The sequence below is a fragment of the Leptolyngbya sp. FACHB-321 genome (genome assembly GCF_014695975.1).
In the GTDB taxonomy this organism is placed as follows: Bacteria; Cyanobacteriota; Cyanobacteriia; order Leptolyngbyales; family Leptolyngbyaceae; genus Stenomitos.
On record NZ_JACJPI010000074.1, the window covers coordinates 1 to 115343 of the forward strand.

Consider the following 115343-nt stretch of genomic DNA (forward strand, 5'->3'; position numbering starts at 1 on the left):
ATGAATCACGTCTTAAAAGCTGTTGCATTAGACCCTGAACAGCAAAATGCTTCCTATTCTGATCCAACGCTGCCAGTTGTGCCTGAGCTAGTTGAGGGTATAAGTCAATTTATTCACAGCAGTAGAATACGCCGTGAGTCTGACCAGTCGCTGCACCGGAACGTGTCAAGTTAAGTGGTTGAGTTGCAAAGGTTGTCTGCGTCCGGTGAGCTTGGTCGTTAGCCAGCTTTCGCAATAGGGTTATCGAGGGGTTGGGAAGCTGAAGACCCCGGTACTTCAACGGTATCAGTGAGGGGCGATCGCCCCCACAGCAAGAGGTTGCGCTCATCGAGGCGATCGCCCAAGTCTCAAGTCCCACAGCGTTAGCGTCTCAGAGATCGCTCCAGTGCCATAAATATCCACTTTGCATCGGCTAGAGCGTACTCTTCCAGGCGACTAAAGGAATGAGCAACAGCACACCATTCAAAGCGGCGATTGCCCAGCTACAGTACACTAACCACTTCCCAGTTGAACGAGCCATCCAGCGATAGCGAACCAACAGCCAAACAAAGACCCACTCCAATAAACAGCCTCCGACAGCCATGAAACCAAGATAGATTGCCGCACGCTCGCTGATGTCACCGGGATAGAGGTCAGGATTGGTAATAAAGAAACTGCAAATAGCCATCATGCCAGCGGTTAGAAGCATTACAAATAGGCTCAGTAGGCTGAGGCAGAGAACCAGAATGGTTTTAACCAGGGGCGATCGCGCTGATGAAGAATCGTGAGACATGGTTGGCTAAAGAGCGAAGGCAGAACCCATTCGCTAAACTTATGGATGTAGAAAATATTATAGTCATCGCAGAAAACTATATCTGTGTTGTGACAGATGTTGCTCCAACGGGCGATCGCTAAAGAGCGCAAGCTAGCACGTCGCTGCAACGCGCTATTTATAAGTGTTGGTGGCGTGGCAAAGGTTACTTGCAGTCATTGAACTGTGCCGTTAGACACCCTCCACGAACCTGTTGGATACTACCTAATCTTTGCAAGGCATAAAGAGTGAGTTGCTGATAAGCAGGGCTTCAGGATACGTATATATACTTACGAACGTTTCACTTAAAAGAGGAAATATTTTAAGATATTGAGCTGAGTGTCTAACAATTCTGTTGAAGCAGACTGCCAAAGGCACTGGTGTAGATGCAAAGGTTATTCACATCCGCTTAACAGAACCGTTAGCCATCCATCTAAAAAGTGGCAGTCATCCTTTTCATCATGTCTATGGATGTATGAGTGGGTACAAAACTAGCCCGGCGATCGCTGCAATCATGATAACTACAGGCTCTGGTAGCTTTTTGCCGAGCTTCCACAACGCGATTAGCGTAACAAGCCCAATCAAGAGCGTTGGAATGTCCCGCAGGGATTGCCGTCCCAAAATTACAACGGCTCCCGCGATCGCCCCAGTTGCAGCAACAGTTACACCATTGACGAATGCAGAAATCCCAGGGTTCTTGCCGTGCTTCTTGAAATAAGGAGCCGGGATGATGGTGAGCAGGTAGCAGGGAATGAACATGGTGATCGCAGCTACACAAGCTCCGGGAAAACCTGCCACGAGAAAGCCAATAAAGCCTGTTGTAATCACGACGGGTCCCGGTGTAATCATGGCAACGGCAACCGCATCAAGAAACTGTTGAGTATTGAGCCAATTGAAGTCTTTTACCACTCCGCCATATAAAAAAGGGACGATAGCTAAACCACTGCCAAACACAAATGCGCCTGCTTTTGCAAAAAATAGGGCAATCTGCCCAAGCAGCTCAGGTGGAGCAGGCGGCACTGTTGCCAGAAACGGTACGAGCGACACTCCAATGAAACTGTTCAGTCGATTTTGCTTGAACCAATTTTGAGGCGGGAATTTAATGAGCAAAACGAGGAACCCTGAAGCTAAAATTAGCTCCACTCGTTCTGACTCTGTAACAATCGTTGCAGCGGCATTGACCAGAAAAATGCCCCACAGCAACCAGTCCCTACCAACAGTTTTGCGCGTCAATTTATAAGCACTAATGGCAATGATGCCAATCACAGCCGCTCCAACACCATAGAATACTGCCTGCATCCAACTCAAACCACCATAAAGGGTATACGCCCATCCCAGCGCAGCGACCATCAAAAATGACGGCAGGACAAAGGCAATGCCGACCAGTGCAGAACCTAAAATGCCATAGTGAACGTAGCCCAGGTAAAACGACAACTGTGCCGCCAGTGGACCGGGAGCTACTTGAGCCAGGGTTAAGCCTTCTTGATATTCCGCTTCAGACATCCACTGGCGCTCTTCTACCAGGTCCCGATGCATGTAGCCAACCAGTGCGATCGGTCCACCAAAGCCTAGCGTGCCTAGTTTTAGAAAATACTGAGTCAGTTGTTTGAGAGAATAGTCTGGTTGATGAGTGGTTAAAGGGTTAGGAGCCGTCATGGTTTTTGAGTAGAGCGAGTTTGAAGATCTGATTGAGTGGCTGCTTTAGAAGCTTTCTGCAAACAGTCGGCATATAGCCCCTCAAATAGCGCAATTCCATGAGCTTCCAATGCCGCGTTGCTAAAACCAGCCAGCAACCAACCGCGTAATAAAGCATCAACACCTGCAATTTGAGGGTGCAAGTACAGCCCATCCCGCAGATCAATTTCATGGACAATTTCTGCGATCGTTTGCAATCCTGACTCCTTCAGACCAAAGGATTTCACCATGACCTCAAACGTACACAAATTGCCCTGATGGCGAAACTCACCTTGATTCATATCAAAGGAAATTTCGCGATCTTTGGCAGTTTTGGCATAGCGAATCACAGCTTCAGGATGAATAAAGCGTCGAATTAGCCAGATACAAGCTAGACGATCGACATGAGGTTGAGGTCTTGTTACCCACTGGACATGACGATACTGTTCGATCGCTTGGGGAGTAATGTTTACAGCAGGACGTTGTGGGAGGAGTGATTGAGTCAGCTGCTTGAGGCGCGCTATGATCCTCTCCTGTTCAGGACAGTCAAAGAAATCGATTTGGCGAATTTCGGCATGGTGCTTGTAGAGCTTTTCTAGGGCGTCGCGAATTGAAGTGCGTTGTGAAGCAGTTCCCCCTTCGGGGTCATCGACAGTTTCATCCAGGTCTGTCAAGGCGCTCTCTAACTCCACCAGCTTCGTCTCTAGTCCTGCATAGTCCTCCTGGCGAGCCTGACGAAACCGATTGATGATGTCTTGATCACTCACGCCTTCAAACCACTCTACCCGCATGATCAGTGCTTCTCCCTTTGCCTGTTGCACCTCTTGAGCCAACCATTGAAACGATTCCAGACAATCCTCTTGCTCAGGCAAAACCTGTACGCCACTTAGGGCGATCGCTCCAATTCGCCGCAACCGTCGCCACAAAGTGACCCGTGGACTGGAAGACGATTTGGATGGTAGAGAATAGGTAAAAACTAACCAACTCAAAGCAGTAGCTCCAGCCCGAAAGAAGAGTAACGAATGCAACTGCAAATTGCAACATCTGTTGCTTAAATATATGGTCAGCCACATCAACCAATAGCTAACAAACCCAATGCACACTGGCTGCCAAGAGGTTATCTTTTGAGCACCAAGGTTTGTCTACGGCGGGTGATTGGGGTCGTTAGCCTGTTTGCGTTTCGGGTTTTGGTAGCCGTTGCAGAATTCTTGAGGAGCATTCAAGATTTGGCTATTGAAAAATAGCCTGTGTGGTAAGTGCGATCGTCGATCTTATAGTGCGATCGCAACTTTGTAAGGTGCGTCATGACGCACCTTTGATTATGAGGTGTAGCCACAACCAAAATAACTGACAAACAAAAATAACAACCCTATTCTGAATATGTGAGCAACAAACCTGCTGAATTGCTAAAGTACCCAATGAGCAATCCTGAATCGAATCTTCCTTTCCAAGTCACGCAAACTGTTTCGCGCGGTGGCACGACCATCGAGCTTTTAGAATACAAGCCACTGGCAGGCAGCGAAAACTTTGCCATTGCTGAGCAGCTTTACACGCTCAATCGGGCGGGGGTACATCTTCGACAGTTGCGTATCCGCCTCGACAACGATGCCGTTCGCACTGAGCCTGGAGCGCTGCAATTCCTCAAAGGTCGGATCAGCATGGAAAGTTCGACGGGCGCAGGCAGTGGCGTTGGTAGCTTCATGAAAGGCGCGATCGCCGCTGCCCGTACAGGAGAAACCATCTTCAAGCCGCTTTACCGAGGCACAGGCGAAATTTATCTGGAGCCAACCTTTGGGCACTACTGGCTGATGCAGCTTAACAACCAAACGCTGTACGCCGATCAAGGTTTGTTTTGCTGCTGCGAAGATGCAATAAAAGTCGAGGCACACAAAGTCGAGAGCTTCTCGGCACGAGTGGCAGGCGGAGAAGGTCGCTATCAAACCAAAGTCAGCGGTGCAGGCATTGTCGTCTTTCGCATTCCCGTTCCTCAATCTGAAATTCTTTCCCTGTCGCTCAATAACGAAACGCTTCAGGTAGACGGTTCATTTGCCTTGCTGCGTACTGAAGGCGTACGATTCAGCGTCGAGCGAGCTTCTAATTCGTTTTTAGGAGCCATTACCAGCGGGGAAGGGGTGCTGCAAACATTTCAAGGAACTGGCAAAGTGTGGGTTGCTCCCACTCAGCCAGTGTACGATCGCATGGGCTTTCTACCCACTCAATAAACATAAGTGCGATCGTAACTTGTAGGGCGCGTTCCTTAATATAACTCTTGCTAATCCATTGGTAGATTTCTGGGAACGCACCATGCTCATGCTTGAAGCCAGTGACCGCAGTCTAACAACGACCATGCACGCCGACCGTCTAGAAGTTATCTGTTGACATTCAAAGGTTATCTGTGGCGGGTGATGAGCAACGTTAAGATCATCAATCAAACGTCAGTAAGCAAGTAGGGTGAAAACGCCTGTCCTATACGTTTGTGAGATGGAATCGTTCACATATAGTTAGCGTAGCGATCGCTAATTCTTAATCGCCGAGCTTGTAGGTTCGATTTGGGCGTAAAATTCTACACCTTTAGGCTTTAGTTACAAGCTGCCAAGTACGATCAGCTAAAATACACAAACTCTCGATAGCTCATCGGCGATAGGAGGTTGCTGTGATCGATTTTCAGGAAAGTGTCTTGTTCAAGCTCGAACCGATCGCGGTCGATCAAATGCTTAAACCGATCAGCAACTTCCTTCTTGAAGACGAAACAGTGCTGGCAGTATTCAAGACCGTGCGTGATCAACTTGTCTTTACTAGCAAGCGAATTATTGCTGCCAATGTACAAGGATTGACTGGCAAAAAGGTTGATTACACATCGATCCCCTACAGCAAAATACAAACATTTTCGGTAGAAAGTTCAGGTACTCTTGAGCGAGATTGTGAAATAGAGATCTATATCAGCTCTATTGGCAAGATTCGTTTTGAAATACGAGGCAACTTTGATGTGATTGCGTTCAACAAAGTGATTAGTAAGTATGTCTTGGCATAAATGAGTTGACACGGTACGGAAGGGGAAAGCCATACGATTGCTTGATTCATTACGTTGAGTCGCTTTTTAACGAGCGTATCTTTGTGATCGCAACACCTGTTCAGCCGTTAGCATTAGCGCTTCCAATTGGGATTGGACGATCGCTTCCCCCCTGTATTCTTCTGCTTCGTAGAGCCGAGCAACCAGCGTGAAAACCTTTACTTTGGCTAGACGAATGGGTAACGATCGCTGCCACAAAGCAGCGGAAGAAAATAAAGAGAATTTGGTGCTTTCCGAAAGACATCGGTTATTCTGTGTTTCCTAACGTGTCATTTCTTCTTGCCGTGCAACTATGACTGCTGCTACACAACCGCCCCGTTCCTACGATGTGATTGGCTTTGGTGATGAAGTGCCTGGTGTGCTAGCGCTGGTCAGTGCTGCTAGGGAGTATCGTCGTCGCACGGGTAAAGCACTGCGAACGCTGCTGATGTTCAAGGGTAATTCCCAAGAGGGCGTTGGCGGGCATTTGGTACGGGGAGGCTTGGCATATCTCGATCGCTCCACCATTCCGGCTGATATCCGTCAGGCGTATCAGTTGCCAACCTTTGGTGAGCCAGCTGCCATCTATCAAGAGTTTTTGCAGCGATCGGGCGTGACACAAATCGGGCTTGATCCACGCAAAGCGGATGCTGCGCTGCGTGCCATGTTGAGCGAGGTTGGCGCTGACATCATCAGTCGCGTGCAAATTCAGTCTGTGCTAAAGGATGGTGCAGCGTTGACGGGTATTCACCTTGCTAACGGCAATATCTTTTTGGGCAAGCAGTTTATCGACTCCAGCGTTAATGCAGAACTGGCTCAAGCGGCAGGCGTGCCGAAGTTTCAGGGCTTTGGCACCTTTGGGTTGCCCGATTCAGAGTTACCCGTGACGCTGGCATTTGAAAGCCAGGGCTTGAGCCTTCAACGGCTGAAAGAGGTGGAGCTAAGCTATCTCAAACGCTTCACCAATCCCTACGATACGGAGGCACAACGCTACATTGCGATCGCTGCTGGTGCTGACCCGGCTCTGATTAATCAAATCCGTAGAAGCCTTGCTGATGAACAGGGTAGGCTCCGCACCATGTACGTGGGGCAAGACCACGCAGATGTCCGCAGTCAAGCCCTCTCTGTGACCTATCACGCTTTTCGCGGCAAAAAAATGTTTTTGCCTGAAAGTGGCGTGCTGCTGGATCACGCAAACATTGCCATTTTGCCTGGCGGTCGCCTTTCGTGGAATGCGCTCATGTTTTATGTCAGCGGTGCCCAGTCAGAGGCGCTGGCACGGGGAGCCGCCAAACCTACGCCTGCCATGCTGGAGGAAATGAGCTTTGTGACCAAATGGCTAAAAAGTTTTGGCGCAACGGTGGTGAAGCCTGCATCAGAGCTTTACATTCGCCATGCGGGTAATATTCAAGGCGCTGTAGAGCCTCTGAGTGGTGCTCAGATGCTGTTTGGGGGTGTACCCGCTGCCAGCGCGATCGGCACGTTTGGCTATTACCTGGATGTGCGGGGTGGCATTACAGGCTTGGGCAACAAAGCAACGGCAAAAGGTATGAGCAGCATTTCGTTTCATCATCCGCCGCTATTTAACATTGGCATTCGCCATGCGCTGCTTCGGGCAGTACCCAACCTGGCAGTCGTTAGCCCAGCATCAGGCTTTGATGGCTATGCCTGTTCCGCAGGCAGAATTGTGGAGTTCAATACGGCTGTGGGTCATGGTCTTGGCATTGCGGCTGCGATCGCGCTCACCAGTAATCGCACGCTAGCATCCATCACCAATGGCGAAGTTAGACAAGTGCTAGCAACAACGGGGAAACTGCCGCGCATTTACGGTCAAAGCTACGCGCTGGAGGCGACTCGGTTGCAAGATTTTGAGTCACTTATGATGATTGCGTGATGGAAGCCAAAGGCGAGATCTAGGAAGCAAGGGGGCTGGGAAAGCAAAGGGATAGGGAAACAGAGTGATTCACAACTTAAAACTTTTAGCCTTCAGCTTTCAGCCTTTTGCCCTCTGCCTTCTGCCCTCAACCCTTAAGCAACCGAAGACCGCTGAGGGTAACGATAACGGTTGAGCCTTCGTGTCCGATTACGCCTAGCGGTAAGGTGATGTTGCCACCGAAATTGGCAAGCAACAGCAGTAGGATGAAGCCGATCGCAAACACAATATTTTGCTTCACTACCCGCTGCGATCGTCGGCTCAAAGTAATGGCTTGCTCCAGCTTTTCCAGGCGATCGCTCATCAGCACAATGTCGGCGGTTTCGAGCGCTACATCACTCCCAGCAATACCCATCGCAATGCCGACGGATGCTTGAGCCAAAGCAGGCGCATCGTTAATGCCATCGCCAATCATGGCAACGTGTTGATACTGCTGCTGTAAGCGCTTAATGACGTGTAGCTTGTCTTCTGGCAGCAGGTTAGCGTAGACCTGATCCAGTCCCAAAGACTGCGCTATACTTTGCGCGGTGCGCTCGTTGTCGCCTGTCAGCATCACGATTTGTTCGATGCCCAGCGCTCGTAAGCGGGCGATCATTTCAGCAACATGAGGACGCAGGCGATCCGCAACTGCAATCAACCCCATCACCTGCTGCCCTTGAGCGACCCAAACGACCGTTTTGCCATCCTGCTCTAGAACCTGCGCTGTTTCAATGAGCGATTGAGAAAGCTGCGTCGTCTGGCTAACAAAATTTGCGTTGCCAACCGTTACCGTTTGCTGGTGATAGGTGCCAACAATACCTTTACCAGGAAATGCCTGCACATCCGTTGCAGCAGTCCATTGCAAGCCTTGTGCCGCTTGCACGATCGCGTCTCCGAGGGGATGCTCCGAACTGGATTCCAGCGCAGCGGCAACCTTGAGCACGTCGGCTTCAGCATAGCCATCGGCGGCGATGACCTTGTAGACTTCGGGCTGACCGAGGGTGAGCGTACCTGTTTTGTCGAAGGCGATCGCCCGTACCTGCCCGATTAGTTCTAACTGTGCGCCATTTTTGAACAGAATGCCCTGTCTAGCTCCATTCGCAATGCCCGACAGCAGCGTTGGCATTGTTGCCGCCATCAGTGCACAGGGCGACGCCACCACCAAAAAAATCAGCGCTCGATAAATGGTCGTTTCCCAACTCCAGCCCAGCAGAAAGGGTGGCAGCAGCACTAAGAGAATGCCTGCGAGCACAATCACCTTGGCATAGCCGCGTTCAAACCGCTCAATAAACTGCTGTGAAGGCGGCGTTTCAGTTTGAGCTTGTTCGACCAGACGAATGACGCGCTGAATCAAGCTGCTTTCAGGTGGTTGATGCACTGTGAGCTTGAGTGCGCCATGTCCGTTAAGGGTGCCAGCAAAGACTGTATCCCCGATCGCCTTCTCAACAGGCATCGATTCGCCTGTAATGGCTGCCTCGTTGAGCGTGCTATACCCTTCCTGGATCACGCCATCGGTGGGAATCAACTCTCCAGGTCGGACGAGCACGCGATCGCCCACCTGCAATGTATTGACGGGCATCAACGCTTCCTGTCCGTCCCGCAGCACTCTCGCCGTATCAGCCGTGAGGCTCATCAAACTGCGAATACTTCGCTCAGTGCGCCGCATCGCATACCCTTCTAGCGCGCCACTAATGGCAAAAATGAGGATCAGCGTTGCCCCATCCACAATGAACGAGTATTCGCGTTGCCACAAGCCCAAACCTGCTGCCCCCAGCGCTGCCATAATCATCAGCAAATCCACATCCAGTTCTTTTTCCTGGAAGAGAGTGGTCAGCCCTTCACAAGCACTCTCGTAGCCACCAACAACATACGCAGCAGGCAGCAGCAAGAGCGCTAGCCCTACCCACCCGATATGTAAGGTGAACCAGCCAAACAGCAGCAGTACACCGCAGAGGGCAGCAGCAACAACATCAGCGTGGTTTTTAGCGAGTTGGGTTAAGCGCGAGGGGTACAGCATGGCGATCAAACGGGAAGACTCCTACACGCTAAACCTTGACATTGATGTTAATGTCAAGAAAAAAGGCAGGGGCAAAAGGCAGAAGGTAGAGGGTGGAAGGCAGAGGACAGAGGATGACGCGATGGTTGACCGATCGTTAACGATTAAAGAACTAACGGATGCCGTTGGGTGTGGTATCTCGCCTCGCATGGTGCGGCATTACCATCAGTTGGGGTTGCTGCCACAGCCAGCTCGATCGTCCGGTAACTATCGCCTGTATAGCCAACGGGATGTGCAGCGGCTTCAACGCATTGTGGCGCTCAAGCAGCAAGGCTTTCAGCTCTCTCACATTCATAAGCTGCTAGAAAGTGAGCCAGAAACCGACACGGCTGGAACCTTGATGGTGCAGCTTCAACAGCAATATCGATCGATCATTCAGCAGATTGCCCACCTACGGCAAACGGCATCGGCGTTAGAAGGCTTGCTGGGGCGTGATCAGCAGTGCCAGCACGTACAGGCAGAGGCGATCGCTCAACTCAAGCTTCTAGAAGTCGAAACCCAGACGCGGCTAGATGGGCTAGAACAACTCTGGGGTGGGTTAGATGCAGCTGTTCATGCCCATCCTGAAGCGTTTCAAGAATCGCTGGAGCGGCTGTTACCTGATCTATCCGATCGCTCCGAGATTGAAGTTGATTTGCTTTCAAAGCTAGTGCTGGCGTGCGGGGATGTGAGCTTAGTGCCGTTTGTGAAAGTAGGTAAAGGGGCGATCGCTGCTAGCCGGAATGCTCTTAAAGCAGGCTGTCGTATTGTGGCAGACGTTCCCATCGTTCACGCTGCGCTCGATCATACTCGTCTCGCCCATCTCGGTTGTACGACCGAAACCTTGGTAGATGACTGCCATATCACCAGTGCCGCCGAGGCAGAACAAGCATTTTGGCAGCATTCAGAGTGGAAGGCGCGACTATGCGACTTGCCGGATGGCTGCATTATGGTGGTTGGGTACGCGCCTTCAGTGCTGTTTGCAGTATGTGAGGCGATTGCCACCCAACAGCTCCGTCCCGCTCTCGTCATCGGTATGCCGATCGGCTTTAGCCACGCGCCTGCTGCCAAGCGACAGTTGATGCAAGTCGGTATGCAAGGTGGTGTGCCCTTTATCACACTGGAAGGCACGATCGGCGGTGGACTGCTAGCAACCGTAGCCTTAAACGCGATCGCCGCTTCTCTTCTTGAAAAGCCTGATTGCCACTGTTATTTGAGCAAAGCTTGAGGGATGGCAATTAGCTATCAACTGTCGGCTATCAGCTATCAGCTTTTTTAGATGTTGCTTAGAGGTGTAAATTTGGGCAGAGCGAACCACCGTTTGCACCTACAGCATCGGTTGCAATTTGAATTAACAGCCCACTTGAATGTCTACCGTCTGACCGCTGACTGCTAACCGCTGACCGCTAACCGCTATTACCTCAAAGTTCTTGCCGTTATCTCCGGAATGGCAAAGTCTCATGGTGTAGCTAGCTTTGGCTAATTTTGCCTCAAAATTTTTGTCCCAGAGAGTAGACATCGCAATACTACACGTGTAGTATGTACAAAGTAAGTTTTTGTCAGAGCCATTCCATGATCAGCACACCCTTATTGAACTTATATAGCGCGATGCAGCAGCGACCCGATAGCGGTTCGGCAGCAATCGTCGTGCGGCTTAAGTTTAAGGGCGAGTCTGTGCTGTCAATGGGCAAGGCTCCAGCGATTACAGGCACGATAATCACCATTGCGAAGTGGTTTCTTTCTGGGCTTCTTTTGGATCGATCAATGCAAAGCGGGCGGTGTAGGCATAATCCTGCACCAACATAAGGCAACCAGTACGGACTGACGCTATTGACCCCCGCTTTTGGATAACCAGAGGCGGGGGTTGTTTTTTAGGAGGCAAGCAGGATGTTAAAGCTGACCTATATCGAGGACGGGTTACACCTGGAGCGGATGACCGCTTCTTTAGATGTGCTGATTGCACAACGAGTGCTGTTGGCAGTGCGTGCCGGACAAAAACTCTACATCGAACCCAGCCAAGCTGCTTTTTTGCTGCCTGCGGATGCGCCTAGCCTGTCGCATCTAGAACTAACGCTGAAGCTCGATCGTAGCCAAACCATCACGGTGACAACTGTTGATCATGCGTTTGTAGAAATCAGCCTACAAGGAAGCTGGATTGCGGAACATCATGACGCGCACGAAGGGATGTTTCTCACAGCTTGCTCCGATCGTGCGGAGTTCTTTATCTACAAGCTCTGGCAACTAACACAACTGCATGCCTCATCCATGGCAATCGGCGATGGACGCTAAAACAGGGCGTTGAAAGAAGCGCTCGCTTCCTTCAACGCTTCTCCCTTTGCTGGTCGATTCAATCTGTATCTATGACATACCAGACGTGTAACCAAATCAAAGCCTTAGTGCAAGCGTTTGAGCAGCACACCTTGCCGCGATCGCAGTGGACGCATACAGCCCATCTCACCCTTGCTTTGTGGTATCTGGCTCACTATGCTCCGTCTGAGGCGATTGATCGAATGCGTGATGGCATTCAGCAGTACAACGCTGCACAAGGCATTCAGCAAACCAAAAACAGTGGCTATCACGAAACGATTACGCTGTTCTGGCTTTGGGTTGGGCAGTGGTATCTAGCCGATCGTCGAGTCTCTCGTTTAGCGCTGGATGCGATCAATCAATTTCTTGAACGCTGTAATGACCCAACGCTACCGTTCCACTATTACAGCCGCGATCGTCTCCTGTCTTGGGAAGCCCGCACGAACTGGGTTGAGCCAGATTTACACCCATTGCCGTAAAGTTGCCCACCCAAAAAGATGCGTCGCTACAGTTAACCCCTGCTTTTAGCTCTTGAGAGGGAGGTTGATAAGCGTTGCTTGCCGCGACAATCAAGTAATCAAGGCTGTTTTTAAATAGCAGGTTACTGAAGCTTATGAAAATACTACGAATCATTGCGGCTATCCTCCTACCGCCCCTCGGTGTCTTTCTGACATCCGGTTTGAGTCTCGCTCTTCTAATTAATGTCGGTCTTACAGTGTTGGGTTATGTTCCTGGCATCATTCATGCGCTGTGGGTTGTGCTGAAGTCGTATGAACACGCGGCTGTTGATCGCGGTGCTTACTAAAGCACAGAGAGAGCTTCGCGTAAAGGCTTAGTTAAACTGTGAGCGCTTCTGTTGAAGACAAAGCTCCTGCATCTCTTTTTAGCAAATGATGGGGCTACGATTGAGCAGCAAAGGTAGCTACTAGCAATTTGCTAGCTATCAAAACAAATATAGAAATCAAAAGCGCTGGAGAGTCTTAAGCGAATTCTCCAGCGCTTTTGTCGGTTTATTTCAGAATCAGCGATCGCACTCACGGCTGCAAGCTAAAAGCTTCAATCCGCAGTCTTAATTTGCCGTGCCATATCTAGGAAGGACGACATATTTGCACCAGGACGACGACGACCATTCGAGCTACCGTTAGAGGCCAAATACTTAGGCGCAAAGGTAGTCACTGTCGGCTGCGGCAGGTTTAAGGCTGCGTTTGCCGCTACAGGTTTAGGTGCTGGTTTGGGTTCAGCTACAACAGGGGGTTTAACCTGATTTGACTGCACCACTGCTTTAGCAGGTTCCGCTTTAATGGGTTCTGCTTTAGCAGGTTGCTGCTTCGACGCTTGTGCAGGAGTGGCAGCACTACCAACACCTTTTGCATCGTCAAGCTCTAGGAAATAGCCAGAGTTCCGGGCTTTGCGTGGCTTAGGCGCAGCTTCTGCGATCGCCTCCTGAGATTTTTTGGAGCCAACCAGTCCACCGAGAAAGGAAAAAAGACCAGACACTATATTTTTGAGAAGATTGACAAAACTGCTCATTGCAACTGCTCCTGAAATGCGTACCGACGTACTCGCGCAACGGTTGGTAAAAGGTTTTTCTATTAAGCCTCACTACCAGACTCAAATTATCGCGGTTTTAGGCGTACATAAGGGCTAGTGTTGCGATTTATTAATTGTTTTTGCTGGCTTTTATTAATTACGTTCACCGCTTTAGACCATTTGCCTGTCTGTCCTATTATGATCGCGCCTGCCCTCTCCCTCGATCTAGACTCAAGACATGAGTACGCAGCACACGCAATGAACCCTTCAATACCCAAGCATCCCGTTCTTCTCCTTCATGGTATCTGGGATACAGGCACGATTTTTCGCCCGATGACTCGCTACCTCAACAGTTTAGGCTGGGAAACGCACGACCTCAACCTCACGCCCAACAATGGTGATGCCTGTCTGACTTCTCTAGCCCAGCAGGTTGCAGATTATGCCGATCGCACCTTTGCCCCCGGCACCCCCTTTGATTTGCTTGGGTTTAGCATGGGTGGCATCATTGGTCGTTATTATCTTCAGCGCTTGGGTGGACTCGATCGTGTGCAGCGATTCCTCACCCTCTCATCACCCCATAATGGCACCTGGGTTGCCTATGGTTCTCTACGACTAGGCTGTATGCAAATGCGTCCTAACCATCCCTTTTTGCACGACTTGAATCGAGACATTAAAACGCTCGACCAACTCAACTTCACCTCCATCTGGACGCCACTTGATGCCATGATTGTGCCCGCCAGCAGCTCACAAGTGCCGGTTGGTCAAGACGTTAAAGTTTGGGTGCCCCTCCACCGCGATATGGTGTCTCATCCCCAAAGCCTTAAAGCCGTCGCTACTGCACTAGCTGAACCCGTGACAGTCAAGAGCTTGCGCTGAAAGTAGTGGGCTCAAAGAATGAAGGAACAATAAAGCTATCTAAATAAGTCAGGGATTTCTCGGTGAGGGAAACCACACTTAAAGAACAATGAAATGTTGAACGATGCACTTGTAGCTGTACGGCACTAAACAATTGCTATCAAGTGCAGTTCAACATAATGGACAAGTCTAATCAAAAGCTGTCTTCATCTTTGCAACAGCTACTCGAAGAACTGGAAAGTTTAATCGTTCTTGAACTTGAAAGAAGCGGTAACTCTTGGATTAGTGTGGCTAGGCTCGCTAAGTTATTTCATAACCAGTATGGAATATCGCTTGAAGAGAAAATAAAAATTCAAGGCTATAGTGACGGATTGAGGAGTCTACTCAAAAGTAGCAGACGCTTTTCGATTTACAGTAGCCCAATACCTCAACAGTTCTATGTAGCTCTTCTTCAAAGAATAGTCCCTGATTTTCAACAGCCGCCAATCACTACTACATATTATAAAAGCGAGCGACTGCTAAAAATTGACGGGCTGCTGAAAAGGATGAAAGCCGAGAGCACTGAAGAAAGTTCATGCTGTCAAGCTCCTCTAAAATCAGAACACTGCTCAAGTATGCCAACTGAGATTAAATCAGTAAATGACTTAGAGATAGCTTTGATGAAAATCATCAAGAATCTATCAGAAAACAATCCGAAAAAGTTTGTACTTATCACGGTATTAAGCAGAAAATTTTACGATTACTATCAGCAACCGATCAAAGCTATAGTAAAAAGTATGTGTCCTGGTATCAAACTAATAGAGCTACTTAAAACTATTCCTGATCTTGATGTACAGAAAGTGAACCATGTTTGGCAGGTTGCTGTAAAGCCGTATTCAGTTGAGTAATATGTTGATGCGAGAGCATCAACATACTGTAATTGGATCTTCTACAAGCTCTTACTTTCTAATGTTGTAGATTAAGTTCGCTTGCAGGTGTTAGTGAGAAGATGATATATGGCTGATAGTAGGTTGATCGCTTCTAGCTAGAAGAGTTTGATTGTGTGAGTCAGGATTAAACAAGTTCCATTGCTAGAGACATTGCACTTGATGACTGCTCATCCTTTAAGCGGTAGCTCGATTTGAAAGGTTGAACCTTTTTCCACAGTGCTGGTAGCGGTGATGCGTCCTCGGTGTGCGGTGATGATTTGTTGTGCGATCGCCAGCCCTAAACCAAAGCCACCTGTTTGCCGCGATCGTGCTGTATCTACGCGATAGAAGCGCTCAAAAATATGGGGCAAATCCGCCGCAGGGATGCCGATACCGTTATCTTCGACCTGAATGATGGCATGGCGTGACATGGTTGAAAGGCGCAACTGTACATTGCCGCCTGACGGTGTGTATTTGAAGGCATTGCTAAGAAGGTTGGTTACAGCTTGCTTAAGCAAATCTGGGTCAGCGTTCAGCGTGACTGCTTGCTCTGGTAGCTGGCTAGTAAAGGTTAGCCCTTGTGCAATTGCCTGAGCCGTTTGGTCATGGATGAGCGATCGCAGTAATGCTACTAAATCCACAGGCTTTAAGCTCTCTAAAGCGAGCGCTCCTTCGCGGCGAGAGAGAAACAGCAGATTACCAATGAGCACACTCATCGACTTCGCTGTTTCGACAATCTTTTCGAGCCGCAAGTGCTGTTGTGCGCTGTCCTCAGGGGACATTAGCCCCACCTGGGCATTACTTAACACTGCTGCCAGTGGTGCCCGCAACTCATGGGATGCATCCGCTGTGAACCGTTGAAGCTGGTCGTATGCCCGCCGCGTGGGTTGCATGGCTATGCCACCTAGAAACCAGCCTGTAATGCCGATGATACCTAGCGTGACAGGCACCCCCAATGCCAGATAGAGCCGCACACGATCGAGGCTTTCTCGAAGCGGTGTCAGTGGTTCCGCCACCTGGAGATAGCCTACCAATTGCTGATTCTGTAGCAGTGGGAGGGTGATTTGACGCAGCCACTGGCTTGACGGCTCACCTCCCTGCAAGTCAGCGATCGCGATCGTTTGGAACTCTGGTACTGCGGTCAGGCGTATGGGCGCAGGTAAGCCAATAAACCGGACTAGATAGCCTTTCGCGTTATACCAACGGACGTAAACTAAATCACTGCTGCGTGAGAGTCGATCGCTCCCCAGCCACGGTGCCTCTTCTGGCTCAATCTGCCACTGCCCCCTGTGCAGCCGAATTGTTGCACCAGACGCGATCGCCTTACTTTTCTTGTAAAGCGCCTGGTCAAACGCTTGTAGCTGACCCTCGACGCTTAAGTAATAGCTCACGCCTGCAAACAGGACAAGAATGCCCCCCATTGAGAGAGCAAACCAGTAAGCTAAATTGCGACGACTGCGGGTAAACATGGAAGGGCAAGAAGTTGTTAGTTGTTAATTACTAGAAAAGGCTAAGGGCTAAAGGCTAAAACAAAATACTCAAGCTTTCTCTCTCTGCCTCCCCTGCTGCCTCTGCTCCCTCTGCCTTCTCTTTCCCATTTCCTACTCCCCACTCCCCATTTCCTTATCTCTCTCCGGTGGCTGTAACCGATAACCCATGCCGTAGATCGTTTCTAGCCAATCTTTGGCGTTCACGGCTTGCAAACGCTGCCGCAGCCGACGAACGAGCGTTGTGACAGCGTTGCTTTCTGGTTCGGTGCCCCAGCCCCAGAGCGCTTGCTCGATTTGATCGTGAGAGAGCACCTGTCGGGGGTGACGCATAAGGTATTCCATCAACTGAAATTCTCGGCTGGAGAGTTGGGTCGTCATCTGATGGCACTCTAACGTTAAGGTGCTTAGATGCAGGCGTAAGGCTTCTAGAGACAGCAAATCGCCTTGCCAGAGAGGCGATCGCCGTCGCAAGGCGCGCACTCGTGCCAGTAGCTCTACAACATCAACGGGTTTGACCAAGTAGTCGTCAGCTCCAGCATCTAGCCCAGTCACCTTATCGGCGATCGTATCTTTTGCCGTTAGCATCAAGACAGGCGCAGTTTTACCAGACTGGCGATACTGCTGGCACAGGGCGACGCCGCTCGTGCGGGGCAACATCCAGTCAAGAATCAGCAAGTCATAGTCTTTTTGCGACATGAGCCACTGTGCCGTTTCACTATCCGCGATCGCATCCACAATATGACCCGCTTGCAAGAGTGCTGCCTGCAAGGGTTCCAGTTGTGCTAAGTCGTCTTCCACCAGTAGAATCAACATCGATCGCGGTGACGGTTCTTTCTGCTCTATCGTAGCGAGTGAGGAGTGAGGAGTGAGGAGTGAGGGGGTTTGAGTTAATTTAGCCTTCAGCCCTCTGCCTTTTCCCTTCAGCCCTCTGCCTTCTGCCTTCTATCTTCTGCCCTTCCCCTTTGCCTTTTACCTTCTCATGCAGCCTGGAGAATACGATGCAGTGCTTGGTGGTTCTAGCCCTTCGCCTATGGGCGCAATGGTGCTGGGTGGGCTGGAAGGTGTCAAGCAGCGCTTTGGTAGCGCGATCGTTGCCCAGCGGATTGCCGCACTGCTGGAAGCACATAAATATGGTCAAATCGAGCTAGATTTGCTGATTCAAGCGTTGCAAGACGAATCCACTCAGGTGCAGAAAGTTGCTTACTTGAGGTTGCAAACGCGCCAGGAATCCAAGGCGAAACGGGCACTGCAAGCGTATGACCCTTATGCATTATTTGAGAGTTTGGCGACACTCAAGGGGCACTTAAGCGGTGTGACGGCGGTGGCAATCAGCCCTGATGGACGATCGCTTATTAGCGGTAGTCGTGATGAAGTCATTAAAGTATGGGACTGGTGGGCGCAAGAAGAGATTTTTACGCTTAAGGCGCACTCGTTTGTCTATGCCATTACCATTAGTGAGGATGGCGAAACGTTTGCAATTCGCGGTCGTAATCACATCATCAAAGCATGGAGCCTGCGAACAGGCCAGCAGATCCGCCCGGAAATAGGCGCGCTGAGAACGATCGCCTCTGTCACCTTGACGGACGATCGCCACCTGATTAGCAGTAGCCAAAACGCCATCAAAATCTGGAACCTCAAAACAGGACGCGAACTCTGCACCTTGCAGGGGCACAGCAGTTTAGTGACAGCCGTAGCCGTGAGCGCCGATAAGCAAATGATTATTAGTGGCAGTGAAGATCGGACGGTGCGAGTATGGGGAGTGGCGTAGTGTACGCTGCATCAAGATGGGTCAGGAAACGTTTCATCGAGCTGGAGTCGTATGCCTAAAAACGAGTTGCCATCAGTATGGCAAGTGAGAAACCAAACGTTTGACTGGGGCGATCGCACGTATTTGATGGGAGTGCTGAACGTCACGCCGGATAGCTTTAGCGATGGTGGTTTGTTCCATCAACCAGAGGCAGCGATCGCGCAGGCACGGGCGCTCATTGCGGCGGGTGTAGATATCCTCGATGTTGGTGGACAGTCTACTCGTCCCAATGCGATCGAAATCTCGCTGGATGAAGAGCTAGAGCGTGTGCTGCCGATTATTCAGGCAGTGCGGCAAGAGTCTGATGTGCCGCTTTCTATTGACACAACGCGAGCTGTTGTCGCCCAAGCCGCGATCGCCGCTGGAGCCGATCTAGTCAATGATATTTCTGGGGCAACCTATGATGCTGAAATGCTGTCAGTGGTGGCAAAGCTGGGGGTGCCGATCGTGCTCATGCACATCCGTGGTACGCCTCAAACCATGCAGCAGCTAACGGATTACGAGGACTTAATTAGTGATATTCTGACGTTTCTAAAGGCACGTATTGATGCCGCGATCGCTTGTGGCATTGACCGCTCTCGTATTGCGATCGACCCCGGCATTGGGTTTGCCAAAACTTATGCTCAAAATCTGGAAATTTTGCGTCGTCTACCTGAGTTTCATGCCCTTGGCTACCCGCTTCTTGTTGGCGCATCCCGCAAAAGCTTTATTGGTCACATTCTGAACCAGCCAGACCCTCAGCAGCGAGTTTGGGGCACAGCGGCAGCTTGCTGTGCGGCGATCGCAGGCAAAGCAGATCTGCTTCGAGTCCACGATGTCAAAGAAATGAAAGATGTTTGTCGTGTCGCGGATGCTTTGTTCAGATCCTAAGTTCTGCACACCAAACTTTAGCTCGACTTTAGCTAAATTGTGAAATCTCCTTCTACTGACACCTCTAGAGATCAGCAAATTGCCGAACCTTTCTAAGAGGCTGTCTTAAAAATTCACTTGCTTGTAGCTTTAGCGACTGAAGTTGTAGCTACATGAAAAAAAGCTGCCGCCCCAGGTTGCAAAACCCTTTCGCTCGGTTAGTCTGCGTCGGCGGACTTTGTTCTCATAGTTGCGGTTTTAACCGCCAGACACTTTTTATTTAAACATGCAAAAATCGATCATCTAGACAGCATTGGGACAAGCGCCTGCACCTGGTATTACCCTCATCCTGGTAGAAAAAAGCTTGATGAAGCATCAAACGATGGTAAGGGCTGTGATCCTTGCTTCTACGTATGAAAGCTTAGGCAGCAGTGCTGACCAGTAAAGTTTAGATATTTTTTATGCAAAGAATATGTGAAGACCAGTCAAAATACTGGTAATACACGCAGAAGCTAACTAAATTTATGGCAATAGCAATAGAGCCGCTATGGATTCTCGTCATCCTTCAGGAGTAGGACTACAGACAGTCTAAATCCTAGAAAATCGACAAATAGGGGCTTCTCGCTTCTCTAGAAGTTAACGTCTGGATGAGTGTCGCTATAAAGCGTTTAACTCCACGTGCAAAGAACAATGAAACTAATAGATTATTTTGAACGTGTATACATAATTCACTTGCCCGAGCGGACCGATCGCTATCAAGCGTTAAGCCGTGAGCTAGCGGCTATTGGGGTTGATATTAAAGGACCGAAAGTTCACCTACCACCGCCCCCTCGCCCATCGGAGTCGAACGGCTTTCCTTCTATCGGCGTTTACAGTAACTTTATTAGACACCTTGGTATTCTTAAAGAGTGTTTGAAAGACGGTATAGAAAGAGTTTGGATACTTGAGGATGATGCCATTTTTCGGCGACAGCTTCGGCAAGAGAATGAGCAGGAAAAGCTGATCAATCGATTAGACAAAGATGACTGGGGTTTATGTTACCTTGGTCACGCGATCGAGCAGAGTGCTTTACGCTCTTATCCAACCGGTCTTGTACCGTTTAAGGAAGAATTCCTCTGGGCACATTGCTACTGTGTTCATGCCCGCGTACTGCCTCAACTCGTGCACTATTTTGAAGAAACGCTGCTGAATCCTCCAGGTCATCCTAGGGGTGGTCGCCTCTACATTGATGGTGCATTTAATCTTTTTCGCTGTCTTCATCCAGATGTCGTTTGCCTGGTAAGCAACCCTAATCTATCCAGTCAAAAAGGCTCACCAAGTAGTCTGGCAAACAGAAATTGGTATGATCGAGCGACAGTTTTTAAGCCTCTTGTTACAGCGGGTCGCTCCATTCGTGACGAGCTATGGCGGTTAAGTAGCTAAGACAGCTTTGTAAGTTATAGAAATAGCATTCAGTAGTTTCGGCAAGCGAGTCCTTTCTCAGTTCTTTAGATTGCATCAGTGGGTGATCTGATCTAAAGAACTGAGAATATCAAAAGCTTTTGAGATGGCTGGTCTGACTTATATTCTGTATATCTCAGTTCAGATCAATAAACTTCAGATGCAAATGCCTTTAGCGAATCCATAGCTAAAAAAGTTCCCAAGCAAAGCGCCTGGGATCTGTGTGAGGTGTGACTAGTTAAACGCGAACGTATGGATATTAGCAACGTGAGCTAGCGCCTTCCTCAATCTTTAGGTATCCATTCATCTCTACCAGAAGGCTGACGACAGCTTCAAAACAGCGCTTGGTCAGGTACATAGCTAACGAGCAGAAAGCCTCTTGTGCCGCTTTAATTAAGGATTCCTAACAAGATTAGCTGCCTCTAATCTCAGGCGCTGTTGCCAGCGTTGCCGCACCCCGTTGCATCGCCTCCACATCGTTAGCTGTCCAGACGCGAGAACTTTGGCAGTGATGCGCCACTAGCAAGCCCCACAGTCCTTTTGGCGTAAGAACAGGCACAACAAGATTTGCCCGCACGTTCATGCTGCGTAGAAAGTCGCGATGGCACGCCTGAATTGGTTCCACTTCGATATCAGCGATCGCTCGCACCCGTCCTGCCTCATACATGGCAGCATAATCACCGTTGAAACACTCATCGGGTCCGGTTGAGCCAAAGATGGTGTATTGTGCATCGCTGAGGGATTCAAACGTGACTCGTCCCTGCCATTGACGATAAAAGTAGTACAGCACCAGGCGATCGACTTGCAGCAATTCTCGCAACTGGCTCGTTGTTTCCTGGATGAGCGCATCGCGCTGCAACGTGCCAGAAAGACGCTCAAAAACATTTTTTAGTCGACGCTCGGTCTGGTTCCCCAGAACGGTATTAAAGGCTTTGCTAGGATCAGTACTCACAGCTTTAGAATGTTCCGCTCACTCAAAGACATGAATTATGATCGTAGCTGCAAATTGAAGCAGCAGGCTCTTGAATCTGCATTTTTTTAGCGCTGCCCCTGCGATCGTTGTCGTAGCAGGCGTTTTATACAACTGCAACAGCATCAACGTGAGTACATAATATTTCTCTGACTCCTGGTTACTCGCGTTTCACGACGGTATGCCCAAGCAGCTTCTATTGACTTCATTTGATATCTGGGAACCTCATCACGTTTCTAATGCGTCTGATGACCTGCTGGCAGCGATGGAGCAGCAACGGCTGTTAGCTTGCATTGAGGCAAAGATAAAACTGTTACGCAAAGTGCCCGTTGATTTTGTACTCGCGCCTCAACAAGTCATTGCTGAAAGTGATGCTTTAAAGCCAGATCTCATTCTCTGCTGTGGTATGGCTGAGAGCCGAACACTCTTAACCCTGGAATCAAATGCTAAGCATCAGCTAGATCATCAACTAGACATTCTTTGGACGACGATCGACATTGAGCGCCTGGTAGGAAAAATGCTGTTTACTAAAGTCAGCCATGATGCTGGAGCGTTTGTTTGCAATCATCTTTATTACTCAGTTTTGAAGCATATTGAAAGTCATCGACTATGCTGTCAATGCCTCTTTGTCCATGTTCCCGTTTTAACTAAAACAAACCTTTCCCTCATACTGAAAGACTTCTATACGCTTCTACAAATGCTTGTCTAGTCTTACTTAAAGCACCTGGAGCTTGTTGGCAAAACTCAGAGAATAGCTCAACTGTTTTAAGAGCGATCGTGGTGTATGCTCGTTTGAATTAGCTGATCATTTCGCTTCTAAAACTCATCTACAGAGATAATTTAGTATCCATGCTTTCGTTGTTTTCTAGCCTCATTCTGGCGCAAACCACTCCAGCCGTACCAACGATGACTAGTCAAGAAGTAGTGGTGCCACAGCAAATGCGATCGCTGCCGGGGCAACTTGATGACGTATTAGTTTTCAACAGCAATAGTCCCGAATTGGTGCAGGAAGAAGGAATTCTGCTCTCAACGTTTTCGCCACAGGGAAAACAGACCCCTGACGCACATTTAGACGTGCTGTTGCAAGGACGCTTTGATGTGTTTGCTCACCATATTGCTAAGGCTAAAGCAGACGATTTACGCACGCTTTATCTAGGCATTGTGCTGCACAATCCGGGTAGCCAACCCATTACAGTGGATGTGTTGCAGGCTGCCAGCTACCTCAGCCAGCCAGATGCCCCCTTTGCGACCCTGCCACCGTCTGTCGAGAATCCCACTGGCGATGTCTTTGCGGGACCCGGTAGCCGTGCAACAGATGCAGTGTTACGTGGGCGGCGGCAGAGCGATTTTCCGGCGCAGCTTGCCATTCCCCCGGGTGAAAGTCGGTTGCTGCTGAACATGCCGATTCCAGTCAAAACGCTGACGCCACCGTTAAATGGACGATCGACCGTGATGCGGCTTCGCAGTACGGGTCGGGTCTATGCTGCCAGTCTTGCTAAGTTCGCCACCCAGAATGCCGATGACAGCGAAACGGCTCCTACCCTGGAGGAGTGGCAGACGTTGTTGGAGACTGGCAAGCTGGCGACACCGCGCGATCGCACTCCAACGCCGCTTGACCAAACCAAAGGGGCAATGGTTTATGGGCGCGTTGCTGGCGTTGCTCAAGGCTCACGGTGGATCGCCCAAATTGTTGACCCTGAGCAAACCAGTAAGTCCAACTCGCAGCAATGGTCTCTTGCTATTCCTCAGGCGGGACAGGCGTTTTCTTACGGACTCAGTACCTTACTGCGCGGTACGTTAGGCACTGGGCAAGTGCAATCAGCGCCGATGGTGGCACGGTATCCCGATACGGCATATCAAGCGCATGGCAACTATGCGATCGAGTACAATCTGACGCTGCCCTTGCAAAATACGACGGATCAGCCGCAAACGGTGGCGATCGCCCTCGAAACGCCAATCAAAGAGGAGCAACCCAAGGAAGGACTCCGCTTTCTGGAACCACCTGCCAAACAGGTCTTCTTTCGTGGCACGGTGCGCCTGCGTTACAACGATGATCAAGGGCTACCCCAAACACGCTATGTGCATCTCGTGCAGCGTCGAGGGCAACAAGGCGAACCGCTAATCGTGATGAATCTGGCAGCGGGCGATCGTCGTTTGGTACAGGTCGATCTCCTGTATCCACCAGACTCCACGCCGCCACAAGTCCTGACGGTAAGAACGTTAAAGGGTGAGCAGTAAGAAAGTAGCAATGATTGAATACCGGGAGAACGAGAATCTGTCCTTTGAAGAATATTATGACTTTTTGAAACGGAGTGATCTTGGGGGGCAATACCCTAAAGAGCGTTTTGAGGAGAGAATCAGAAGGCTCCTGGCTAGGCGGTCAGTTGCTATCACTGCCAGGAATGATGAAGGGAAACTAATTGGGATAGCCTTCGGTGCTACAGATTTTACCTACTTCCTTTTTGTCACAGATCTCGGCGTCGATAGGGCTTATGCAAAACAAGGCATAGGAAGTGAATTACTGGTTCGCCTTCAAGAGGCGGCTGGTGGAAAAGATGATATTACGGTTGTTACTGTGGCACATGAAACTGTTACAGGCTTCTATGAGAAGTGTGGCTACGTCTCTGAGAATCGTCTGTTCTGGAAGCGCTGCAATCTCTGGAGCGAATTTAAAGTAATTTAGATCAGCGTGATTGAGAACGGTATGCAAACTAAATGAGCGAGTCGTGAATCTCTAGAACACTATCTCAATCTCCGCTATCCGATCACGGTGTATCCAGAGCCAGAAGGTGGTTACGTAGCGATGATCAAAGATCTGCCGGGATGCATCACGCAGGGCGAAACGCCAAATGAAATTATGGCGAATATTGAGGAAGCGCGACAACTTTGGATTGAAACGGTATACGAGAACGGCGACGAGATTCCGCTACCGTCTGATGCTTTATAGCTGATGAGTGAGGTTTTCGTTTTTCGGACGATCGTGCTCGCCCCAATGCTATCGTGCTCGCCCCAATGCTTAAGATGTACGCAAGTTTTCTCAAAAGAATAAATAAGCGTTGATAATCGAGCTGTTCCTAGCAATATTTTTTTGCTTGGCTGAACAATTATCGTAGCTGTAGGCTCGGATCTCGTATGCGTGTTTTACTCCTCTATCCGCTGTTTCCAAAGTCGTTCTGGTCGTTTGATAAAGCCCTCGAATTAGTCGGACGGAAGGTCTCGTTACCCCCTTTGAGCTTGACTACAGTGGCAGCAATTTTGCCACAGACCTGGGAATTTCGGTTAGTCGATCGCAACGTGCGGTACGAGAGTAGTGCCGACTGGTACTGGGCAGACCTGGTGATCATCTCTGGGATGATTGTGCAAAAGCCCGATATGCTCTATCTTATCGAGTCGGCAAAGCGGCAGGGTAAGCTAGTAGCCGTAGGTGGTCCCTATGTTACCTCTGTGCCAGAAGCGGCGCAGGCAGCAGGAGCAGATTTTTTGGTGCTGGATGAGGGCGAAATCACCTTACCCATGCTGGTTAGCGCCCTAGAACGTGGTGAGACCTCAGGAGTCTTTCGAGCAGGTGACGAGAAACCTGCCGTAACGGATACGCCCGTGCCCCGGTTTGATTTGCTAGATTTAAATGCCTACGGCGATATGTCAGTGCAGTTCTCGCGGGGTTGCCCCTTTCAGTGCGAGTTTTGCGACATCATTGTGCTGTACGGACGTAAGCCACGTACAAAAACACCCGCTCAATTGCTGGCAGAGTTACAGGCGCTGTATGACCTGGGCTGGCGACGATCGATCTTCGTGGTCGATGACAACTTCATTGGCAATAAGCGCAACGTCAAGCTGATGCTGAAGGAGCTTGCTCCCTGGATGAAAGCGCACGGCTATCCCTTTACTCTGTCCACTGAAGCCTCAGTGGATCTGGCACAAGACCAGGAATTGCTCGACTTGATGATTGCCGCAAACTTTACGGCTGTCTTTTTGGGCATTGAAACGCCAGACACCGATAGCCTTTCAATGACGCAAAAGTTTCAGAACACCCGTAATTCTCTGGTAGAAGCGGTCAATACCATCAACCGTACCGGTCTGCGGGTGATGGCTGGGTTCATCATCGGTTTTGATGGCGAGAAAGCAGGCGCAGGCGATCGCATTATTGATTTTGTGGAAGCAACTGCCATTCCTCAGGCGCTTTTTAGTATGCTGCAAGCGCTGCCCAACACAGCTCTGTGGCATCGGCTCGAAAAAGAAGGACGGTTGCGGGCAGACGATGGCGAAGCCAACATTCACCAAACCACGCTCACTAATTTTGTGCCAACTCGTCCACTTGAGGAAATTGCGCGGGAATACGTCCGTTGCTTCTGGGAACTGTATGAACCCGATCGCTATCTAGCGCGAGTCTACCGTCACTTTTTGTCAATGCAGCCCAGTCCCAACAAAGCAAAATTCAAGCGACCAGGGCTGGTAGACATCCGGGCAATGCTCACCATTTGCTGGCGGCAGGGCGTACAACGCAGCACCCGCGTCCAGTTTTGGCGGCAGCTTTTTTCGATCCTGCAACGCAATCCTGGTGTGTTCAAGCATTACTTGACCAACTGTGCGCTGTTGGAGCACTTTATTGATTATCGCGAGATTGTACGCGCAGAAATCAATGCCAAGTTGGCAGAATATACCCCGGAAGAGGCAACGGCGAAAGTGGAAGCGATCGCGGTCAACTAAACGCCTTTGTAGGGACGTTACCTCTAACGTTTCTACAAAGAACGTCTCTCTTTCAAAGCTAGAAGCGTGTCAGATGTAGCGACCCAGCCGATCGCGCCATTTTCGCCCAGAATGACCGCGATCGCGGCTTGATGTTCGGTATCACTAAACGCAGCACAGCAGTCTTCTAGCAACAGGCAGTAGAAGCCAAGATCGCTGGCGTGGCGGTAGGTGCCCAACACACAGCATTCAGTCGTTACGCCTGTCAACAGGAGATGGGTGATGCCGCGATCGCGCAACTGTGCTTCCAGATCAGTGGCAACAAAGGCAGATTGAGCGGGTTTGTCGATCGTACGTTCTGTCGGTAAGGGGTGGAACGCATCCAGCAGAGCCGTTCCTGCTTCGCCCTGCACAAGAAATCTTCCCATGTTTCCCAGTGTGCCGACTGGATACCCAGCATTGGTATACCGGAGCTGTTTGCTGGGGGAGACATCGGACAGATCGGCTCGATGGCTTTCGCGGGTATAGACAACCAGAATGTCGTGGTGGCGACACCACTCAACCACTGTTTGAATGCGAGGCACGATCGCAGTAACAGCCGACAAATCAACACCCAAATTATGACCACAGAACCCGTCTGGATGGCAGAAATCGTGCTGCATATCAATGACTAGCAGTGCGGTTGTGCCCAGGGCGATCGGAAAAGGGTGTGGTGTCGCCGCCACAGAGAGAGAAGCATGACCAATCATTCGCGCTGTACCGTTGTTATTTCATCGCTGTAACGTATTGCGGTTCCAGCACTTTTGCAAGATCCGGTACGGTTTGAATTTGTCCCTGGTCTTTCAAAAAGGCTGCCAATTGGGTCATCGGCTTCAGCAGGTATTGGTTGCTTTTGGGATCACCTAACATCGCTATGTTCGTTGCTCTATCAGGTATCTGAATGCCTTTAAGCTGTTGATCGAGTTCTTCTGGTTTAATCTTCAGCCTGGCTGCACCAATTTTCAAACCTTCTTCACGATTGCTCTTCAAGAACTCAACGCCCTTGAGGTTGCCTTCCACAAACGCCGCAACAGTCTTAGGATTTGCCTGCGCGAATGCTGAGCTGAAGATGTAGAGGTCAGCGATCGCCGTGGGCATTTGCTTCGAGCTATAGATAACTCGTCCGTCTTTCTGCGCAGCGATCGCCTGATCACTAAACGGTGAATACGAATAAGCTATTTCCACTTTGCCCGCCTGGAATGCTGCTGCTGCCGCATCAGGTGGCGTGTTTATAAGCGTCACATCTTTGCCCGTTAAGCCAGCTTCAGCAAGAATTTGCAGCAAGAAGAAGTGACCAATGCCACCCAGCTCAACGGCGATCTTTTTGCCTTTAAAGTCTTTGATACTTTGGATGCTGTTACGCGCCAGCACAACATCGGCACCGAGCGACGTATCTTCCACCGTTACCACTTTGAAGTCTACGCCTTTAGATGCCAGCGTGACAGCTTCAGACGTTACAGGTGCCAGCGCATTAATTTGACCTGAGATAAAGGCTGGAAATCCCTGTGCCACAGTATCAAAGACTTTAATGGTGAGATCCAGCCCTAAGTCCTTAAAAAAGCCTTTTTCTTGAGCAATATGCAGCGGTGTGTTGCCAATCCAGGTAGTGATACCGATCGAGGCTAGTGCCACTCCACCGGCTGTCGTCGGTGCGGAAGACTGCGCGGTTGGTGCTTCGGGCGGTTTGGCACAGGCATGGAGACCTGCTCCTGCGATCGCCCCTGTCATCATCCACAAAGCTTGGCGACGTGTCCAACGGGGCGACTTAGAGAAATTCATCAATCCTGCCATCCTTGTAAGCTAACGAAGAATTGTGACATTTGTATAAAGCCCAGAATGCAGCAAGTAATACAGCAAGCGGAACGCGATTGTGAGGGCGAAGTGAGGGATTAGGGATGAAGGATAAAGGCTAAAAGTTTTGAGCGATGCCCCTGTTTCCCCTGCCTCCTTTGCCTTCCCTATTCCTACCTGTCTGTGCCTGACTCTGGCTTCTTACATTCGTATACCATACGCCGTTCATTCTGCCTCACTGTGGCTAAATTCACGCACGATCGCTGCTGCAATGCTATCTGTAAGCTGCTCTGCCATCCCTTGCCCCTTCTCAGCGCTGGCTCCCTTAGCCGATGAAAGCACCCCGGACGGTGGCACCCATTCGGTACGAGTGGGGTACATGTCGTAAGGTGGAAAGTCTGCGGGGCGATCGTCTGGGATTTGCTCCAGCCTGACTAGCTCGGGATAGAAATGCAGCATCAGTGACGTTTCAATGACGGCAGCATGTTCAAGCGCAAACCCTGGAAAGCCGTCAGGGAAAACGTGGCTTAACGTCTCTTCGGTGCAAAAATCCCAATACTCCAGTCGCATGATACGGAGTGGATGGGAAGTACCAAGCTCACGTAGGGCAAGGTCAATGCCTTCGGTGAGAAACCACTGATTTTCGTAGTGTCCATCAACGACGACAAGGTTTTTGACCCCGTGGCGAGCAAATTCACGAATGACATCCCGTGTCATCTGACTCAAACTTTGTCCATCCAGGCTAGTTGTCCCAGGAAAATGCTGTCCACCGCCCGATTTTGGCTGCGACTTATAACCATAGCTAAGGGTTGGCGCGACCAAGCCCCCTACCTTAGTGGCAACAGCCTGGGCGATCGCCGCACTCAATAGCGCATCTGTGCCCAAGGGCAAATGCGGACCGTGCTGCTCTAGTGCGCCACAGGGAAGCAATAGCACCAAGCCGTCATCCTGCAAGCGTTCTTGATAGGCAACCCAACTTAACGAACTCATCAAGACTGGATTCATGCTTACTGCTCCTCTTTTCAGCGATTAGCGATTAGTCATTAGCGCTGGCTCGGCTCCTGCTGGTTCGTTGCCTATTTGTAGCTCATGCTTGCATGAGGGCGTGTCTGCGTGTCCAATGAGGTGTTTTAGAGAAATGCATCAGTGTCATCCCTACAAACGAACGTGAACGGTTGTCACCGCTGAGGGTAAAACGCACTATACACACTGATGCCGCTAAGATTATGTGTCCGATGATGTGTTTCAGGCATTAGGTTTCGAGGCGATCGATCTTATACCAGCGCAAAAAAGACTGGCTACAGATTTTCCTGATTGATCCCCCAGCCTCTCTTAATGAAGTGGAAGCTTTAGACAGAGGGATCCTGCCTGATAGATGTAAAAAGGAAACTAGCCTCATGTGTTTCCGAGTGTCGCTGGGCAGGAGACGATCGCCTGCTGGCGATAGGGATTGGATGGCACAAAGGCTTAGCAAGAACACAGGTTTGGACAGCATTCGATTCAGGCAACAGACGGTGCTACAGCTTAACGGAGTGCTCAATGGGACGATTAGATGGCAAGGTGGCATTGATTACAGGTATTGCATCGGGTATTGGGCGGGCAGCAGCAATGTTGTTTACCGCAGAAGGTGCCCAAGTCTTTGGGGTTGATCGCGATCAGCCGACAGGACAAGCGCTCGCAGCGGCATTGCAAGCAGACGGGCGATCGTTCCACTTTTTCGCTGCCGATTTAGCTAACGAATCCGCGTGTGTGCAAGTGGTGGAGCAGTGCTGTGCAGTCTATGGACGCATTGATATCCTTTACAACAATGCGGGCATTGCGCTGATCGAGCCATTTGGCAGCACGGATGCAGCGATGCTAGAGCGAGTCATGGCAGTGAACTTTAAATCGGTCTTCTACCTGTGCCAGCAGGCGATCCCTCAAATGCAGCAGCAGGGCAGCGGTGTGGTGATCAATACGGCATCGGAACTGGCGATCGTGGCGCAACCCCTCTATACCGCCTACTGTGCTAGCAAAGGAGCCGTGCTGTCGCTAACCCGTGCGCTGGCGCTGGAATATGCCAAAGACAATATCCGCATTAATGCACTGTGTCCAGGACCGATCGCCACACCTATGCTGCAAAGTGAGTTTGACCAGGCAGATGATCCCGCGCAGGCAAAGGCAGAAGGCATTGCCACCATGCCGATCGGACGCTTGGGCGATCCGGTTGAGATTGCTCAAGTGGCGCTCTTTCTTGCCAGTGATGCGCCCGCTTTAATGCATGGTGCTGCACTGGTAGTCGATGGCGGTAAGACAATTTTTTGAGGGTGAGCGATCGTCAAGGGGGCGATCGCTCCGGTGAGGCTTGATGCTAGATTGTGACTTTGGCACTGGCGTTTCCTGGAAACAATGAATTATTGAGTGAGATCACAGTAGTGCTGATGTCCTCACAACCATTGCTCTAACCGTTTTTTGGCTTGAAACGAATGCTGCACTTTATTTTGACCTGGTTGGCAACAGCCCTATCGCTAGTGATCACTGACCACTTTGTAGAAGGCTTACAGATTGATACCTTCACCGACGCACTGATTGGGGCAGTCATTTTGGGTTTGGTCAATGCGATCGTCCGACCCATTCTGACGCTGCTCACGCTGCCGTTGACGATCATGACGCTGGGCTTGTTTTTGTTTGTGGTGAATGCCTTCACTTTCTGGCTTGTGGCAACGATCACTCCAGGCTTTCACATTGCGGGGCTATTCACTGCGCTAATTGGGGTGATCGTCCTCACGATCGTCTCTACGGTTGTGTCCTGGCTGGTGAGAATTATTGACCCAAGCGCGTGAAGGTTCCTGAAGCCGTTTAGTTTCTTAGCAGCGATGGGTGGCTCAAGAGCGATCGCCTCTGCCTAGTTTGGTATTGTCTCGTTCAAGCTAAGAAGTCCTCGATCGCCGTCCAACTGCACACTGATGCCCACAGGCAGCGCAGCGTTAACGCCATCATGACCAAAGGGCAAGTTTGATACAACGGGAATGCCAAGGTCACCCAGGCGATCGCGCAGCACCTCCTCTACCGTAAAACTGGGAATATTGGCAGGCGGATTGCACTGGCTAAAGCGACCGATCGCGATGCCTTTTACCTGCTGCAATGCACCGCAGAGCCGCCACTGGGTCAACATGCGATCGATGCGATAGGGCGCTTCCCCCACATCTTCTAGCGCCAGAATCGTGTCGGCAAAATCGGGCTGTGCAGGCGTTCCCAGCAGATTCGTTGCGACTGTAAGGTTGACGGTTAGCAAAAGTCCAGTAGCCTGTCCGCCGCTCCAACCTGTACCTTGCAAGGGTGCCAGCGATCGCCCCTCCACCCAATCAAACAATCGTTGTACCGACCAATCCGGTTCTGCTGCCAGCGTTGTCAAGAGCGGTGCATGAACGCCCGAAATGCCTTGCTGACTGAGGCTCATCAACAAACTGGTGATGTCCGAAAAGCCGATCAGCCATTTTGGTTCATGTTTTGCCCAAGACCAATCTTCCAGTAACCGCGCCCCGCCATAGCCACCTCTGGCACAAAGTATCCCGCGACAGTCTGGATCGTTAAGCGCGGTCAACAACTGTTTGCGTCGATCGCCATCTTTACCTGCCAGATAGCCCCAGCGATCGTCATAGCCAGGAGTGAGTTCAACACGGTAACCGTGCGATCGCCAGATCTCGACTCCACGCTGAAAGGCTTCAAACTCTCGCAACGTCCCGCTAGGTGCAATCACTTGCAGTAAGTCACCCGGTTGTAATGGCAGTGGCGGTTGGCAGGGACGCATAGGTTATGGCATTGCAGTCTAGACAAAAGGTTGAAACAGCGATCGGATACTCCATTTGTTCAAGCTTGTTCAAGTATGGAGCCAATACGCAATGAACTGACTAATAGCTGCGGTGTTGGCTTCTAACTGAATCTGAAGGTGCTGTTGAACTACGTGGGAAAGTTGACGAAGTTTGCTCCATTCAGGAGATTGAAGATTATCTACATGAACAACCTCTTCAGAATGCTTATCAACAATTATATGGACTGTGTTTAAGAGTTCTTCTATGAGGCTGTTCACAATCTCGGCATCCTGGCTTCTTGATTCATCTGTCATGACCATAAGCCAATTGAGAAGACCATTCAGACAGTCTTCGTAAGCAGCTAGCAACACTTCAAGCGGGTTGCCTGTCAACAAATCACCTTGTGAGAAATCATATTTTTGTTTCTTCTCCAACGTCGGTAATACGTCGATTTGTTGGCTCACAGGCAAAGCAAAAAACATGATGGCAGGTGATACTAAATCTAAGCGTTCTTTCACTTCTTTGCTCAAATTGAGCGTCATAAAAACCTTGTTGACCCAACGCGCTTATTTTCAGTTTGCTTGTTCAGCGATCACCTCACGCCGCTACGACTGCATTCGTTTCCTGTTTCTGTGTATCCAACCGTTCCAGGATCTCCAACATTTCGCGTTCAAACGCAACTTGAGCACGATTGGTCAGACCGCCAATGTAGAGCTGTCCATCCTTCTGAAGTGCCCAGATTTGGGAGTGAGAGACGTAGCTCATCATCACGCCCAACATGAGCAATCCAAAACCAGCGTAGACGATCGGTATGCTGGGGTCGGCTTTAATTTGCAGTCCCGTACTCCCGACAATTTCTTTCACTGCTAGCGTGACGCCATTCACCGGGGTAGACATTCCTGCGCGAACAGTGGAAATTAGCTTGCCAGATGTGTCATAGATCAGCAGCATTCCCTGCAAATCTTTAGCAATCAGGGAGACGCCAGCGCTCAAGTCAGGTTTTGTGGGAATCCACGTACCCCAGATGCGCCCACCTTTACCGCCTGTATCTAACTGCGCCATCGGTAGCTGAAAAATGGGGCTGTTGTTAATGCGAACCTGGATAGCAGAAATGCCCCAATCCGCCTGATACAGAGTCACACCGCGATAGCGCAACGGTTCATTCACATGAATGGTTTTGCGCTTGACTTCCTTCCCTTCACTGTCTAGCACCGACATATCTGAGTAAAACTGATCGATAGCCCCTGCGGGAGTGTAGTCAATCCAAAAGCGGTTGACCTTTACCGACCAATCTTTGGGAATCTGCGACTCTGCAAACGGTCCCGCATCCAGAATGTTTTTAATCTGAAACGTTTGACCGCTAGGCACCATCTCTTGCCCCACAAACCCTGTTAGCGCACCAACGATCGCGCCCACTAAAATCAGCAGCATACTGGCATGAACGACGATCGGTCCAATGCGCCCAATGATGCCTTTGCGTGCGTAAAGCGCGTCGTCCTGCCGAAACAGCTTGTACCGCTGCTCCTCTAACAGCGGCAACACATCATCCAGTGACGTTTGTTCAAATTCGGCACTGAGAGCAAATTTCTGAAACTGACGTGGCTGGCTGTAAAACTTGCGAGACGTGCGCGAAAACCAACGCAACGCCGGTAGCTGCCGCATAAAGGTACAAGCAGTCAGGCTCGACCCAAACAAAATTAACAGCGCCAAAAACCACCAGGTGCGGTAGACGTGATCCAACCCCAGAGTCAGCAGTACTTTCCAGGACAGAAAGCCAAACAGTGCCGGATGCTCTGGATAGTTTGCTTGGTAGAACGCAGCAGACTGCCCCTGCTCAACGACCGTCCCAGAAATGCTAAAGACCGCGATCGCCAACAGCAGGACGATCGCCAACCGCAGATCAGCCAGCACCGGCAACAGTTCCCGCCTAAAAAAGGTTTTGGGAGCCGTGCCCCAACCGGACAGACGCGTTAAGAAGGAAGGATTTGCAGACATTGGGTCAGTTTTTGGTTGTTAGTTTTTGGTTGTTAGTTGTAGAGCAGTCTAAGAACTAACCACTAAAAACTAGCAACCCTGGAAAGCAAAGAGAAAACGCCGAATCCTACTAGCAAAGCGCCGCTGGCTGGCGTAATCCAGCCCGACCAGCGACGGAGTTCCAATAATTTTTTGATCGAAGCTGTAAAGGTACCTGCCAGCACCAGTGGAGCTGCATAGCCAACGGTATAAGACAGCAATAACGCACTACCCACAACCGGATCTTTCGTCGCTGAAATCCATGCCAGAATGCTTGCCAAAACGGGAGTGCTGCATGGCGACGCGACCAAGCCAAACGTCAACCCAATGAAATACGCACGCACACCAGGTGGCAAGTCCTTAGAAATCCATTCCAGCCCCCCAACGGATGGCAGTCGCAAGGGCAGCGCTTCCAGCAGGTTCAGCCCCATAAGGATGGCGATCGCACTCACGACGATCGGCAACCCCAGTCCAATTTGTCCATAGATTTTGCCCACTACTGCCGCCACAATGCCTAGCCCTGCCAGCGTTGTCGCCAGTCCTAACGCAAACCAGGTAGACTGTGCTGCTGCTTGTAACCGCGTCTGGGTTTCGTACCCGCCAATGTAGCCGATCGTGATAGGCAGCATCGACAGCATACAGGGCGTAAGGCTTGTCAGCAGACCTGCCAGAAAAATGATGCCAACACTGGCTGGCGTAAGGTGAGCCAATTGCTCAGAAACTAACGTATTGGCAAAATGTTCCAACCAGTAAAGCTGGGTTTGCAGCGTTTCAATCATGCTGTATCTAATGTCTTGCTCTAAAGAATTAGCGCTACATCTATCTTACTGGAGATAGAGAGGCAGAGGGGAGTGGGGAGGCAGAGGGGGAAAGGGAGGCAGAGGAAGCCGGGGAAGAGAGCTTTGCTTTCGGCTCACTGACCCCAAAAAATCTTGCCCGTTTTACCAAGCTCGCATAGACTGATTAGCCTACACTAAGTTCTGATTGATGTAGAACCGTTCGTCCCTGGCTTCCCTCTCTGCCCCTGCGCCTCTTCCTTTCCCAAACTATTGTGAATCTGCGCCTCTTTATTCCCTTTTTTGATACGTCGGCTCAAGGTTGGGCTTCTGAAGCACGCTGGCTGCGATGGCTAACGTTTTTGTGGCTGCTTATTGGTCTAGCGGTGTTGTTTTCAGCGTCGTATGCGGTTGCGGATGCCGATCGAGGCGATGGACTTTACTACTTCAAAGTGCAGATTCTTTGGATTTTGGTAGGGTTGGTCGGGTTTAACCTGGTTGTACATTCGCCGTTACGCTACATCGTTGGTATTGCCGATTGGTTCCTAGTCATTATTTTGGGACTGATTCTCATAACGGCGATTCCTGGGTTTGGTACGTCTATCAATGGTGCAACCCGCTGGCTTTTTCTCGGACCCTTTCAGATTCAACCGTCCGAACTGATTAAACCGTTCCTTGTCCTCCAAAGCGCACGCATCTTTGGGCAATGGGATCGGTTGAAGCGGGGCACTCGTGTCCTTTGGCTGGGAATTTTTGGGCTAGTGCTGGTAGGTATTCTTCTACAGCCAAATCTTAGTACCACAGCACTATGCGGGATGTTGCTATGGTTTGTCGCTTTAGCAGCGGGGTTGCCCTATACATACATGGGTGGCACAGCGCTGGCAGGCATTGGTTTAGCTATCATCAGCGTCAGCTTTAGAAGCTATCAGCGTCGACGCATTTTGTCCTTCTTGAATCCCTGGGCTGATGCCACTGGAGATGGCTATCAGTTGGTGCAAAGTTTGCTGGCAGTTGGTTCTGGTGGGCATTGGGGCACAGGCTTTGGGCTGTCGCAGCAAAAGCTATTTTATTTGCCGATTCAGTACACTGACTTTATCTTTTCGGTATTTGCCGAGGAGTTTGGCTTTATCGGCTGCGTGTTGCTAATGGTGATGCTTCTTGCCTATGCCTCACTGGCGCTACGGGTTGCTATGAAGACACAAAACCAGGTGTATCGGCTGATTGCGATCGGCATCATGGTGTTGATGGTTGGGCAATCACTGCTAAATATCGGTGTGGCAACAGGGGCACTGCCCACAACAGGCTTGCCGTTACCCTTGTTTAGCTATGGCGGTAGCTCGATGATTTCTAGCCTGGTGTCAGCCGGTTTGCTAATTCGGGTCGCACGTGAAAGCAATGAAGCGAAAGTGGTGCGCCTCGACGATCGTCGCCAACCGAAAGGATTGAAGGCGCGGTCGGAGTCACCAAGAGCAACTTGATTGGGAGGAAGGGCACTGGAGAGGAGGAAGCAAGGGAGGCAAGGGAAGTAAGAGTAAAGCCTCCGAATGCGCTCAAAACTTTCTCTCATTCCCTTACTTCTCTCCCCTCATTCCTTACCGCTCCGCCGTCACAGGCTCGCGTACCGACATTTGCGTCACCGCTGTTTCTAAGGCAGTACTGTAGACTTCGCAGGAATTGTTCGGGCTTTCGATCAGTTTGATTTTATGCAACTGTGCGCCGATGTCGCGGATCGGTTGCTCTAGCAACGCGCGGATATGCACCGCGATGTTCTCGGCGGTCGGCACGACTTCAGCGAAGTAAGGAATATCTTTGTTCAAAAAGGTGTGATCAAACGGTTCCACCACGTAATCATCCACAGCTTTCTGGAACGCAACGAGGTCAGCAATCATGCCTGTGCGAGGATCAATATCGCCCTTGATGGTGACTTCGAGGTGGTAGTTGTGACCGTGCCCGTTGGGACGAGCGCACTTGCCGTAGATCTCACAGTTTTTTTCATAGCTGAGGTCGGGGCGAGCCAGTCGGTGGGCAGCGCTGAAGTGGGTGCTGAGGGTAAGATAAGCTTCCATGTTGTTTCCGTAGTAGTCTGCCCAAAGTTCGGGGTGTTCAAAAAGCTGAATATGGACGATCGGCAAGTGAGGAGACAACCGTTGCCAAATGGTACGGGCGATCGCCTCTGTCGTTGGCAGAGTTTCCTGAAACTCCGCCCAGGCTTCATTGAGGTAAGAAAAGTCTAACTGGCTGGTTACTTCTTTTTTGATGACCTGCTTCACGTCAGACAGGTTCAACACCATGCCGTATTCATCGAGTTCGCCTGCCATCGAGACATAGAGGACGTAGTTGTGCCCGTGTCCGGGCGATCGAGCACAGGCACCAAACCGCTCAAAGTTCTCAGCCTCACTCAGTTCTGGTAGCCAATAACGATGACTGGCAGAAAACTGGGCACGGCGATCGATAATGCATTTCATAGGCAGGGAAGAAGAATGGAAGGTCTGTTAAGTTCCGTTAACCACGCTCTTTTCAGGATAAACCATTCGCTCAAGTTAAAGACTGAGTTACTTGACCTAGCGATCGAGCCAAACACACATTACAGCCGCTACCCAGTCTCTTGACCGTTCCTAACTTTTGGTGTCAACCAGATCCGGCACAATAGTTCAGAACGCTTTTACCCGATTGATGCATGAATTGGTTGCTTGACGGAATTCAGACCACCCTTGCCGAACTACTGCGGCTCTTTGCTGCTCCTCTGTTTGAGGTCGGCAACAATCGGTATTCGCTCAGTTTGATTGTGACGCTGATGGTGGTCAGTGTGGCTGTCTTTTGGGTGTCGCGTGCCGTCAGCAATTTGATCAATCGACGACTGTTGGTGCGGTTGGGGTTCGATCGTGGGAGCCGTGCTGTCGTTACCACCTTTGTCCGCTATCTGTTGACTGCGATCGGCTTTGTCATCGTGCTGCAAACGGCAGGCGTAAACCTGAGTTCGCTGACCCTCTTTGCAGGGGTCTTGGGCATTGGTTTGGGCTTTGGGCTGCAAAACCTTGCCAGCAACTTTGTCAGTGGGCTGACACTACTCGTCGAGCAACCTATTCGTGTGGGTGACTTTATCGAAATCGACAACTTGCTGGGTACGGTCGAAAGCATTTCGATTCGATCGACCACTGTACGCACCCTCGATGGCGTGTTTGTCATCGTGCCCAATATCCGCTTTGTCGAAAACAACATCATCAACTGGAGTTACCGTGATCCTCGCTGTCGCCTTCACGTTCCCGTTGGCGTAGCCTATGGTAGCGATACGCTCATTGTCACCGAAGCACTCCTAGCCGCCGCGCGGAAAGATCCGAAAGTGCTAACCGATCCTTCACCCCGTGTTTGGTTCAAACGCTTTGGTGATAGTGCACTGGACTTTGAATTGCTGGTTTGGATTAATCAACCCACTGAAATTGAGCCAATTAAAAGTTCGCTCTATTTCACGATCGATCGCGAACTGCGTCAGCGCAACATTGAAGTACCCTTTCCCCAGCAAGATCTCAACATTCGCAATCTTGAACAACTAGCACACCTGTTTCAGCGAGACGGTGCGGTGGATGGCAACGGCAAACATGCAGAAAAAGATTCCATTAGCAGCCGCAAACCCACCCCAAAAGCACCCAACAATTTGACCCTGCGCGATATGCTGCGACGGATTTCCTACTTCGAGCAATGCACTGATGAAGAACTCTTGCAGTTAATTGAATATGGCTATCGGCAACTCTTTCCCGCCGACCAGATTGTCTGCGAAGAAGGCACCCCTGGCGAGTCGTTCTACATTATTCTCAACGGCTCGGTCGAAATCTTTTCTAAACGAGCCGAGCAGTATATCGCCACCCTGAATGAAGGCGAATTCTTTGGCGAAATGTCGCTGCTCATGGGCATCCCGCGATCGGCAAGCGTTAGAACACTCGACGATACCGTTCTCTTCGTCATTGAGCGCAACGATCTACAAACACTCCTCCAAGATCATCGCGGACTCGCCGACCAGATCGCTCATCAGCTCATGGAACGCCAGCAAACCCTGCGCCAAATGGGCATCCTGTCGGAATTTTCTGAAGAAACGCCATTCGACAAAGTTCGCAAACGACTGCAAACGCTGTTTGGGATTTAGGGAAGGCTAAAAGCTGAGGGCTGAAGGCTAAGGGCTGAAGCATTGAGTTTTCTACTCAAACTCTTCAAAGAGAGAAACGAGAATGACGTTGGAGAAGAGAAAGCCTTCAGGATCACTCAGTTGTAGTCGCCCAGAATCCGGCAAGGTTGCTAGAGAAGGCGCGATCGCCTCATTTAGACCAGAACGAACCACCACCCAACCTTTCTGATGAAACGGCTGTAGACACGCCCAAACTTGCTGCATTGTCTCTCTACCAAACTGCTCAATCAGCGCCGACAAACTTAAGCCTTCCGCTAACCGCAAACCCAGCATCAGCGTATCGAGAAGAATGTCTGAAGTCTGTAGCTGGCTTTCGCTTTGCAGTGGGATGGAGGATGAGGGAGACGGTTCTGGCTTTCCCCACTCCCTACTCCCCACTCCCCGCTCCCCACTCCTTTGCCTTTCCCCCACCCACTCATAGTATTCTCGCGTCTTGCGGGGGCGGCAGAAACGGTCATGCTCTATGTAGCTTGTTGCGCCCATGCCAAAGCCATAGAACGATCGGTTCTCCCAGTACACGCGATTGTGGCGGCACTGGTAGCCCGGTTTGGCGTAGTTAGAGATTTCATAGTGGTCGTAGCCTGCTGCTGTAAGTAATCGTTGTGCAGTGCGGTACATCTCAGCCGTGGTTTCATCGGACGGTAGCGGTTGCATCCCCGGTTTGTACTGCTTCCCAAACGCGGTGATGGGTTCAATCGTGAGGTCATAGCAAGAGAGATGAGTGGGCACAAGGGCGATCGCCGTTTCTAACGACGCTTGCCAATCTGCCAACGTTTGGTGCGGTAAGCCAGAAATTAAGTCCAGGCTGAAGTTCTTAAAGCCTGCTTGCTGCACCCACTCCACAGCCTGGTATACATCTGCGACGGTGTGCGATCGCCCACAGGCTTGCAACAGTTCTGGCTGAAATGCCTGCACGCCAAGGCTCACCCGGTTTACGCCTGCTGCTCGATAGCCTTGCACTTGCGCCAGGTCAAATGTGCCAGGATCAATCTCCATCGAGATTTCAGCACCCGCAGCAATGCCAAACTGTTGGTTGAGCGTGTCAAGAATCTGGCTCAGTTGCTCAACGGATAGCAACGAGGGTGTCCCACCGCCAAAGAAAATCGTTTGAAGCGGTTTGCCGAAGGACGCAGTGCCACGAATTTCTTGACGCAGAATTTCAACGTAGCGGGCGATCGTACCAAACGTGCCACTTTGCAACGGCTCAGATTGCAGCTCATTGGTTCGAGCTACGGGTGGGCGATCACCAACGATCGAAACTGCAAAATCGCAGTAGTAGCAACGCCGCCGACAAAAGGGAATGTGGAGGTAAGCCGCTTCCGGCAAGGCGGAAAGGTTAATTGTTTCCTTAGAGTCTGCCGCAGACAAAAGCATTGCAGTACGAAGAGTATAATGAAGCCATGCCGCCTGACTGCCATGCCAGTTGAATTACTGCATTCGCTTGAATTGCCGAATTCGCCACGCTACTGACCCGACTGCGCTTACTGGCTCGACATCCAGATCGGTTATTCCTCAATCCTTTCAAAGGTTTGGAATCAGTCCCCCAACCAACCTGAGCTTATGCTTGACGCTATTATTATTCTTTCATTTATCCTAGCAGGGGCGGGGATCGGTTTTAACGGCATTGAAGAGTTGCCAGTGAGCGCCTTGCAGCAAGTGACCAACGAAAGCGCTTTGCGCTGGGTAACGGCTGGCTTTGGTGCTTTAATTGGTTTTGCGATCGGCTTAGTTGTGCAAACAATGTATCGGCGCTTCGAGCGGCGGTTTCGTGCCTTGCCAGCCGATGTACTTTTGAGCCGCGCTGTGGGTCTAGTCATTGGGTTGCTAGTGGCAAACTTGATGCTGGCACCGATTTTTCTACTGCCGATCCCACCTGAATTCTCTTTTCTCAAGCCTTTGGCAGCCGTACTAGGTAGCATTCTCTTCTCGTTTTCGGGGATCACGCTGGCAGATACTCACGGTCGTGCCTTGCTGCGATTGATCAATCCAAATACGGTTGAAACAGCCCTGTTAGCAGAAGGAACATTCAAGCCTGCGTCTACCAAGGTATTAGATACAAGCTGCATTATCGACGGTCGCATTGAAGAACTGCTGAACACGGGGTTTGTGGAAGGGCAGATTCTGGTGCCTCAGTTCGTGCTAGCAGAGCTACAGCAGGTTGCCGATGCCTCTAGTGACATTAAGCGTGTGCGGGGTCGTCGTGGGCTAGATATTCTCAATCGGATGAAGGAAGCTTACCCCGATCGCATCATCATCCATTCTGCTGACTATGAGGATGTGCCCACAGTTGATGCCAAGTTAGTGCGTCTAGTGCAAGAAATCAACGGCACTCTTCTGACAAATGACTACAACTTGAACAAAGTAGCAACGGTGCAACAAGTGCCCGTCCTTAACATCAACGACCTGACTCAAGCTGTCCGTCCGTCCTACCTTCCTGGTGACAGTCTTGACCTGAAGATCTTGAAGGAAGGCAAGGAGCCGACTCAGGGCGTGGGCTATTTAGACGATGGCACAATGGTGGTTGTTGAAGAAGGTCGCAGCTTTGTAGGTGGCGAGTTGCAGGTGATTGTCACTAGCGCTCTGCAAACATCAGCGGGACGCATGATTTTCGCTCGACCAAAGGCATCTATGCTTGCGTCTTAAGCGCTTGTTTTGATGCCACGATCGCGCCAAAAGCCCTGCACTCTCTGTAGTCAAACTGCTTCCCGGCTCTACCGTGTCAAGCACGATGCATCGGGAGCATGGGTTTTCGTATGTCCAGAATGTTGGACAAAAATCAGCCAGAACAATCCCTTTTATGTGTACGGCGGCACCTGGAAAGCCAGGAAAAGCAGCTAACTAAGAAGCCATTCGCCTACTGCAACGTTGTTTTAGAAACAATGCGGGTCTTCTTGCGATCGCCCTCCGAGAGTTCTTCCCCTGCCTGAAGCTTGGTGGCATTTACTTGTAGCACTGTGGCAGCGCCCTGATCGCCCATTTGCAAAGCAGTTTTGGCAGCGGTTTGCAGCATGGTGGCGGCTCCTGTGCGATCGCCCTGCTGGAGCTTGGTTTCGGCAATTTGCGTTTGTCGATACTTTGCCAGCGCCAGAATATGCTGCTGCACGTCGGCGTTAAGCGCTGGTTGGTAGGGTGAGACGGTATTAGCAGTAATGGTAAGCGTCTCAGAGAGTAAGGCTTCTTTGCTATAGGCAGGATCGTCGTAACGAATTTGAACGTGAGCAATCGGTTGTTCGCCTGCTGGCAATTTACCAATGTAGAGATTTGCCAGCACTACTCTAGGTGCATCCACCATCAAATCGCCCAGACGCACAAGGTATTTCCCAGCTTCTTGCTGTACCGTTAATTCGATCGTGTCGGGTGCCACTTGGGCGATCGGCTTCATCTCTGCCAACCGCACATCGGGCGCTAGAGTTAACAGCAGATGGGCATTCGTCAGCCCTACAGACTGCATTCGGGTAAAGAGTCGATCAAACTCCGCCACTGCCTGTTCTGGGTATTGAATAAACGACAGCGTACCGCCGCCTGCATCCGCAATTTTTTCCAGCACATCCTGATTCCACCGATCGCTAAAGCCAAGCGTATTCAGCGTCAGATTATAGTCAGTTGCCAGCTTTGCCAGCTTCAAGCAGCGATCGTTATCGCCATGTTCATTCTCGCCATCGGTCAGCAAAAATGCCTGAGAAACCGTGTCTTTCTTGCCTTTTGCTAATTCTTCAATACCCAGCCGCAAGCCTTCATCGATCGCCGTACCGCCCCCTGCTTTTAGCTGGTTAATTTGCAGCTTAATGCTGGCAGGGTTGTCAATGACCTCATTGGGCACCAGCACCTTTGCTTTGTGGTCAAACGCTACCAGCGTAAGACGATCGCCGGGTGAAAGTCGATCAACAAGCCGAATCGCTGCCTGCTTCACTGTATCTAGCGATCGCCCACTCATCGAGCCACTGTGATCCAGGATCAGGCAAAGATTCAGCGGCACGCTGCGGCTTAAGGGTTCTGCAATCGCTGCGATCGAAACCGAAAGCTGACGCTGGCTATTCACTTGAGCAGCATCGATATTCGCATCATTCAGAACAGACTGCAAACCAACTTTCATGGCGCAAAACTCCTGGTAAAGCAAAGGGCAAACAATGATCGCCTGGTTAATACCTAGAATAGGCGAAGTGCCAGGGGTTCGGTCAGGAAGAACGCCCTGGGATCGCTAACCATAAGCAGCCAGGCGAAAAACCCAATCCCCTTCACCCTTCACCTCTTTACCTTTTCACCCCTTCCCCTCTCCACCTCCTCACTCCTCCCCCCTTACTGCTCCACAGTGCCAACTGTCACGCTAGTATGTAAAGACAGCGCCAATGCGTCCGATGACACACGTTCAGGCAATACGTTCCAGGCAACCCTGCTATGACTTCATCCATTCAAGCCGCACAGTCTCCTTACTATGGTGGTGGTGATTCCTTCTATCGCACACCGCCACCCGATTTGCCCTCCTTGCTGCTGAAAGAGCGGATTGTTTACCTGGGAATGCCGCTGGTGCCTGCTGTAACTGAGTTGATTGTGGCAGAACTGCTTTATCTTCAGTACGAAGATCCCGAGAAGCCGATCAAAATCTACATCAACTCTACAGGTACCTCGCGTTACGATGGCGAACCAATCGGGTTTGAAACCGAAGCGTTTGCTATCTGCGACACCATGCGCTACATCAAACCGCCTGTGCAAACTATTTGCATTGGTTCGGCGATGGGTATGGCAGCAATGCTGCTCTCCGCAGGCACGAAGGGGTACCGTGTCAGTCTGCCAAACGCTACGATCGTGCTTCATCAGAGCAAGAGTTATGCACGTGGGCAAGCGACGGATATTCAAATTCGCGCCAAAGAAGTTCTAGCGAACAAAGCGACGATGGTTGAAATCTTGTCTCACAACACAGGTCAATCGATCGAACGAATTGCCAAAGATATGGATCGGCTCCTCTATATGTCTCCTGAACAGGCAAAAGAATACGGACTGATCGATCGTGTCCTTGAAAGCGAAAAAGACATCCCCGTACCACTACCGGCTGGCATCATTTAGCGTTGCGAGCTTTGAGTTACCGCACTGAACTCAAAACTCATCACTTAAAACTCAAAACTATCTAACAACGGAGCTTCTTATGCCAATTGGTGTTCCCAAGGTTCCCTACCGTATGCCGGGAGAGCCTTACACACAGTGGATTGACATCTACAACCGTCTTTACCGGGAGCGCATTATCTTCCTGGGTAAAGATGTTGATGACGAAATTGCAAACCAAATCGTGGCTGTAATGCTCTATTTGGATTCTGAAGATCCAGGTAAGGATATCGTGCTGTATATCAATTCTCCTGGTGGCTCTGTTACCGCAGGGATGGCGATTTACGACACCATGCAGCACATTAAGTCTGATGTGGTGACTATCTGTGTGGGTCTAGCTGCTTCAATGGGTTCTTTCTTGCTGGCAGCAGGCGCAAAAGGTAAACGGCTCGCCTTACCCCACTCACGGATCATGATTCACCAGCCGTCTGGTGGCACTCGTGGGCAAGCAACTGATATCGAAATTGAAGCACGGGAAATTATCCGTATCCGACGGCAGCTTAACCAGATCTATGCCGATCGTACGGGGCAAGCACTTCCCAAAATTGAGAAGGACATGGATCGCGACTACTTTATGTCAGCAGAGGAAGCGAAAGAGTACGGTTTGATCGATCGTGTGATTGAATCTGCTTCCTAAGCCCTTCCTGTTTGCATCTTTTTTCTCAGTAGTGGCAGAATCTAGTAATTCTGCCATTTTTCATCTTAATGAACCTTGCAGAGTGTTATCGCATCTTAGGGCTAAAGTCTGGTGCATCGTTTGATGAGATCAAAGCATCCTATCGACGGCTGGCAAGGCAATATCATCCAGATGTCAATCCAGGAAATCGGCAAGCGAAAGAAAAGTTCATTGAGCTAACCGAAGCTTACAAATTTTTGCTGTCTGAAATGGGTAGCAGTGAGCCTGCGCCAAAGGCGGGTCAGGCTACTGCACCAGGAAAAGCACCAGCCGCCCCGGTGGCTGGCGATATCCGCATTACGCGCAAGCAGCCTCCCCTGCAATTCACAAATTTGTCGCCCTTGGAGCAGCAGCTCAAGACCAACTCCTACCAGCAGTTGCAGCAGTTGCTAAAGGAGCAGCGTTTTCCACGGGCGATCGCCCTTATTGAAGGGTTAGCCCGTCGCCTTCCGCAAGACTCAGAGGTAAAGCAATGGCAGGCGATCGCCTATCAACGGTGGGGGCGGCAGCTTATTCAAGAGCGCCAGCTTGACAAAGCTAGAATTTATCTAAAGAAAGCGCTTCGCACCGACCCGCACAACCGCTCTCTATGGGCTGAGGTTGAGCGTGATTTTCGTTATATGGAAAACCTTTTCAAATAACCTTTTTCAGGCACACTGATGCCTTGCTTTTGGTTCATGAGCCTTTCACGAGCCACTATCAACCGCTCGACCTTTCGAAAGTTCATATTGGACGTGCGTTCTCAGACATATTTTGATACTATGAGTTAAGTGGAGTTCATCCGATTGGAGGATTCCAGTCAAGAAAAATATTTTTTGTAAGAGTTTTTCTACCTCCGTTTAAGAGCGGTTTTGACGATACTTCACTGTTTTAAAGCTTTATAAAGTCACTGATTGCGCTGAATACGCTTATTGAGCAATTTTATAGCTGCCTGACCTAAGCCTTGATAACGCTTGAAGGGTACTTAATTTCCCTGGTCAACACAGCATAAATTGCATTCATCCATTTGAAAGCTACAGGGTTTTCTGAGTGATTGCTGTCTCACATCGTCCCGTCAAACGTCAGTGGAACACGGTTAGCTTTGCTTCTACGCTTTACCTGATTCCAATTCTTGACATTCTTCTGGAAGAAATTCCACATCGCTGGAAAGCCGAAGTACGTTTAGGATTGCAGGAAGCTTTAGTAAACGCTGCTAAGCATGGTAATGCTTTAGACCCTAGTAAGACAGTACTCGTTCGTTTTTCAGTTGTTGCGAACCATTATTGGTGGGTTATTTCAGATCAGGGTGTTGGTTTTCAGCCCTCTTATGTTTCTGAAGCCGAGCTTGAACAAGTGTTGCCCTGCGACGAACAGGAGTGCGGTCGTGGGATGTATCTTTTGCACAAGATTTTTGACCAGGTTCAGTGGAACTCCCAAGGCACTGAGCTGAGACTCTGTAAGCGTGTAAAAAGTCCCAGCAGAGCGCCACTGTTGCTGTAAGCCTACTCTTGTACAACTGCTAATAGTTGTTTCGGTAGGCAGCGATCGGTAATTCTGGCTTTAGCTTGCGGAACCAGGCGTTACAGTAGAACCGCTGGAAACAAAGTGATACGGCGGTAGGGCAGCTCCTAAGACTAGCTGTAACTGAGGGTATTGCTGCTGTAAGGCTTGGATGAAGTCGCAGAGCTGCTGTTCATGATCGCGATTAACTAGTAGATGCATTGCTTTTACGCCAGTGGCATCCTGGCTACCGCAGTATTCAGGATAGGTTTGAAGCACTGCCTGCTCGATTTGCTTGATCGCTGCTTGCTGTTGCTGTTGATACAACAGTTGTTGTTGATACTGCTGCTTTTTGGCAAGAAAGTAGTTTTTCCCTTTAATTTCGGGTGCAATCACTGCGTCTGGTGGCTCCACAAGCATGAGTTTCAGAGTGTATTCGGCTTTCCCGTTCAAATGGGTTAGCTGGCTCAAGTATGCTTGCTGATATGTCTCTAGATGCGCGGACAAGCCTTGTAAGGAGTTGAAGCATGTACCAAAGCGCAACGGCAGGATTGTTGACTTCAAACACAGGCTACGGATGACGCGATCGTGCGCTAAGGCAGCTTGCACTAAAAGCGTGTCATCTTGTTGCAGAGGCTCTAGAGAGACGGCTGGTTCGACGATCGCTGCTAGTTGGTCGACCGTAACCATCTGTACAGTTCCAGCAATACCTTGTGGAAGTTCTAAGGGGGTAAACGGTGTTTGACAAAAGGCGTAGGTGTACATCAGGGTGTATCAGCAAAAAAGACAAGGCTTAAACTAAGCGTCATTGTCCCAGATTGCCAGTCTTGCTCAACGTCTTTCAGCCAGTCAACTGCAAAACCATTGACTAACAACTGCTGTTCCGGTGAGTTATCACAAAGCTGCTCTAAATGGTCTGCCAACGTTGCGATCGCGGTTGGTTGCTGGCAAAAGGCTGCAATACAAGATTGAACGATTGCGTCCCTTGGTAGCGGCGCTACAGCCACTGGTACCGCTCGCCCGGTTGATAAATCAAGTGTGTAACTCAGTTCAGGTGCTGTTATTTGCAGCACTGCCAGCAGTCGCAGTGTTCCTTGCTGCCACTTTTCTCCTGGCTGTAGCACCTGCGCTGGCACGCCTCCCAATAGTTGTGTCATCTCATATGTATGGCGTGTCAGTGACCACAATAGTTTAGGTGCAAGTTCGTCCAGCAGTAATGTCGGTTGCTGTAACCCAATGCCAATCAGTCTCGTTTGGTGAGCAAGCGCAAGGAGCGCAGCTTGCACAATGGTTGTAAGTTGCTCACTCTCATTAGTGTGGCTAAATTGACGTTGGAGTAGGCAGAGGCTTTGGGCAAGCTGTTGACGGGTAATCTGTTGAATGTAGGGTGCTAAAAGTGTTGCATCGCTTGCGCGTACAAGCGCGGCTGGACTAAGCGATTGCCCCAATGCTTTGACTATAGCTACCTGAGCCATCGCGATCGTGCCGTTGATCTGCGTCTCGTCCTCCATCAACTCTGCTTCGATTGGCTCAGCATGGCTTTGTATCGCCTTGCTGTTGTCGAGATCTAGCACTTGAGCCGTAAATTCAAAGCCAAACCGTAATTGAAGCTTGCCTGCTTGCCAACCCGCACCAGGTTGTAAGAGTTCGACTGCCACCCCTTGAAGGAAGCCTCCTAACCCAGTTTCACTTTGTAGTAGCTGTAGAATCGCTTGAAGTTGATACTCAACCTGACAGAACGTATCGCTTCCGTCGTTAGCAGCGCCAGTATAGACAGACTGTTGCAGTGGGAGCGCCTGTTCCTCTGACTGGATGATCGAACTCGATTCAAGCAGACCCTCCGCAGGTTCCCCCGTTGCCAAATCGAAGCACCAGCGTACAGTGGGCGCTTCTACCTCTAGCATAACTACCAGGCGCAGCATACCAGTAGCCCATCCGGTCTCTGACTGCCAGCACCTACCTCTAACACCTTCAATAAGGTGCATCACGCTGTAATCGCTTCGAGCAATCCGCCACAGCAAAGAGGGGATCAAAGTTTCGATCGCGATGAAGGAGTACAGTTTGCTCTCCGAAAGACTTGAAGATAGAAGCGTTGAGGCTAAGGGGGTGAGGGGATCAGATGTTTGAGGTGTAGCGTTTTGAGTGGCGGGTGGCGTTGCTGCACAAAAGCTGTTGGGGCTGATCGGCACTTCTTCACGTTGCAAAGCTTCCAGCACGTCATAGGCTTCTTCACTGACATAGGGGAGCAACGCTTCGATCGCGCCAGGTAATGGTGAGGGTACGCCTTCTAAAAAGAATGGTTGGGACGATCGCAGCGTGGTAATTATTTCCATTAAGCGCTGCATTGCTAACAGTGCTGAATCAGAAAGATTGGGCACTGAAGGTAGCTGGCAAAGCGGGTTCACAAGCTTGAGCACAGTTTGACGCACGGTTTCCAGTGTGAAGGATGTTTCAGAGTGCTGGGTAGCCGTGCTGTCGGACAAAATCACGGACGGCTGCGAAAGTTTGGGCATAATCTCTGGTTCACTAATGTGCTGTCAAAACGTGTGAGGCATTGCAAGGTGTCAAAAACAACCCAAGAACCGTCCTTTAAGCTGTCAAAGTAGAAGCGACAGGCGATCGGGTAACTTAAGAGTGCCCATTTCAAGACGGCTTTATGATTTAGGTACGCCTTTTCTTGTTGCGATTTGTGATGCTCAGGTTGTGTGGCAATCGCCTAAGTCAATCCGGCAACCATAACGGTTCAGTGAAAATGTTGTGCATGGTTCAAGGCTTCACCGATCCATCAGCATCACTAGCGCAGAACTTCTACTGTAAGCCCCTCCGTTTTGGCGTTAAACCGTGATGGCTCGGTCAGAATGCCCAGCAACACTTACAATTTTGAGTGTGCAGTCAGGTTCACTTAGGACTGGCTCACTTAATGCCTAGCTAGATTACGCCATGCCCTTTCTTCACGTCTGCGTCATGTCTCTGCTTGACTTACCGATCGCCGCTCAGTTCACCTCCCCCGGTCCCATGCTGTTCGAGTGGGGAGCCTTTGCCGTACGGTGGTATGGTTTTTTGATTGCCTCTGCGGTGCTCATAGGCGTGACGCTGGCTCAATATTTAGCCCATCGTCGTGGTGTTAACCCAGAGTTATTAAGCGATCTGACATTATGGCTGGTGATCGCGGCAATTCCCAGCGCACGGCTGTACTACGTCGCGTTTCAATGGCAGGAGTACGCCCAGCATCCTGATCAGATTCTTGCTATATGGAAAGGGGGGATCGCTATCCACGGTGCTATTTTGGGTGGGTTAGTAGCTAGTCTACTCTTTGCCCGCCTCCGTCGGATTGCGTTCTGGCAATTAGCAGATTTAGTCGCGCCCTCGCTGATTTTGGGACAGGCGATCGGACGATGGGGAAATTTTTTCAACTCGGAGGCGTTTGGTCGTCCAACAGACTTACCCTGGAAGCTCTACATTCCGTTAGAACGCCGCCCGACTGGCTATGAGAGCTTTGAGTACTTCCATCCGACCTTTCTCTATGAATCAGTCTGGAACGTAATGGTCTTTGGTCTTCTGATCGCGCTCTTTTTTTGGGGCTTGAAAGCAAAAGCTAGACTAAAGGTTGGCACACTGTTTTTGGTCTACTTAGTGACTTATAGCTGCGGTCGCTTGTGGATTGAGGGTCTGCGCACTGACAGTCTGATGCTAGGGCCGTTACGCATCGCGCAGGTTGTTAGTCTTACCCAAATTGCGATCGGCATCTTTGGCTTGATTTGGCTCTACATCCTGCATCGCCCCTTACCAGATGTTGTAGCCACACCACGAGAGAACGATCATTCAGAGCCTTCGCAGCAGTCCAACAAGACGTTATAGGCGCTAAAACTAGGCACGACGTGGCTGAAATGCCAAAAAAACACCCCAGAGCTAGGCTCCAGGGCGAAATCAGGGTGCATCTACCACTCCATACTTCGTTCATACTGCGATCCGTCCGGAGAAAACGAAGCACGCTGCTATTTTTTAAGCGCTAGTAGTCTAGCCTTTTGGTCAGCGGTCAGTAGTCAGTTAAAGAACTCAAAGCTTGCCAGCGCAAAGCCTTTCTCGCAGAACACTACATGAACTGCATGAAAGAACGTGGAGGCTACTAACAGATTCAATCATTCAAACTCTATCCTGTGACTAACTCATCCATTCAGGACTGTTCATTCTCTCTTCCAGCGGCTGTTTACATCGTGGGTGCTGGACCCGGTGACCCAGAATTACTCACTGTCAAAGCACAGCGCCTTTTAGCTCAGGCGAATACGATTTTGTTTGCTGATTCGTTGGTGCCCGAACAAATTCTGCAAGTGGCTCGTCCTGACGCAGAACTCATTCGTACCGCGCACCAAACACTGGAGGAAATACTGCCGCTTATGGTGTCGCGAGTGCAGGCAGGACAGTCTGTGGTGCGTTTACATTCAGGCGATCCTAGCCTTTATGGAGCGATTCAGGAGCAAATGCAAGCGTTGTTAGAGGCAGGCGTACCGTTTGAAGTCGTACCAGGGATCAGTGCGTTCCAGGCAGCAGCAGCAAAGCTACGGGTTGAGCTAACGGTGCCAGGGTTAGTGCAGACAATTATTCTAACTCGCATCAGCGGTCGTACTGAAGTACCCTCAACTGAAGAATTGGCGGCTTTGGCAGCCCATCAAGCCAGCCTATGCCTTTACTTAAGTGCGAAACATATAGACACTGCAACAGCAAAGCTAAGGCAGCATTACCCTGCCGAAACGCCAGTTGCCATCTGTTTTCGCTTAGGTTGGCAAGATGAAAAAATTTGGCTGGTGCCATTGTCAGAGATGGCAGTAACGACTCAGCGAGAGGGCTTGAGACGAACAACGCTGTATGTGATTAGCCCAGCACTTGCTGCCGCAACTATACCTAACACAGTAACGTGTGATTGGCATGGCAGCGATCGCCCACCGACCCGCTCGAATCTCTACAATCCCACTCACGCCCATCTCTTCCGCCCTGCAAAACAGTGAAAGCTTCTCTTTGTACAAAGTGAACAATGTACGAGTGAACAACGCCAGCAAGAAGCAGACGCTTCGTTAGCGTTTTCGGCAGTTCATTTTGCGATCGCCCAATTCTCCGGATTCGCTCCTGTTGGCTGTGTTGTAAATCCTATGAAGCACTCATAGGTATCAGACCCGTCGGCGATGCTGACGGGTTTTTCATTATCAAACTTGTTGACAGCCTGGCTACTTTTCAAACCTATGTATTCAGCAAAGCTGTAAGAATGGATCTCATCCTCCCTCAGCCTACCAATGTTATGAAAGCCCTCGCGATCCTGCTTACATCTCTTTTACTCTCTGTCTGGATTAGCGCGATCGCGATTCTTGCGATTCAGAACTTTACCCCTGTTTCGCTACGATTTTTGGGCTTTCAATCGATTGAGATTCCAGTCGGCTTAGTGCTGGCATTTAGCGTTGGGCTAGGCTTGTTAGGCACCGCGATCGCTCAACCATTGCTAGGATTCTCCAGCTTTCAGCGAGACAATGAGGACTATTGAGACCGTTACGGAGAGCCGTGCGTTCTGAGTTCGCCGCTTCAACTCGTTAATTAACTCGTTTTACAGTGCGTAAACCTGCCCATCAATCAGTAGTCGCGTGATGCCCTTTGCCTGAAGATGCGACGACGTTTTTTGTAGCACTTGCCCATCAGGAAGCTTGATTACTCGCTGTGTCCGAGGATTGGAGTAACGTTTAGCGATGCGATGATTATCAAAGATCGGCAACGTTTTCTCTAAAGTCTCTGCTTCTGGAATTTGACCTAAATCGCCAAATTCTTTCAACGGTCGGGCAATTAACTCAGCTGCTCGATCGACCACTAAATAACAGGTACGCGGCAGTGACGCTTCCGCTAGGGGTAGCACCTGCACCAGCATTTTGCCAGCGATACGACTGCCAACCAGTAATGACCCATTTTCCAAGTCGTCATCCAGGTCATCGTCGTCTAAATCGTCGTCATCCAGCTCGTCTAAATCGTCGTCATCCAGGTCTTCTTCCTCCAGATCGCCTGTCAGATCAACCCCATCGTCAAGTAACGCTGTGCCTTCAACAATCGCAGCAGCCGTTGGGCGATCGTCAGCAGGGAGATCAACTAAGGGAATGATTGCTGGCTCGTTAGCGTCTGGTACAGCTTCTTCCAATCGACTTGCAGCTGAGCGATCAACTCGTTCTGGCATCTTCGATCGAATCGTCGGTGGCGCAATTGAAGCAACTGGTTCAGATGGGGCTAAGGAACGTTCTGGTTCAGATGGGGCTGAGGAACGTTTTCGTAAGCGCCGCCCATTTGCATTAGCAGGTTCAGGCTCATCCACTGCCATTGTAGGGGCAGCTAGAGACTCATCGACCCGGATGGGAGGCAAGGATGGTATCACGACGCTCGCAGGTTCAGCGTCTAGCGGGGTTTCAACTTCAATGGCACCTGCGTCCACAACTGTAGATACCGGCTCCTCAACTATAGATAGCGGCTCTTCTGGTGCTGGCGATTCGGTCGCAATGCTTGTAAGCGGCTCGGTGTCTAGTAAGGAGGGAGGGAGCGACTCGATCGAAGAACGCCCGCCACGCTTTTGCTGAATGAGCGTTTCGTATTCTGCCTCAGAGAAGCTAGTTTTAAGGATGCGGCTAATGGTGCTGTTGCTGACACCATAACGGCTTGCCAGGGTTGACGTGGTCTCCCCTGGTTGCCGATAGAGCTGCAACATTTCCTGCTTATCAGAATCAGACAGTTTTCGAGAGGTCATGCTTTAGGCTACGGATAGAACAAGCCACTTGCCTCATTCTATGCTGAACCGCCATCAATCTGAGGACAATTGCTGCATTGAAGGGAAAGTAGACACATCATTTGCAGTCGTTCGCAGTTTGGCTAACGCGATCATGTTGAAAGGGCAGATCGTCTATCGTTGTCCTATAACGAGGCACGTCTGCGCCCACTTGATCGGCTACGGGCACGGCTCGACAGATCATGCTCCAGTGCAGCGCCAATGCCAAACAGCACACCGCTAAACACCCAAAACACCTCTAAAAAGCCGCCACTTTGATAATTTGGTACGTACGTTGTTGTGTACTTGAACCAAATGTCCGCAATATAAAGCGAAAAGGCAGCGGCGGCAATCATACGCCAGGATTGAGCAAACCGTCCGCCCCAGAAGGCTAGCAGCAGTGTCGTTGCAAGAATCAATAGCAACACATCGCAAACAATGTAAAAACCATTGACGTAGGACTTCAGCGGGTCCAACACATTCTCTAGGGATTTAACCCATTCTGGTGGCTCTACTTTCGGCGCAGCAAGGGCGGCTGGAGCCGTTGGGGTTGCGGCTTCAACAGTGAGCGCATTCTTATCCGCAGCCGCAGGCACAGGTGCAACGGCAGGTGGTGTTACAGGAGATGCCACAGCAGCAGGCTTTGGTTTGGCGGCAGGCGCAACTTTCGGACTGGCTTTGACTACAGGCTTCGTCGTTGGTCTGGTTGCAGGAGCAGTCTGTGCCGCAACAGGCTGTATCAGCAAGGATTGGGTCACGTTGCCACCTGCAGGGGGTGAAGAAACAAACCATGCAATCACAATGCTAATGGCGGCAATAATCGCGACGACTCCCCACTGCCACATCTCCAGACTCAAACGTCTAGAAGAAACCGCTAAAATGATGCCCAGAATCAGAAAAATATAGGTCAGGATGTAGAAAAAATCGCCGGGTGAAACGGCAGCATCCTGTCCAAGTACTGTTTCCCAATAGAAGAACAGCAGTCCACCCAGGAAATAGAACGATACCCCCAGCCCAATGCAGAGCCAGACATTACGACCACTAACAATCTGTGGGCTACGCCAGTTTCTGAAGCAGAGCCATGCTGCTGTTAAATAAGCCACTTCTTCAAAAACAGTGGTGCCGATCGCATACCACTGTGGTCGGTCTTCTCCTGGTAACGACACGCTAAAGAGTAGAAAGAAGAGAAGCGCCAGCACTGCCCAGACAATTTGAGCCAGGACGAGCGTCTGTACCGAGGGGAACGCTTTGGGAGAGCTAGATGATTTGTCCAAGGAACTGCCTACCAAACTTCAAAAGGGTGACGAACATGGGCTGTTGGACAGATGACTCAACAAGGGTGCCTGCTGCAAGACTCGCATCGTAATCGAAAGTAGCAGTGATGACGCAAAGCGGGAACATTTCTTCAAGCTCATAGCCAGACGACGTTGCTTTGTAGAACAAAAACAATAGAGCAGTTGTTTTTTAAGTGGGTTCAACTCTTCAGAAAATGCTTGACAGACTACTAGCGCCACATTTTACCTAAAGGTGACTGATTGAGCCAAGCCTGAAAGACTGTGCGATCGTTGGGTGAAAGATCTTGCAATGTGTCGATCGCTCGTTCTGCAAACGTAGTATTTCCGAAATATGCTTTTCCTATTCGGTGCAGCTCTTGTAACAGTGTATTGAGGTGGTGCTCTTGCCAGGGTGGAATATGAGCCGCATCTAGAGGATCAACCGTCAGCAGATACTTGAGCGCGTCTGGTGAGTCTGCCTGGGGAAAACGCCACTGCTTAAACACCTCGGCAATATCCTTCTGAAATAGCCCTGCCTGACGATTACCAAGCAAATCTTCAATATCAATGTAAAGCGCTTGCAGCATCAACAGGCACGCCCTGATGTAGATCGGTGTTGCCGCTGTATCTCCTCCACCAGCTTCGGTATCGGCTGCCAGTTGCTCTATGCGAATCTTGCCCCAAACGCTATAACGCTCAGGCTCTTCCAACAGCACACAAGCTTTACCCTGGTTGTCGGTAAGATCGCGCCAAAATGTTTTGGCATCTTCCTCCTGGCTAGCGTTGAAGACACTAATCAGGCGAAAGGTCTGCCCCTGATAGGTAAGGATCGGGATTTGCTGATCCCGCTTGGGGTGCTGGATACTGGTAATCTCAACATCCTGCCTCTTCAGAATAAACATGACGCTGCCAATTAACTCCTGTCGGGGCTGGGCGTTTAGGCGGGATCATCTGAAACGATCTCGCCAGTGGGAAAAGGAGGTAGTTTGATAAATGCGATAACAGTTAACAATGAGTTGTGACGTTGGGCTAGGAAAACTGTACCTTAATCAATTCCCATTTTTGAATTGGTAATTGACATTGCTGCAAAGATTAAAGTCTTTTAAGGTTGCTAACGCAACTTAATGTGTCATAACAAAAGAGTTAAAACGCCAGAACGCGTAATGGGGTAGCTCCGACTAAAGGGCTTTTTGATAAATTAACTAGATAGAAAAGCGTTGATGTCATTAGCTAGCTCCATCAAGGCGATCGCGCAGATAGAGTCAGAGTAGCGCAGAAACCAAAAGTTGAGCATGGTTTATTACCAAAGTCCCAACTGAGTAGTTGAGCTTTGTACCCTAACGGCTGTTTGAGTCTTGGTGTTAGACTGCCTGTGCCTTCAGCTTTTCCCATCGTCTCAGTGCTTTGTCTTAAGTCAATCGTCTTGATCCAGACGATCGCTCAAAAATCAGAGCAGACGTAGGGGGTTCTTGGTTTATGCTGGTCAATATAGCGATACGTCATATAAGGACCCTTAGCTCAGTGGATAGAGCAACCGCCTTCTAAGCGGTCGGTCACAGGTTCAAATCCTGTAGGGTCCGCTTACGTTTCAAGGCTTCTAGCCCTTTTCTGGTAAAGTCGAAAACGGCCAGAAACGACCGTAAAAGTAGGGGACATTAGGGGATGCTAGCAACGCTGTGCTGGCAAGACCTAGCGTCGCACGACTACAGGTGTGCCAATTTTCGCCCAGTTGAACAGCCAGCCAGCGTGATCAACTGCTAAATTGACGCAACCGTGGCTGACGGGCGTGCCAAAGCGGTGGTGCCAATAAGCTCCATGAATGGCATAGTTGCCGTCGTAATACATGGTGTAAGGCACATCAGCAATATCGTAATCAGCGCCTCTCATACGGGCAGAACGATTGCGCGTCTGAATGGCAAATACTCCAGTCTTGGTTGGTGTTGAAGCTTTGCCTGTAGAGATCAGAATGGCGTAGACAGGTGTTTTGCCTTCCCGAGCGATGAGGCGCTGACTGGAAAGATTTACCTCAATCCACCGCTGCTTTGATTGTTCGAGCCGACGCACTGAGGTGGCGATCGTGTTGGTTTGTGCAATCAGCATGGGGGCACTCACGGGCGGCATAGCCTGTACTGACACAGGCAAGATGGCAGTACCGATAAACACCAACAAACTCAGGCTTTGCTTGAAACCGCGTGGTGGCAACATGATCGTTCGCTCTCTGTAGATTGTTTTATACATTCCTATCTACAGTTTTTCCTGTTTAATGACTAATAATTGGCGAGTGTTTAAAGCGGCTTCATGGTCAGCAGCCTCTTTAGCGTTTAAGGTTCACGATCTGTTGCCTTAGGGCTAGTAAGACAATGCACTAGCACCTTTGCTTGTTGGGCGATCGCATCCCAGTTGCCGTCCGCCACTGCCTGTCTGGGGAATAACTGACCCGAAAGCCCAACGGCAACAGCACCAGCTGCTAAAAACGATTGGGCATTTGCCAATGTGACACCACCTGTGGGAATTAAGGGAATGTTGCCCAATGGTGCTTGCAAGCTTTGAATGTAGGCTGCGCCACCCAATGCCTGCACAGGAAAGACCTTAACGCTGCTTGCTCCTGCCTGCCACGCGCTGACAATTTCGGTTGGGGAAAGGGCACCAGGGATAATGGGTATGTTTTGTGCCACGGCAAGCTGGATCAACCTGGGAGCGACATGAGGCGTGAAGAGGAACTGGGCACCGGCTGCGATCGCATCTCGAAGCTGCGTTTCGTTCAGCAATGTACCTGTTCCGATCGTGCAGTGAGGTAAGTCCTGACGCAGTTGATCAATGAGTGTCGAGGCGCGATCGCTATTCCAGGTGATTTCGATCAGCCGCATCCCTCCTGCTGCGACTGCCTTTGCCATTTGGTAGCCGCTTTCATACTGTGCCGCACGGATCACTGCGATCGCTCGAAACGTTTTTAGCAGGACAAGCCAGTCTTGAGGCATGGTAAGGTATTGCACAAATAAGGTAGTGCACAAAATAGGTGTAGTTGTCGATTAAAGAGCCGCAACTTACCACACCAAAACTATAGAGCGGTCAGCGATTATACTTAAGCTGTCGACGCACTAAACAATGCTGTTTAGGAGTCTGTAAGCCAGTAGTGTACCAACAAGCTGCGGTGCAACTGGTCTTTTCACGCAAGTTACTCCAGGGTGAAGCCTTCCTAGTTTTGTAACCCTATTAGCCGTTTTCCGACCCTTTCAGCCGTTGCTCAAGAGGTTCGCACCAGCCCATGAACTACGCCTTACCAGAAAACGTTTTGCAACTGGCAACCAACCGCCGCCCTTTGGAGCGATCGCTGCTGACCAAAATTGATGCGCTTAAAGAGAGGCTAGATACCTTCACCGTCGTTGACTCACAGAGCGAAACGGTTGGGGAAGTACGCAACCTGGTACTGTATAAACAGCAACTTCATTTGGTAATCGTACAGCCTGATATGCATTGTCACTGGCGCTTTGTGCTTTTGGGTAGCTCGTTGGTGCAGCGGATCAGCCTGGTTGATCGTACTTTAGTGATGCAGATAACCCAGGCAGATATGAGCTATTTGCCAGAACAGCGATCGCTGACGGAGCGTTCTAGCCGTAGATATCATGCCAGCACCTTTGCGTCTGTGATCGCACCTGTTAGCCAATTGCCAGCATCACCAACGATCGAGCAAGCACCTATGACTTTGCTGGCACCGATCGCGCTACCAACACATGGGAAGGTTAAAGAACCGCTACTCCTTGAGCATCCTGCAACACCCAAAATGGTTGCACAGGTAGTTGATGAGCTAGGTGAGCGAAACCCCAACAATGCAGCCAACTCCAAGCAGTACGTTACTGCTTACCCTGCTCGTCGTGACAGCGCAGCGCATCCTGGTTAGAGCCGCTTAACAGTGGGGGATGCTGAAAGATGAGCTTTGGGTTGCAAGCGTAGAGCCTTCTTAGAACTTACAACTCAAAACTCATATTAACCCGGCAGCTTTTGTTCCTACGTATTTTGAAATTGCGCCATGATTGCGTAGGGTGCTGTTAGCGACAGCGTAACGCACAGAGACATGGGTTAGCGGTGCGTTACGGCGATGCCTAATAGCACCCTACAGCTCTACAGCTTATGCAAGATAAAATATCGCCAGGTTAATAGCACCCACAAACTAGGCAGCTACTCTCTCCATTTCAGATGCATACTGCCCTAGCGATGCCGCGCTATTGCATTTTGCACGACGATACAACTCTTTTTGAGCCGCAGAAATATTAGCATCCTCGCCTTTCCAGGCTTCTAGCGCTGCTTGATGAAGCGCACGACCGTAAGAAAAGGTGAGCTTCCACGGCAGTTGGTCTTTGAAAGTAGCATTCATGGCATTGAGATGAGCGGTTGCTACTTCATCGCTCTGCCCGCCAGAGAGAAATGCACAACCAGGAACGGCAGCAGGCACTCGCTCTCGCAAGCACTTGATGGTTAAGCGAGCCACGTCTTCCACACTCGCCTGTTGAGGGCAATCTTGACCAGAGATAACCATACTCGGCTTAAGAATCATTTGATCAGGTTCGACACCCTGAACGTAAAGTGCATCAAAAACGGCTTTGAGTACATCGTGATGCACGGCATAACTGCGCTCTAGCGTATGGTCGCCATCCATTAGTACTTCAGGCTCAACGATCGGCACCAATCCGCCTTCCTGACAGAGCGCGGCATACCGGGCAAGAGCATTCGCGTTTGTGTCGATACAGCGGTGAGACGGAATGCCATCGCCAATTGTAATGACGGCACGCCATTTCGCAAAACGAGCACCCATTTTGTAGTATTCAGCAATGCGATCGCGCAAGCCGTCCAGACCTTCGGTTATCGTCTCGTCAGGAGACTTAGCCAGCGGTTTTGCGCCTGCATCGAGCTTGATACCGGGGATGATGCCAGCTTCTAGCAGCAACTTGGTGAACGGCTTACCATCCTTTGTTGCTTGGCGAATCGTTTCGTCGAATAGAATCACGCCGCTTAAGAACTCACCGATGCCAGGAGTGGTAAAGAGTGCTTCGCGGTACGCCCGTCGCTTTTCTTCTGTTGTGGGAATGCCGATCTTTTCAAAACGCTTGTTGGCTGTACCGTAGCTTTCATCAGCCGCCAGGATGCCTTTACCCGGAGCGACCATTGCCTTTGCTGTGGCGATTAATTCTTGGGTATACATGGTTTGAACCTCTGTCGGGGGCAATGCATCAGCAGAGCTAGCCAATGCTTCTTAAGCCTAGCTAATCTTGCAAAATCCTTCCGTTTGCTGCATTACTCTTGAGCAGTCAACAGTCAATGTAGAGTTTATGGCTCAAAGCTCAAGCCTGAAAGCTAATACAGCGTCAAGGTTTACCAGTTAGAAAGATTTACCCATGTGGTTTGAAAGAAATTAGGCGAATAGCGAGAAGGCTTTCATCCCTGTCTCGGAGCGTAGAGCGATAGAATGGGAAAGATTATTTTTTCCTGTCTCTATGCCCGATCGCGCCAACGGTTCCAAGACTAACGGTTCTAAACAGCCTGTAGCGGAGTCACATGATGGTCATCCTGCCAGTCATGCTGTTGCTCAAAATACGATTCGCATTCGAGGGGCACGACAGCATAACCTGAAGGATGTTGATCTGGAGTTGCCGCGCGATCGCCTGATCGTGTTCACAGGTGTATCTGGCTCTGGCAAGTCATCTCTGGCTTTTGACACCATTTTTGCCGAAGGGCAGCGGCGCTATGTCGAGTCGTTGAGTGCGTATGCCCGCCAGTTTTTGGGACAGGTGGACAAGCCCGATGTTGATGCGATCGAGGGCTTAAGCCCCGCCATCTCGATCGACCAGAAATCTACGTCGCACAACCCACGCTCAACCGTCGGTACTGTCACCGAAATTTATGACTATCTGCGGCTGCTGTATGGACGGGCAGGCACGCCCCATTGCCCTCACTGCGATCGCGCCATTTCGCCCCAAAGCATTGACCAGATGGTCGATCGGGTGATGGAACTGCCTGATCGCACCCGCTTTCAAGTTCTTGCTCCTGTTGTACGTGGCAAGAAAGGCACCCACAAAAAGCAGATATCCAGTCTGGCAGCCGAAGGCTTTGCGCGGGTTCGCATCAACGGCGAAGTGCGAGAGCTGAGTGACTCGATCGATCTAGATAAGAACCAGTCGCACACGATCGAGATTGTGGTCGATCGCCTAATCAAAAAAGCGGGCATTGAAGAACGCCTGACAGACTCCCTTGGCACCTGTCTGAAGCATTCTGGCGGCATTGCGGTAATTGACATATTGCAGGAGGAGTCAGCTACTAAAAGCCAGGATTCCGGTAGCAATGTGGTCGAACTCCCCACTGGCAAAGCCCTTCGTGCGGCTGAGAAAGGTGGCGACTATGGCACATCTGCTCCTACGCCCCAGGCTCCGCCTCCTACGCCCCTCGTCTTTTCTGAGAACTTCGCCTGCCCTGAACATGGCGCCGTGATGGAAGAGCTGTCGCCTCGCTTGTTTTCCTTCAACTCGCCCTATGGAGCCTGCCCTGCTTGCCATGGCTTGGGTAGCCATCGCAAGTTTTCGGCAGAGTTGGTTGTGCCGAACCCGGATTTGCCTGTATATGCGGCGATCGCGCCCTGGTCAGACAAAGACAACACCTACTATCTCTCGCTGCTCTGTAGTGTGGCGGCGGCATTTGGCTTCGATATTCAAACGCCCTGGAGTCAGCTCACCGACGAACAGCATCAGGTGTTGCTGCATGGCTCGAAGGAGGCGATTTGGATTGAGGTGGATTCTCGCTACCGCCAGAATAAAGGTTACCAGCGTCGGTATGAAGGCGCTTTGCCATTGCTAGAGAAGCAATACCAGGAAGCTAACTCAGATGCTTACAAGCAAAAGTTGGAGCAATATCTGGTTGATCAACCTTGTGCAGATTGTCAGGGCAAGCGGCTCAAACCAGAAGCGCTGTCGGTGCGGTTGGGACAATTTCAAATTGCTGACTTAACGAGCGTCTCCATTCGTGATTGCCTGAATCAGGTAAACAGCATTGAGTTGAGCGCACGGCAGGCACAAATTGCTGATCTGGTCTTGCGTGAGATCAAAGCCCGCTTGCAGTTTTTGCTGGACGTAGGGCTAGAATATCTCTCTCTGAATCGCACAGCGATGACGCTTTCGGGCGGTGAGGCGCAGCGTATTCGGCTGGCAACCCAGATTGGCTCGGGCTTAACTGGTGTGCTCTATGTGCTGGATGAACCCAGCATTGGGCTGCACCAGCGAGATAACGCCCGCCTGCTAAAGACGCTGACCCGTCTCCGCAATCTGGGCAATACGCTGATCGTTGTAGAGCACGACGAGGAAACGATTCGGGCAGCCGACCACATTGTCGATATTGGTCCCGGTGCTGGTGTCCACGGTGGACGGATTGTTTCACAGGGCAGTCTGGAAACGATGCTGAATACGCCGGATTCGCTGACGGGGGCTTATTTGTCAGGACGAGAGGTGATTGCTACCCCTGCCCAGCGTCGATCGGGCAATGGTCGTGCCCTCAAAATCCGCCATGCCTATCGCAATAATCTCAAGCACGTTGACGTTGATATTCCGCTTGGTGCTCTCGTTTCGGTTACAGGTGTCTCTGGCTCGGGCAAATCGACGCTGATTAATGAATTGCTCTATCCCGCCTTGCAAAATCACTTTGGTAGCAAAATTCCACAACCAAAGGAAATGGAGCCAATCGGTGGTTTAAGCGCACTTGACAAGGCGATCGTGATTGACCAGTCGCCGATCGGTCGCACCCCACGATCCAATGCTGCTACCTATACGGGTACATTCGATATCATCCGTGATGTCTTTGCTGAGACGATCGAGGCAAAAGCCAGAGGTTATAAGCCGGGTCAGTTTTCCTTTAATGTCAAAGGCGGACGCTGCGAAGCCTGTGGCGGTCAGGGTGTGAATGTCATCGAAATGAACTTCTTGCCTGACGTGTACGTGCAGTGTGAGGTGTGCAAAGGTGCCCGCTACAACCGTGAGACGCTTCAGGTGAAGTTTAAAGGGAAGTCGATCGCTGATGTTCTGGGTATGACCGTCGATGAAGCGCTGGAGTTTTGCAAAAACATTCCTCAGGCAGCAGCACGGTTGCAAACCCTGGCAGATGTGGGTCTGGGTTACGTCCGGCTTGGACAAACTGCACCGACCCTTTCTGGTGGCGAAGCGCAGCGGGTTAAACTAGCAACCGAACTATCGCGTCGTGCCACAGGCAAAACGCTGTATCTCATTGATGAGCCAACGACCGGACTGTCGTTTTACGATGTCCACAAGTTGCTAGATGTGCTGCAACGACTGGTAGATAAAGGCAATACCGTCCTTGTTATCGAACACAATCTAGACGTAATCCGTTGCTCTGACTGGATTATTGACCTAGGACCCGAAGGCGGCGATCGGGGCGGCGAAATCATTGCTGTCGGCACTCCCGAAAACGTTGCCGAACACCCGCACTCCTATACAGGGCACTACCTGAAGCAGGTGCTACAGCAATACCCCCCTGTACCTGTAATGGCTTAAAGCCGTTTGCCAAGACCGACATCAGGCATGACGATTCGCTTCTTCCTGGAGCCAAGTGTCAACTGGCTGTCCATCCTTGCGGCGGAGTTCAATTTCGACAACCGTGACCTGTCCTGATCCCGGTGGAGCAGGTTTTTGGTGAAACAAAATGTCGTAAGCGGTAGGGTCTTCGTTACGCTCCTTCAGCCAGTCCTGCACTTTGAGAGTGGCAAAAAACGCTTGCCCCTGCTCAAACATTCGAGTAACCTCCATCTGGAGCGTAAACGGATTAATCCGGGGCATTGTCCATCCTCATTATGTGGCGCGCTTATTGTAACTCACAGACCACAGACGCATCTTAGGAGCTGTATGAGTTGGCTGGTTTAGAGAGTAAGCCTAACAACGGACCGAGAATGGCACCAAAGACAAAGCCTCCTGCGTGCGCCCAGTAAGCCACACCGCCGCTCTCCATGCCGATGTTCATCGGCGCTTCCAAGCTAGCCAAGCCATAGAGAGCTTGCTGTAGAAACCAGAAGCCTAGAAACGCAAAAGCTGGGACACGAAACGTCCAGAAGAAGAAGCCAAGGGGAATCAGGGTTAAAACTTCTGCTTTGGGAAAGCGCAGAATGTAGGCTCCCATGACACCCGCGATCGCGCCACTAGCACCTAGCGATGGTACAGATGAGCCAGACGAGACAAACCACTGAGTCAGTGCTGCGAGTGCCCCACACGCTAAATAAAAGATTAAATACTTGACGTGCCCCAACCGATCTTCAACATTATTGCCAAAAATCCAGAGAAACAACATATTGCCAGCAACGTGCAAAAAGCCGCCATGCAGAAATTGGGATGTAAATAAGGTGAGCCACTCTGGGAACGGTTGGGCTGACAGTTGACCTGAAAAACTGGCGGTTAGCTCTCTAGGAACCACTGCCCACACACGAAAAAACTGCTCAAGCTGTGGGGGTGACAGACTGAGTTCGTACAAAAACACCAAAATGTTGGCGGCAATTAACGTATAGGTTACAAACGGAGTAATACTCGTTGGATTATTGTCACGCAGAGGAACCACTGATTTTTCCTTGTAATGAGGTAGGACAGGAGATTGCGTACTTCGGTCAATGATCAAGCGCTTTAAGAGCTGGTCTTAAAAGTGTTTTTGATCGGTCTGAATAAAGTAAAGTAAAACAACATAGCTATCGTTCCAGCGCTCAATGAAGCGTTTGGTAGCATTTTGCAACTCTATTAAACGTGCACTACATCAATACGTTGTAAAAAATACGTTTGTGAAAATGCTTCAGTGAACAGCATGACATTTTAGAGCTTCTCAAACATCCTCTCAGGATAGATTGCTAAGTTATAAAACATTGACTGCCTTACCAAAACACAGCGCCTTTACCATCGCCTACAGAAGCGGAAAGAAGCTTAGTTACTACCCTTTTCTAGTGAGAGAGACTTAGAACTGAAGCAGTCGTGTCAGTACGAAGGATATGTAAGTACAAAAAAGCTCCCTTGATAATTTCAAGAGAGCTTAAAGCCTATGTAGCATTCGTTGATCGAACAATTTTGCTGCTTTAACAGAGCACAAGTTCGATCATTGCCCAGTGATAATACATAACGCGCATTAGTAGATGCCTACCATCCCTGTTGCGATTGCTCCAAGACATAGGTAGCTACATCTTCAATCTGCTCTGCGCTTAAACGTCCACCAAAGGCAGGCATAGCATTTTTGCCTTTTGCAACCTGATGCTTAATTGCGTCTAGAGATGCCATCTCGTACTTCTCCAGAGCCTCTTTTTTTAAAGTCTTGTTAGCAAGAATGACATTATTACCGCCCATGTGGCAGGCAGCGCAATTAGCGTTAAAAAGTTTTTCACCGTTCACAAGGTTTGCTGCCTGTGCCGGAGAGCCTGCCATGCTAAAGATAAAAACGATCGTCGCCAGTAGCGCGATCATCGACAGTCTCTTCAAGCCGTTTCTCCTCTATCTGGATTTTAATATCCCACTCGTTTAGCTGGGCATTGAGTAACGGGTTCACGTAGACAAGGCGGCTTTAGGCGTCATCTTGCTTGCTGTGCGATCGCACGACAAAAAAGCTGGAACTACCTACCGCGTTCTGGGTAGATAGTTCCCGTTGCTTCGCGAAATTAGCCTTCAACCGTTAGTTTGCCAATCATGCCAGCACCTCGGTGAGGAGCGCAGAAGTAAGAGTATTCACCAGCCGCAAGATCTTTAGGGATGGTCAACTCATAACCTTTGCCAGGAGCCATTTCAAGCTGAGGATGGGAAAGAGATTTTGCCAAATCCTTGTCTTTGCCAGGAATTGCTTTGTCGTCGAAGATGACGTTGTGGGGAGGCACTTTGTTAACAACCCAGTTCACAGTATCACCAGGTTTGACGGTTAGGTTAGCGGGTTGGAAGACTAGCAGACCGTTATCAGCGCCCATTTTAACTGTATAAGTCTCAGCTGCTGCGGGAGCCACTGACGTAAAAAAGCTACCAACAACAAGCAGGGCAGCCAGCACGGTGAGGCAGAGGCTTTTCGTAACAAAACGGATTGATTTCATAGCTCTCTTAGTGATTTAAGCGCACTTACATCTATGGATCTTAAACCATATCTACGACAGCGCGTCGAAGAATCTAAACAGTGATGGAGAGCAAGCGATGAGACTTTATGCCTTTACAATCCTCTGAGTCATTGCACATCCTTAAACCAAGGACGTTAGAGGGTGTAGCTTACTCATCCTGGAAAATTGCGCCGCCCCATCCGGGTGCTGTTTGCGCTGCTCTCAGCACAAAACCTGCCAGGCTTTCTACCTGCGCTTGCGACAACCAGCTTTCAGGCACTTGGCGGCATAAAAATGTTTCTTCAGTGCCGTCGTAAGTCATTGGTTGTCGGAAGTAAGCAACCAGGCTGCTAACGTTATCGCGTCGTGGTGTTGCGCCCTGTAACGTTGCTAGCGCTAACGACACAGTGGGATCCGGTAAGGTTGCTCCACCCACATGACAGTTAAGACAATTGCGCTCAAAGAGTTGCTTGCCAGCTGACAGTTCTTCTGCCGCAAACAAGCGAGTGTTGCCTTGTTCATCCAGTGCCAGTGGGATAGGCTCGGTGACGCGCAGGTAGCGTGTTACATAGGCATCACCGGCAGCATAAGCGGGTAACACACGGGTGAAGAGTGAACCGATAGCGATAACCAGAACCAGTAGACGAACCCAAAGAGAGCGTTGCATCTGTAAAATTCCGCTTGAATGAACTCTCGCTTGAACAAAAAAGACTTTAGACATTTAAACTCTAGACACTCGATCGGTCTATTAAGTCTGATGTCTAAAGTCTTACTGTAGAAGAATGTAAGGCAGTGATGCCTAATCGCTTAATAGTAAATCTTGCCGCCGCCCCACTTGTCGCCAACCACTTTAGGCTGAAGCAAAATGTGACCCGCGATCGCAACCAGGTCGTCTTCTGTCAGGTTACGCATTTCGGGGAAGTTGTCTTTACTCTTAAGGCTAGGATGCACTTCGGCGATCGACTGTGCACCGTCGTAGGTGGTGGGGTCTTTCATGTAATCCACCAAAGAAGCCACCGTGTTACGGGGTGGTGTTGCTAGTGCCAATGATTCTGGCTCAAGACCAACATTAGGATCTGTCTTGGTCACGCCACCGGCATGGCACTGGGCACAGGCATACTGAAACAGGCGCTTTCCTTCTTTCACCTGCTTGAGACTCAGCTCAAGCGTTCCACCTTTGTCATCAAGGGGAATTGTACGAATTGCTGCATCCAGTTCAGCCGCCGAGACGTTGCCGACAAACATCTGAAAGGCGAAGAATACAGTGGCTACAACAAGCCAGATGTACCTTTTAAGCATGGTTCTCCTTACTGTGGCTCAGATATTGGGGTTATTAAGAGGATTACCAGACTCCATCAACTGCACCTGGATGCCTCAAAGCACACTCTTCAAAGCACACTTAGCAGCAGTAGCCCAGGTCATAATTTCAGCCGTACCAAAAGCACAAGCCTTAAAGAATGAGAATCATAGCCTTCACATTCACCAAAGCCAGACGGGTCTGGGGTCTAAAATGAATTCCTTTCTGATTGTACAGGCGAAGTGTACACGCTACAGAGCGGTCAAAGTTCTTCACACGTGCCGCTGTTACCTAGGGCCTGACAGTGATCGCCCATAGCCGCGATCGCTCCATAGAACAACTGTGACAACACAACGCTCTTATGCCTCTGGTGCTGTGATACTAAACGGGCGTGCCTCTGGCAAATGGGTGGGTAAGTGCGTTGGCGAGGCGGAGGGCTGATGTAAGCGGATAAGTTGAGCCAGCGTTTTCTTGAGCTGAGTCCGAGGCACGATCGCGTCCACAAAGCCATGTTTCAGCAGATATTCTGCGGTTTGGAAATCATCGGGTAGCTTTTCGCGTAAGGTTTGTTCAACCACTCTGCGTCCGGCAAAGCCGATCGTTGCCTTTGGTTCTGCCAGAATAATGTCACCCAACATGGCAAAGCTAGCGGTAACGCCGCCTGTCGTAGGGTGTGTAAGGACGGGGAGGTAAAGCAAGCGAGCAGCACGATGACGTTCTAAAGCGCCAGAGATTTTTGCCATTTGCATTAGGCTAAGCATCCCTTCCTGCATTCTGGCTCCGCCTGAGGCGCAAACAATAATGACTGCAAGCCGTTCCCGGGTGGCACGCTCGATCAAACGAGTCAATTTCTCACCGACTACAGAACCCATGCTGCCGCCCATAAAGCGAAAATCCATCACGCCTAGCGCAACTGGCAATGTATCAAGCTGACCAACGCCAGTTTGAACAGCATCTAAAAGTTTGAGCTTATCCTGGGTTTCACGGAGCCGATCGCTGTAAGGCTTGCGATCGCGAAACTTAAGGGGATCGGTGGCATACAGCCCTTCGTCAATGGCAATCCAGGTGTTGGGATCAATCAGTTGACGAATACGCTCGTCGCTGTAAACCCGAATGTGGTGATTACACTCTAAGCAAACCATTTGATTAGCACGTAGGTCTTTGGTGTAGGTCAGCACATCGCACGCCTCACACTTTGCCCAAAGCCCATCGGCAATCTCTCGTTCCTGACGATCTTTGCTGATAGGACCAGCTTTTTGCCGATTAGCGAACCAATCAAATAATGACATAGGTGCGGTAGTTCCTTACTTTTTGACTACCTGTCCATACCTAAGTCAGCATTCTAAATCTGCGATCGGAACGCGAACAGATAGCCTGATTTTACAAAGCTTTTATTTTAAGACTTGACGGAGCAACCTTTAGTTGCCGATTGATCATAGCAGGTTACTCGCTTGTTTCTGTTTTCTCCTCAACGGGTCTCAGTAAGTTAAGTGCTGTTTGTTCGTCCTCTATAAGCACTTGCAGAGCAGCCGGACTTCCCTGCCCCATATAAAGACCGAGACCGAGCGCTACAAGGCGGGTGGGAATGTCATGCGCCATCAGTACCTGCTGCATTAGTTCCGCTTCCCAGCGCAGGTTTGTGGTGCTTACCGTCACCCATGTCTCGTTTGTATCAGCATCTTGTGAAGTTCTGGTAAGCGCTTCAAAGAAGCGGGTTACTTCGGTACGGAGTCTTTTTAATGTCTTCAATGACACAACGTTAATTCTACTGAAAGCTGGGAATGCTAAAAATGACACCAAGAGCGGCACGGTGATATGGACGGCATCACAATTTCAGGATTGGTAGGTTCCTCTCAACATGACGCGATCGCCGATGATTCGCTAAAAGACGAAGACAATGCAGCGTGGGTAATGGAGTTAGAGCCTTGCATCCGTGATGAGTGGATCGAGCGGATTAGCTGGATTCGGCTGATTGATCGACTGGCTGAAAATGAACTGGTAGATTCTGATAGTGCTGAATTTCGCAAATTTTACGCTGGTTGGAAATGGCTTTTACTTTGGGGGCAGGTTAAATCTGGATGTGCCTATACAGACGTATTGAACTGTATCTATACACGCTGGTTTGGCACTTCTAACCCGTTCGATCGCTTCTCGATTTGGTCATGGAACCGCTACCTAAAAGCGATCGAGCGCTACCACGGTCATAACCTCGTCATTGATACTCTTGATCAGTATGAGGTCATGCTCAAAGATTTAGGTGGAGCTTTTTTTCAAGTCCTCCCCTTTCTATCACAGAACTATTGGCAACCTGCCTGCTACTTCGGTGCCTTAGACCAGTTCTTTAACAACCTGCGCGATATGCAGGAGGATGCACAACGCGGCATTTGTTACATTCCCGAAGCCACGCTAGCCCAGTTTGGTGTCACACGAGAAGAGATCATCCAGCAGACTGCTTGCCAGAACCCAGGTTATGCAAAGATGATGCAGTTTTTGCTTGATCACTATCTCAAAAGGCTACAGCAGAAAGCGTATCCCCTCCTGATAGCAGAGGATTTGCACTCGTCATGGGCAATCTTGCGGGATTGGTCGGTGCATCGCTACCACCGGATTGAGCGCATTTTCCGCGACTGTAATTTTGACTACACTCAGTTTCCACAACGGTACTGGTCTGAGGTGCAGCAAGATTTGCCAGTGCTCATTGTTCAGCTTCGTCAGCAGCAACAGCAGTATGCTCATAGTCCAGTCAAGCGCTGTCCGCATCGAAGCGTCTTAACGGTGCTATCCTCACTAGAGACGATCGGTCGCAACGTGATCAAAGTTGCAAGTATGGTACTAAGCCGTCCCGTCTTCTCAGGGCAGCAATCCAGCTAATTGCCTGTGCTAGCTACACTAAGGCAGCGCTCAAGGAATTAAAGGCTATGGGTCTATCGTTAAATCAACTGCTAGGACGTGCAGTGGCGATCGCGGCAACCGCGCACCAAAACCAGTTGGACAAAGCGAACGCACCGTACATTTTGCATCCACTGCGGCTATTGCTACGCGGACAAACGCCATTAGAGCAAATTGTAGCCGTGCTGCATGATGTGGTAGAAGATTCGGACTGGACGCTAGAACAGCTTGCGGCTGAGGGCTTTCCGTCGGAGGCGATCGCTGCCTTGGACTGTCTCACACGGCGATCGGACGAAAGCTACGACGAATTTATCGATCGCGTGCTGACGAATCCCCTTGCTATGCGGGTCAAGCGCTACGACCTGGAAGACAATATGACGCTTACCCGTATGACGGTGCTGACTGCAAAAGATACGGAACGGTTGCAGCGGTATCACGCTGTCTATCAACGCCTGCTGCAAGCGCTAGAGACTTAATCGTTAAGAGACAATAGCGCCTTTCTTCTGCCTCCTACCTTCCGCCTCCTGCTTTCTAACTTCCACCTTCTAAAGCAAACCGATCGCGTGTAATGGACCACGACCCATAAAGATCTCTAGCAGCACGGCAAGAATACCCACCATGGCAAGGCGACCGTTCCAAACTTCTGCCGAAATGGTCATACCCCATTCCCAGCGCTCTGGCGGATACATCTTCACTTGCTTCTCTGGATGCATGACTTGAGCCAGCTTCAAATGTGGGGCGTTGAACGCTTCTATCACCAGATCTGCCAGGTCATTGATAAACCCAGGATGTGTATTGAGAGCAGGAACGCGATGGAAGTTTGCAATGCCTGCTTCTTCTGCCAGTTCCCGATACTCCATATCAATTTCTTGCAGCGTTTCAATATGTTCTGAAACGAAACTAATCGGCACAACTGCGAGATCTTTGACGCCTTGCTCGGCAAGTGCGGTCAGCGCATCATCGGTGTAAGGCTGAAGCCATTCCACAGGACCCACACGGCTTTGATACGCCAGCACATGGGGGTTGGGTCGGTTCAAGGTCTTCATAATGAGCGCAACGCACGCTTCGATTTCACGTTGATAAGGGTCGCCAGCTTCTTCGACGTAGCTAACAGGCACTCCATGAGCGCTGAAGAAAACGTGAACTTTGTCGGGTTCAGGGAATTGATCTAACTCTTTGGCAATTAGGTCTGCCATTGCTTGAAGGTAACCGGGGCGATCGTACCAGGAGGGAATCGCGGTGTAGTCGATTTGCGAGAGGCTGGGATCTTCATTCCAAATTTGCTCTAGCAACCGAAAGCTGGAGCCACTCGTACTAATGGAGAAATGAGGATAGAGCGGTAGAATCACCAGGCGATCAACCCCATCACGCTTAATACGGGCGATCGCTTCCTCAGTGTAAGGATGCCAATAGCGCATACCGACATAGACATTGGCATCATGCCCCTTTTGCCGAAGCTGTATCTGGAGTGCTTCCGCTTGTTCATCTGTGATCCGTCGCAACGGTGAGCCGCCGCCAATTTGCTGATAGTTTTCCTGAGATTTTTTTGCCCGCGTTGTCGAAATTAACCAGGCAAGCGGACGTTGCAGCCAGGGAAACGGCAACCGAATGATCTCCGGATCGGAAAACAAGTTGAACAGAAAGGGACGGACATCTTCCAAGTGGTCTGGTCCGCCCAGGTTTAGCAGCAATACCCCAAATCGACCCATAACGGCTACGGCTTTCCCTTGCTCTCAGGTTTGTAACTGATTTTAACCTTTGTGCGGGACAAGGTAGAGTACAGAATTTACAGATCGAGTCTTTTCTGTCGGAGTTGCAAGCAAACTGTTGACAGTAAGAGTGAGGTGGAACGGTCTGGGAAGCGACGATCGTCCCTTTAAAATAGAGAGCATCTACGCCACGTTCACGACTTGCTACTAAAACGCCGATTATGACCGATGTTGCTGCGATCGATGACCGCCTGCTTCAGCTTAATCAACGCCTGAAAGCAGCACAGATGGGCTTTCAGATTGAGCGACGAGGACAAAAACTGAGTTTACGAGGTCTGCTGCCCCCCCGCCCTGGTAGCTTACGACTTAAACCATCGCAGCAGCGGTTGAGCTTGGGCTTGCCAGCCACGCCTGCTGGGTTAAAGCAAGCAGAACAAGCGGTGAAGGTGCTCGCTGCACAACTCATTCAAAATACGTTTGACTGGCGCAACTACGACAGCGGCATGGGTTGGGGGCGACTGGATCAGATGGGTCTGTCACAGCAAATACAAGCCTTCGCACAGGACTTTCTCGCGGAGGCATCACGAGTTCAACAGCCTGCTTCTGCCAAAACGACTTGGGAGAAGGCGTATGCTCCGTACTACCGCAAGCTAGAGTCGATCGCGCAGGCAAATCCTCAGTTGAGCTTAGTAGAAGCAATCTACGCAACAGTGCGTGCTACAGAAGATAATTCTCGCAGTCGTCAGGTTTGCTGCACTGCCTTGAGCGCCCTTGCAACGTTTCTGCACATCGAACTTCCTACTGATCTAAAAGTTTTCTGGGGCAGCTATGGTGCAAGCCAAACACAAGCCCGTACCTTACCGTCAGATGAACTAATCGCTGCAACCTGGGAGCAAATTCCCAATGTGGGCTGGCAGTTTGTCTATGCCGTTATGGCAACCTACGGCTTGCGAAACCATGAAGTTTTCTTCTGCGACTACTCAGCGTTACTTCAAGGCAAACCAGAGGCTGTTATCCGCGTCCTCAACACTACTAAAACTGGCACTCATGATGTGTGGCCTTTCTACCCCGATTGGGTCGAACACTTTAACCTGCGATCGCTTCAACTCCCAACCATTCAAACCGATCTCACCCAGACCACACTCCAGCGCATTGGGCAGCGCGTCACGTCGCAATTCCGGCGCTATGAGTTGCCCTTCTCGCCATACAATCTGCGCCACGCTTGGGCAGTTCGCACTATCCACTTTGGCTTGCCAGATACCGTTGCCGCTCGCATGATGGGGCACTCCGTTGCAGTGCATACTCGCACCTACCATCAATGGCTTACGCATCGCGATCAGCAGCAGGCTGTGGAGACAGCGTTGAATCGGAGCCAGTTTGCTGCGCCGGGAGTAGGGAGTAGGGAGTGGGGAGCGGGGCGTAGGGAGTGGCAAACGGTAAAAGGCTAAAATCAGAACCTGTTCAAAATTCAAAGCTTCTCTTCCGCTTCCTCCGCTCCCCATGCTTCCCTAGCTTCCTTGCTCCTTAACCCTCACCTCCTATGGCAACCATTCTTAGAGATTGGAGTTACCAATATCAGTGGCTCTACGATGGCTTTTCGCGGTTGGCAGCGTTGAGCGTGGGTGGAGAGCGGCGGTTTCGGCAATTAGCGTTAGAAGGGGTGGCGATCGCCCCTGAAACCAGCGTTCTCGACTTGTGCTGTGGGAGTGGGCAGGCAACGAAATTTTTAGTAGAGCGATCGTGCCATGTGACTGGACTGGATGCTTCGCCACTATCGCTGCAACGTGCTCAGAAAAATGTGCCTCAGGCGAACTATGTCGAAGCCTTTGCAGAGGCGATGCCGTTCCCTGACAACCAGTTTGATGTAGTGCATACTAGCGTGGCACTGCATGAAATGGAGTCACAGCAACTTCAGCAAATCTTGAAGGAAGTACACCGTGTCCTCCGACCAGATGGTGTTTTCACACTGGTTGATTTTCACAAACCGACCAACCCGCTTTTTGTGCCCGGACTCTCGCTTTTTCTGCTGCTCTTTGAGACGGAGACCGCATGGACGTTGATCAACTCTGATTTAGTAACGTTATTAGAAACGGCTGGGTTTCAGCTTGTGCGGCAAACACTTCATGCGGGTGGCAGTCTGCAAGTCATTCAGGTAAAGAAGCGGTCTTAAACCGATGCGTCAAGTTTGTGTGCCTAACGATGGATAAAAAAGAGTTGCGAAAAGCGCTTTTAAAGGCTCGGCAGTCGATCGACCCAGACGTTTGGCAGGCGAAAAATAGCCAACTTTGCGACCAGTTGCGATCGTCGTCTCTTTTCACCACCGCTCAGACTGTGCTTGCGTACTTCAGCATTCGTCAGGAACCTGATCTTAGCGAGCTGTTCAAAACCCAAAAAAGCTGGGGCTTTCCGCGTTGCGTTGGCAAAACTTTGCACTGGCATCGCTGGGAATCTCAAGCGCCACTGCCCCTTCAAACTGGAGCTTACGGCATTCTAGAACCGCATCCAGACTCGCCTGTGCTGGAACCAGAGCAGGTGGATTTGCTGTTGGTGCCCGCGATCGCCTGTGACACTCGTGGCTATCGGTTGGGCTACGGCGGCGGCTTTTACGATCGGCTGCTAGCGACACCAAACTGGGCAGAAAAGCCAACGATCGGCATCGTTTTTGACAGTGCCTACCTGCCTACGCTTCCTGAAGATGGATGGGACCGACCGCTCACAGCCGTTTGTACGGAACAGGGGCTATTCTTCTCGAAGCAGCGGTAGTAACCGATTTCAACGGGCGATCGAATCCATCTTCCAAGCGATTCTTGCTTCAGGCTTGACAGTAGCTGTTAGAAGTAGAGATACTGGTTAACTGACTGTCTATTCCTGCTCGGAACAGGTCAGGCAAAGCAAAAGCCCTTGAATGAGTGATGAGTTCATTTTAAGTGTCGAGTTTGAGGCGTTAGGCTCATGCAAAACTCAGTGCTTAAAGCTCAAAACCCTCATCGGCTACCTGTACGGCAACTTCCAGGACTATCTCATGACTTCTTACGCAATTATCGAAGCGGGTGGCATACAGTTACGCGTAGAGCCAGGTCGGTTTTACGACATTAACCGTCTTGCGGCTGAACCCGACTCTCAAATTACAATCGACAAAGTGCTGTTTGTACAAAACGATGGCGACATCAGTGTTGGGCAACCCCACGTAGAAGGCGCAACGGTTGAAGCAACTGTGATGCAGCATCTGCGCGATCGCAAGATCATCGTCTACAAAATGCAGCCTAAAAAGAAAACCCGCAAAAAGCAAGGGCATCGTCAAGAACTAACCCGCTTGATGATTGATAGCATTAGTATTGGTGGTTCTAGCCTCAAGGCGGCAACCAAAGCCGCACCAGCAGCGAAAGCAGCGGCACCTGAACCTGCGACCGTGTCCGACACCGACGACGCATAGCTACACTCGATTAAGCAGGAGGTTTGGCTGCAATGCTAGACATGACTGCTGCGATCGATTAAGTGATGTGCATTAGATTTCTGTTAGATAACGACTCAGATTGGGGGAACAATGGCTCATAAAAAAGGTACAGGCAGTACACGTAACGGTCGCGACTCTAATGCTCAACGTCTAGGCGTGAAGCGTTTTGGTGGACAGACTGTTAAAGCAGGTAATATTTTGATCCGGCAGCGTGGTACTAAAATTCACCCCGGCAGCAATGTCGGTCGTGGTAGTGACGACACACTGTTTGCGCTGATCAACGGTATTGTTACTTTTGAACGCTACGGTAAAAGCAAAAAGAAAATTAGCGTCTATCCGATCGCTGAAACCGCGACTACGGAACCTGTGGCAGTCACCGCTTAGTCAACCATTCAGACTCCTTTAAAACTCTCAGCACGAAGCCTTTTGCAAATTGGTCTTACGCTGAGAGTTTTTTTATGCGTATGCGTTTAAGAAACCTTGCCGCCGCGAAATCTATAGCCTTTGACGAGGTAATAGTTTTTGATCCAGATGCCAAAGCGCACGATCGCGATCGTAGTTTGTTCTGAGGTGCGATCGAACTGGGCAAGCAATTCTGGTTGTAACGGATGCCAATCATCCGACAAAAGCAGCGCATTACGACCCTTGAAGGGGGCATCACTGGTATACCAAAAGTCAAATTGATCAACGCGATCGGAAATCGCCATTACCACTTTATCGTTAAGCTGATACGCCAATGCTGATGCCGAACGATAGTCTGTCGTAGCTAAAAAACGATTGCGACCGACTGCTTCAGTTTCTGTTTTAATCGCCGCTTCAACCTGTTGCCAACCGAACAACATCCGTGAATCTGGATCACTCTCTTTGTCGAATAAAGCTGATAGCGGCAGAACGCTGTAGTGAAGCACCAACAGTGTTGCGAATAATAAGCCATAACATTGGGCGGCAACAAAAAGACGCTTTGGCAAGGCATGAGAGGCTGAAGACGTAGAGGTTGAAGCTTGCAAATTGTTAGTTAAGCCTCTGCCTTTGCTGACCGCTGACTGCTGACCGCTAACCGCTCCAAAAACAGCAGGCAGCAAGGGAAACAGCAATAAATAAGCCGTAATATTCCAGTAGTAAAGTGCAGCAGACAGTAGCGAAATGATTGTAAGCGCTACGGTAGAGAGAATGAACACCCAAAATGCAACTGTTGGATAAATTGAGCGGATTTTGCTCTGTTGCATTGAACCTTTTAAGCCACGAAAGAAACCCAAACAAATGATGGGTGAGACGAGCAGAACTGAGAACAATAAAAAGTTGAAAAAAGGCGAGAATCTAAGGCTAAAGTTGTTCGCTCCAACGCTACGATCGACATAGTAACGAAACGACTGAAAGTCATTAAAAAGATTCCATAAAAAAATAGGAATTAAGGCTGTAAGTGTGATTGCGCCTGCCAAATAGAGGCGGCGATCGCGCCATAAAGGACGCAAGCGTTTGTCTACAGTCAGCGTTGCCACAAAGCCTAACATGACAAAAACAGCATTGTACTTAGACAAAAGAGCTAGCGCGATCGTGCCTGCCGCACCGTATAAACGCCAGCTTTCGCCCGTACCATTTTCGATATAGCTATCTAAAAAGCGGATAAAGAGATACGTCGATGCTAACGAGAGCGTAATCAACAAATGGTCATGCCATGCCAGCGCTAGAAACAAGAAATACAGCGGTGAGGACAGCACCAATAGCACTACCAACCAAAAAGATTGCTGGCTTTTCTCACTGTAGAGATAGCGAATGATTTGATAATATGTGTAGAAAAGAATTGCATTACTTAACAGATTGGGAAGCCGTAGTACGAACGTAGAACGTCCCAGTACTGCTGTAAATAACCCTTGCACCCAAGCTTCTAGTGGTGGATGATCGTAGTAAGATAGCGCGGGATACTGCCCCCATAACCAGTAATATGCCTCATCAGGATTGGGAAAAGTGGCGAACCAAAAGACTAAGCGCAGCAGAATAAAAGCAAGGAGAAACGGCAAGAACGATCGCGGCATGGATAATTCGTCTCAAGCATCTGCACGCATTATGCCTGTTTAACTGATTCAGGATGGCAAATGGCTGCGATCATTATCCCTCCTCAAAAAAACGCCTGCGTGGTTTACGCAAGCGTTTCGTTCAGAGCAGCAATGATGTCTAATGAAATCAGTTTAGTTGTTAAGGAGAACCGTTTCTTTCTCCTTCATCACCAGTGGCGTTTCAATCAGTTTTTCGGTCGGCAACCCCTCGATCGGGCATTCCTTCACGCCCACCGTCGGACGAGTGATCGACTCGGAGATTTCCTTTGCCTTCGCTGGATCATTGATCCAGGTGTGGTAGAACTCAAATGGGCATTCCTTGACGCCTTCAGCGCCTTCACCCGAATTGATTTTGCCGGTGTAGCCACGATGCAAGAGCTTGAACAGATGGTTTTGCGATTGAGCGTTTTTGCGGAAGTCGCGGATCGCAAATTTAGATAGAGCGGCATACTGCACACCCATGTCTTCTTCGCCACATTCGCCCAAGGTTCGACCATCAAAGCTGACGATCGCCGAGTGCCCAAAGTAGCTGTAAACACCGTCGAAGCCAGCAGCATTAGCAACGGCAACGTAGACGTTATTCATCCACGCCATTGCCTTAGAAACCATCACCTGCTGTTCTTTCGCGGGATACATATAGCCCTGGCAGCGCACAATCAGTTCAGCACCACGCATCGCGCAGTCACGCCAGATTTCAGGATAGTTGCCATCGTCACAGATGATCAGGCTGATTTTCAAGCCTTTGGGACCTTCGGTAACGTAAGTGCAATCGCCAGGATACCAGCCCTCAATGGGTGTCCAGGGCATGATTTTGCGATACTTCTGAACGATTTCGCCCTGATCATTCATCAAAATCAGGGTGTTGTAGGGCACCTTGTTGGGATGGTCTTCGTGACGCTCGCCCGTCAGTGAAAAAACGCCCCAGGTTTTGTTGCGGATACACGCTTCGGCGAAAATTTCGGTTTCTGGCCCAGGGATGGAGACGGCAGTTTCCATCATTTCGCCAGCATCATACATAATGCCGTGGGTTGAGTATTCTGGGAAAACTACCAGATCCATGCCAGGAAGACCAAGCTTCATGCCGTCAATCATAGAGGCAATATTTTTGCAGTTTGCAAGCACCTCTTCCTTAGTATGCAGGCGCGGCATTTTGTAGTTGACTACCGCCACCCCTACAGCGTCGTCACTAGACGAAATATCACCGTGATAAGACATTCAAGCCTCCTAATAATCTTTGCTCGGCACAAATTCTTTGCTTCAGGACAGATCAAAGTACTGGCAATAGGGGCTAGTTTATAGACTTCGATCGTCCCACCCTGTAACGACGGTTACAATTTTTTCCTATAGTGCAACTGTAGGAGCAACGACTAAAGCTAATGCCCAATCATCCAGGGTCGTCCACCATTGTGCGCTTGTGCTTTCGGTCGCTCTGGCTCGCGATCGTTCGATCGTTGGACTAACTCTGGCTCTGAACGTGCCGTTTTTAAGCGCAACGAACCCGATAACAGTGCTGGCGCTGAAAAAAGCCGTCTGGTGGCACCTTCGCAGGTAGGGCAGCTAGCCGGATCGTTACATTCTGCGATCGATCGCCATTGATCAAACACGCCACAGTTATCACATTTGAACTCGTAGAGAGGCATTTTAGTTAGTAGTTATTGGTTGTTAGTTATTAGTTGTTAGCTGTTAGTAAACAGGGTTTTCGTAGGATGGGTTAGCAATAGCGTCACCCATGCTGCTCAAGGAGTTGATGCGTTACGGCTACCGTCTTTAGCGAAGCCATGCCGCAGGCTTTACACATCCTACGTTTAATTAGGGAGACCTACTTAGTTGTTAGTTGTTAGCTGTTAGTGCATCAAAAGATTGAGACTGAAGATAGGTTTTCAAACACCATCCGGTTTTCAATTCAAACTCTAAAAAACAACAACCAACAACTAACAACTTTTTTTACACAGGCAGAATGGGCTTGTCGAAGATCGCAGTTGGAATTGCCACCGTACAGCAGGCATTGGGAATGTCTACAATGCCGCTCACTCTGCCTTCCACGGGAGCGCAACTGAGCAAGAGATATGCCTGCTCACCCGTATAGCCAAATTTCTTCAGGTACTCGATCGCGTTCAAGCACGCCCGTCGATAGGCAATGTGTACATCCATGTAGTGCTGTTTACCTGTGAACTCATCGACCGAGATGCCTTCAAATACTAGGTATTCGGAGAAGCGAGGCTCTACCGGACCGGGTTTAAAGATGGGGTTGACCATGCCGTACTTCTCAACCCCACCTTTGATGATGTCTACATGGATGTCGATGAAGCCAGACATTTCGATCGCGCCGCAGAACGAAATTTCACCATCACCTTGCGAGAAGTGGATGTCGCCCATTGATAACTTTGCGCCTTCCACATACACCGGGAAGTAAATGCGGGTGCCCTTTGAGAGGTTTTTGATGTCGCAGTTGCCACCATGCTCACGCGGGGGTACAGTTCGTGCGCCTTCAGCCGCCACGCGATCGAACTCAGACTTTGGCAACTGACCAAGAATGGCGTTCTTAGGATTTGGCAGCGCTGCCAACACTGGTTTGTCGCCAGAAAGACCCGCGCCATAGGTTCGCAAATCGGGAGCCGTATCTACCAATTCTTTTTCGCGCTTGTTCCATGTTGCTAACAGTTCGTGAGACGGCGCACAGCCAATTAAGCCAGGGTGAATGATGCCCGCAAACTTCACGCCTGGAATGTGTCTGGAGGTGGTGTAGATGCCTTGAAAATCCCAAATCGCTTTCGCTGGGTCAGGATAATGATCGGTCAAAAAACCGCCACCGTTCTTCTTGTCAAAAATGCCTGTAAAGCCCCATTCATCGCCTTGAAGCGCACCAATATCAACTAAATCAACGACCAAAATATCGCCAGGTTCAGCACCGTTGACATGGATGGGTCCGCTCAAAACGTGAACGACGGTTAGATCTACATCGCGAATGTCATCCGGGCTGTCATCATTTTTGATCTGACCATCTGTCCAATCCTTGCACTCGATCCGAAAGACATCGCCAGGATTGACAGAGACAACGGCTGGAATATCTGGATGCCAGCGATTGTGACCAGGTAGCTCTTGCTGATCCATCGGCTTGGTCAAATCGACTTGGAATAATGTTTTTGGCATAGAACGCTCCTGCTCACCGAGTTGCTTTAACGAAAATTTTTACAGCAACCAACCCAAAGAAAGGCTTTGCGATCGCTCCTTTCAACTACTGCTTTGAACCGTTATGATGTCCAACGCAATAGCTAAAAAAGCCTACAAAGCTCTTGGGTTGAAAGCTGCAATAACGTGCTCCAACCGCTTCTGAATCAGTATTCAAAGGTTCAGACAACGTCTAGACTCTAGTGTCAAGCCTGCGTGCAATCTGTAGCTTTTGTCACATTTGTTGCGATCGTAATCATTCAAGGTGTGCCTGCTTTATTCATACCAATCAGCTTTGCAGCGGCATTGTTAAGCAAAAGGGTTATAGCTTATAGTTGTGACCTTTTAGTGGCGATCGTCCTACCCAAAGCTCTCATTAAATACGCAAGCAGAGGCGGGAAACAGCAGAAAAAACCTAGCGATGTGGTGTTGTATCCAGTGTCCTGATTGCTTAGACTGTTTAACATTAAAACATACGTTACGGATGCATGATGATGCGATGTAAAGCCCTTACTGATTGCTCTTCATCTAACAACAAACTATTTATTAAAGAAAAGCCCTGGTTGTTAAGGCTGAAAGGATTAACGCTGCTGACAATCACCTGTTGTACTATTGTTTGCAGTCACATCTCAACTGCCTCTGCACAAGCGATCTCACAAAACGGCACTACCAGACAGTTCAAAAATTTTGCTGATTGGTGCCTCAAAAAGTCTACGTTGCCTGCATCAACTAGGCAGACGATCGATGTACTGCTGAAGCGATCGCGTACACTCGATTGCTATCAGTCAAGCGAAATTCTTTCTGGTCTAACAACCCTTGACCTCAGTGATAGCAAGATTGTTGATCTCAGCCCTTTACAGGTATTAACGGCATTAAACGAGCTTTATTTAGGCAACAATCAAATTGTCGATCTAAAGCCTTTAAGCTCCCTGATTAATCTGACTCGGCTTTATCTGAGTTATAACCGTATTGCTGATCTAACTCCGCTCAAACCTTTACGTAAATTGAATGCTCTTTATCTAGGTAACAATCGTATAGTAAACATTAATTCACTACAGTTTTTAGAGGATTTAGATGGTCTTGATTTGGTTTCTAATCAAATTATTGATCTTAATCCTCTAAAACCGCTCTCAAAGTTAAATAGTTTAGATTTAAGCTTCAATCAAATTGCTGATATTAGCCCCCTACGATCGCTAACGGGTCTTACAGAGCTTTCACTTTCTGCCCAAAAGATTTCTGACCTTTCGCCACTCACATCATTAGTTGATTTAACCACGCTTGACCTTAGCGGCAATCAAATCGATGATGTTAGTGCTTTAAGAGCACTGACAAATCTCACCAATCTAGCTCTAGGTGGCAATCAAATCGCTGATGTTAGCGCGCTCGGTGCGCTGTCTAACCTTACAACACTGTATTTAGGTGGTAATCGCGTTACTAATCTCACTCCTCTTAAAGCACTCACTAACCTTAATGTGTTGTATTTGCAGAATAACCCCCTACCCAACCAAACTTGCCCTATTCAACCAGAGTCTATTTGTCGCTTTTAGAACAAGCATTGTTTATTTGATTTATTTGTCGCAACACAGTTTTTCTGATTCTGCTCCTCAACTTCTTAAGCCTTTTTTATGACGATCAACCCAGGCTGGCGTGGCAGTTTAAAGCTCGTCTATGGCAGTGTTAACCACACGACTCACGTTGCTTTCGCTCAGGCACAGGCACCCCTTAAAGTGCAACGATCGCTCTATCCAGAAGGTCAGTCCGTTTGCCATAGCATTATTTTGCATACGGCAGGCGGCATTGTGGGCGGCGATCGCCTTGCGCTTGATATTCAACTGCAACCGCAGGCAAACGCGCTCATTACCACGGCTTCGGCGGGCAAAATCTATCGCACTAGTGGGCTAGAAGCGAACCAAACAACCCATGTCAATGTAGCGACTGGAGCCTGCCTGGAATGGCTGCCCCAGGAAATGATCGTCTTTGACCAGGCGAGGTATCGGCAGGCAATGCGGATTGAACTCGCTCCTGGTGCGACCTGGCTGGGTTGGGAGATGACCCGCTTTGGACGCAGCGCCAGAAACGAGCAGTTTTTGCAGGGCGATTGGCGCTCGCAGACCGAAATCTGGCAGGAGGGTCGTCCCTTATGGATCGATCGTCAATGGCTTCCTGGCAGTGAAGTCTCGTTTTATGGTAATCATGGCTTGGCAGGTTGCCCGGTGGTTGGTAGTTTTGCCTTTGTGGGGCAGCCAGTGGATACAAAGTTGGTGGAGCAGGCGCGATTGCTCTGGGCAGGAGCGGGGGAAGGCGGTGTGACTCGCTTGCAGTCGGGTTTACTATGCCGTTACCGAGGACACTCAACGGCTGACGTTCGCCAGTGGTTTGTTGAAGTTTGGCGGCTAATCCGCTTATCATTCTTGGGTCGCTCTGGTTGCGTACCAAGAGTTTGGGGCGTGCTGTAAAGAAGAATCAATGGTGAGGATTGAACGATGCAACTAACGCCACAAGAAAAAGATAAATTATTGCTTTTTACGGCTGCCTTACTAGCAGAACGACGGAAAGATCGTGGAGTAAAGCTCAACTATCCTGAAGCGATCGCCTATATTTCAGCCGCTATTTTAGAAGGCGCACGCGATGGACGCACGGTCTCCGAATTGATGAGTTATGGCACCACGTTACTAACGCGCAGTGATGTGATGGAAGGCATACCCGAAATGATTCACGAAGTACAAGTTGAAGCAACTTTTCCAGATGGTACAAAACTAGTTACCGTTCATGATCCCATTCGTTGATCGCTCGCTAAAAATTGGCTTACGGAGTAACTATGATTCCAGGTGAATTGTTCGTTGAAGATGGTGAGATTGAGTTAAATGTCGGTCGTGAAACCGTGACACTAAGTGTGGCAAATACAGGCGATCGCCCTATCCAAGTTGGCTCTCACTTCCACTTTTACGAGGTTAATCAAGCGCTGAGGTTCGATCGCGATCAAGCGCGTGGAATGCGTTTGGATATTCCCGCCGGTACAGCGGTTCGTTTTGAACCAGGTGATGAAAAAGAAGTAACGCTGGTGACGCTTGCAGGCAGCCGCGAAGTGTATGGTTTCAACAACAAAGTTGATGGGTTCTTAGATGGTAGAAACGCTCAGGAAAAGACGAAAAAAGAAAAAGGCAAGAAGAAAAAATAATAACCGCGTGAGACGATTTTGATGACTCTGAGAAAGGTGGTAATTGGCAAATTTAGTATCGCTTTGATGAAGGCGATCGCGATTGGTCTACCCGTAATTATTCATTTGCCTGCTCTTGAAAAGAGTGTTGCAGAGCAGCCAAAATCACCGCCTTCTAAGCTTGCTCAATTGGCTTACTTTCAAGGAAACTGGGTTTGTCAAGTTCAGGATGTTGGCACAGCTGATTCTGAGTTAGCAGGAAAAATGGCTTGGAACGTCACCGCTCAGGCTGCCAAACGATCCTACAGAGTTCAAGGAACATATATTAGGAATCGAGAGCGTAACAAAAAGATTCTCATTCAAGGTTCAATGGCATACGATGTAGCATCTGATCGCTTTGTGCAAACAGTATTAGCGAATGATGGTAGTAAGCTAATCTTTAATTCTGTAGGATGGCAAAAAGAAGAATTCGTTTGGCAAGGAGCTCAAACAACACAGGAAGAGGATTACATTCTACGTCGAACGATTACAAGAAAGAGCGAACGGACATTTAAAGTTGCTTATGCTGCGTTAAATCCAATAAATTCTCAATGGTATTCAGTCACAAATCTTGTTTGCACTAAATAGCAATATATTCTTCTGCCACTGCCTGCTCTTGGACCAATGACTGCGATTGCTACCACCCAATTATTTCTTTACTAATTTAACTAACTATCATATACAGGAGCAAAGACCATGACAAACGCGAAAAATGTGCTTGGCGAAAAACTTGAGCTTTGCTGCACCGACCCAGTGACAGGTTTCTTTCGTAATGGCGTATGCGAAACCGGTCCTCAAGATCTCGGAACTCATGTCGTTTGCGCCCAGGTTACCGAAGAGTTTCTCGCCTTTACAAAAGCCAGGGGCAATAATTTGAGTACCCCTGTCCCGTCATACAATTTTCCTGGCTTGAAGCCTGGCAACAAATGGTGTTTGTGCGTTTCGCGCTGGAAAGAAGCGCTGGATGCGGGTGTTGCGCCCCCGATCATCCTTGAAGCGACGCATGAAGCTGCACTGAACGTCGTACCACTGGAAGTGCTGCAAGAACACGCTTTGAATCTTTAACTAAGTCTGCTTGCAGGGCATTGCCCTGCAAGACTTCTCTAAGAAATTCGCACCTTTAATCAGCAACGCTCAATAATTCAGCGTCTGTTATCCGCTCTTTGGTTAACCCGATCGCAAACGCGGCTTCCTTCAAAATAGGTGGTTTTTCGCTTCTTTCAGGTTGAGTCGTGGTCGCCGCACCAAAGAACAAGGTGCTGGAAATGGATTGAGCTAACAAGCGCCGATAGAGATCGCTCAAATGCACCGCTGCACCTGACCAGCTAAAGTTTTTCTGGACTCGAATGGGTGCCTGCTGTCTCAACTTTTTCGCCCACAGTTCATCAGTTAGCACACGCTCGATCGCCTGAGCAAACGCCTCTGTATCTTGTGGTGGCACGAGCAAACCTGTTTCATTGGGTACGACTGTGAATTTCAGACCGCCTACATCAGAAGCGACAACAGGTGTACCGCACGCCATGGCTTCGATCGCCACCAGTCCAAACGGTTCGTAGTGACTTGGGATAACGCAAACATCAGCGGCTGTGTAATAGAGCGGCAGTTGTGTATGTCCAATTTGTCCAGCAAAAACGGTTTGTTCTGCTAGCCCCATCGACTGCACCAGTTGATCAATCCGCTCTCGTTCCAACCCATCAGCGCCGTTTGGATCACTGCCACCCACAATCACCAAGCGCAGGTTCGTAGGCTTTACTGCCCTGTCGCCTGTTTCCTTATTGACGATGCCCTCATTCAACTGGGCACAGGCACGCACCAGCGTTTCAACTCCTTTGCGGGCATCAAAGCGCCCCACATAAAGAACGATCGCGTCATCTGCAGCAAAACCCAGCGTGGCTCTGGCTTCTGCCCTGGGTATGGTGTGGAAGTTGTCGATATCAGTGCCGCAAGGGATTACTTCAATGTAGCCCTGCTCTGAAACCATCTTGCGTAGTGCGTCCTGCTCTTGAGGACTGGTTGCCACAATGCAGTCTGCCTGTTCAAGAATCTGACGCTCGATCGCCAGACGAGTATCAGCAATGGCTGGGCGATCGGGCACGGTTTGATATTTCACCACACCCAGCGAGTGATAAGTATGGATGAGTTGAATGTTGCTGTGTTGCTTAAGCTGCAACCCGACCCATGCAGACATCCAATAATTTGTGTGTACCAGCGGATAGTGGCTGCCTTCCTTACTTTGAAAGGCTCGGAACGCCTCAACAAACTCTGGCATATAGGGGAACAGCGCATCGCGGGGAATAAACTGCTCCGGACCTGCCACCAACCGAATCGTACGGCAGTGGGGAGAGTGTTGCACGATCGCCGCGTCCTGGGGATTAACCTTGCGGGTAAACATATCCACCTGCCAGCCTAGTTTAGCTAGCGCTTCGCCGACCTGCCGCACGTATACATTCTGTCCACCCGCCGCGTCTTTACCGAGCTCTGCGGCTGGGTCACCATGCTCCGAGATCAGCGCGATCGCTTGCCGTGTCGGTACAGTCTTGCGAGGCGCAACATAAGGTTGGCTTGCCGCTGTAGGCAAAGAGATACCGGGTTTTGAGCTGTAGCTGACCATAACTTCTCCTCATAACCTCATAAAAAAGGTGGAGACTCGTGCCTCCACCCAATGACTAACTACGCTTGCTGGCAGCACTTACTGCATGGCGAGACTGCCCATTTTGGGCAAACCGTTCATTAGCAAGTTGCCGATAAACCGCTTCGTACCCATCGACCATACGCTTGACGCTGAAGTTGCTAACAACGTGTTCACGACAGACACGGCGATCGATCAGTGGGACTTGATCGAGTGCAGCCACACATTCATCAACGCTGTGACACAGGAAGCCAGTCTTACCATGCACGATCAGTTCTGCTGCCGAACCAAGGTTCATGGCAATGACGGGGGTGCCTGCTGCCATTGACTCCACCATCACTAAGCCAAAGGGTTCGCGCCAGGTAATGGGGAACAAGGTCGCAAACGCATTGCCAAGCAGCACGTTCTTCTGCTGGTGGTTTGCCTCGCCAAGATACTCAATTTGCTTACCGTCAATGTGCGGCTTTAAGGCAGTTTCGTAATACTCCACATCCACTGGATCAATTTTGCCTGCCAGCTTCAAGTGCCAGCCGGTGCGCTGAGCAATCTCGATCGCTAAGTGAGTACCTTTTTCTGGTGACAGCCGTCCCAAAAAGACTAGATAAGGTGGGTCGCTGGGCTGCGGATAAAAGTTGTAGCTATCGGTATCAATGCCGTTGTAGACAGTTGCTACGCAGTTAAGCCCTAGTCTTGGCTCACGTTGGGACTCCGAAATGCTGACAAACGGCTGTTGTTTCGCATGGGTAAACATCCGCTCGTTATCTGGGGTGAAAATACCGTGCAGCGTATGTACAGTGGGCGTTTTCACCAACTTGGCGTAGGACAACGCCGAACAGCCCATGTGGGAGTGAATGATATCAAATTCGTTAGCGCGATCGTAAACTGTGCTCAGTTGCAGCATTTCGTAAATGCCATACTCTCTCACGCTGTCATCCAAACGAAGGGCACGAGGATGTACTGCCTCTAACCTAGCAAGGGTCTGAGAATCACCAGAGGCAAACAGAGTTACTTCATGACCACGCCGCACTAACTCATCTGTTAAGAGTGCCGCAACCAGTTCGGTGCCGCCGTAAGTAGGAGGCGGTACGCGCTCCCAAAGAGGTGCAATTTGAGCAATCCGCATATGGAAAATCTCCTGAAAAGTGATTCTAAATGAGTGCTATGTCGCTCTCAGTCAGCGTTGTGAGCAAAGACGTTAAGGCACGCTAGATTCAGATGCAAAAGAGAACACATTGCTAAAGCTTTAGTCAAAAATCTAATGGAAACTTTACATTCTGTCTAGATGGACATCCGGGTTAAATAGGGTGGAGATTGCCGAACCTGCACCTACCATCGGATATGCATCGTTGTGTAGCATCCATGTTCGCAATAACACACGTGACTGCACTTTACCTGTCTTTCTAGCGGATGCAATCCCCCTTGAGGCTAGATGTCAAAACACAGCCCCTAGCTACTTGACTGCTTTGGACTAAGTTGATATGTTCCGCCACAGTTCGATCGTGCGCTCTAGTCTTTCTTAACAAAAAAATTGCTTTTCACAATGACCACTATGATGGGTCTACGCAACGTTGCGTTTTCCCTCTGTTGATGCTCGATGAAGGTTTTTTGGAGCCTGCCCTAAATGGTTAGAACGCTGCTTCTAGGAGTTGAGTCGATACTGGCAGGCAACGGTTGCTATCACAATGACTGCTTTCATACTCGAGTAACTAAAGGCAATTGCGCATGATCAAACTTTCGGAAAAGCTCCTTGCAGCCGTTGACTGGCACACCCTCGCGCTAAACCTTAGTCCCAAATGCGGAGACTGCTACGCCACCCACAAAGGCTCCTTAAAAGTGAGTGCCTTTGAGATTAAATGCTATAAAGCCTCTGATGGTTTGGCAGCACTGGATGTAGAAGATATCGAGCGGTTTTTTCGGGGTTGTCCCAACTGTGATGCACCAAGCGATTGCCGCCATTGCAATCAAGTCGCAAACGCTGCTGAGGGTCAAAGAACCGCCATTAAGCTTGAATCAGAAGTCTAAGCTTAAAAAGGATGGAGCTTCAGTCCTGGACACAGTTTTTAGGCTGAGGGGAGAGATACGACCGACTGCCAAAACGGCTTAAACGCTTTAGTCATGGTATAGCTTTAGCCAAGGTTGATTGTGTGAAGTGAATTGAGACAGCATGACTATTAATGTGGTGACGGGTGCAGCAGGCTTTGTGGGGTCTCATCTGGTCGATGCTTTGCTTGATCGGGGTGATCGTGTCATTGGGATTGATCACTTTAACGACTACTACGATCCCCTGCTGAAGCGTAAAAACATTGCTCACTTAGCCCAGCACCCGTCCTTTCAACTGATTGAAGCTGAGATGCAGCAGTTGGACTGGTCTACACTCTTGTCCGATGTGGATGTGGTCTATCATCAAGCCGCCCAAGCCGGAGTCCGCGACAGTTGGGGCAGCGGCTTTCGCAGCTATACGGAACGAAATATTAATGCGACTCAGGTACTACTAGAAGCAGCAAAAAACGCAAACTTAAAACGCCTCGTTTTTGCCTCGTCGTCATCTGTGTACGGTGATGCGGAAACATTGCCGACTCACGAGCTGATTTGCCCTCAACCCGTCTCACCCTACGGGATTACAAAGCTCGCAGCCGAACGTCTGTGCTTGCTCTACCATCGCAATTTTAGTGTACCCACCGTAGGCTTGCGCTACTTTACGGTCTATGGTCCACGACAGCGCCCTGATATGGCATTCCATAAGTTTTTTAAGGCGTTTTTGACCAGGCAGCCGATCGCAGTCTACGGCGACGGGCAGCAAACGCGCGATTTTACCTTTGTGAGTGATGCGGTAGCGGCAAACCTGGCGGCGGCGACGGCGACAGGGGCGATCGGTGAAGTCTTTAACATTGGTGGCGGCAGCCGTGTAGCGCTGACAGAAATCTTGGCGACGATTGAGACAATTGTCGGTGAACCACTCCAACGAGAAATAATGGCACCTGCTACAGGCGACGCCCGACATACGGCTGCGGATGTCTCGAAAGCCCGCAGAATCTTGGGTTATGACCCGCAGGTGGCGCTTCCAGAAGGGTTAGCGAAAGAATGGGCGTGGATGAAATCTCTATATGTTAAGCAAAACGGAAACTAAAGAGCTTCCCAATAAGTAGGGATTAAAGGAATTCTGACCTGAGCCAAACTTTAACAACGTTTGACCAAGCGTGTTGAGTCCGACCGATGTCATGAGGAGCAAGGCAAGGAGAAGCTGAGCAACCATCAATTATCTAATGACGACAAACACGTAAGACACCAGAATAAGGCAAAGTAGCAGTGTTCCGCGACGTTACGCTACGCCGTCAGCTCAATTTCGTTACAATCCTTAGGAGTCCTGGTCAGAAAGTGTTCTCCTAAATGTGTCGATTGCTGGGTTACTTAGGCTTACCGGTTACGCTCGATCGCCTGCTCTATAAGCCGGAGCATTCTCTTATTTCTCAGAGCTATCAACCCCGCGAAATGACTTCTGGCTTGCTGAATGCAGATGGTTTTGGCACTGGTTGGTATCATCCGCAACGAGAGTCAGATCCATTCACCTACAAAAATACGGTGCCGATTTGGAGTGATAGCAATCTACCGAGCCTCAGTCGATATATTGAGTCGGGCTGCGTGCTTGCCGCTGTGCGTAGTGCGACTGCTGGACAGTCAGTTGATTTAAGCAATTGTCAGCCGTTTCAGCAGCGTCTCATCTTAGGCATTCATAATGGCTTCATCGAGAACTTTCGGCAGACCCTCTATCGACCGATTCGCGAGCGCCTTAGTGATGCTACCTATCAGTCGATCGATGGTAATACCGATTCAGAGCACATTTTCGCTTTGTTGATTAATGTGCTGGAAGCGAATCCGACTATGGCGTTGGCAGACGCTTTTCACAAAACCTTGACCATATTATCCGACCTGGGACAGCAGTATCAAACCGAATTTTCTGCCAATTTAGTGATTAGTGACGGACGCCAACTGGTAGCATCGCGTTTTGCAAATCATTCCCCGACACCATCGCTCTACTGGTTACGCGACGACCCACTTTTTCCTGATGCTGTGCTGATTGCCTCTGAACCGCTTTTTGCTGGCAACTGGACTGCTTTCCCAGAACGTAGCATTCTTACTGTGACTCATGACCTCGATATCCAAAGCCGATCAATCTGATGTTGTCACCAATAATGTTTTAGCTGATCCTGTTTTAGCCGCTGACGATCGCGCTAAGGAGCGATCGCACGCCTCCAACTCACTACAAAACCGCCGACAGCAAATAAAGCAGCAGATGGAAGCCTGTCGTCTTGCTACGTTGGCGCTGTTTCAAACTGTCGACTACAATACTTTTTGCCAGCAAGCACACCCAGACTTTAGCCCGATCGGCTGGCACCTGGGGCATATCGCTTATACAGAAGCCCTTTGGCTACTGGAGCACCTTGCTGGGCTGCCGCCCCAATACCCGCAGTACCGTCGGCTCTTTGCTGCGGATACCTTACCGAAAGCAGAGCGCGTTTATCTGCCCGACCTTGCCGAAGTGCAGACGTATCTAAGTGCCGTTCGCAAGGCTACTTTTGCCTATTTAGAAACAGCACCACTGGATGAGCAAGAACGGCTCTGGCGTTGGTTGCTGCAACATGAAAGCCAGCATGGAGAGACGATCGCGATTGTGCTGGCGCTTATAAAAAGGCAGAAGGCAGAAGGCAAAAGACAAAAGGTAGAAGAGAGCGGTCAGCCCTCAGCTCTTCGCCCTCAGCTCTTAGCCATTAGCCGTCAAGGCACAACTCAAAACTCAGAACTTAAAACTGTTCCCTCTACGTCCCTACCTCTTTCGCTCCCCACTCCCCACTCCCGCTCGGCTGAGCGCTCACGTCGAAGCCCACTCCCCACTCCCCAAATCCATATCCCCGCAGGCTCCTTTGAGTGTGGCAATGAATCCCTTGAGGCGCTAGATAATGAACGTCCGGTGCATCGGGTGTATGTGGAAACTTATTGGATCGATCGCGCTCCTGTCACCTGTAAGCAGTACCAGGCATTTATGTCAGCCGGTGGTTATCAAGAGCCGCGCTGGTGGTCGGACGAAGGCTGGGCGTGGCTACAGTCGGCTCAGGTCATACAGCCGCTTTACTGGTCTGATGCTCCTGATCGTGCTAACCATCCGGTCTGCGGTGTGAGCTGGTATGAAGCCGATGCCTATGCTCGCTTTGTGGGCAAGCGTCTGCCCACCGAAGCGGAATGGGAAAAAGCAGCAAGCTGGAACCCGATCGTCAAGCAACGACAAACCTACCCCTGGGGTGAAGCCGTACCTAGTGAGCACGACTGCAACTGCAATCATGCGGTTGGACAAACTACACCTGTCGGTGCGTATCCTGCTGGCACGAGTCCCTTCGGCTGCGAGGATCTGCTAGGCAATGTGTGGGAGTGGACAAACTCCTGGTTCGATCGCTACACAGGTTTTGAAGCCTATCCTTATCGCGGCTACTCTGAGGCATATTTTGATGGGCAACATCGAATATTGAAAGGCGGCAGTTGGGCAACGCAACCGTCATCCCTGCGCTGTGCGTTTCGTAACTGGTACCATCCTCACGTCCGCGAGATTTTCGCTGGCTTTCGTTGTGTGTCTGATGTGGGATAGCGAAAAGCTCGCTTCTGCCTGAAAAAAGCGGTTTGAAGCTAAAAACCTTGCAACTTTGATCTTTTAGCCTTCAGCTTTTAGCCTTCATCCTCTAGCCTTTGCCCCCAATTTGCTCGATCTCTTGGATCACTCGCTTTTTGCTAGCAAGGAGATGGTCTTGAAGGGCTGCGACAGCAGCAGTTGGGTTGCGATCGCTCACTGCTTGATAGAGGGAGCGATGTTCGCTACGAATTTCTAGCACGTGCGGATTGTGCTGCATCGTCCGCAGCCGCAGCAGCATCATTTTGTCAAACACCTGATCGAGCAAGGAAACCAGCCAGGGATTGTCGGCACTTTCGGCTAAAAGCCGATGAAATTGATAATCCATGTGCAGCAGTTGATAATTGGTCAACTGATGAGTCGGTTGCTCTATGGCTTTCTCTGCCTGCTGAATCGCCAGGTCAAGTTGCTCAAGCTGAGCGGGTGTGGCATGGCGACATGCCTCTGCAACTGAAACTTGCTCTAGCGCCATGCGGCAATCGTAAAGATGTGCGGCATCCGTCACTGAGAGCATAGCAACCCGTAGCGCCCCATGCGGATCGGTCGTAACGAGGTTCTCTCGCTGTAGCTGACGAATTGCTTCACGAATAGGAGTACGGCTCACTTCTAGGCTGGCTGCCAATTGAGTTTCGACCAAGCGATCGCCTGCCGACAGTTCTCCTGACAAAATTGCTGTACGCAGCGTTTGATACGTTTGTTCGTGAAGTGATTGAGCGCGTTGGAGCGGACGAGTAGAAAGAGGCAAAACGGGTGGGAACGCCAAAGTGAATACTCCTAGAGTGTCGGAGAACTATGCAAGATAAGCAAGCGCCTTGGCTGCGATCGACATCTAAGCTTTGTAGCGTAACGTACACCAAACAACGGCTCATCTCACTATGGTATACGGTGTATAGCAATCTGCGTACTGCATACAGGCTATAGCGTTTCAGTTTTTTGTTTCAGGTTCTTGCTTCAAGTAAGGCTGCAAGTCATAGCTTGTGCAGGCAGTCTAAAGCGCAGTCTCAATCTTTCAAACTAGCTTCGTCGTGTCTATGCTCTGCCCATGTTCTTAACATAGGGCGATGTTTGCTGCACTCTGAAAGATGCCATTGGCTAGGGGTACAGCGAACGGTCACGAGCGACCAGTTTGCTTACTTGTGTGAGGAGTCATGTATAAAGCAGCGATCGTGCAAAGTTTCTTCTTAACAGCACCCTTTCTAACATGGAGCGTGGTTGCCCAACCGTTACTGGCTGTAGCAACTGAGATTCAACCATCGGTTCCAACACTAACCACTGCTAGACAGCCAGCGATCTCTACGTCAGACAGGATCGTAACGGAGCCTGTACAGGTGGTGGCAGCGCCCTCAGTGGCAGAGCAGGTTAGCCCTGCCACTGAGCTAACCACGTTAGAACAGATTGATGTAGAGGCTCAGTCTGACGAAACTGATGTTGATCAAACGACATCGGTTTCACAGTTAAGCGATGTCCAGCCGACCGATTGGGCGTTTCAATCGCTGCAATCCTTGGTAGAACGCTATGGCTGTATTGCTGGTTATCCCGATCAAACCTATCGCGGTCAGCGTGCCCTTACCCGCTATGAATTCGCGGCTGGTTTAAATGCCTGTCTCGATCGTGTGAATGAGTTGATTGCCGCTGGTACGGCCACCCTGGTCAAGCAAGAGGATCTCACTGCTCTGCAAAAACTGCAAGAAGAGTTTGCAGCAGAATTAGCGACCGTGCGAGGACGAGTGACGGCACTGGAAGCCCGCACTACCACCCTCGCAGCGCAGCAATTCTCAACCACAACAAAGCTCAATGGGCTGGTGTGGTTTAACATGACGGGGGCGTTCGTGGATGGTTCTGTGACGGCTGAACGTCGTTTTTCAGAGAATGCTTTTGCCGCGCCGCGCCGCAATCCGATTACATTGGCACCGTCTACATTTGAACGGCAACAGCCAGAAGTGACGGCGAGTTACTACACCTTTCTCACGCTCACGACCTCGTTTACGGGCAAAGATTCTCTCATCACCCAGTTAGCAGCAGGAAATGGCAACTCGCCTGCCAATCAACTTGTTTCGGCAGGCTTTTTCAACTCGTGGGGCACACCCTTTCTCGATCAAACGGGTACTTTAAGCCAAGGCTCGGTCGTCATCCGCGAACTGTCCTACGCCTTTCCCATCGGTCAGAGCGTGCGGCTTGTTGTTGGTCCCCGCATTAACTTTTATCGCTACTTTGACTCGAATCGCTTTACGTTCTTTCTTACCGGAGCGACCAGCTACAACTCAAACGGCAGTACGCTTTCTAATGCAGTCGATCGTGGGTCTGGTGCTGTTGCTATCTGGACGATTAACCCACAGTTGCGCTTTACAGCTGGGTATCTGGCTGAAAACACAGAATTTGTCAATTCGTCTGGTGGCTTTAACACCTCTAGCAACCCAGCCGATGGGTTGTTTAACAGCTCCAATACCATCACGGGTGAACTCACCTTTTCACCAAGCAAGCGTTTTAACATACGGCTGCTCTACACTCGTTCCAAGCTCAAGGCTTACAACGGCTTTATTGGTGGCACGGTGGGAGAACCACTGCCCTATGGCTATGCCGATGATGGCTTTGGTGGGCAGCTAAACGATGCGGATGCCGATGCCGTGGTACTGAATTTTGACTGGCTTATTACCCAGGGCTTTGGTATTTTTGGGCGCTACTCGTACGGCAGCACGCAGATCGATCCGGTCAATGCGGCGCGATCGGGTGGCAGTGTCGATGTGCAGTCGATCCAATTTGGCGTGGGTTTACCTGATTTAGGTAAAAAAGGAGCGTTGGGTGTCCTTTCTTTTTTGGTGCCCCACGACTATTTAAGTGGGCGGCGCTTTTTACTGTCGGGTGCTGGTGATGGCGTTACACAGTATGAGTTGGAAGCCTCCTACTATTACCCGTTGACGAACAATATTGCGATCGTGCCTGCCTTTTATGCCATCTGGAACCCAAATAATTTCAGTAGCAATCCTACCGTCTTTGTCGGTAATGTTCGCGCTCAGTTCAGTTTTTAGCAATCAGCGTTTTTAGCAATCAGCAGTTTGTAGCACCCTACACACCCATTGGTTGCCAGAGTCATTATTGTATACCGCATACAAAAACTTGTGTGCAACATAGGATCCTTAGCGATCCAGGCGCTCGGCATTTGGCTTTAAGCAACGTTTTGCAAGCTTAGGAGGCGATCGTAAAGATGGCACAGCGAGAAGAGACCCGCACCTTGCAGGAGCTTGAATTACCTGAGGCTCAAGGTTTTCCAGAGCTATCGGCAACAGGCTCAGAACTGATCTATGGACTGTACGACAAACCGCCCGTGGTTGAGTCATTCTTTGTCGCTGTGCAGCACGTTTTAGCAGCGTTTGTTGGTATTGTGACGCCACCGCTCATTATCTGTACCAGTCTTGGGCTGGATGCTGCTAACACAAGTTTCATTATCAGTATGTCGCTGCTTGCCTCTGGCATCTGCACTTTTATTCAATGCAAAACTTTTGGTCCTGTAGGGTCGGGTTTACTCAGCTTGCAGGGCACTAGCTTTGCTTTCCTGGGTGCCATCCTGGGCGTAGCGGGCACTGCGATTCAGGCTGGAAGGACGCCCGAGCAGGCACTATCGCTGATTTTCGGCGTTTGCTTTTTTGGTGCTTTCGCAAATGTAATGTTGAGTCGCTTTTTGCATCTGCTTAGTAAAATCGTGACGCCGATCGTGTCAGGAACGCTGGTGATGTTAATTGGACTTAGTCTCCTCAAAACCGGCATTACCAGTATGGGAGGCGGTACAGCAGCATTAAAGGCGAATACATTTGCCAATGCTCAGAATATGGCACTGGGCTTTGGGGTCTTTTTGATCGTGATTGTTTTGACGCTGGCTAAGAATCAATATATTCGGATGGGCGCGATCGCCATTGGCTTGTTCGCTGGCTATGTCGTCTCTGCTTTTATGGGCATGGTTGATTTCAGTCTTTTTAGCAAACTTCCACTTGTTAGTTTGCCGATTCCGTTTCGCTACGGCATGAGTTTTGAGTTCAGCGCCCTGATTCCCTTTCTCATTCTCTATCCCCTTACTGCGATTGAATCTGTGGGTGACATGACTGCTACTTCTATGGTTTCTAAAGAACCGATCGCTGGTCCTGTTTACGTCCGCCGGATTAAAGCTGGAGTGCTGGCGGATGGTCTGAACTCTTCGTTAGCGGCATTGCTTAATACCTTTCCCATCACCACATTTAGCCAAAATACAGGTGTCATCCAAATGACGGGTGTGGGCAGCCGCTATGTTGGCTTGTTTGTTGCTGGCATTCTGGCGCTGTTAGGCTTGTTGCCCATTGTTAGCGGCGCGTTTCAATCTATTCCTCAACCTGTTCTAGGCGGTGCGACCACGGTTATGTTCGGTTCGATCGCGGTTGCTGGAGTCAAGATTGTTGCCTCTGAAAAATTAGATCGCCGTGCAACGATCATCATTGCTGTTTCATTAGCGCTGGGCTTAGGTGTGGTCTTCGTACCAGAGCTCTTTAATAACCAGCCTGCCATTATCAAAAATATGTTTGCCTCTGCAACTTCGACGGGTGGTTTAACTGCCATTTTGCTCAGTTGGTTGTTACCCCAACCTTCACAGGCTGATGTGGCAGTACCAGAAAGTGTAGAGGTTACAGATGGCTAGAAGGTGTTGTAGACACTTAGCTATCAACATGGGACGCTATGCTTAAGGTTGTTACCCGTAGCTTTAGCGCCTTTGTGCTGTCGTTTGACCGCAGGTTGGCAAACCCTTGCGTTTCGATCATGCACGCTAGCAAGCTTTGTTTCCGTCGCCGCAGTTTTAACTGCCAGACATTCAGGCAACCTCTAAACGTCTATGCCTCACGACTTCTCCTTTCTGCCACTGGCACATCTGGCTGCTCCACAGCCGACTAGTACTGAATTTTCACCCCTTTTGAAGGTGGTTATTTCGTTCACTCACCCTGTTCTGATGCTGGGTGCCCTCATCGCTACCTTTTACGCCCTCTACTTAGGTCTTTTGGCTAGGCAGACACGCAGTGCTGATGCCGAAATCCGCAAGCAAATGATGAAGCAGAAATACAGTCAGCGGCACTTTCAGCTTGGTGCGCTTTTGCTAGCCGTCTGGGTCATTGGCACGGTGGCAGGTATGGGTGCAACCTATCTCTTATACGGCAAGCTGTTTCTTAGCCCACATCTGCTGATTGGGTTAAGTACAATTTGTTTTGCAGCCTTGTCAGCAACCCTTGTGCCACTAATGCAGCAGGGCAAAGAGTGGGCAAGATTGGTGCACATAACGTTCACAACATTGGTACTGGGCTGTTTTCTAGCGCAGACAGTGACCGGATTGCAAATTGTGCAAAAAATGATTGGCGAGATGCTAAAGACTGCCTAACGTGTTGCACTTAAGCGCTTAGACGTATGGCTGAATTAAGACGAGAGCTGCTCAAGCTTGTTGTCCTGCTGTGCATCAGGTCAGTTGTGTTTCCCAACCCAAATTGTGCGGCAGCTTGTGACCGACGGCAATGCCCCCTGGGATCGCTTCTCTCAGGCTTACAGCAAGTGGTAAGTTCTTGCACCGCTGAGTGGGGGCGCAAAAGCATACACAGGGGAACCTTGCAACTCCTACCGCAACTACATTTTCCCTGCTGACGGTAGCATCGCTTCAGACTAAAAAAATTCTTTTGCTACACAATTTTACAGGCGAAGGTGGGCACATTAACAACAGATTTTCTATCTTGTTGTTAATGTTGTATGACAATCCAACAACCCGCTTTAACGGCTCTTGCGAAACAGGGAGACTTAAACGCGATCGCTGCTCTGATGAATCGAGCCTTGCAGCCGCAGGGGATTGGGGTCAAAATTGCTCACCAAAAGGGACATCTGCGCGTGCTGTTAGAAGGGCAAACGGTTCCCGGTGAAACCGTCCTTGTGCCATACATCCGCAAAGGAATTTTGACATTGCAGATCCCAGGCTTACACACATTGAGTGTCTTGGGGCAATTGCAGGGAGCTGATACACCTGCTTGGAGTAAAACGTTTGCGCTTACCGCACCACCCACCACATTAAAGCCAACGCCTGATACAGAGGTTGCACCAGCGCAATACAACAGTCAGCAACCAGTAGACTATGCAGAATCTAAAGTAGAAGCCAAGCTAGAAGATCACTCAATCGTGAAGCCAGAGCTTGATGCAAGCGTTGATTTAGAAATGGCTTCAGTCGCTAACCCAACGGCGATCGCTACCCACATTAATCAAGCACTGGGAACAGAAACGCTGACCTTCGAGGCAACGCTGGACGATCGCACCCTCAAACTCATTGCCAAAACCAACCAAATTTTAGAAGGTGATACCTTTGCTAAGGCGGTGCAAAATCTACTGCTACCGCTCAGCTTAGCGGGCATTGATACCGTTTATTTGTATAAGCAAAAAACAAACGGCAAGAACCCCTACAAAATCAAAGAATTTACGCTTCATCAAGAGTCTGCAACAACAGAAGTTGCAGAAACCGAGACTAAGTCCCAGCCAGCAACACAGCCTTCTGCGGCTTACTCTCAGCTCAACCCTTCTCAGCCCATCCTTTCTCGCTCTACCGATTCGCAGACAAAGCTAAAGCCCCAAGCCTCCAGTCAAGCCTCACAACGGTCTAAATTTGTGATGCTTGGGCTAGTAGCGTTGTTTGTTGTGGTGCTCATTGGGGGTATTAAGCTTCTAGCCAAACCGCCTGCCGCTACAGAAATCTGTCAGGATGCAACGGGGGCACCGGGTTACTGCCAGCTTGCGGTGCAAATGGTCGGCGAACAAACCCTGCATGACCTGAAAACTGCTGCTACGCCCTTTACCCCTGAAATGGAAGCGAAAGGGTTGAGCTTTTGTGAAAACACCTCGGACTTACAAATACAAGAGACACAGCGGACCCCGAGTCAGCGAAGCACTCGCTACAGTGCCTCTATTAGACCAGAGCTAGTCTTCCCAGGTGTCATGCTTGTGGAGACGCAGCTAAAAGCGTCTCCACAAGCGAATACGCCACTGTTTCGGACAGCCTGCCTATTCACAGGCAATGAAAATCAGGTAGAACTGATCACAAAAGTTGTCTTACCAAACGGCTGGCCACAAGAGCCGTATCAAGGGAAGCAAGAATGGGAGCCAATGCAGCGATCGCTGAAGGTCTACCAGATCCTCATCATGTTAGGCAGCGGCACACTGTTTACAGCGATCGGGTTGTTTGCCTCTGCCGCCTTCAATTTGGGTTTCCAGATTTACACAATACGGGGACTGTTCCGAACAGCATCCATTCTAGGGACTCTCGATACGCTGTTGATTGTGATGACAGGCGCAAAGCTAAATCTTTTTGGTGGGATACCTTTGACCTGTCTAGCGCTGGGGTTAACTCAAATATGGGTCAAAGATCTTCGAGTTGACTGGACCTCTGGTTATCGCACGGTAGCTTTCGGAGTCTCTTTGATGATCTTGATTCGGTTCATCCTGAATTGGCTGTTGCTAGGTTTCATTTTCTCAGTGCTTTAGCCTTTTGAGATGTGCAGCTTCTTCAGTTTTAGTTATCAACCTGGTAACAACTACTTGATAACGGCTAGCGGCTATCTGCATTTTCTTCTCTAGCTCTAGTGTCCTTCCCAGCGAGTCAGCGGCACGCAGTCAATATCCAGCTGATCCAAGGCACGGGCAATAACGAAATCAACTAAATCTTCGATCGTCTGCGGCTTGTGATACCAGGCAGGAATGGCAGGTACAATGCGTGCTCCAGCTTCTGCCAGAGTCGTCAAATTGCGGAGATGGATCAAGCTGAAGGGAGTTTCACGCGGTACGATGACGAGCTTGCGACCTTCCTTAAGCTGGACATCGGCGGCGCGTTCGAGTAGGTCAGAGCTAAGTCCGCCTGCCAGTTTAGCAACGGTACTCATGCTGCACGGCAGGATGAGCATACCCAGCGTCCGAAAGGAACCGCTAGCGATCGTCGCTCCCACATCGCTCCAGGGATGGCAGGTGAGTTTGCCCGCGTGATCGACCCCTGCCTGCTGCCGCCAAAACTGTTCTTGCTGCATCGGTTCTGGTGGCATCCGTGTCTCTTGTTCTGCTTGCCAGACCATGTAGACTGCTTTAGACGCAACTAGCTCGATCGTATAGTCCGCTTCTAGAAGAAACTTCAAAGCACGGACGGCATAAATTAGTCCAGAGGCACCAGTGATGCCCAGGATGAGGGGACGAGCGGAGAGCGTTGAGAAAGACAAGGGTTTAGAAGTTTTAGGGAAAGGTGAGGCGGCGAGGAAGCAGAGGAGGCAGTTTCAAGTTTCAAGTTTCAAGTTTTGCATTGACGGCTGACCGCTGATAACTGACCGCTCTTTTCCACTGACCGTTTGCCTTCTGCCCCTCCTCTCTCCCTTTCCATTACTCATCATCAAACTCTGGTTCTGCGTCTAATACCTGTACTGGTTCTGCAACAATTTCGTCATCCGTTGCCTCGCTGCCACCGCCGACTGCAATGAGGTCGATTTGCTGGCGGTAGTAGTCTACGCTCTTCACCTGAACTTCTATGCGATCGCCCAGACGATACTGCTTACGGTTTTTGCGCCCGACTAGCGTTTGTTGGCGCGATCGATACTCGTACCAGTCGTCTTTAAGCGAGCTGACATGTACTAAGCCTTCGACGAGCAACTCTTCGATCTCAACAAACAGCCCGTAGGACTGCACACCCGTAATCAACCCGTGAAAAATTTCGCCGGTGCGTTCTCGCATCAGTTCAGCTTTCTTCAGTCCTTCCAGGTCTTGCTCGGCTTCTTGAGCGACTTTTTCGCGTTCGCTCAGGTGGATAACTTGAGCCGCAAAGTAGGTTTCTAACTCTTGCTGAATTTCGGGTGGCAGCACGTTCCAGCTAATGTTGCCGTGCGATGAACTGTGCCGCAAATTGACAGTTTCTTTAGAGCGACTGGATTTGCGATCGCGCCCTTCATCAAACAGCGCATGGAGAGACCGTTGCACCAATAGATCGGGATAACGGCGCACTGGCGATGTGAAATGAGTGTAGCCATGCTCTAGCGCCAGCCCAAAGTGCGGTCGGGGGGTTGTGCTGTAAAACGCAGGCTTCAGCGTTTCGAGCAGCAGATAGGTCATGACTCGCTCGGCATCAGATTCGGCAAACTTCTGGGTAAAGTGCTGATAATCCTCTGGGCGTACGAGATCTTCTTGTTCCAGGTGCAGCTCAATACCCATGCTGATGGATAGCTTGATGAGTTCTTGCACATCGTCTGGGTCAGGAGTGGGATGCACCCGGTAGAGACTTGGCACACTCAACGCTTGTAGATGACTGGCAACAAGCTGGTTTGCCAGCAGCATGAATTCGGCGATCGTGGCGTAGGTTGGCACTGAAGGAGAGACGACCATCGCGCCCAGCACACCTTCGTCGTCATAGTGAAACTTCGGCATGAAGACGAGCTTGCTGGTATCTTGAGCCTCGCTGCTGCTGGTCAGGCTGCTCGAACTGGGCTTTTCGGGCAGGTTCAGTTCAAACGCGCCTCGCTTGTGGCGTTGCTCTTTTAGCGCATGGCTCAGTGCCGAGAGTTGGTCTAATAACGCAAACACTGGCTCAAGCGGCTGAATGTCTAGATTCGACGGCTGATCGCTGGCGGTCGATCGCTCTAGAATTGCTTGTGCCTGCTGATAGCTCAATTGATGGTCAACGTTGATCACCGTTGGCTGAATTTCGTACTCAATGACATTTCCTTCGTTGTCCAATGTCACCAGGACGGACACAGCGAGCCGATCTTCGCCCGCCTGAAACGCGCAGAGAGAATGGGCGATCGCATCTGGCAGCATGGGAATAACCAGATCGCCTAAATAGACAGAAGTGCCGCGTTTGCGAGCTTCGCGATCGATCGGCGAGTCAGGTTCAACATAGTGTGAGACATCCGCAATGTGGACACCCAAGCGCCAGTGCCCTGTGTCGGTTTGTTCCAGCGTCAGCGCATCATCCAGGCTATCGGTATTTGCCTGACTGCTATCGGCTTTGATCGTCACTGTGGTCAGTCCGCGCAAATCAACCCGTCCTTTCAGGTCTGTTTTGCTCAGTTTGGTGGGAATTTCTGCTGCTGCTGCTTCTACTGCATCGGTAAAGGTGCGGGAGAGATAATGCTTGCAGCACACAATATCAATGTCGGCAGCATCGGTATCAGTTCCAAGAATCTTCGCGACGGTGCCGAGCGGCGGTTGTTGTCCAAGCGGGTAACGCAGCAGCTTGACGTGCGCCAGGTGGTCGATCGCCTCACCCAGATTGGCACCGTTTTGCGCTTCATCGTCCTGCTGTAGATGCACTTCAAACAACAGGCGATCGTCTAATGGTACGGCTCGAAACCCATCTTCGGCTTGCTTCACTCGTGCCAGCACAGACGGATTAGACCGCTCTACGATCAGACGCACTTCACCTTCGGGGCTGCGGCGGCGACTACCTTCTTTTGTGACCCGCACCAGCACGCGATCGCCATTCCAGGCATTACTAAGCTGGCTTTCGCGGATGTAGATATCTTCTGCACCTTCGATATCTTGGATGGCAAAGCAAAAGCCTTTACTGGAGCAACGCAGCTTTCCTTCCACAACGCCTTCTTCTGTCACCCGCTTGTACCGCCCCCGATCTTTGGTCAGAATGCCGATTTTTTCGAGCGCATCTAGCGCAATCTGGAGTCTTTGCAGGTCATCATCGTCTCGGCAATCCAGCTTTTTTTCTAAAACTTTGGGAGCGACCAGCTTGTCATCGGTGAAGTTTGACAGCAGTGCAGCGATCGAAAATTCCATGAAGCGATAGATCCTTGTACTTAATTCTGTATCAGATTCGTAACAGAACCGTAAGATGAGGCTTTTCTTGATGAACGCCATCAACCAGCGCTAACCAGCAGTTCCTCAAACACCAGTTCTTCAGACGGTTTAGTCAGATGCGCTTGTTGCCTCGCCTGCTGCCTTCCGTTGCGCTCCTTCAACTCGGTTGAGCCGCCAGACTGGAGCCATGACTCAGAACACGCTGAACCGTTAAAGTTACTACCGCTGCCTTTAGCGCTAGCTCAAACCAACGTTGGCTTAAAACGTTAACTTAAACTGAGGGTAGCTTTGATGAAACGGGACAGTAGCAGTTGCGGCTTTGCGTAAAGGGCACTGTTTGGAATAGCAGACAGCCAGGAAGCAGAGTCAGAGAGGTCATCACCTTGCAACTCGGCACTATTGCATTGTGTAAGCGTTGTCCTTGCAACCGCTGTCAACACGAATGAGCGCTTAACAGTGGCTAGAACGGGTACGTTATGGGTCAGCGTCCATGCCAGAAAGCTGATTCTGTCACTGGTCGATCGCCAATAACTTGCTGCTTACAGGCTAGTGCCCAAATCCTAGCGGTTTCCTTACTCTATTAAAACTCTATTTAGCGCTTTCGCACCAATGGTACTGAACAAAATGGTGTTAAGCCTGCGATCTTTCGAGCGAAGACAAGGCAGAAAAGCGATCGTTTAGTCTGGTTGCCAATGGGTATTAAGCAGGCTAGTCAAAATGTGGTCTTCCCATTTGCCATTAATTAACAGATAGTCTCTTGCATAGCCCTCGACTACAAAGCCTATTTTTTTTAGTAAGTTGCCGCTCCGCTGATTGCGAGGCATATAGTTAGCAACAATGCGATGAAAATTTAGCTCATCAAAAATGTACTTAGCGCAGAGACTAACGGCTTCTGACATATAGCCGTTTCCTTGCTTATCTTCTGCCAGACTATAGCCTAAGAGACAGGCATGAAGTGGCGCACGAAAGAACTGAGTAAAGTTAACAATGCCAATGATTGTGTCTGGATTTGCTTGCTCAAAGACAAAGAGCCTGAGCGATTGGTTGTAGTTGAATTCAATGAGATTTCGCTCTACCTGTCCCCGCCAAAAGTCTTCCTTAAAAAAATCGTCGGGTCGAGTTGGCTCAAAGGGAGTTAGAAAAGCACGATTGGTGCGATAGTAACGCACGATTTCACGGACATCGCGCCTGGTTCCTAAGCGAACTAACAGTCGGTGCGTTGAGAGTTGCGGTGGCGCTAGAGGATGCTCTTTCATTAGGCTCGAAGGCGCTGTAACAGGCTATTAAAAGGTTGCCAATCATCGTTCTCAGCGATCGCATCCCAGACAGTTTCAATCTCTGGTCGCAAGGGTGTTGCAGTTGGATTGTGGTCACGAAGACGAGTAGCGATCGCGCCCATTTCCGCTTCTGGTAAGCTTAACAACAGATTGAAGTAGCAGCGCTTCCAGTGATCCCAGAGGGTGGCAAAGTCACCGGGCGAAACGCTGACTTGAGGGAAAATGTGACTGATATCCTCGCGCCAATGGCTCGAAAACTGCTGCGCCAGTTCGGCAAAGAAGCTGTGATAGCCTACTTGCGTTTCCTTTAAAAGCTGTAGCGTCAAGTTAAGCAACTCATCCAGTTCAGGACTTTCTACCGCTTCAAAGCCCAATTTTTGCAGCATCCGTTGCCGATAGGCTTGTTCATAATGCTGGTTAAACGTCTCTAGCCCTGCATCTAGATCAGTAGAAGCAATCACTCGTTCTAACGGACGTTGCAGCATCTCTAAATTCCAGCGGCAAATGGCAGGTTGCCTGCCGTAGCTGTAGCGCCCACCATAATCAAAATAGGCAGCCGTAAAACTAGGGTCGAGTGTAGGGATAAACGCAAAGGGACCGTAGTCAAAACTTTCGCCCGTAATTGCCATGTTGTCTGTGTTGAGCACGGCATGGCAAAAGCCGGTAGACATCCACTGCGCCGTTAATGTTGCCACGCGCTGCACCAGTTCGGCATAAAACAGCGCATATCGATCGCTCTGCTCCCATAGATGCGGATAGTAAACCTCAATGACATGATCCAGCAGAATGGCGATCAGGTCTTTGCGATCGAGGCGATGGAGCCGCTCAAAGGTGCCAAACCGAATGTGCGATTGTTGAAACCGTACCATGACGGACGATCGGGTTGGTGAAGGTTCATCCCCACGCCACAGTGATTCCCCCGTCTCGATTAAACTCCAACAGCGAGAGGTTGTCACTCCAGCCCGATGCAGCGCCTCTGCTGCCAACACTTCACGGACGCCACCTTTGAGCGTTAACCTGCCATCGCCCCCCCTGGAGTAAGGCGTTGTACCCGATCCTTTCGTGCCCAAGTCGTACAGCTTGCCATCTGTGCCCCGCACCTGCCCATAGAGAAAGCCGCGACCATCGCCCAGAAAGGCGTTGTATTCGCCAAACTGATAGCCGTGATAGCGCAACGCCAACAGCGGACGCGCTCCTTGAAATTTGCCAAACGCTTCCACAAAATCAGCATCGCTAACTGCTTGTGGATCTAAGCCCAACGTTGGCAGTAGATCATCATTGCGAAACCGCAAAATGTGTGCCGGAAACTCAGCCGCAGCAACCTGATCGTAATAGTCGTCGCCCAGCCTTTCGATGGATGGTTCGTAATCGAGGAGTAAGAGAGGATTGGCAGACATTGCAACAGTTGAGGAAGGGCAGAGCGGAAGGCATCACAACCTTCTTGAACTATGCATGAAGACCAGACAATGATCAATCTTGACTAAGACTGATTGTGCAGCTGCCAGGTTTTAGCCTGCGAAAGCTCTAAAACCGATTGGTGGTACTGAGTGAGCGTCGATCGATGTCCCACACTCAGAAACGTAGTGCCGATCGCTCGTAAATGTTGATATAGCCGCGCCTCGTTGTCCGCATCTAAGGCACTGGTGGCTTCATCGAGAATGGCATAATTTGGTTTTTGCAGCAGCAACCGGGCAAAGGTCAACCGCTGCTGTTCGCCCAGAGACAGCACATCTGCCCAGTCTCGTTCGACCTCGAAGCCGCCAAAGCGTTTAGCTAAATCAGCCAGGTTTACTTGCTCCAGGATTTGCGTCAAGTGCTGGTCGTCTGCTTCAAGGTGGGTATTGGGATAGAGGATCTGATCACGTAAGCTGCCTAACACCATGTAAGGACGTTGCGGCAGAAAGAGAATTTGGTCAGCGTCAGGGCGGACGATCGTGCCCTTTCCAGCGATCCACAGCCCTGCGATCGCTCTCAGCAGTGAACTTTTGCCGCACCCACTGGCTCCCATCACCAGCAAGCCTTGTCCAGTGGGCACTTCAATTGACAAGTCTTCGACCAGCGTCCGCTGATAGCTTGGGGTTTGCAGCGTAAGATGCTCTAGCGCCAGACGATCGGCGGTGATGGTTTGAATCGTTGTTAGAGTCATAGCGGCTGTTTCGGTTGCCTCAATTGGCTGGGTCTGCTCCGGCTCGACTGGCTCCAGTTCGGCTGCTTCCGGTTCCGCTGCTTCCAGTTCGGCGGCTTCCAGTTTGGCTGGCGCTAATTCAACCTGTTCTAAAAACTCAGCAAACGTATACAGGCGGTTAATCCCAGCCCCAAAGGTTGTCAACGCCTGGAAGCGAGCCACTACCAAGTTCAGCGAGAAAAAGACTCGGATGAACGCGCCCTGTGCTTCGCTAACTTTGCCGACTTCAAGTTCTCCTGCAAAAATCGCGGGCGCTACTACCAACGCAGGCAGAATGAAGGGAATGAACTCGTAGGCATTGGTCAACACATTCAGGTTTAGCTCCCAGAGCAGGAGCCGTTTGACGTTATCAAAGACTTCGAGAAACCGATACTTGACCTGGGTTGCTTCCTGCTCTTCACCGCGATAGAACGCGATCGCCTCCGCGTTTTCTCGAATCCGCACTAGACTAAACCGAAAATCTGCTTCTTTCTTGAGTTGCTCAAAATTCAGCCGCACCAGCGGTTTGCCAAAGACAACCGTTGTTACCAGTGTGCCGACGATCGCATAGAGCAACAGAAATAACACGAGAGAACGAGAAATCCCCCAGAGTACGCCGCTAAAGGCAATGACCGACAGCACCGATTCCACCAACACGAGCAAAAACGTGAGCGATTCCTGAGTGAAGCTGCGAACATCTTCGGCAATGCGCTGATCGGGATTGTCAATGTCTACATCGGATGTGCTGAGGTTGTAGTAGGCACGACCGCCAAAATAGTTGTCTACAAAGCGATTGGTGAGCCAGCGTCGCCATTGCAGACTGAGGCGATCGCGCAGATAGCGGTAACCTGCCAGCAGTGGCGCATAGATGACCAGCACGCCAATGAAAATCACAACCGTTTCCCAAAAGCGCGGCTCATCTTTGGCAGAAAGGGCTGAGATTAGCACACCTCGCTTGTTGTTGAGCACTACACTTAGCCCGGTATACGCCAGCAAAAATAGCACGACTCCCAGCAGTAGTCCCCTGGCTTGCCATTTTTCCTCACTAAACCAGTAGGTTTTGGCGATCGCCCAAAACTGTCGGAAGACTTGCAAATTCAATCGATCCATCCGTTTATGTTCCTTGAAATAGCGATCAGCATTCAGCTATCAGCGGTCAGTGTTCAGTGGTTGGAGTTAACGCAAAACTCTCTAGCAACGTGGCGCAAGGCGTTACTCAAAACTCCTTCACTCCCCACCTATCCTACTAATGCTGACAAACTGATGCTGACGAAGCAGCGCGATCGCACCCAATTCTCCAATCCTTGTCTAACGCGCAAGTCCTAACGGTAAAATAAGGGCTTGCAACAGCTTTGGGAGCTATCAGCTTGCCGACACTTGGCGTTAATATCGATCACACCGCAACAGTACGGCAGGCACGGCGCACAGTAGAACCTGATCCCGTGGCAGCCGCTGTTTTAGCGGAATTAGCGGGTGCCGATGGCATTACCGTACACCTGCGCGAAGACCGCCGACACATTCAGGATCGCGATGTGCGCTTGCTGCGGGAAACGGTGCGAACTCACTTAAACCTGGAGATGGCAGCGACGGATGAAATGGTGGCGATCGCCCTCGACATCAAGCCTGATTACGTGACCCTCGTACCCGAAAAGCGCGAAGAAATCACCACTGAAGGCGGACTAGATGTGGCAGGGCAGGCAGATCGCATGGCGCAGATTGTCACCACACTCCAAAACGCTGACATTCCGGTGAGCCTCTTTATTGATGCTGACCCCAGGCAGATTGAGGCTTCCGCAGTCATGCACGCTCAGTTTATCGAACTGCACACGGGGCAATATGCCGAAGCCAAAGCCGAAGCCCATCGAGCGAAGGAGCTAACAATCCTGAAAGACGGCTGCGAGCAGGCGATCGCCGCTGGCTTGCGCGTCAATGCTGGACACGGACTCACATACTGGAATGTGTATCCGATCGCCTGTCTGCCAGGAATGGAAGAACTCAATATCGGTCACACGATTATCAGCCGTGCCATCCTGGTTGGTTTAGAACGAGCCGTGCGTGAAATGAAACAAGCGATGCGAGGAGAGTGAGGCGTAGAGCGTTTTGAGTTACGAATTTTGAGTTTTGCGTTAAAACATTCAAGCGCAAGATTCAATAAGACGTACTGTTCTCTGCCTTCAATCACCACCAAAAACTTAACACTAGAACTAGGCTTTAAAACTAAGCGTTCTAACTCTCACTTCTATTCATTTCTGTCAACACTCAACACTACTCCCATGACCATGCAAACCTACTACTACGTGCTTGCCAGCCAACGGTTTCTTACTGAAGAAGAGCCGATCGATGAAGTGCTGAAAGAACGCACCCGGCATTACCACGAGCAAGAAAAAGAAATCGACTTTTGGCTTGTTAACCAACCTGCGTTCTTGGAAGCACCGGAACTGGCAGAGACTAAAGCTAAGTGCCCACAGCCTGCGAGTGCTATTATTTCAACCAATCCTCAGTTCATTACCTGGTTGAAACTACGGCTGGAATTTGTGGTGACGGGTGCGTTTCAGGCTCCTTCTTACACCATTCCGCAGCCCTTAGCCTCCTTAGCATCCATTTCTTAAGCCTTTGGCGTGAAGGTTGCTTGTTGGCTTTCCAGCGATAGGAGGGCATCGCCAACTTAAACCCTCTCAAGAAAGTCCATGTTTCAGATTGCCCGACGATTCCAATTTTTGTTGCGTCCAGTGCTGTTCTCTGGAGCAAGTTTGGTGGCGGCAGCGATCGCCTCTGCCCAAATTCCACCGGCACCGCCTACATTAAATACTCCTGCACCAGCAAATACTCCTGCACCAGCAGGCTATGCTGACTGCCAACCGCCTAGCCCCAGTGAATATTTGCTATTGGTGGTGAGCAAGACACCCGAAAGCCAGGAGCAAGTGCGTCGTACCTTACCCTCAAGCGCTACGGTGACGGTCTGCAACTACCTCAATGACGTGGTAACGCGAGTGGGTGGGTTTCCCACGGCTGAAGCAGCCGATGCCTGGGCAAAGTATGTGAGAGAGTCGATCGGGCTATCTGCTTTCGTGGCGCGTCCATCAGAAGTAGCGGCGCAACCGTCACCAGCTCCCACGCCGACGGCTCCGGCTCGAACAGCAGGCGTCGCGAGATCGTCCTCGCCTCAAGGCACAGGGACGTTTAACCCTCAGGCTTTAGGCGGCGGCTATGCTGTTTTGGTCGATTACTTTAGCCGCCCAGAACTGGCAACCCAGGTGCAGCAGTTGGTTGGCAAAGAGATTGGTCTGGCAGCCTATCGCCAGCGACCGTACTTGTTAGCGGTGCATACTAGTGACCAAAGCCTTGCTAATTCAACCTTGCAAGCGTTGACCGATCGTGGCTTTTGGGCAATGGTGGTCGATAGCCGCCGCGTCATGTTGCTGCGTCAAGCGATCGCCACACCACAATCAACCGTGAAAAAGTAACCTGCGCTTTTTCTTAGCCTAAAAGCCAGCGTTTGAAGCTTTGCTACTGCTGTGGAGCTGAACGCTGATTGCTGATTACTCATGCTGAACGGCTCTTTAGCTTGGCTACGCTTTAGTCTGAGCCTGTGCCGCACAAAGTCGTTCGATCGCCTGGTCAGCCGTAATCAGCCGCTTTAAGACTACTTGTCCGATCGCTTGTGTTGTGGCATCAAGCTGAGCCGGATCGGTTGGTTTAACCTCAACCATCAAAACCGCGTCTTCGACCCGATAAAGCCACAGCTTCTCCTCCTTCTCCCAAACGCAGAGGTTAATCTGGCTAATGTCTGGTTTGCGCCTCCAGGCGCTTTCGTTCCATAGCCCTCCTAATTCCCAGACTCTACCAACTGTCCAGCCATCCGACAAAAAAAAGTACTTCACAACGGTATTCCGAATTGCTGCAACGTCTCATCTATCAAACTACGAACAACCTTGCTAAACTCAGCCGCCTTTATGGAAGTAACACACGTCACACTCAGCGCAACCAACCATAAACTACAGTACTGCGAGTAAGATGGCACGATCGCTCGCACAAGTTTCCTAACTGGTTTTCTGATAGCAATGGTTCGCGATCGTCTATGCCCTACTGTCTGCGATCGCTTACACTCAATATCACTTATTCAGCATCCACGTTCTTCCAGTAAATTCGTTTCAGCAAATTCATGGACATTCAGGCTCTTATTCGCGACATTCCAGATTTTCCTAAGCCAGGGATTATCTTTAAAGACATCACCACTCTTCTGCGTGATGCGGATGGGTTGCGTTACACCATTGATGCGCTGGCAGAAAAATGTGCTGACTTTGCGCCAGACTTCATCATTGGGATGGAATCGCGTGGCTTTATTTTTGGCGCTCCGCTAGCGTACAAGCTAGGAGCAGGCTTTATTCCCGTTCGTAAACCGGGCAAACTTCCGGCAGCAGTGCATTCCATTGAGTACGAGCTAGAGTACGGCATGGATCGCCTGGAAGTGCATCAGGATGCGCTTCATCCTCCCGATTGCAAAATTTTGATTGTGGATGACCTGATTGCAACAGGTGGCACGGCAGCGGCTACTGCTCAACTGGTGCAGCAGTCTGGCTGTCAGTTAGTTGGCTTTGCCTTTGTCATTGAGCTTAAGGATCTGAACGGACGCAAACGGCTACCGGAGGTACCGATCATCACGCTGGTTGAGTATTAGGATAGTTCTAAGTTGTTGGCAGTGAACCCTTGGTCATGAAGCTTGAAGCCAACAACGACGGCTGAACAATCTTTAGCGAAACACAAACTGATGACTATATCCGATCGGAGCAGGCGAGAAGCAGGCGTTGATGCGCTGATGACGTTTTTTACCAGCGATACGTTTGTTTACATCGTCAAACGCCTGTTACAAGCACTTTTGACCCTGTTTCTGGCATCAGCGTTGAGCTTTGTGATCATCCAGCTTGCCCCTGGAGACTTTTTGGACACCTATCGCCAGAATCCTAAAATTTCGCCAGAGTTTTTAGAGCAAAAGCGGCAGCAATTCCGCTTAGATCGACCGTGGATTGAGCAGTACTTCTTCTGGCTCTGGAGCATTGTCAGATATGGCGATGCGGGTCCCAGTATGCTGTACAACCGCTCGGCATCCGCAATTATTTTAGAGCGGGTGCCAGCTACGCTGCTGTTAGCCTTCTCTTCGCTGCTGGTCACTTGGGCGATCGCCATTCCATTGGGTATTGTCGGTGCGGTCAATCAAAACCGCTGGAGCGATCGGTTCTTGCAGGTCATTAGCTATGCTGGACAAGGCTTTCCCAGTTTTATTACAGCGTTACTGCTGCTGATTTTGGCGCAAAACACGTCGCCCCTTTTCCCCGTTGGCGATATGACCAGCATCGACCATAACGAATTGACCCCACTGGGTAAAATCATTGATATTGGCTGGCACATGATCTTGCCGACGATCGCTCTTAGCATCACTAGCTTTGCTGGACTTCAGCGCATCACCCGTGGCGAACTGCTTGATGTGCTGCGGCAAGACTATATTCAAACCGCTCGTGCCAAAGGACTGCCAGAAAACAAGGTGATCTATATTCACGCGCTGCGTAACGCAATCAATCCGCTGATTACGCTGCTTGGGTTTGAATTTGCCAGCTTGCTGAGTGGCGCGTTTGTTGCTGAGTTCTTTTTTAACTGGCCTGGTTTGGGTCGTTTGATTCTGCAAGCAGTGCAAGCACAGGATCTTTACCTAGTGATGGCAAGCCTGATGATGGGTGCGGTCATGCTCATCATTGGCAATTTACTGGCAGATTTACTCCTTAAAGCGGTTGATCCTCGCATTAAGCTAGAGGAAGCTAACTAGATCTAAAGCTTACGGGTGATTGTTCTTTAGTACTACCGTTGAGGCTAAAGAAACCAACTTTTGGCTATTCAAAGGGCAACGATCGCGATACCTCGAAGCAGCGATCGTACTGCTTATTCTCTACAGATAAGATACGTGAAAAGATTGCTTGAAAATGAGTTTTTCATTCACAGTTTTTCACTTACAACTAAAAAATTACTAATAGCGTCATGTTTTCGGAAGCTTATTACCTGATTCGATCGAGAGCCGACGGTAGCTATTTAGTCGCGCATCCTCATGCTGGTAAAGACGCAAACGCAGCCCAGTCTAGTCCAAGTTTTTTACTTTTGTTTCGTGAACACTTTGATGCCTTGAGTTACCTGAATACTCATGCTTCAGAAATTGCTGATCGTTTCTCTGTAGAATCCATTCCTGGCACCCAGATTGATCCCTTACTCAAACGTTGGAGCTTTACGGGGATTGGGGTTGTCCAAGATCCGCTGATTCCGCGAGTTGAATTTCTGACCAAAGGCTCGATTTGAGGCTTCTTGCCTGCATCATGCCCTCAGCAACGCTAGATAGGTTGGATGGGCGATCGTGTTTCCTCACGTCTAAAACCTTGTTCTGGAGCGGTGACACCGAAACCATCCGCCGCTTACATCTGTTTTAAGCGTCATGGCAAAATCACTTTAAAAAGCGCGATACAACTATTAGATCGCTTGTTGCAGCGTTTTAGTGGCGTTTTTACTTCCTTCGGTTTGATAAACTCAAGTAGCTCGCTTAGACAGCCACAAACAGTGGTTCACAAGCTTATAGCGTGCGACAGTCTAGGCACCTTTATTCCTAAGTCTTTCTTTAGAACGTACTCTATGAAACTTGCCATTGCTCTCTTTTTCTGTGTGGCTTTGTCAGGCGGTGCTGTGGCGGCACCACCACCGCTTGCGGCAAACCCTGCGATCGATATGGATGGGTATCTCCGTGTTTCGTTTGAGGCGGCAAAGCATCGCAAGACGCGCAGGCTTTCGGAAGCCGATTTCATTCGTATGAGCCGTGAACCGGGCACGATCGTTCTAGATGCCCGTAGCCGTGAAAAGTACGAGCTTTTGCACATTAAAGGCGCTGTCAATCTGAGTTTTCCAGACATTACAGTGGAGAGTCTGAAGCGCACTCTGCCTGATAAAACGACTCGCATTCTCATCTATTGCAACAATAATTTCGTCAACGCTGAGGAGCCGTTTCCCTCCAAAATGCCATCAGCATCGCTCAATCTCTCAACTTACATTGCGCTCTATAACTACGGCTACCGTAATGTGTATGAACTTGAGCCTCAAATCGACCCGCAGCAGTCGAAGCTTGCCTTCGAGTCAATCCCCTCTAAACCATTAAGCCGAAAGCTTTAAAGCGATTTGAATTGCACAGTATTGGGGGAACCTCCACACGAACCCCCTCCAATCACTGCGATCGATTCTTACGAACTTTCTGCTTGGTTTCGATCAGTTCAGTTAGATGCTGTAGGGATTAGAGTTCTATGCCTTCTGTATAAATGCGATCGACTAGAACATAAAAGGCTTCATCCTGCGTACGATGGTTAAAAAATACGGGTAGTGTCCTTTAGTAAAGAGTAGAGAGAATTAGGACTAGCTATCATGGTTGAGTCTTTTATCATGCATCTCCTGCTTCCGAGTCTTCCACCATGAAGCCTTATCTCCTTTGCCCGACCTATAGCTCAGACGGCATCATGAAAAATGGCACGACTCGTCGTGGCAAGCAGAATTACAAGTGCCGTGATTGTGGTCGTCAATTTGTCGAAGACCTGCAATGGAAGCCAATTGACCCAGACCGCAAGACGATGATTGACTACCTGTTGTTGGAGAAGATTCCCTTGGCAGGGATTGCTCGTGTAGTGAATTGATCGGAGGGCAGGCTACAACGCTATGTCCACCGTTGCTATGCCCAGGTGCGGCAACGGGTACAAGCTCAACCGAAAGCCAAGGAGCACTTAGCGGTGCAGATGGATGAATGATGGTCGTTTGTTGATGACAAGGGCAACAAGCAGTGGGTGTGGCTAGCACTGGATGTAGAAACGCGTGAGATTGTGAATGCTACATTGGCGACTGTTCAGCAGAGGGGGCAATGAGGTTGTGGCAATCGACGCCTGCTGTCTATCAACGATGCACCATTGTGTACAGCGATTACTGGGAAGCTGACGCCAAGGTTTTACCAAGTAAACGTCATCGTGCGGTAGGTAAAGAGAGCGGCTTAACCAGCTACATTGAACGCTTCAACAACATGCTGAGGCAACGAGTGTCACGCTTAATGAGGAAGCCGTTATCATTCTCTAAAAAGTTGGAGAATCACATGGGAGCGACTTTGTATTTCATCCATCACTACAACAACCTGATAGGTACGGAGATGCTGAATGGTTAGTGAAGGCTGCTTATTCCCTATCCTTTACTAAATAGGACTACCGTTAATTTTTCTACCAACAGCCTCTAACTCTATCACTTTTTGCAATAAGTCCCCCTTTTGGTCTCCGCTGCTATATAGAGGCGTTATAGCGTGAGTATACTCTTCTAGTTGTGCAAGTGCTCCAGAACTGCCTCTAGACGCTGCTGTCGTTGTCGCTGCTCTAACCACTGACGACAAACCTGCTGAGTCAGTTGCGACTCTTCCTCGGTCAAAACCCGACCGCTTCCTTGTGCTACCAGGAGCTTCGAGACAGCAACCGCTTGCGAGTACTTAATGTTGTGTTTCACAAGCTGTAAACAAAGGATGCTTTCTTGTTCATCAACAGGGAGAGAAAAACTTTTCATTTGCGTCAGGTGCATCAGAAGCTAGCGGCTGCAGCGGCTTGCCCAAGGCAGAGCTTCACCAGGTCGACAGCATCATTGTTAACAAATGTAGGGAATGTAACATCTACCCAAGTAAATAATCCTAGGAAAAGGTTCTCATTAGTCAAGCACTACTTCATTAGCAGCAGCGCTTGCACACTGGACCACCTTTGGATGAAATGTCTCTAATGTGCCGTTAGGCAAGGCTTGTGCTAATTGTATGTTCGCTGCGAGCCGATGAATAACTCAGCTTTGTTTATGACTCAGTCGCGCATAGGAGCTGTTGATGAGGTTGTGCCAAGACCTCAGCTTCAAAGCGAGTCTTTACTAAGACTGCACAACAATCGTCCGGATTTTTCGACTGTTCTGAGAATTGGTTAAGCGAGACGCTCTCTGGTCAGTTAAGGCAAGAGCGACATAGGGCGATCGCTGCTGTGGCAATAGTTGCTTCGCTCATGTTGAGCATTGGTTCTGGCTCGACACCGAAAGCTACAGCACCGATTACCCTAACCCTTGCCAACGCCAGTCGGAGACCAAACCCTTGAGGAGAGAAACATGCGCAAGTTGATGTCTGCTGGGCTGGCTGGGTCGGTCGCTTTGACCGTTGGTAGTTGCTCCTCTCATGCTGATAAGGATGCCGTGATCACGCTGCCGCCAGAACCCGCGAGTACAACAGAAGCGCCTGCTACAGCAGAGCCTTTTGCTGCTAGGACAGCGCCGTTGGTACCGCAAGTGGCAGCTCCTGAGTACATGCCAGGACTGCTCCAGTCAACCAACAGTGTTGAGCAGACAAGACAAGTGCGGCGCAGCATTCAACGTCAAAGCAGAACTGATCCGTTCGCCAGCCTACCACCAAAGTTACAACAACCGCGTCCTGTGGCTGCTCGCCCCGATGTCCCCCTTCTAAGGCAATTACCAACGCGAGCCAGGCGTATGCCGCGCTTGATCCAACGGCGACCGACGCTTGCTAACAAACCGAAATTCTCCCCTTACATAGGATTTCCAACGCCACCGACGGTCACTGTGCCCCCACTGACTCAGCCCCGCACCCGCCTGGCGGCTTTAAAGCCGAAGCGCACTACGCCATTGCCGCCC

Annotated in this window: 113 protein-coding genes, 1 tRNA gene and 2 pseudogenes (1 of these 116 running past the window's edge); 63 read left to right on the top strand and 53 right to left on the bottom strand. The window is 50.1% G+C overall.

The features are described from left to right. Positions 1-218 precede the first annotated feature (218 nt). The 4 genes from H6F76_RS31140 to H6F76_RS21020 form a co-directional block, all read right to left on the bottom strand. Complete coding sequence (locus H6F76_RS31140) at positions 219-344, bottom strand: hypothetical protein (protein WP_277881263.1); 126 nt, start codon at positions 342-344, stop codon at positions 219-221. 68 nt (positions 345-412) lie between these two features. Then, positions 413-772: a hypothetical protein gene (locus H6F76_RS21010; RefSeq protein WP_190449013.1), complete on the bottom strand. Its 360-nt coding sequence runs from the start codon at positions 770-772 to the stop codon at positions 413-415. 483 nt (positions 773-1255) lie between these two features. Next, positions 1256-2446: a chromate transporter gene (locus tag H6F76_RS21015; RefSeq protein ID WP_190511248.1), complete on the bottom strand. Its 1191-nt coding sequence runs from the start codon at positions 2444-2446 to the stop codon at positions 1256-1258. Continuing rightward, the gene (locus tag H6F76_RS21020; RefSeq protein WP_199322274.1) at positions 2443-3453 is read right to left on the bottom strand and encodes a chromate resistance protein ChrB domain-containing protein; all 1011 of its coding nucleotides are present in this window, start codon (positions 3451-3453) and stop codon (positions 2443-2445) included. The genes H6F76_RS21015 and H6F76_RS21020 overlap by 4 nt, the downstream gene beginning before the upstream one ends. A 393-nt stretch (positions 3454-3846) precedes the next feature. On the opposite strand from H6F76_RS21020, the gene H6F76_RS21025 reads away from it, so the two are divergent. Together H6F76_RS21025 and H6F76_RS21030 are read left to right on the top strand one after the other, a co-directional pair. Next, positions 3847-4686: an AIM24 family protein gene (locus tag H6F76_RS21025; RefSeq protein WP_190511250.1), complete on the top strand. Its 840-nt coding sequence runs from the start codon at positions 3847-3849 to the stop codon at positions 4684-4686. Between the two features lie 431 nt (positions 4687-5117). Continuing rightward, positions 5118-5495, top strand: coding sequence for a PH domain-containing protein (locus tag H6F76_RS21030; RefSeq protein ID WP_190449009.1), 378 nt, complete (start codon positions 5118-5120; stop codon positions 5493-5495). Positions 5496-5561: 66 nt separating this feature from the next. Here the strand turns inward: H6F76_RS21030 and H6F76_RS21035 are convergent, their stop codons facing one another. Continuing rightward, complete coding sequence (locus H6F76_RS21035) at positions 5562-5732, bottom strand: hypothetical protein (protein WP_190511251.1); 171 nt, start codon at positions 5730-5732, stop codon at positions 5562-5564. 94 nt (positions 5733-5826) lie between these two features. Between H6F76_RS21035 and H6F76_RS21040 the strand changes: the two genes are divergently transcribed. After that, positions 5827-7407 carry an FAD-dependent oxidoreductase gene (locus H6F76_RS21040; protein WP_190511252.1) on the top strand — a complete coding sequence of 527 codons (1581 nt, stop codon included), beginning with the start codon at positions 5827-5829 and terminating at the stop codon, positions 7405-7407. Positions 7408-7534: 127 nt separating this feature from the next. Here H6F76_RS21040 and H6F76_RS21045 read toward each other — a convergent pair whose 3' ends face one another. Beyond that, positions 7535-9442 (bottom strand): heavy metal translocating P-type ATPase, encoded by a 1908-nt coding sequence (locus H6F76_RS21045; RefSeq protein WP_190511253.1) that lies wholly within the window; start codon positions 9440-9442, stop codon positions 7535-7537. A 121-nt stretch (positions 9443-9563) separates the two neighbouring features. Between H6F76_RS21045 and H6F76_RS21050 the strand changes: the two genes are divergently transcribed. Then, a complete protein-coding gene (locus H6F76_RS21050) occupies positions 9564-10688 on the top strand; it encodes a precorrin-8X methylmutase (RefSeq protein WP_190511522.1) in 1125 nt (374 codons plus the stop codon). A 123-nt stretch (positions 10689-10811) separates the two neighbouring features. On the opposite strand, the gene H6F76_RS21055 is transcribed toward H6F76_RS21050, so the two are convergent. Both H6F76_RS21055 and H6F76_RS21060 read right to left on the bottom strand, forming a co-directional pair. Beyond that, positions 10812-10979, bottom strand: a complete 168-nt coding sequence (locus tag H6F76_RS21055) for a hypothetical protein (protein WP_190511255.1) — start codon at positions 10977-10979, stop codon at positions 10812-10814. 40 nt (positions 10980-11019) lie between these two features. Further along, positions 11020-11184, bottom strand: a complete 165-nt coding sequence (locus H6F76_RS21060) for a hypothetical protein (protein WP_190511257.1) — start codon at positions 11182-11184, stop codon at positions 11020-11022. Positions 11185-11347: 163 nt separating this feature from the next. Here H6F76_RS21060 and H6F76_RS21065 point away from each other — a divergent pair, with 163 nt between their 5' ends. The 3 genes from H6F76_RS21065 (at position 11348) to H6F76_RS21075 (ending at position 12572) form a co-directional block, all read left to right on the top strand. Further along, positions 11348-11749: an alr0857 family protein gene (locus H6F76_RS21065; protein ID WP_190449003.1), complete on the top strand. Its 402-nt coding sequence runs from the start codon at positions 11348-11350 to the stop codon at positions 11747-11749. Positions 11750-11820: 71 nt separating this feature from the next. Next, positions 11821-12246 (top strand): hypothetical protein, encoded by a 426-nt coding sequence (locus H6F76_RS21070; RefSeq protein ID WP_190511259.1) that lies wholly within the window; start codon positions 11821-11823, stop codon positions 12244-12246. Positions 12247-12380: 134 nt separating this feature from the next. Beyond that, positions 12381-12572: a YqaE/Pmp3 family membrane protein gene (locus H6F76_RS21075; protein WP_190449001.1), complete on the top strand. Its 192-nt coding sequence runs from the start codon at positions 12381-12383 to the stop codon at positions 12570-12572. Positions 12573-12823: 251 nt separating this feature from the next. Here the strand turns inward: H6F76_RS21075 and H6F76_RS21080 are convergent, their stop codons facing one another. Continuing rightward, positions 12824-13297: a hypothetical protein gene (locus tag H6F76_RS21080; protein WP_190511261.1), complete on the bottom strand. Its 474-nt coding sequence runs from the start codon at positions 13295-13297 to the stop codon at positions 12824-12826. A 258-nt stretch (positions 13298-13555) separates the two neighbouring features. Here H6F76_RS21080 and H6F76_RS21085 point away from each other — a divergent pair, with 258 nt between their 5' ends. Both H6F76_RS21085 and H6F76_RS21090 read left to right on the top strand, forming a co-directional pair. Beyond that, positions 13556-14173 carry an alpha/beta fold hydrolase gene (locus tag H6F76_RS21085; RefSeq protein ID WP_190511263.1) on the top strand — a complete coding sequence of 206 codons (618 nt, stop codon included), beginning with the start codon at positions 13556-13558 and terminating at the stop codon, positions 14171-14173. Between the two features lie 158 nt (positions 14174-14331). Next, the gene (locus tag H6F76_RS21090) at positions 14332-15039 is read left to right on the top strand and encodes a hypothetical protein (protein WP_190511265.1); all 708 of its coding nucleotides are present in this window, start codon (positions 14332-14334) and stop codon (positions 15037-15039) included. A gap of 209 nt (positions 15040-15248) precedes the next feature. On the opposite strand, the gene H6F76_RS21095 is transcribed toward H6F76_RS21090, so the two are convergent. Both H6F76_RS21095 and rppA read right to left on the bottom strand, forming a co-directional pair. Beyond that, complete coding sequence (locus tag H6F76_RS21095; RefSeq protein WP_190511273.1) at positions 15249-16529, bottom strand: ATP-binding protein; 1281 nt, start codon at positions 16527-16529, stop codon at positions 15249-15251. Positions 16530-16661: 132 nt separating this feature from the next. Continuing rightward, positions 16662-17363, bottom strand: a complete 702-nt coding sequence (rppA, locus tag H6F76_RS21100; RefSeq protein WP_190511275.1) for a two-component system response regulator RppA — start codon at positions 17361-17363, stop codon at positions 16662-16664. A gap of 166 nt (positions 17364-17529) precedes the next feature. Here rppA and H6F76_RS21105 point away from each other — a divergent pair, with 166 nt between their 5' ends. The 3 genes from H6F76_RS21105 to H6F76_RS21115 all read left to right on the top strand — a co-directional run bounded on the left by H6F76_RS21105 (position 17530) and on the right by H6F76_RS21115 (position 20628). Continuing rightward, entirely contained in the window at positions 17530-18318 is a 789-nt protein-coding gene (locus H6F76_RS21105; protein ID WP_190511278.1) for a WD40 repeat domain-containing protein, read from the top strand. Positions 18319-18369: 51 nt separating this feature from the next. After that, positions 18370-19227 (top strand): dihydropteroate synthase, encoded by an 858-nt coding sequence (gene folP, locus H6F76_RS21110; protein ID WP_190511280.1) that lies wholly within the window; start codon positions 18370-18372, stop codon positions 19225-19227. Between the two features lie 669 nt (positions 19228-19896). Continuing rightward, the gene (locus H6F76_RS21115) at positions 19897-20628 is read left to right on the top strand and encodes a hypothetical protein (RefSeq protein ID WP_206754402.1); all 732 of its coding nucleotides are present in this window, start codon (positions 19897-19899) and stop codon (positions 20626-20628) included. Between the two features lie 430 nt (positions 20629-21058). Here H6F76_RS21115 and H6F76_RS21120 read toward each other — a convergent pair whose 3' ends face one another. Then, complete coding sequence (locus H6F76_RS21120; protein WP_190511282.1) at positions 21059-21598, bottom strand: GAF domain-containing protein; 540 nt, start codon at positions 21596-21598, stop codon at positions 21059-21061. Between the two features lie 217 nt (positions 21599-21815). Between H6F76_RS21120 and H6F76_RS21125 the strand changes: the two genes are divergently transcribed. From H6F76_RS21125 to H6F76_RS21145, 5 genes and pseudogenes are all read left to right on the top strand, one after another. Continuing rightward, entirely contained in the window at positions 21816-22325 is a 510-nt protein-coding gene (locus tag H6F76_RS21125) for a peptidase C15 (RefSeq protein ID WP_242036781.1), read from the top strand. A 140-nt stretch (positions 22326-22465) separates the two neighbouring features. Further along, positions 22466-23854, top strand: a complete 1389-nt coding sequence (locus tag H6F76_RS21130; RefSeq protein WP_190511284.1) for a DUF3370 domain-containing protein — start codon at positions 22466-22468, stop codon at positions 23852-23854. A gap of 10 nt (positions 23855-23864) precedes the next feature. After that, positions 23865-24299 (top strand): GNAT family N-acetyltransferase, encoded by a 435-nt coding sequence (locus H6F76_RS21135; RefSeq protein WP_190511285.1) that lies wholly within the window; start codon positions 23865-23867, stop codon positions 24297-24299. An 81-nt stretch (positions 24300-24380) separates the two neighbouring features. Then, positions 24381-24551, top strand: a pseudogene (locus H6F76_RS30645) (type II toxin-antitoxin system HicB family antitoxin); the annotation flags it as partial. A gap of 197 nt (positions 24552-24748) precedes the next feature. Further along, positions 24749-26323 (top strand): B12-binding domain-containing radical SAM protein, encoded by a 1575-nt coding sequence (locus H6F76_RS21145; RefSeq protein ID WP_190511287.1) that lies wholly within the window; start codon positions 24749-24751, stop codon positions 26321-26323. 32 nt (positions 26324-26355) lie between these two features. Here H6F76_RS21145 and H6F76_RS21150 read toward each other — a convergent pair whose 3' ends face one another. The 3 genes from H6F76_RS21150 to H6F76_RS21160 form a co-directional block, all read right to left on the bottom strand. Then, positions 26356-27051, bottom strand: a complete 696-nt coding sequence (locus H6F76_RS21150; RefSeq protein ID WP_190511288.1) for an isochorismatase family cysteine hydrolase — start codon at positions 27049-27051, stop codon at positions 26356-26358. Between the two features lie 16 nt (positions 27052-27067). Further along, the gene (locus H6F76_RS21155) at positions 27068-28120 is read right to left on the bottom strand and encodes an ABC transporter substrate-binding protein (RefSeq protein ID WP_190511289.1); all 1053 of its coding nucleotides are present in this window, start codon (positions 28118-28120) and stop codon (positions 27068-27070) included. 237 nt (positions 28121-28357) lie between these two features. Beyond that, the gene (locus H6F76_RS21160; RefSeq protein WP_190511290.1) at positions 28358-29137 is read right to left on the bottom strand and encodes a creatininase; all 780 of its coding nucleotides are present in this window, start codon (positions 29135-29137) and stop codon (positions 28358-28360) included. Between the two features lie 534 nt (positions 29138-29671). Between H6F76_RS21160 and H6F76_RS21165 the strand changes: the two genes are divergently transcribed. Then, positions 29672-30436, top strand: a complete 765-nt coding sequence (locus H6F76_RS21165) for an SDR family oxidoreductase (protein ID WP_190511291.1) — start codon at positions 29672-29674, stop codon at positions 30434-30436. Between the two features lie 161 nt (positions 30437-30597). Further along, entirely contained in the window at positions 30598-30954 is a 357-nt protein-coding gene (locus tag H6F76_RS21170) for a phage holin family protein (protein ID WP_190448981.1), read from the top strand. A 62-nt stretch (positions 30955-31016) separates the two neighbouring features. Here the strand turns inward: H6F76_RS21170 and H6F76_RS21175 are convergent, their stop codons facing one another. The 4 genes from H6F76_RS21175 to H6F76_RS21190 all read right to left on the bottom strand — a co-directional run bounded on the left by H6F76_RS21175 (position 31017) and on the right by H6F76_RS21190 (position 34715). Beyond that, a complete protein-coding gene (locus H6F76_RS21175) occupies positions 31017-31922 on the bottom strand; it encodes an LD-carboxypeptidase (RefSeq protein WP_190511292.1) in 906 nt (301 codons plus the stop codon). A 69-nt stretch (positions 31923-31991) separates the two neighbouring features. Then, positions 31992-32465 carry a hypothetical protein gene (locus H6F76_RS21180; RefSeq protein ID WP_190511293.1) on the bottom strand — a complete coding sequence of 158 codons (474 nt, stop codon included), beginning with the start codon at positions 32463-32465 and terminating at the stop codon, positions 31992-31994. A 55-nt stretch (positions 32466-32520) separates the two neighbouring features. Continuing rightward, entirely contained in the window at positions 32521-33918 is a 1398-nt protein-coding gene (locus H6F76_RS21185; protein WP_190511295.1) for a cytochrome c biogenesis protein, read from the bottom strand. Positions 33919-33980: 62 nt separating this feature from the next. Further along, on the bottom strand, positions 33981-34715 hold the full coding sequence (locus tag H6F76_RS21190; RefSeq protein ID WP_190511297.1) for a cytochrome c biogenesis protein CcdA: 735 nt from the start codon (positions 34713-34715) through the stop codon (positions 33981-33983). A 272-nt stretch (positions 34716-34987) separates the two neighbouring features. Here H6F76_RS21190 and H6F76_RS21195 point away from each other — a divergent pair, with 272 nt between their 5' ends. Beyond that, a complete protein-coding gene (locus H6F76_RS21195; RefSeq protein ID WP_190511299.1) occupies positions 34988-36190 on the top strand; it encodes an FtsW/RodA/SpoVE family cell cycle protein in 1203 nt (400 codons plus the stop codon). A 114-nt stretch (positions 36191-36304) separates the two neighbouring features. Here the strand turns inward: H6F76_RS21195 and H6F76_RS21200 are convergent, their stop codons facing one another. Next, a complete protein-coding gene (locus tag H6F76_RS21200) occupies positions 36305-37177 on the bottom strand; it encodes a 6-carboxytetrahydropterin synthase (RefSeq protein WP_190511301.1) in 873 nt (290 codons plus the stop codon). A gap of 212 nt (positions 37178-37389) precedes the next feature. Here H6F76_RS21200 and H6F76_RS21205 point away from each other — a divergent pair, with 212 nt between their 5' ends. Beyond that, a complete protein-coding gene (locus H6F76_RS21205) occupies positions 37390-38850 on the top strand; it encodes a mechanosensitive ion channel domain-containing protein (protein ID WP_190511303.1) in 1461 nt (486 codons plus the stop codon). A 51-nt stretch (positions 38851-38901) separates the two neighbouring features. On the opposite strand, the gene hemW is transcribed toward H6F76_RS21205, so the two are convergent. Next, positions 38902-40257 carry a radical SAM family heme chaperone HemW gene (gene hemW / locus H6F76_RS21210; RefSeq protein ID WP_242036783.1) on the bottom strand — a complete coding sequence of 452 codons (1356 nt, stop codon included), beginning with the start codon at positions 40255-40257 and terminating at the stop codon, positions 38902-38904. A 192-nt stretch (positions 40258-40449) separates the two neighbouring features. Here hemW and H6F76_RS21215 point away from each other — a divergent pair, with 192 nt between their 5' ends. After that, complete coding sequence (locus tag H6F76_RS21215; RefSeq protein ID WP_190448972.1) at positions 40450-41532, top strand: PIN/TRAM domain-containing protein; 1083 nt, start codon at positions 40450-40452, stop codon at positions 41530-41532. Between the two features lie 211 nt (positions 41533-41743). On the opposite strand, the gene H6F76_RS21220 is transcribed toward H6F76_RS21215, so the two are convergent. Further along, positions 41744-42982, bottom strand: coding sequence for a VWA domain-containing protein (locus H6F76_RS21220; protein WP_190511307.1), 1239 nt, complete (start codon positions 42980-42982; stop codon positions 41744-41746). 302 nt (positions 42983-43284) lie between these two features. Here H6F76_RS21220 and H6F76_RS21225 point away from each other — a divergent pair, with 302 nt between their 5' ends. The 4 genes from H6F76_RS21225 to H6F76_RS21240 all read left to right on the top strand — a co-directional run bounded on the left by H6F76_RS21225 (position 43285) and on the right by H6F76_RS21240 (position 46141). Then, a complete protein-coding gene (locus H6F76_RS21225; protein WP_190448971.1) occupies positions 43285-43950 on the top strand; it encodes an ATP-dependent Clp protease proteolytic subunit in 666 nt (221 codons plus the stop codon). 79 nt (positions 43951-44029) lie between these two features. After that, positions 44030-44623 carry an ATP-dependent Clp protease proteolytic subunit gene (locus H6F76_RS21230; protein WP_199305252.1) on the top strand — a complete coding sequence of 198 codons (594 nt, stop codon included), beginning with the start codon at positions 44030-44032 and terminating at the stop codon, positions 44621-44623. 68 nt (positions 44624-44691) lie between these two features. After that, the gene (locus H6F76_RS21235) at positions 44692-45303 is read left to right on the top strand and encodes a J domain-containing protein (RefSeq protein ID WP_190511309.1); all 612 of its coding nucleotides are present in this window, start codon (positions 44692-44694) and stop codon (positions 45301-45303) included. Positions 45304-45691: 388 nt separating this feature from the next. Continuing rightward, a complete protein-coding gene (locus H6F76_RS21240; RefSeq protein ID WP_190448969.1) occupies positions 45692-46141 on the top strand; it encodes an ATP-binding protein in 450 nt (149 codons plus the stop codon). A 60-nt stretch (positions 46142-46201) separates the two neighbouring features. On the opposite strand, the gene H6F76_RS21245 is transcribed toward H6F76_RS21240, so the two are convergent. Together H6F76_RS21245 and H6F76_RS21250 are read right to left on the bottom strand one after the other, a co-directional pair. Beyond that, complete coding sequence (locus H6F76_RS21245; protein ID WP_190511311.1) at positions 46202-46906, bottom strand: GvpL/GvpF family gas vesicle protein; 705 nt, start codon at positions 46904-46906, stop codon at positions 46202-46204. Further along, positions 46906-48654 (bottom strand): hypothetical protein, encoded by a 1749-nt coding sequence (locus tag H6F76_RS21250; protein WP_190511312.1) that lies wholly within the window; start codon positions 48652-48654, stop codon positions 46906-46908. Before H6F76_RS21250 ends, H6F76_RS21245 begins: the two co-directional genes overlap by 1 nt. Positions 48655-49105: 451 nt before the next feature. Here H6F76_RS21250 and lgt point away from each other — a divergent pair, with 451 nt between their 5' ends. The 3 genes from lgt (at position 49106) to H6F76_RS21265 (ending at position 51671) form a co-directional block, all read left to right on the top strand. Further along, complete coding sequence (gene lgt, locus H6F76_RS21255; protein ID WP_190511314.1) at positions 49106-49999, top strand: prolipoprotein diacylglyceryl transferase; 894 nt, start codon at positions 49106-49108, stop codon at positions 49997-49999. Between the two features lie 299 nt (positions 50000-50298). Continuing rightward, positions 50299-51144, top strand: a complete 846-nt coding sequence (gene cobM / locus H6F76_RS21260) for a precorrin-4 C(11)-methyltransferase (RefSeq protein WP_347276087.1) — start codon at positions 50299-50301, stop codon at positions 51142-51144. A 287-nt stretch (positions 51145-51431) separates the two neighbouring features. Continuing rightward, positions 51432-51671: a lipopolysaccharide assembly protein LapA domain-containing protein gene (locus tag H6F76_RS21265; protein ID WP_190448965.1), complete on the top strand. Its 240-nt coding sequence runs from the start codon at positions 51432-51434 to the stop codon at positions 51669-51671. A 60-nt stretch (positions 51672-51731) separates the two neighbouring features. On the opposite strand, the gene H6F76_RS21270 is transcribed toward H6F76_RS21265, so the two are convergent. The 3 genes from H6F76_RS21270 to H6F76_RS21280 form a co-directional block, all read right to left on the bottom strand. Further along, positions 51732-52907: a helix-turn-helix domain-containing protein gene (locus H6F76_RS21270; protein WP_190511316.1), complete on the bottom strand. Its 1176-nt coding sequence runs from the start codon at positions 52905-52907 to the stop codon at positions 51732-51734. Between the two features lie 164 nt (positions 52908-53071). Continuing rightward, positions 53072-54199 carry a hypothetical protein gene (locus H6F76_RS21275; RefSeq protein ID WP_199322275.1) on the bottom strand — a complete coding sequence of 376 codons (1128 nt, stop codon included), beginning with the start codon at positions 54197-54199 and terminating at the stop codon, positions 53072-53074. A 230-nt stretch (positions 54200-54429) separates the two neighbouring features. Continuing rightward, a complete protein-coding gene (locus H6F76_RS21280) occupies positions 54430-55101 on the bottom strand; it encodes an Npun_F0813 family protein (protein WP_190511320.1) in 672 nt (223 codons plus the stop codon). Between the two features lie 605 nt (positions 55102-55706). Between H6F76_RS21280 and H6F76_RS21285 the strand changes: the two genes are divergently transcribed. Beyond that, a tRNA-Arg gene (locus H6F76_RS21285) sits at positions 55707-55779 on the top strand. 109 nt (positions 55780-55888) lie between these two features. Here H6F76_RS21285 and H6F76_RS21290 read toward each other — a convergent pair. Both H6F76_RS21290 and H6F76_RS21295 read right to left on the bottom strand, forming a co-directional pair. Further along, a complete protein-coding gene (locus H6F76_RS21290) occupies positions 55889-56299 on the bottom strand; it encodes a L,D-transpeptidase (protein WP_242033503.1) in 411 nt (136 codons plus the stop codon). 221 nt (positions 56300-56520) lie between these two features. After that, a complete protein-coding gene (locus H6F76_RS21295) occupies positions 56521-57177 on the bottom strand; it encodes a bifunctional 4-hydroxy-2-oxoglutarate aldolase/2-dehydro-3-deoxy-phosphogluconate aldolase (RefSeq protein WP_190511322.1) in 657 nt (218 codons plus the stop codon). A gap of 287 nt (positions 57178-57464) precedes the next feature. Between H6F76_RS21295 and H6F76_RS21300 the strand changes: the two genes are divergently transcribed. Further along, positions 57465-58097, top strand: coding sequence for a hypothetical protein (locus H6F76_RS21300; RefSeq protein WP_190511324.1), 633 nt, complete (start codon positions 57465-57467; stop codon positions 58095-58097). Positions 58098-58367: 270 nt separating this feature from the next. Here H6F76_RS21300 and H6F76_RS21305 read toward each other — a convergent pair whose 3' ends face one another. Then, positions 58368-59396 (bottom strand): class I fructose-bisphosphate aldolase, encoded by a 1029-nt coding sequence (locus tag H6F76_RS21305; RefSeq protein WP_190511325.1) that lies wholly within the window; start codon positions 59394-59396, stop codon positions 58368-58370. 292 nt (positions 59397-59688) lie between these two features. Between H6F76_RS21305 and uvrA the strand changes: the two genes are divergently transcribed. Then, positions 59689-62745, top strand: a complete 3057-nt coding sequence (uvrA, locus tag H6F76_RS21310; RefSeq protein WP_190511328.1) for an excinuclease ABC subunit UvrA — start codon at positions 59689-59691, stop codon at positions 62743-62745. A gap of 21 nt (positions 62746-62766) precedes the next feature. Here uvrA and H6F76_RS21315 read toward each other — a convergent pair whose 3' ends face one another. From H6F76_RS21315 to H6F76_RS21350, 8 genes are all read right to left on the bottom strand, one after another. Next, the gene (locus H6F76_RS21315; protein WP_190448956.1) at positions 62767-63027 is read right to left on the bottom strand and encodes a hypothetical protein; all 261 of its coding nucleotides are present in this window, start codon (positions 63025-63027) and stop codon (positions 62767-62769) included. Positions 63028-63082: 55 nt separating this feature from the next. Then, the gene (locus H6F76_RS21320; RefSeq protein WP_190448955.1) at positions 63083-63796 is read right to left on the bottom strand and encodes a rhomboid family intramembrane serine protease; all 714 of its coding nucleotides are present in this window, start codon (positions 63794-63796) and stop codon (positions 63083-63085) included. A gap of 563 nt (positions 63797-64359) precedes the next feature. Continuing rightward, positions 64360-64695 carry a cytochrome c6 PetJ gene (petJ, locus tag H6F76_RS21325; RefSeq protein WP_199322277.1) on the bottom strand — a complete coding sequence of 112 codons (336 nt, stop codon included), beginning with the start codon at positions 64693-64695 and terminating at the stop codon, positions 64360-64362. 176 nt (positions 64696-64871) lie between these two features. Next, positions 64872-65291 (bottom strand): plastocyanin, encoded by a 420-nt coding sequence (petE, locus tag H6F76_RS21330; protein WP_190448954.1) that lies wholly within the window; start codon positions 65289-65291, stop codon positions 64872-64874. A gap of 169 nt (positions 65292-65460) precedes the next feature. Continuing rightward, on the bottom strand, positions 65461-65958 hold the full coding sequence (gene psbV2, locus H6F76_RS21335) for a photosystem II cytochrome PsbV2 (protein ID WP_190511330.1): 498 nt from the start codon (positions 65956-65958) through the stop codon (positions 65461-65463). 140 nt (positions 65959-66098) lie between these two features. Then, entirely contained in the window at positions 66099-66590 is a 492-nt protein-coding gene (gene psbV / locus H6F76_RS21340; RefSeq protein ID WP_190448952.1) for a photosystem II cytochrome c-550, read from the bottom strand. Between the two features lie 357 nt (positions 66591-66947). Next, a complete protein-coding gene (accD, locus tag H6F76_RS21345; RefSeq protein WP_190511332.1) occupies positions 66948-67877 on the bottom strand; it encodes an acetyl-CoA carboxylase, carboxyltransferase subunit beta in 930 nt (309 codons plus the stop codon). A gap of 154 nt (positions 67878-68031) precedes the next feature. Beyond that, a complete protein-coding gene (locus H6F76_RS21350; RefSeq protein ID WP_190449067.1) occupies positions 68032-68343 on the bottom strand; it encodes a hypothetical protein in 312 nt (103 codons plus the stop codon). A gap of 60 nt (positions 68344-68403) precedes the next feature. Here H6F76_RS21350 and H6F76_RS21355 point away from each other — a divergent pair, with 60 nt between their 5' ends. After that, complete coding sequence (locus tag H6F76_RS21355; protein WP_190511334.1) at positions 68404-69459, top strand: squalene/phytoene synthase family protein; 1056 nt, start codon at positions 68404-68406, stop codon at positions 69457-69459. A 47-nt stretch (positions 69460-69506) separates the two neighbouring features. Then, a complete protein-coding gene (locus H6F76_RS21360) occupies positions 69507-69953 on the top strand; it encodes a phosphohydrolase (RefSeq protein WP_190511336.1) in 447 nt (148 codons plus the stop codon). Between the two features lie 69 nt (positions 69954-70022). On the opposite strand, the gene hemH is transcribed toward H6F76_RS21360, so the two are convergent. Next, positions 70023-71186, bottom strand: coding sequence for a ferrochelatase (gene hemH, locus H6F76_RS21365; protein ID WP_190511338.1), 1164 nt, complete (start codon positions 71184-71186; stop codon positions 70023-70025). Between the two features lie 221 nt (positions 71187-71407). On the opposite strand from hemH, the gene H6F76_RS21370 reads away from it, so the two are divergent. The 5 genes from H6F76_RS21370 (at position 71408) to rpmA (ending at position 75024) form a co-directional block, all read left to right on the top strand. Continuing rightward, on the top strand, positions 71408-72634 hold the full coding sequence (locus H6F76_RS21370) for a site-specific integrase (RefSeq protein ID WP_190511340.1): 1227 nt from the start codon (positions 71408-71410) through the stop codon (positions 72632-72634). 92 nt (positions 72635-72726) lie between these two features. Next, entirely contained in the window at positions 72727-73356 is a 630-nt protein-coding gene (locus tag H6F76_RS21375) for a class I SAM-dependent methyltransferase (protein WP_190511342.1), read from the top strand. Between the two features lie 29 nt (positions 73357-73385). Then, positions 73386-73949: a 5-formyltetrahydrofolate cyclo-ligase gene (locus H6F76_RS21380; RefSeq protein ID WP_190511343.1), complete on the top strand. Its 564-nt coding sequence runs from the start codon at positions 73386-73388 to the stop codon at positions 73947-73949. Positions 73950-74208: 259 nt separating this feature from the next. Beyond that, complete coding sequence (gene rplU / locus H6F76_RS21385; protein ID WP_190511527.1) at positions 74209-74619, top strand: 50S ribosomal protein L21; 411 nt, start codon at positions 74209-74211, stop codon at positions 74617-74619. Between the two features lie 111 nt (positions 74620-74730). After that, entirely contained in the window at positions 74731-75024 is a 294-nt protein-coding gene (gene rpmA, locus H6F76_RS21390) for a 50S ribosomal protein L27 (protein WP_190511345.1), read from the top strand. 86 nt (positions 75025-75110) lie between these two features. Here rpmA and H6F76_RS21395 read toward each other — a convergent pair whose 3' ends face one another. The 4 genes from H6F76_RS21395 to fmdA all read right to left on the bottom strand — a co-directional run bounded on the left by H6F76_RS21395 (position 75111) and on the right by fmdA (position 79844). Further along, a complete protein-coding gene (locus H6F76_RS21395) occupies positions 75111-76673 on the bottom strand; it encodes a glycosyltransferase family 39 protein (protein WP_190511347.1) in 1563 nt (520 codons plus the stop codon). Between the two features lie 153 nt (positions 76674-76826). Further along, positions 76827-77909 carry an aliphatic amidase gene (locus tag H6F76_RS21400; protein WP_190448941.1) on the bottom strand — a complete coding sequence of 361 codons (1083 nt, stop codon included), beginning with the start codon at positions 77907-77909 and terminating at the stop codon, positions 76827-76829. Positions 77910-78067: 158 nt separating this feature from the next. Further along, positions 78068-78334 carry a zinc ribbon domain-containing protein gene (locus tag H6F76_RS21405; RefSeq protein ID WP_190448940.1) on the bottom strand — a complete coding sequence of 89 codons (267 nt, stop codon included), beginning with the start codon at positions 78332-78334 and terminating at the stop codon, positions 78068-78070. Positions 78335-78638: 304 nt separating this feature from the next. Then, complete coding sequence (gene fmdA / locus H6F76_RS21410) at positions 78639-79844, bottom strand: formamidase (RefSeq protein WP_190511348.1); 1206 nt, start codon at positions 79842-79844, stop codon at positions 78639-78641. Between the two features lie 734 nt (positions 79845-80578). On the opposite strand from fmdA, the gene H6F76_RS21415 reads away from it, so the two are divergent. The 6 genes from H6F76_RS21415 to H6F76_RS21440 all read left to right on the top strand — a co-directional run bounded on the left by H6F76_RS21415 (position 80579) and on the right by H6F76_RS21440 (position 84123). Next, positions 80579-81409: a leucine-rich repeat domain-containing protein gene (locus H6F76_RS21415; RefSeq protein ID WP_190511350.1), complete on the top strand. Its 831-nt coding sequence runs from the start codon at positions 80579-80581 to the stop codon at positions 81407-81409. Between the two features lie 78 nt (positions 81410-81487). Beyond that, positions 81488-82318, top strand: coding sequence for an urease accessory protein UreD (locus tag H6F76_RS21420; protein ID WP_190511352.1), 831 nt, complete (start codon positions 81488-81490; stop codon positions 82316-82318). A 27-nt stretch (positions 82319-82345) separates the two neighbouring features. Beyond that, entirely contained in the window at positions 82346-82648 is a 303-nt protein-coding gene (ureA, locus tag H6F76_RS21425) for an urease subunit gamma (RefSeq protein ID WP_190448936.1), read from the top strand. 32 nt (positions 82649-82680) lie between these two features. Beyond that, complete coding sequence (locus H6F76_RS21430) at positions 82681-83040, top strand: urease subunit beta (protein ID WP_190511354.1); 360 nt, start codon at positions 82681-82683, stop codon at positions 83038-83040. Between the two features lie 21 nt (positions 83041-83061). After that, the gene (locus H6F76_RS21435; protein ID WP_190511356.1) at positions 83062-83646 is read left to right on the top strand and encodes a hypothetical protein; all 585 of its coding nucleotides are present in this window, start codon (positions 83062-83064) and stop codon (positions 83644-83646) included. Positions 83647-83754: 108 nt separating this feature from the next. Continuing rightward, positions 83755-84123 carry a DUF2237 domain-containing protein gene (locus H6F76_RS21440; RefSeq protein WP_190511358.1) on the top strand — a complete coding sequence of 123 codons (369 nt, stop codon included), beginning with the start codon at positions 83755-83757 and terminating at the stop codon, positions 84121-84123. A 55-nt stretch (positions 84124-84178) separates the two neighbouring features. On the opposite strand, the gene H6F76_RS21445 is transcribed toward H6F76_RS21440, so the two are convergent. Beyond that, the gene (locus H6F76_RS21445) at positions 84179-85669 is read right to left on the bottom strand and encodes a glycosyltransferase family 1 protein (protein ID WP_190511360.1); all 1491 of its coding nucleotides are present in this window, start codon (positions 85667-85669) and stop codon (positions 84179-84181) included. A 55-nt stretch (positions 85670-85724) separates the two neighbouring features. After that, on the bottom strand, positions 85725-86810 hold the full coding sequence (locus H6F76_RS21450; RefSeq protein WP_190511368.1) for a glycosyltransferase family 4 protein: 1086 nt from the start codon (positions 86808-86810) through the stop codon (positions 85725-85727). Positions 86811-87409: 599 nt separating this feature from the next. Between H6F76_RS21450 and H6F76_RS21455 the strand changes: the two genes are divergently transcribed. The 4 genes from H6F76_RS21455 (at position 87410) to H6F76_RS21470 (ending at position 91322) form a co-directional block, all read left to right on the top strand. Further along, the gene (locus H6F76_RS21455) at positions 87410-87709 is read left to right on the top strand and encodes a hypothetical protein (protein WP_190511370.1); all 300 of its coding nucleotides are present in this window, start codon (positions 87410-87412) and stop codon (positions 87707-87709) included. 142 nt (positions 87710-87851) lie between these two features. Continuing rightward, positions 87852-88814, top strand: a complete 963-nt coding sequence (locus H6F76_RS21460; protein ID WP_190511373.1) for an NAD-dependent epimerase/dehydratase family protein — start codon at positions 87852-87854, stop codon at positions 88812-88814. A gap of 260 nt (positions 88815-89074) precedes the next feature. Beyond that, a complete protein-coding gene (gene egtC, locus H6F76_RS21465) occupies positions 89075-89863 on the top strand; it encodes an ergothioneine biosynthesis protein EgtC (RefSeq protein WP_190511375.1) in 789 nt (262 codons plus the stop codon). 115 nt (positions 89864-89978) lie between these two features. Then, positions 89979-91322: an SUMF1/EgtB/PvdO family nonheme iron enzyme gene (locus tag H6F76_RS21470; protein ID WP_190511528.1), complete on the top strand. Its 1344-nt coding sequence runs from the start codon at positions 89979-89981 to the stop codon at positions 91320-91322. Between the two features lie 91 nt (positions 91323-91413). On the opposite strand, the gene H6F76_RS21475 is transcribed toward H6F76_RS21470, so the two are convergent. After that, positions 91414-92124: a GntR family transcriptional regulator gene (locus H6F76_RS21475; protein WP_242036786.1), complete on the bottom strand. Its 711-nt coding sequence runs from the start codon at positions 92122-92124 to the stop codon at positions 91414-91416. A 385-nt stretch (positions 92125-92509) separates the two neighbouring features. Between H6F76_RS21475 and H6F76_RS21480 the strand changes: the two genes are divergently transcribed. From H6F76_RS21480 to H6F76_RS21495, 4 genes are all read left to right on the top strand, one after another. After that, entirely contained in the window at positions 92510-94387 is a 1878-nt protein-coding gene (locus tag H6F76_RS21480) for an iron uptake porin (RefSeq protein ID WP_190511377.1), read from the top strand. A 176-nt stretch (positions 94388-94563) separates the two neighbouring features. Beyond that, positions 94564-96021, top strand: a complete 1458-nt coding sequence (locus H6F76_RS21485; protein ID WP_190511379.1) for a nucleobase:cation symporter-2 family protein — start codon at positions 94564-94566, stop codon at positions 96019-96021. Between the two features lie 192 nt (positions 96022-96213). Further along, the gene (locus H6F76_RS21490) at positions 96214-96750 is read left to right on the top strand and encodes a DUF4079 domain-containing protein (RefSeq protein ID WP_190448925.1); all 537 of its coding nucleotides are present in this window, start codon (positions 96214-96216) and stop codon (positions 96748-96750) included. Positions 96751-97109: 359 nt separating this feature from the next. Beyond that, complete coding sequence (locus H6F76_RS21495) at positions 97110-98882, top strand: hypothetical protein (RefSeq protein WP_190511381.1); 1773 nt, start codon at positions 97110-97112, stop codon at positions 98880-98882. A gap of 95 nt (positions 98883-98977) precedes the next feature. On the opposite strand, the gene H6F76_RS21500 is transcribed toward H6F76_RS21495, so the two are convergent. From H6F76_RS21500 to H6F76_RS21520, 5 genes are all read right to left on the bottom strand, one after another. Beyond that, complete coding sequence (locus H6F76_RS21500) at positions 98978-99604, bottom strand: flavin prenyltransferase UbiX (protein WP_190511382.1); 627 nt, start codon at positions 99602-99604, stop codon at positions 98978-98980. Positions 99605-99761: 157 nt separating this feature from the next. After that, complete coding sequence (locus H6F76_RS21505) at positions 99762-102158, bottom strand: ribonuclease R family protein (protein WP_190511383.1); 2397 nt, start codon at positions 102156-102158, stop codon at positions 99762-99764. A 698-nt stretch (positions 102159-102856) separates the two neighbouring features. After that, a complete protein-coding gene (locus H6F76_RS21510; RefSeq protein WP_190511384.1) occupies positions 102857-103435 on the bottom strand; it encodes a GNAT family N-acetyltransferase in 579 nt (192 codons plus the stop codon). Beyond that, complete coding sequence (locus H6F76_RS21515; RefSeq protein ID WP_190511385.1) at positions 103435-104853, bottom strand: YdiU family protein; 1419 nt, start codon at positions 104851-104853, stop codon at positions 103435-103437. Before H6F76_RS21515 ends, H6F76_RS21510 begins: the two co-directional genes overlap by 1 nt. A gap of 83 nt (positions 104854-104936) precedes the next feature. Then, positions 104937-106730 (bottom strand): ABC transporter ATP-binding protein/permease, encoded by a 1794-nt coding sequence (locus H6F76_RS21520; RefSeq protein ID WP_190511386.1) that lies wholly within the window; start codon positions 106728-106730, stop codon positions 104937-104939. Between the two features lie 6 nt (positions 106731-106736). Between H6F76_RS21520 and H6F76_RS21525 the strand changes: the two genes are divergently transcribed. From H6F76_RS21525 to H6F76_RS21540, 4 genes are all read left to right on the top strand, one after another. Beyond that, entirely contained in the window at positions 106737-106946 is a 210-nt protein-coding gene (locus H6F76_RS21525) for a hypothetical protein (RefSeq protein ID WP_190511387.1), read from the top strand. A gap of 41 nt (positions 106947-106987) precedes the next feature. Then, positions 106988-107707 (top strand): pyridoxine 5'-phosphate synthase, encoded by a 720-nt coding sequence (locus H6F76_RS21530; RefSeq protein WP_190511389.1) that lies wholly within the window; start codon positions 106988-106990, stop codon positions 107705-107707. 192 nt (positions 107708-107899) lie between these two features. Then, positions 107900-108229 (top strand): MgPME-cyclase complex family protein, encoded by a 330-nt coding sequence (locus H6F76_RS21535; RefSeq protein ID WP_190448916.1) that lies wholly within the window; start codon positions 107900-107902, stop codon positions 108227-108229. A 78-nt stretch (positions 108230-108307) separates the two neighbouring features. Next, entirely contained in the window at positions 108308-109084 is a 777-nt protein-coding gene (locus H6F76_RS21540) for a hypothetical protein (RefSeq protein WP_190511391.1), read from the top strand. A gap of 105 nt (positions 109085-109189) precedes the next feature. Here H6F76_RS21540 and H6F76_RS21545 read toward each other — a convergent pair whose 3' ends face one another. Then, positions 109190-109501, bottom strand: a complete 312-nt coding sequence (locus tag H6F76_RS21545) for a hypothetical protein (RefSeq protein ID WP_190448914.1) — start codon at positions 109499-109501, stop codon at positions 109190-109192. 281 nt (positions 109502-109782) lie between these two features. Here H6F76_RS21545 and H6F76_RS21550 point away from each other — a divergent pair, with 281 nt between their 5' ends. The 5 genes and pseudogenes from H6F76_RS21550 (at position 109783) to H6F76_RS21570 (ending at position 113844) form a co-directional block, all read left to right on the top strand. Beyond that, the gene (locus H6F76_RS21550) at positions 109783-110298 is read left to right on the top strand and encodes an adenine phosphoribosyltransferase (protein WP_190511393.1); all 516 of its coding nucleotides are present in this window, start codon (positions 109783-109785) and stop codon (positions 110296-110298) included. A gap of 90 nt (positions 110299-110388) precedes the next feature. After that, the gene (locus H6F76_RS21555; RefSeq protein WP_190511395.1) at positions 110389-111438 is read left to right on the top strand and encodes an ABC transporter permease; all 1050 of its coding nucleotides are present in this window, start codon (positions 110389-110391) and stop codon (positions 111436-111438) included. A 209-nt stretch (positions 111439-111647) separates the two neighbouring features. Continuing rightward, on the top strand, positions 111648-111959 hold the full coding sequence (locus H6F76_RS21560) for a hypothetical protein (RefSeq protein ID WP_190511397.1): 312 nt from the start codon (positions 111648-111650) through the stop codon (positions 111957-111959). Positions 111960-112286: 327 nt separating this feature from the next. Then, the gene (locus H6F76_RS21565; protein WP_190511399.1) at positions 112287-112817 is read left to right on the top strand and encodes a rhodanese-like domain-containing protein; all 531 of its coding nucleotides are present in this window, start codon (positions 112287-112289) and stop codon (positions 112815-112817) included. A gap of 293 nt (positions 112818-113110) precedes the next feature. Next, a pseudogene (locus H6F76_RS21570) lies at positions 113111-113844 on the top strand (IS1 family transposase). A 146-nt stretch (positions 113845-113990) separates the two neighbouring features. Here the strand turns inward: H6F76_RS21570 and H6F76_RS21575 are convergent. Continuing rightward, positions 113991-114230, bottom strand: a complete 240-nt coding sequence (locus H6F76_RS21575; protein WP_190448910.1) for a hypothetical protein — start codon at positions 114228-114230, stop codon at positions 113991-113993. A gap of 573 nt (positions 114231-114803) precedes the next feature. Between H6F76_RS21575 and H6F76_RS21580 the strand changes: the two genes are divergently transcribed. Further along, a protein-coding gene (locus H6F76_RS21580) for a hypothetical protein (protein WP_190511401.1) crosses the window boundary here: on the top strand, positions 114804-115343 show its 5' portion. 297 nt of this gene lie beyond the right edge of the window; 540 of the gene's 837 nt are visible here — the first part of the coding sequence; the start codon lies at positions 114804-114806; the stop codon falls past the right edge of the window.

Bases quoted from the DNA above. Each gene is read 5' to 3' on its own strand.
- H6F76_RS21010 (WP_190449013.1), bottom strand. From the start codon at position 772: ATGTCTCACGATTCTTCATCAGCGCGATCGCCCCTGGTTAAAACCATT.
- H6F76_RS21015 (WP_190511248.1), bottom strand. From the start codon at position 2,446: ATGACGGCTCCTAACCCTTTAACCACTCATCAACCAGACTATTCTCTC.
- H6F76_RS21040 (WP_190511252.1), top strand. From the start codon at position 5,827: ATGACTGCTGCTACACAACCGCCCCGTTCCTACGATGTGATTGGCTTT.
- H6F76_RS21045 (WP_190511253.1), bottom strand. From the start codon at position 9,442: ATGCTGTACCCCTCGCGCTTAACCCAACTCGCTAAAAACCACGCTGAT.
- H6F76_RS21050 (WP_190511522.1), top strand. From the start codon at position 9,564: ATGGTTGACCGATCGTTAACGATTAAAGAACTAACGGATGCCGTTGGG.
- H6F76_RS21055 (WP_190511255.1), bottom strand. From the start codon at position 10,979: ATGTCTACTCTCTGGGACAAAAATTTTGAGGCAAAATTAGCCAAAGCT.
- H6F76_RS21060 (WP_190511257.1), bottom strand. From the start codon at position 11,184: ATGGTGATTATCGTGCCTGTAATCGCTGGAGCCTTGCCCATTGACAGC.
- H6F76_RS21065 (WP_190449003.1), top strand. From the start codon at position 11,348: ATGTTAAAGCTGACCTATATCGAGGACGGGTTACACCTGGAGCGGATG.
- H6F76_RS21070 (WP_190511259.1), top strand. From the start codon at position 11,821: ATGACATACCAGACGTGTAACCAAATCAAAGCCTTAGTGCAAGCGTTT.
- H6F76_RS21075 (WP_190449001.1), top strand. From the start codon at position 12,381: ATGAAAATACTACGAATCATTGCGGCTATCCTCCTACCGCCCCTCGGT.
- H6F76_RS21080 (WP_190511261.1), bottom strand. From the start codon at position 13,297: ATGAGCAGTTTTGTCAATCTTCTCAAAAATATAGTGTCTGGTCTTTTT.
- H6F76_RS21085 (WP_190511263.1), top strand. From the start codon at position 13,556: ATGAACCCTTCAATACCCAAGCATCCCGTTCTTCTCCTTCATGGTATC.
- H6F76_RS21090 (WP_190511265.1), top strand. From the start codon at position 14,332: ATGGACAAGTCTAATCAAAAGCTGTCTTCATCTTTGCAACAGCTACTC.
- H6F76_RS21095 (WP_190511273.1), bottom strand. From the start codon at position 16,529: ATGTTTACCCGCAGTCGTCGCAATTTAGCTTACTGGTTTGCTCTCTCA.
- rppA (WP_190511275.1), bottom strand. From the start codon at position 17,363: ATGTTGATTCTACTGGTGGAAGACGACTTAGCACAACTGGAACCCTTG.
- H6F76_RS21105 (WP_190511278.1), top strand. From the start codon at position 17,530: ATGCAGCCTGGAGAATACGATGCAGTGCTTGGTGGTTCTAGCCCTTCG.
- folP (WP_190511280.1), top strand. From the start codon at position 18,370: ATGCCTAAAAACGAGTTGCCATCAGTATGGCAAGTGAGAAACCAAACG.
- H6F76_RS21115 (WP_206754402.1), top strand. From the start codon at position 19,897: ATGAAACTAATAGATTATTTTGAACGTGTATACATAATTCACTTGCCC.
- H6F76_RS21130 (WP_190511284.1), top strand. From the start codon at position 22,466: ATGCTTTCGTTGTTTTCTAGCCTCATTCTGGCGCAAACCACTCCAGCC.
- H6F76_RS21135 (WP_190511285.1), top strand. From the start codon at position 23,865: ATGATTGAATACCGGGAGAACGAGAATCTGTCCTTTGAAGAATATTAT.
- H6F76_RS21145 (WP_190511287.1), top strand. From the start codon at position 24,749: ATGCGTGTTTTACTCCTCTATCCGCTGTTTCCAAAGTCGTTCTGGTCG.
- H6F76_RS21150 (WP_190511288.1), bottom strand. From the start codon at position 27,051: ATGATTGGTCATGCTTCTCTCTCTGTGGCGGCGACACCACACCCTTTT.
- H6F76_RS21155 (WP_190511289.1), bottom strand. From the start codon at position 28,120: ATGAATTTCTCTAAGTCGCCCCGTTGGACACGTCGCCAAGCTTTGTGG.
- H6F76_RS21160 (WP_190511290.1), bottom strand. From the start codon at position 29,137: ATGAATCCAGTCTTGATGAGTTCGTTAAGTTGGGTTGCCTATCAAGAA.
- H6F76_RS21165 (WP_190511291.1), top strand. From the start codon at position 29,672: ATGGGACGATTAGATGGCAAGGTGGCATTGATTACAGGTATTGCATCG.
- H6F76_RS21170 (WP_190448981.1), top strand. From the start codon at position 30,598: ATGCTGCACTTTATTTTGACCTGGTTGGCAACAGCCCTATCGCTAGTG.
- H6F76_RS21175 (WP_190511292.1), bottom strand. From the start codon at position 31,922: ATGCGTCCCTGCCAACCGCCACTGCCATTACAACCGGGTGACTTACTG.
- H6F76_RS21180 (WP_190511293.1), bottom strand. From the start codon at position 32,465: ATGACGCTCAATTTGAGCAAAGAAGTGAAAGAACGCTTAGATTTAGTA.
- H6F76_RS21185 (WP_190511295.1), bottom strand. From the start codon at position 33,918: ATGTCTGCAAATCCTTCCTTCTTAACGCGTCTGTCCGGTTGGGGCACG.
- H6F76_RS21190 (WP_190511297.1), bottom strand. From the start codon at position 34,715: ATGATTGAAACGCTGCAAACCCAGCTTTACTGGTTGGAACATTTTGCC.
- H6F76_RS21200 (WP_190511301.1), bottom strand. From the start codon at position 37,177: ATGAAATGCATTATCGATCGCCGTGCCCAGTTTTCTGCCAGTCATCGT.
- H6F76_RS21205 (WP_190511303.1), top strand. From the start codon at position 37,390: ATGAATTGGTTGCTTGACGGAATTCAGACCACCCTTGCCGAACTACTG.
- H6F76_RS21215 (WP_190448972.1), top strand. From the start codon at position 40,450: ATGCTTGACGCTATTATTATTCTTTCATTTATCCTAGCAGGGGCGGGG.
- H6F76_RS21220 (WP_190511307.1), bottom strand. From the start codon at position 42,982: ATGAAAGTTGGTTTGCAGTCTGTTCTGAATGATGCGAATATCGATGCT.
- H6F76_RS21225 (WP_190448971.1), top strand. From the start codon at position 43,285: ATGACTTCATCCATTCAAGCCGCACAGTCTCCTTACTATGGTGGTGGT.
- H6F76_RS21230 (WP_199305252.1), top strand. From the start codon at position 44,030: ATGCCAATTGGTGTTCCCAAGGTTCCCTACCGTATGCCGGGAGAGCCT.
- H6F76_RS21235 (WP_190511309.1), top strand. From the start codon at position 44,692: ATGAACCTTGCAGAGTGTTATCGCATCTTAGGGCTAAAGTCTGGTGCA.
- H6F76_RS21245 (WP_190511311.1), bottom strand. From the start codon at position 46,906: ATGTACACCTACGCCTTTTGTCAAACACCGTTTACCCCCTTAGAACTT.
- H6F76_RS21250 (WP_190511312.1), bottom strand. From the start codon at position 48,654: ATGCCCAAACTTTCGCAGCCGTCCGTGATTTTGTCCGACAGCACGGCT.
- lgt (WP_190511314.1), top strand. From the start codon at position 49,106: ATGTCTCTGCTTGACTTACCGATCGCCGCTCAGTTCACCTCCCCCGGT.
- H6F76_RS21265 (WP_190448965.1), top strand. From the start codon at position 51,432: ATGAAAGCCCTCGCGATCCTGCTTACATCTCTTTTACTCTCTGTCTGG.
- H6F76_RS21270 (WP_190511316.1), bottom strand. From the start codon at position 52,907: ATGACCTCTCGAAAACTGTCTGATTCTGATAAGCAGGAAATGTTGCAG.
- H6F76_RS21280 (WP_190511320.1), bottom strand. From the start codon at position 55,101: ATGTTTATTCTGAAGAGGCAGGATGTTGAGATTACCAGTATCCAGCAC.
- H6F76_RS21290 (WP_242033503.1), bottom strand. From the start codon at position 56,299: ATGCTGATTGCACAAACCAACACGATCGCCACCTCAGTGCGTCGGCTC.
- H6F76_RS21295 (WP_190511322.1), bottom strand. From the start codon at position 57,177: ATGCCTCAAGACTGGCTTGTCCTGCTAAAAACGTTTCGAGCGATCGCA.
- H6F76_RS21300 (WP_190511324.1), top strand. From the start codon at position 57,465: ATGAACTACGCCTTACCAGAAAACGTTTTGCAACTGGCAACCAACCGC.
- H6F76_RS21305 (WP_190511325.1), bottom strand. From the start codon at position 59,396: ATGTATACCCAAGAATTAATCGCCACAGCAAAGGCAATGGTCGCTCCG.
- uvrA (WP_190511328.1), top strand. From the start codon at position 59,689: ATGCCCGATCGCGCCAACGGTTCCAAGACTAACGGTTCTAAACAGCCT.
- H6F76_RS21315 (WP_190448956.1), bottom strand. From the start codon at position 63,027: ATGCCCCGGATTAATCCGTTTACGCTCCAGATGGAGGTTACTCGAATG.
- petE (WP_190448954.1), bottom strand. From the start codon at position 65,291: ATGAAATCAATCCGTTTTGTTACGAAAAGCCTCTGCCTCACCGTGCTG.
- psbV2 (WP_190511330.1), bottom strand. From the start codon at position 65,958: ATGCAACGCTCTCTTTGGGTTCGTCTACTGGTTCTGGTTATCGCTATC.
- psbV (WP_190448952.1), bottom strand. From the start codon at position 66,590: ATGCTTAAAAGGTACATCTGGCTTGTTGTAGCCACTGTATTCTTCGCC.
- accD (WP_190511332.1), bottom strand. From the start codon at position 67,877: ATGTCATTATTTGATTGGTTCGCTAATCGGCAAAAAGCTGGTCCTATC.
- H6F76_RS21355 (WP_190511334.1), top strand. From the start codon at position 68,404: ATGGACGGCATCACAATTTCAGGATTGGTAGGTTCCTCTCAACATGAC.
- H6F76_RS21360 (WP_190511336.1), top strand. From the start codon at position 69,507: ATGGGTCTATCGTTAAATCAACTGCTAGGACGTGCAGTGGCGATCGCG.
- hemH (WP_190511338.1), bottom strand. From the start codon at position 71,186: ATGGGTCGATTTGGGGTATTGCTGCTAAACCTGGGCGGACCAGACCAC.
- H6F76_RS21370 (WP_190511340.1), top strand. From the start codon at position 71,408: ATGACCGATGTTGCTGCGATCGATGACCGCCTGCTTCAGCTTAATCAA.
- H6F76_RS21375 (WP_190511342.1), top strand. From the start codon at position 72,727: ATGGCAACCATTCTTAGAGATTGGAGTTACCAATATCAGTGGCTCTAC.
- H6F76_RS21380 (WP_190511343.1), top strand. From the start codon at position 73,386: ATGGATAAAAAAGAGTTGCGAAAAGCGCTTTTAAAGGCTCGGCAGTCG.
- rplU (WP_190511527.1), top strand. From the start codon at position 74,209: ATGACTTCTTACGCAATTATCGAAGCGGGTGGCATACAGTTACGCGTA.
- rpmA (WP_190511345.1), top strand. From the start codon at position 74,731: ATGGCTCATAAAAAAGGTACAGGCAGTACACGTAACGGTCGCGACTCT.
- H6F76_RS21395 (WP_190511347.1), bottom strand. From the start codon at position 76,673: ATGCCGCGATCGTTCTTGCCGTTTCTCCTTGCTTTTATTCTGCTGCGC.
- H6F76_RS21400 (WP_190448941.1), bottom strand. From the start codon at position 77,909: ATGTCTTATCACGGTGATATTTCGTCTAGTGACGACGCTGTAGGGGTG.
- H6F76_RS21405 (WP_190448940.1), bottom strand. From the start codon at position 78,334: ATGCCTCTCTACGAGTTCAAATGTGATAACTGTGGCGTGTTTGATCAA.
- fmdA (WP_190511348.1), bottom strand. From the start codon at position 79,844: ATGCCAAAAACATTATTCCAAGTCGATTTGACCAAGCCGATGGATCAG.
- H6F76_RS21420 (WP_190511352.1), top strand. From the start codon at position 81,488: ATGACGATCAACCCAGGCTGGCGTGGCAGTTTAAAGCTCGTCTATGGC.
- ureA (WP_190448936.1), top strand. From the start codon at position 82,346: ATGCAACTAACGCCACAAGAAAAAGATAAATTATTGCTTTTTACGGCT.
- H6F76_RS21430 (WP_190511354.1), top strand. From the start codon at position 82,681: ATGATTCCAGGTGAATTGTTCGTTGAAGATGGTGAGATTGAGTTAAAT.
- H6F76_RS21435 (WP_190511356.1), top strand. From the start codon at position 83,062: ATGACTCTGAGAAAGGTGGTAATTGGCAAATTTAGTATCGCTTTGATG.
- H6F76_RS21440 (WP_190511358.1), top strand. From the start codon at position 83,755: ATGACAAACGCGAAAAATGTGCTTGGCGAAAAACTTGAGCTTTGCTGC.
- H6F76_RS21445 (WP_190511360.1), bottom strand. From the start codon at position 85,669: ATGGTCAGCTACAGCTCAAAACCCGGTATCTCTTTGCCTACAGCGGCA.
- H6F76_RS21450 (WP_190511368.1), bottom strand. From the start codon at position 86,810: ATGCGGATTGCTCAAATTGCACCTCTTTGGGAGCGCGTACCGCCTCCT.
- H6F76_RS21455 (WP_190511370.1), top strand. From the start codon at position 87,410: ATGATCAAACTTTCGGAAAAGCTCCTTGCAGCCGTTGACTGGCACACC.
- H6F76_RS21460 (WP_190511373.1), top strand. From the start codon at position 87,852: ATGACTATTAATGTGGTGACGGGTGCAGCAGGCTTTGTGGGGTCTCAT.
- egtC (WP_190511375.1), top strand. From the start codon at position 89,075: ATGTGTCGATTGCTGGGTTACTTAGGCTTACCGGTTACGCTCGATCGC.
- H6F76_RS21470 (WP_190511528.1), top strand. From the start codon at position 89,979: ATGGAAGCCTGTCGTCTTGCTACGTTGGCGCTGTTTCAAACTGTCGAC.
- H6F76_RS21480 (WP_190511377.1), top strand. From the start codon at position 92,510: ATGTATAAAGCAGCGATCGTGCAAAGTTTCTTCTTAACAGCACCCTTT.
- H6F76_RS21485 (WP_190511379.1), top strand. From the start codon at position 94,564: ATGGCACAGCGAGAAGAGACCCGCACCTTGCAGGAGCTTGAATTACCT.
- H6F76_RS21490 (WP_190448925.1), top strand. From the start codon at position 96,214: ATGCCTCACGACTTCTCCTTTCTGCCACTGGCACATCTGGCTGCTCCA.
- H6F76_RS21495 (WP_190511381.1), top strand. From the start codon at position 97,110: ATGACAATCCAACAACCCGCTTTAACGGCTCTTGCGAAACAGGGAGAC.
- H6F76_RS21505 (WP_190511383.1), bottom strand. From the start codon at position 102,158: ATGGAATTTTCGATCGCTGCACTGCTGTCAAACTTCACCGATGACAAG.
- H6F76_RS21510 (WP_190511384.1), bottom strand. From the start codon at position 103,435: ATGAAAGAGCATCCTCTAGCGCCACCGCAACTCTCAACGCACCGACTG.
- H6F76_RS21515 (WP_190511385.1), bottom strand. From the start codon at position 104,853: ATGTCTGCCAATCCTCTCTTACTCCTCGATTACGAACCATCCATCGAA.
- H6F76_RS21520 (WP_190511386.1), bottom strand. From the start codon at position 106,730: ATGGATCGATTGAATTTGCAAGTCTTCCGACAGTTTTGGGCGATCGCC.
- H6F76_RS21525 (WP_190511387.1), top strand. From the start codon at position 106,737: ATGTTCCTTGAAATAGCGATCAGCATTCAGCTATCAGCGGTCAGTGTT.
- H6F76_RS21535 (WP_190448916.1), top strand. From the start codon at position 107,900: ATGCAAACCTACTACTACGTGCTTGCCAGCCAACGGTTTCTTACTGAA.
- H6F76_RS21540 (WP_190511391.1), top strand. From the start codon at position 108,308: ATGTTTCAGATTGCCCGACGATTCCAATTTTTGTTGCGTCCAGTGCTG.
- H6F76_RS21550 (WP_190511393.1), top strand. From the start codon at position 109,783: ATGGACATTCAGGCTCTTATTCGCGACATTCCAGATTTTCCTAAGCCA.
- H6F76_RS21555 (WP_190511395.1), top strand. From the start codon at position 110,389: ATGACTATATCCGATCGGAGCAGGCGAGAAGCAGGCGTTGATGCGCTG.
- H6F76_RS21560 (WP_190511397.1), top strand. From the start codon at position 111,648: ATGTTTTCGGAAGCTTATTACCTGATTCGATCGAGAGCCGACGGTAGC.
- H6F76_RS21565 (WP_190511399.1), top strand. From the start codon at position 112,287: ATGAAACTTGCCATTGCTCTCTTTTTCTGTGTGGCTTTGTCAGGCGGT.
- H6F76_RS21575 (WP_190448910.1), bottom strand. From the start codon at position 114,230: ATGAAAAGTTTTTCTCTCCCTGTTGATGAACAAGAAAGCATCCTTTGT.